The sequence below is a fragment of the Carboxylicivirga sp. M1479 genome (genome assembly GCF_007097485.1).
GTDB lineage: Bacteria > Bacteroidota > Bacteroidia > Bacteroidales > Marinilabiliaceae > Carboxylicivirga.
This window is the reverse complement of record NZ_VKDE01000015.1, coordinates 1-115,343: the sequence shown is the minus strand read 5'-3', so window position 1 is coordinate 115,343 and position 115,343 is coordinate 1. Positions and strand designations below refer to the sequence as shown.

Here is a 115,343-nt window from a genome sequence, read left to right as displayed (position 1 = left end):
GTTGATGTTGGCATGCCAAATGTATTAAACACATCGAGCAGTATTACATCGGTAATCATCACGGCTAAAAAGATGATCATGATTTCGGAGAAGATGAAGTACTGTGGATTAAAAATACCTTTTCTAGCTACCTCCATCATACCACTTGAGAAAGTTGCTCCAAACAAAATACCAAGCGCAGCAACAATCATGATGTACTTGTATGGAGCAGCTTTGGCTCCAATTGCTGAGTTGAGGAAGTTAACAGCGTCATTACTAACACCTACTATCAAATCAGAGATGGCCAATGCAAATAAAACAATGACCAGAATTAAATAAATGTTTTCCATCTGAAAATGTTATTTATAGTTCTTTTTCGCGAGGCAAACATACTTAGTCGTTCTAAGTATAGCGTTGATTTAAAATTAAGCGAATGTTAAGTTTGTGTTAAATCGCTTCAAGTTAATGTTTTCTATATACCATTTCAACATTAGATTTGCATTAATGTTTGATTATCAATGATATTTGTAAAATATGTGTGAATTTAGTAGTTAAACACAACTGTGATTTTGTACTGCTTTACTCAAGCTAATTCGATGAGATTTGACCCCACTCATCCATGATGTCTGTTTTTGCCGTAATTAATATGTCCTATCCACTTTTAATGTGAAAAGGTTTTTATAATTTTGCGAAACTTTTGCGTTAAAAGTTAGAAGTAGCCACGAACTATTAATAAATGAGCCTTATCTTTTAAAATTAATAATTGGTGGTGTGTTAAAACAGAATGAATGGATTTGGGAAATATAATTGATGGTGTAATAATTGGGATTTCGGCTTCCATTCCTCTAGGGCCAATAGGTGTGCTGGTTATACAGCGTACGCTTAATAAAGGTCATTTGTCAGGTTTTGTATCAGGATTAGGGGCAGCAGTTTCTGATACCATTTATGCCATTATTGCTGGTTTTAGCTTGTCTTTTATTGTTGGTTTTATAGAATCTCAATTGTTATGGATTCAAATCTTTGGAGCTATTATACTTATTTCCTTAGGTTTTAAAATATATTTGACTAACCCTGCTGTACAGCTGAGGCGACAGAAAAAGAAAAGTGCCAGTTTAATCCAAGATTTCTTTTCCACTTTTGCACTAACAATAGCTAATCCTTTAGCAGTGTTCTTGTTTTTAGCCTTTTTTGCAGGCTTTCGTGTTGTGGGAGCAGAAAACACTGCAATAGATAATTTGCTATTAATTGGTGGTGTATTTGTAGGAGCTTCAACCTGGTGGTTAATTCTAAGTTCTTTAGTTAATTTGTTTCGTTCAAAAATTAACCTACGACGATTATTTTGGATTAATAAAATTGCAGGAAGCTCCATTATCGTGTTAGTGATAATAGCTTTTACTATATGGATAAGTAAAGAATATATTTTTTAGTTTAACGATAAGCTAAAAATGAAAAAGCGTTGTTCATTTAATATGAGCAACGCTTTTTTTATAAAATTATAGTTTGTCTTCTAAGTTTATGGAAACTTAGGGAACTGTTGGAAATCTGGGTCACGCTTCTCTAAAAATGCATTTCTGCCTTCTTGTGCTTCCTCCATTAGGTAGAACATCAATGTAGCATCGCCAGCCATTTCCATTATGCCAGTTTGGCCATCTAATTCGGCGTTTAAACCTCGTTTAATCATACGTAGAGCCATAGGGCTCCTTTGTAGCATTGTTTTGCACCATTCAACTGTTGTATCTTCTAATTCCTCAAGAGGGACAACAGTGTTGACTAATCCCATATCCTCTGCTTCTTTAGCCGAGTATTGTTTGCATAAGAACCATATTTCGCGGGCTTTTTTCTGGCCTACGTGGCGTGCTAGGTATGATGAACCGAATCCACCATCGAAACTACCTACTTTCGGTCCACTTTGTCCGTATATTGCATTATCCGATGATATGGTTAAATCGCAAACAACGTGTAGAACATGACCACCACCAATGGCGTAACCATTTACCATAGCTACCACAGGTTTGGGCATTGAGCGTATACGTTTATGTAAATCGAGTACATTTAGGCGTGGTACACCACCTTCATCAATATAACCTCCATGGCCTTTAACATTTTGATCGCCGCCAGAGCAGAAAGCTTTATCTCCTGCACCTGTTAGTACAATCACTCCAATGTCTTGTCGTTCTTTACAAATATCAAAAGCATCCAATAACTCAATAATTGTTTTCGGACGAAAGGCATTGTAAACACGAGGACGGTTAATCGTAATTTTTCCAATTCCTTCGAAGAATTCAAATTTAATATCTTCGTATTCTTTTACAGAACTCCAGTTGCGTTGGCTCATAGTTCTTCTTTTAATCGTTTAAAATAAGATTTAAGAACACCGGCATTTTCTTTCGCGGGTGTTTTAACTTCTAATATAATTGGTCTTTCACTTTCCTTAAACAGTGTGGCGAGGTTTTCGTTCAATGATTCTTCATCATTTGCCACAAGGTATTTCAGTCCATGCATTTCGGCCATTGGCTGCATGTTTAACTGGTGCGAGGCTTCAAAAAATGTCTCGAGCTCTTCGGCATCTGATGGGCCAGGAATGAACCTGAAAATTCCACCTCCACCATTATTAACTACGATTATTCGCAAGTTGGATGATAGGTGTTGATTCCATAATCCATTATTGTCGTACATAAAAGAAAGGTCGCCCAGTACTAATAAAGTGGGTTGTTTACTAATATGGCTAGCACCAACGGCAGTACTAACACAGCCATCAATGCCACTGGTTCCTCTGTTGCAGAAGCTGTTTTGGTTATAAAACTCCTTAAAAAGTTGGGCATAACGTATTGTCGAACTATTACCCCATTGACCTTGCCATGTAGTCGGAAGGTGTTGAGCAATGTGACTGAATACCTTCAAATCGTTCCAACCATCTTTTGCTAAATATTCTTCATGATGTTTATTGGACCTTTCATAGCGTTGAAGCCAGGTAGTTTTGTAGCGACTTTTAGTAGTGCCAATAAGTGGCAGCATCTGTTCAAATAATTCAACAGGCTCAGCTTCAATTGAGGTGCTTAGCTGTTTGTACGTATCTAAATGACGATTAATTGGACTGATGTGCCAATGTGCTTTGGCTTTATAGTCTCTCAGGAACTTCTTAATCATTTTTGATACAACAGCTCCATCAAACGTGATTAGTAATGATGGTTTAAAAAAGTGTACTTCCTCTTCCGTTATGGTTGAAACAATTTTATCAATTCCGTTAATAACCGAATTACCAGCGATATTCGAACTAGTTTCTGTTAGTACTACAACTTGCTCCATGTCAGATAGAATCCTCAGAGTTTCCTGCAGACGTTTGTTTGGTGCTTGTTGTCCTGCTACTATCAATATTTTGTCATGTGAAGCCCATTCTTTGCAAAGTAAATCTAATGATGCTTTGGATATTGAACTACAGGAGCTTACTTGTTGTATTCTTCTTTGTTTGTCTTCAGGATGAACTGTTTTACCATATAAGGGTTCTGCCAAAGGAACATTAATATGCACGGGGCCAGCGACCCGATATTGACAATGATAAAAAGCTTCACTTACCAACCTGTTAACATACCAATTACTAGCATTTTTAGATGTTGGAAGTTGACAACTGAATTTAACAATGTTGTCTAAGGCTCCATTTTGTCTGATTGTTTGTCCATCAGCTTGGTCAATCCATTCGATAGGACGATCGGCACTAATTACAACAAGCGGAATGTTCTGGTAATAGGCCTCTGATATTGCCGGAGCATAATTTAGTAAGGCAGATCCGCTGGTGCATATTAATGCTACAGGACGTTTCGTTTGTTGAGCCATTCCAAGAGCGAAGAACCCAGCACTTCGTTCATCAACAATGCTATAGCAATCGAATGCTTCGTGTGCTGCAAAGGTAAGTGTCAAAGGTGCATTTCTTGATCCTGGCGAAATAACTACCTCTTTCAATCCTTCGGACAGACATATATCTACTAAAGTTTTAACAACTTTTTTATCGGAAACTGCTTTATTCATAAGGTTACAAAGGTTATATATTTTTTAAAACCGACAATAGAGTTTTGGCTTTCAATTCGGTTTCATTCCATTCGTTTTCGGCTTCACTACCAAGAGTTATTCCACCTCCAACAAACAATGCAGTATGCTTGCTTGTGGCATTTAAACAACGAATATTAACATAGAATTGATAGCTACCATTTTTAACAGGCCCTAAAAAGCCAGAGTAATAATTTCTATCGTGTGGTTCAGCATCTAATATTATCTCGTGCGCTTCGTTTTTTGGCATTCCACAAACTGCAGGAGTAGGATGGAGATCGTATAAAAGTCCTACGTGGTTGCCATTGATCTTTTCCAATTTAAAATTAAACGTTGTGCACAAGTGTTTTATTGGACCGGCATCTGTTGTTTGGGCGTCAGTAAACTCAATATTCTCAGCTTGATGGGCTAAAAGAGTATGCTCTATGTAGTTGGTAACTAATATTTGTTCGTGTTTTTCCTTATTACTCCACTGGGCACTCATGTTGTTAGGCAAAGTGCCAGCCAATGATACGGTCGAAAGGTGTTTGTTTTGATGTTGTAATAGTAATTCAGGGCCAGCGCCAATCCATGTTCCACAATGCGGTGTGTTAATGAAATAAACAAAGGCATGTGGATATTGATCGGACAAGGCCTCAAATAGTTTAATACTTTGTGTTTGAGTTAAATGAGGTCCAAGTTTTATGCGGGATAAAATGGCTTTATTAATATCCTTATCATTAATTGCTTGCTTAATTTTATTAAAACCACTTAAATAAGTTTTGTAATCACTTTCTATTATGTCATTCTCTGTGGTAGGATGAAGAATCTTCGTTAGAAGTTCAATCTGCTTTGTTGAGAATGATTGGAAGCCAGCCGAAAAGTTATTATTAACAAATACACCGTGCATTTTAGTATTGTCAAATGGCTCAAAAACAAATCCATCACTCATTAGGTGGTGTTCATTAATGCCATTGTATACTTTTTCACTATTTCCTAAAATAACCTGTTTACCTGTTTCATTTGGTAAGCGGTATAAAACTACTGCATCAAAGTTATCCTGACTGATAATCTGTTCAAATTCCTTTTTCACTATTCGTCTTATAAGAGAATTCAAAGATATAATAATAGCCCTAATTAAAGGAATAGTCGATTGTTATTGTAGCATTTGTTGTTACAAATAAGGAATAATTTTATTCGGTTGATCGCAGTTACTTTGGGATCTGAGTGAATGAGATTACTTTGCTAAGTATAGCAGCACATTTATTTCAGTGCCAATTAACATTGGTAACTACTTTTAAGAATAGAATAATATATTTGTTGGAAATTAGATAAGACAGTTAAATCTCTTTCTAATTTTTTAATCAAAACCCTTAAACCTATACTTAAATGGAAGTTTTTGATAATGAAAATTTTGCAAGTGAGTTTATAAGTAATTATAAAACTCGTGGCTTTGGTTCAATGACGAAAAATGATTTTGAAGTCCTTCTTTTTAACTTGTTGCGCAAACATGGAAATTTAAAAGGATTGTCAAACTTTGAGATAAGTTTAGACTTACAGATACCTGAGACAAAAGTTCGTCGCTTGGCCTATGAAAGTGATTTAAAATATGGCCAATTGACGGAAAGCGATGTTAAAGAAGCGTTCTTCAAAATAGTTGCCAATTCAAAATTGCGCAGTGACCTGAATAAGATTGAGTTTGTTATTGAAAATAAATTTATAAGAACCAGTATAGGTGCTCAACTTAAAAAGCTTGGGCATTATGCCGATAGCTCGTTTAATTCAGAAGTAACCAGAATTCATCTTGATTCCTTTATTGATTTGTTAGCGTTTTATTATCCTGATAAAGCCATTGAAAGGATTGTTCGTGAGTGTAATCAAATTATAGGCTCAAATAAGGACCATGGTATTGGTTTTAAGCAATTACTAAGGAAGTTCTTAGAGGGCTTAGCTGAGGAGTCTGGTAAAAAAGTTGTTGATATTGGGGCAGCCTATTTTACAGGAGGTGCCGAAAATGTGGCACTACTGGTTAAACAACTGGTAAAGTTTTTTTAAGAGCTGATTATTGAGTATTACTAACTAGTTTACAGAATTCAACTTTTAAAATTTCGCTATAAAGCTCCTTATCGGACCAAGCATCTTCCCATTCGGGGTATAGCGTTTGAGAAGCGAACATAAGCGCATCTAATAGAAGCAAGTTATTGCTGTTAACCAGATACTCGTAAATAGTAGTGTGCAAACTCATCAATTCAAAAGAATGGATTGTTTTACGCTTAAAAAAGCTTGACGAAGTTTGACTGGCCAAAAAGTTATTGTTTAAAATAGATCCGTTTTTTCCATTTCTGTTTAGAAATGTTTCGTTTTGCAGTTTCAACAATACATCATCTGGATAAATGGAAAGAGCATCATCCAATTGAGCTTGTATCTTTTTAGATGGTTCTTCCATAATATCCATAACGACTACTTTCATTAATGTTAAAAAAGGTAGTTCAGGATGACGATTGGCTAATTTCTTGAGGTTTAGTTTTCGTAAATCATCAATGTCACTTAGCGCATTTAGTACTTCATCAATTAACTCATCATGTTCAGTTAATCCGCTATTCATTGTGTTAGGAATGATGTCATCGTCAGTTTCAACATCCCAAAAATGAAGCATTGAATTACGAACCTCCATTATTTTATCAATTCCATGGTAATTATAAAATAAGCGCTTGCTCACATAGAGTAGTTCAGTGGCTGCATCTTCATCGTTGCTGTCATTCAATTCTATTAAAGCTTTAAAGCGCTCAGAATCTTCGTGTCGTTCTTTTAAAGCCTCTTTGTAGATGTATTCTTCAATTGGTAACTCTTCGTCGTACATGTGATAGCAATTAATTGTGATGATAGTAAGATTTGTACCAGGATACGAATTGATTCAAGCCTTCATCAATACTTGTTTTAGGTTTGAAGTTAATACGTTTTTCTAAAGGTGTAATATCAGCAAAAGTTTTATAAACATCCCCCTTCTGCATTGGTAAAAACGTTTTAATGGCATTTGTGCCTATGTGTTTTTCCAATGTATTGATAAAGGTCATCAGTTTTACGGGTTTGTTGTTGCCAATGTTGAATAAACGATAAGGTTTAGTTTTTTCCATCTCCGTATCGAAAGGGAGGTGCAGTAGTTTTTGAATTGCTTCAACAATATCATCTATATATGTAAAATCTCGTTCAAGATTCCCCTCGTTATATACTTGAATACTATCTCCGTTAATTATCTTTTTGGTAAAAGAAAAGTAGGCCATGTCTGGACGACCATAAGGACCATAAACCGTGAAGAAACGCAGGCCAGTTACAGGTGTTTGGTATAATTCAGCATAGCTATGCGCCATCATTTCATTCGCCTTTTTAGTTGCTGCATATAACGATACAGGTTCATTACAAGCCTCCTTAGTGCTGAACGGAATGTTATTGGAGTTGCCATAAACAGAACTGGAAGATGCATACACCAAATGCTTTACGGGAAACTGCCGACAAGCTTCTAATATATTGATAAAACCTATTAGATTGCTGTCGATATACTTATACGGTTGCTCTATGCTATACCTAACGCCAGCTTGAGCAGCTAAATTAACTACGTAATCAAATCGCTCTTGCTCAAAAAGTTTGTCCAATGCCTCTTTGTCGCAAATATCCATTTGTATAAAACGGAAATTCTCAAAGTTGCTTAACTGTGCAATACGATCAGACTTAAGTTTTGTTGAGTAATAGCTATTAAGTGAGTCGATACCCACTACATTCATTTTGCTTTGACTGAGCAAATGACTAAGATGAAAACCAATAAAACCAGCAGCGCCAGTTATCAATACTTTAGGGTTTGAGGTCGAGTTCATATTTTAATTATTCATCTTTTTGAAAAGTAGCATCATCTAAATTAATGATTAAGGTATAACCTATTTGATTGATGCGGAGGATAATCTTTTTGGATCCCTGCACATCCAACACTTCGCCACTCACTCCTTCAAGCGGGCCAGATGTAACTTTAATAACCTGACCTTTTTCTATTGCATCGTTTTCAACGCTGAAGTCCATTTTATTCTCAATGGCTTTTTTCATCGTTAAAATGTCTGACTCGGGAATTACACTAGCCTTACCTTTGTGGGATACATAAGCAACCACGCCATTAACACCAAAAGGACGTTGATAATCAGATTCAGGTATTTTTATAAATATGTATGAACTTATTATAGGTGTTTCAACCCATTTTTTTCGATCACTCCACTTTTTTAGCTCTCGCTTTAGAGGGAGGTAGGCCTCAATGCCCATGGCCTCGAGGTTTAATAATACTTTCTTCTCGGCTCTCGATTTGGTGTATAGTGCATACCAATTTGCACTCTGCGTAGTATTCAAGATGTATAATTTTTAAGCGAAATTATAAAAAAAGATCTAGTAAATGATGATATTTGGCTTTGGTGTTACAGAATTGTTACACTAAAGCTATTTCCGATTTGTAATTGCCTAATAGACTATGTTATGTACAAAAACTATTTTATTGTTTTCTTATTGATAGTTTCTTTCCCTTGTAAGGCTCAGTTTAACGCCGGCTCCATAAATGCTGAAAAGTTTTATACCGAATTACCATTTGAATATGAACATGATAAAATTGTTGTAGAGGCCACGATGAATGGTGTCAAAGGACGCTATTTGTTGGATACAGGTGCTATGTGTATTTTGTTTAAAGATAGCACAGAACAAGAATTGGATGTTATCCAAGTTATGAATGTTGGAGATGCAAGTGGTAAAAAGCAAAAGGCAGAGGTTGTAAGACTTCCAATAATCGAAATAGGGAGTTTAAAGTATGCTAATATACCTGCCTTATATGTTAATGAGTTTGCGGGGCCTTTTAAGTGTTTAGGCTATAAAGGTCTAATAGGTAGTAATTTGTTGCGATTTGGCGCTTTCAAAATTGATTGGGATCAGCAGATAATTATTATTGCAGATTCGTTTCAAAGTATTGGATGTAAGGTGGATGATGGTGTTAAGATGCATGTTAATAAACAGCAGAGTTCGCCATTTGCCAAAGTAAAAGTCAACGATAAAAATATTAAATGGGTATTGATTGATACAGGTAGTGGCGATTCTTTTTCTTTGCATAATCAAACTGCGGCATGGCTGCAAAAAAAGAATAAAATTGATGCGCCTGATTATATTTCATCTGGCGCAAATTCTCATGGTGCTTGGGGAGCGAGTGAGCACGAAACCCAAATTTTTGGTAATGTCAATGTTATGGTCGGTAATGCTAATTTTTCTAAGCTTGCCGTAGAAACAGCTTCGGGACAATCTAAAATAGGGATGAAGCTTTTGAAGCACACTAATTTTGTATTGGATTATCCTCAAAAACGATTTTTCTTTAATGTGGAGTGTAACAAGCCCTTAAGCTTGAATAGTTTTGGACTTGATTTAATTATGAAAGATGATCAATTTATCGTTAATGGTGTATGGAAAGGAACCAAGGCTGAGCGCCTAGGTATTGAAAGAGGGGATGTGTTGGAAGATATTGAGGGTGTTGATTTTAAGGATGCTTCTGCTTGTGAGGTGTTTTTAACGCTAAAAGATCAAACCCAACATCAGGATGAGATAACTTTCGTTTTTCGTAAACCCGATGAGAAAGAATACAAAAAGGTTCGTTTGCAAAGGCTTAAGTTTTGAGCATTTTCATGTTTTCTAATCGCACCATTATCAAATATTAAATCGTATATTTGCGCAAAATTTTCAAGTATAACTTTTAATTGAATGTGCTGTTTGGGTATTCAAACGATAGCTCAATTGCATCAACATCAATTAAAAATAAAGGCATAAATTAATGCAGGAAAAAATTATCATTCTGGATTTTGGTTCTCAATACACTCAGTTGATTGCTAGACGTGTACGTGAGATTAACGTGTATTGTGAAATACACCCTTTTAACAATTGTCCTGAAATGGATGAATCAGTTAAAGGTGTTATATTAAGTGGAAGTCCTTTTAGTGTTCGCGATGCGGAAGCTCCAAAGCCTGATTTGACTGCAATTAAGGGTAAGATGCCTTTGTTAGGAGTGTGTTATGGTGCTCAGTACCTGTCACAATTTTATGGTGGCGAAGTGCAGCCATCTAAAACACGCGAGTATGGCCGTGCCAATCTTGAGTATGTAGATTCTGATAGTGAATTACTAACAAATGTTAGTCATCACTCACAGGTGTGGATGTCTCATGGCGATACCATTGTTAATTTGCCAGAGGGCTACAAAATAGTAGCAAGTACCAAGGATGTAAAAGTAGCAGCTTATAAAGTTGAGAACGAACAGACCTATGGTATGCAGTTCCACCCTGAAGTATATCACAGTACCGAAGGGTCACAAATATTAAAAAACTTTGTTGTTGGTGTTTGTGGATGTACACAAGACTGGACTCCTGATTCATTTGTTGAAACAACTGTGGCTGAATTAAAAGCTAGGTTGGGCGATGATAAAGTAGTTTTAGGTCTTTCTGGTGGTGTTGATAGCACGGTTGCTGGTGTATTGCTACACAAAGCGATTGGTAAAAACCTAACATGTATTTTTGTCGACAATGGTTTGTTACGTAAAAATGAGTTCGAAGCCGTTTTGGATTCATACAAACACATGGGCTTAAATGTTATTGGTGTTGATGCCAAAAACGAGTTTTTAAGTGAATTACATGGAGTTTCTGATCCTGAAACAAAGCGTAAAATCATTGGCCGTGTATTTATTGAGGTGTTCGATGCAGAGTCTCATAAAATAAAAGACGTTAAGTGGTTAGCACAAGGAACTATTTATCCTGATGTAATAGAGTCTGTTTCTGTAAATGGTCCATCGGCAACTATTAAGTCACACCATAATGTGGGTGGTTTGCCAGAAGAAATGAATCTTAAAATAGTTGAGCCTTTAAACTTGTTATTTAAGGATGAAGTACGTCGTGTTGGACGTGCAATGGGTATTGATGAAAACTTATTAGGACGTCATCCTTTCCCAGGACCAGGATTAGCAATTCGAATTCTTGGAGATATAACAGCAGAAAAAGTGACGCTTCTTCAGGAGGTAGATCATATTTTTATCCAAGGGTTAAAAGATAGTAATTTATACGATCAGGTTTGGCAAGCTGGTGCAATGCTATTGCCAGTTCAATCGGTTGGTGTAATGGGCGATGAGCGTACTTACGAAAAGGTAGTTGCTTTACGTGCTGTAACTTCAACAGATGGAATGACTGCTGATTGGGTACATTTGCCATATGACTTTTTGGCGCAGGTGTCTAACGATATCATTAATAAAGTGAAAGGTGTGAACCGAGTAGTTTATGATATTAGTTCTAAGCCGCCAGCAACAATTGAGTGGGAATAAGAATATACTATTAGTATAAAATATTTGGCCGGCAGGAACTTTTTCTTTCCGGCCTTTGTTTATATTAATAATTCAGGCTTAACAAAAGATAATATAACTAATTAGAGATGATGGGTATGAGGAAGTTTTGGACATTGGCAATAATGGTGTTGCTTGGAGCTTTAGCTATTCAGGCACAGGTTTACGATAAAAATATTCAGAAATTACAGTTGACTTATCAACTGGTTAATTCCTTGTATGTAGACTCGGTTGATAACGAGGGACTTGTTGAAGAGGCTATTGTTGGAATGCTCAAGAGTCTCGATCCACATTCAGTATATATTTCGGCTGATGAGGTTAAGGAAATGAATGAGCCTTTGGACGGAAGCTTCGAGGGAGTGGGTATACAGTTTAATATATTGGATGATACTTTAATGGTTGTTAACCCAGTTATTGGTGGACCCTCTGAAAAGGTTGGTATTCGGGCTGGAGATCGCATAGTTGGTATCGATGGCGAGAATGTTGCTGGCACAGGGATTAAAAATAGCGACGTTTTTAAGTACCTGCGAGGGGAGAAGGGAACAAAAGTGAATTTAAATATCCTTCGCCGTGGAAGCAATGACGAATTAAAATTTGTGGTTGTTCGCGATAAAATTCCTTTGTACAGTGTTGAAGCTGCCTATATGGCAACGCCTAAAACAGCCTATGTGAAAATATCCCGATTTGCACTTAGTACTCACGATGAGTTTGTTGAAGCACTAGAAAAATTAGAAAAAGACGATTACGAAAATCTGATACTTGATTTACGAGGTAATGGCGGTGGATACCTAAAAGCTGCAATTGATATTGCCGATGAATTATTGGATAAAGACAAGCTTTTGGTTTATACAGAGGGTTTAAATAGTGAGAGAAGAAGCCATCATGCCAGAAAAAAAGGACTGTTTGAAAAAGGGAATTTAATCGTTATGATTGATGAAGGCTCTGCATCAGCCAGTGAAATAGTTTCAGGCGCAGTACAAGATTGGGACAGGGGACTAGTTATTGGGCGCCGAAGTTTTGGAAAAGGATTAGTTCAACGACCATTTGACTTTCCTGATGGTTCAATGATTCGATTAACCATTGCAGAGTATTACACGCCTGCTGGAAGATGTATACAAAAAGAATATAAAGATGGTGTGGCAGCCTATCACAACGAACTTGGAGAAAGGTATCTGCACGGAGAGTTGTCTAATGAAGATAGCATTCATTTTGACGAAAACCTGGAGTATAAAACAAAAGTTTCGGGTCGCACAGTATATGGAGGAGGAGGCATTATGCCTGATGTATTTGTAGCTGTGGATACAAGTATGTATTCCGATTATTACCGTGATTTGGTTGCAAGTGGTTCCGTTAATCGAATGATCCTTAATTATATCGATGATCATCGGAATGAGTTAAAATCGAGGTATACCAAATACCAGGATTTTGAAAAGGAGTTTAGTGTAGATCAAGACATATTTGACCTTTTAATATCAGAAGGCGAAGACGCCGATATCGAATATAATGATGAAGAATTTAATACCTCAAAGCCTTTGCTTGAAGCTCAGGTTAAAGCTTTAATAGCCCGCGATTTGTTTACCTCTTCAGCCTATTTTCAATCGATTAATCCAATGTCGGAGGTATATAATAAAGCCATTCAAATTGTTGAATCCAATGGCGATTACTCACATTTTCTAAAATAGTATTTACTACTGAAACCAACCTGCCTGTAAAGAATGACTGACTTAATTAAGGATTATGGATTTGAGGTAACAGGAACTGTTGCCTCACTTATTTATTTGTATTATTCCATTAGAGAAAAAGCCTGGCTTTGGCCATGGGGTATTGTGGCTTCTGCTGTTTCTTTAATTGTATTTTACCAATCGGCCTTATATGCCGACATGGGTTTACAGGTGTATTATGTTGTTATAAGTATTTATGGATGGTGGTATTGGCTTAGTGGCCAACAAAGTGATGAAAGCGATACTGTAGCCATAAGAAACATTTCCCGAGGCCTGATGCTGAAGTTGGTATTGGTTGGAACTGGTTTATATGTCGGTATATTATCTGCATTACTGTATATTCCTGCCATAGTTGATATTGCAAGTTCCGATTTACCATATCTGGATGCCTTCACTACCGCAGCTTCAATAATTGCTACTTGGATGCTTGCCCGAAAATACATTGAACATTGGTTATTTTGGATTGTGATTAATAGTCTGTCAATGGGCATGTATTTATTTAAAGGCCTTTATTTTTATAGTTTCCTATTTGTGGTTTATACAATAGGCGCGGTTTTGGGGTACTTCGAATGGAAAAAATCTAAACAGTAAAGCAAGTGGAAAGATCAAAAGTAATTGTTTTTACTGGACCCGAATGTGCGGCGAAATCAACGGTTTCTAAAGAGATAAGTGAAGAGCTTGATGCCATGCTTATTCCAGAGTATGCCAGGGCTTATATCGAAGCCTTAAGCAGCCCTTATACTTATGAAGATGTTGAAGCAATTGCCATCCGTCAACGAGACCAATTCGAACAAGCTTTGAATTCTAAACATTCTTTAGTCATTTGTGATACATTTCTCATTATAACAAAGGTTTGGTTTCAGGAGGTTTTTGGAAGAATGCCAGATTGGCTACATGCCTATATTCAAAGCTGTAAAATAGATTTGCACCTTTTGTGTTATCCCGACCTTGATTGGGTGCAAGATGGTGTAAGAGAAAATGAAGACAAGCGACTGTATTTGTTTGAGTGTTATAAAAATGAACTTGAAAACTATAACTTTGCATACGAGATTGTACGAGGGCAAGGAATTGAGCGTATTAATCAAGCAAAAGACCATATTAACCAAATTGTAAAATAATCAACATGACCACTGACCACTTTTCTATATTGAGAAAAACTATTGATGAGTTATCGCAGGAGCAAAGCTACAAAAGCGTTTGTCATCCTCATTTTAAAGATCATAAAATGCCTTCAATAAGTGCTTTGGAGGATGTGGTGAATTTATCGCGCGAGGTAATTTTTCCTGGTTATTATGGCGATAGCTCTATACGGCCCGAAAGTGTTAGTTACTATATAGGTGTAAATACCGAAAAACTATATACGCTATTGGTCGATCAAATATTTGCTGGCCTTTGTTTTATGTGTGATAATCCTGAAGGCTTTGACTTAAATGAGCAAAAAAGTCAGGCACATGATTATGCCAGTTCGTTTATAAGTAGATTGCCTGAGATACGAAGGGTATTAGCTACAGATGTGGAAGCTGCTTTTTTAGGAGATCCAGCAGCAAAAAGTAAAGGAGAAGTCATTTTTTGTTATCCAGCCATACGAGCTATAACAAACTATCGCGTGGCTAATGCGCTTTTGGAAATTGGCGTGCCTTTAATTCCAAGGATGATTAGTGAAATGGCTCATTCTGAAACAGGTATAGATATTCACCCGCGAGCAACCATTGGAGAGTACTTTAGTATTGATCATGGTACGGGTGTAGTAATAGGTGCTACGTCGATTATTGGCAATAATGTAAAGTTATTTCAAGGGGTTACCTTGGGGGCCAAAAGCTTTCCTTTGGATAGTGATGGAAACCCAATAAAAGGTATTCCACGTCACCCAATAATTGAAGATAACGTAGTAATTTATGCCCAGGCAACCATTTTAGGTAGGATTACAGTTGGGGCAAATTCTATTATTGGAGGTAATGTTTGGGTTACTAATTCGGTTGTACCTTACTCTAAAGTAGTACAGTTTAAACCACGTGATGTCTTGTATGCAGAGGGTGGGGGTATTTAATATTATCAGTTAAAACAATCGATTTATCAGGATTTATGAAGCATTAACCAAATAGTTGTATCCATTAAATGGATTGTGTCGTTTTTAATGTAAACTTGTGCTGCGTGGCGGTAACATAATTTTTTTATATTTGTAGCCTATTAGACCATTGAAATGGCATTTGAATTAAAAAACTGGTATTTAGAAAAGAAACAAGGGGATATTATTCTCGAGTATAACGGAAGTATTACTCCAGACTTAATTTCTGAGGCTTTGGAATCCATTGAAAACAGTTTGAACATGAAGAATGAAAAAAATCGTGTTCGAAAGAAAGTTTACAATGTGTTTGTTGAGAGCTTACAGAACCTTTATCACCATGTTGATTTTCCGCCAAAAACAGCTCCCGTTGAGCAAAGTAGTAATTTTGGAATCATCATTTTAAGTAAAGATGGTACCTTTTACCGCATTTCAACGGGTAATTTTGTTAAAAAAGAAAAATTAAATTACATTAAAGACCGAATTGACCAGGTAAATTCTCTGTCAGACGAAGAAGTTCGTATGTTATACAGAGATATACTTAATAACGATGAGTTTTCTGATAAAGGCGGGGGAGGCCTTGGAATGCTTGATATCGTTAGGAAAACAGGCAATAAATTAGAGTATTATTTTTATCAATTTGATGATGAGTACATCTTTTTCTCGCTAGATGTATACATTAGTTAACCGTATAGCTACCAGTATGGAAACAATAATTCGCGAAGGAAGCCCAAAAACACCATTTGTAAGACTTGATGGGGATAATGGGGTGGTTGAAATTAAAGGACGCTCTATACCCGAAAATTCTGTTGATTTTTATAAGCCAATAATTGATTGGCTAGAAAAGTTCGGGGGCGAACCTTCTGATGAAACCAATGTCAACATTCAATTAGAATATTTTAATACAAGCTCATCGAAGTGTATTCTTGATATTTTTAAGCGCTTGGAACTAATCCATAAAAAAGGTAATCCAGTTGAAATTAACTGGTATTACGAAGAAGATGATGAGGATATGTTCGAAGCAGGAGAGGATTATCAATCAATCATTAGTATTCCGTTTAAAATGATTGAAATGGAAGAGTAATTATTTGATACAATAAAATATAGAGGCTGAAAAAGTGAATTCTTTTTCAGCCTTTTTTATGGTCTTTAATGAACCAAAATAGGCGAGTTCTGATCGTTAATAAATTTGGAAGAGCTCTAAAATACAACATGATGAATAGTAATAAATTGATTAACCATATTACTATTGCATTGGCATAAAACGTAGGTAAGGCAAAGTTACCTATTAGTTTATGAGGAGCTAAAAAGTGAGCTTTAATTACAGGGTGTGTTGGATCCTGATAAATGGGGTCTACTTTTTGTATGAGCTCACCTTTGTATTCTATTATTTTATTCGAAAAAAAGTTGTTAGAATTAGTGACAAAACGCTGAAGTGCGTTGTTGTGGTATCTACTTTTATTTTCGTAATATTTGACTTCCGCCTCATTCGATTGTGTTAGCTCTTTGATTTTTAAATCTAGCTTTTCATCGGCTCGATTATACAAGCCAATATAAAAGACCTTTATATGATTTAAGTAATTTCTAACAGAATCGATATTTGAGCTGTTGGCTTTTTTCCCTAGATAATATGGTTCCTTGACTCTGTTAGGGTAGAGCAAATGGTGCTTTTTAAGTTCACGATTAATCAACTTGATAGAGTAATCCACCTGAGCCTTGGAAGAGGCGTTGTGATTTGCATTGCTAATTTTTTGCAAATGATTACTTAAAGCTGGCAACCAAAATTCTTTTCGGTACTTCGATTGACTTTTAAGCTTTTCGTAACTATAAAATTGTTCATCAAACTCATTTCCCATAAACTGTTCTACAGCTAATGCTTCAAAGGCCCACCTGGCTGTAATAACTTCGCCGTAAATTGGAATTTTATCAGGACTCGAAATAAATGGGTTTAAGCGATCGAAACTGATAAAAACACCACTCAATATTAATTGTGGAATAATTAAAAATGGGATGATAATATAAATGTTGACCGTTTTTTTGAAAGTGTCTGATATGTTTAGACCTAATATATTGGCAAATACCGAACTGCTAAAGAGTATAAACCAATACTGAAGAAACATCCCTTGTAATGATATGATGAAGTTGCCCACTAGTACGAATAGTGCCGCTTGAATAGCCGATAAACCTGAAAGAATAATAAGTTTAGAAAATAAGTAACTCAACCTGCTGAGATTAAGAAAGGACTCGCGCCTTTGTATTTTTCTATCGTTAATAATTTCTTCGGCACTAACCGTTAAACCTACAAAAAGGGCAATAATTACCGATATGATGATGTAAACCGTAATGTTAGGATTGTGGGCAAAACTGTATGCTGAATCAGTGGCTTGGTCAACATCGTAGTAACGAATGATTGAAGCCAGTAATAAAGCCAATATAGGCGTTTCTAATAGGTTAATTAAAAGGTATTGCCTGTTGGCTAGTTTTGATGATATATCCCTTTTTAAAAAGACAAATAGCTGTTGTAGACGCTTCGGAATTTGAAAGCTTATTTCAGGTAATGCTTTTTTGTTGCTGCTTACGGGTGGCTCATGGGAATCCCAGCCCTCATGGAATAAGTTGTACCATTCCTTGGGTTCTATTCGCCTGGTTTGTGTAAAATTGCCGTATTCATCTAGTATTTGCGAATTGATGATGTTTAAAATCTGTTCAACATTCACATTACCGCAACTAGGGCATTCGCTTTCGTCTCTATTGGCGTGATTGATGCACGCTTTAAAGTAATTGACACTTTCTACAGGATCGCCATTGTAAATGAGATAACCGCCAGTATCCAGGATAAGTAGCTGGTTAAACATTTTAAATATATCAGACGACGGTTGATGAATAACAACAAAAACCAACTTGCCGCGAATCGATAATTCTTTTAATAGATCAATAATATTATCCGAATCTCGCGACGATAAACCCGATGTGGGTTCATCCAAAAATAAAATATATGGTTCGCGAATAAGCTCAAGAGCAATATTTAAACGCTTTCGTTGACCTCCACTAATCTTTTTATTCAGCGGACTACCCACTTTCATAAAGCGTATGTCATATAACCCCAATGAACTAAGGAGTTTAAGTACTTTGCGTTTTATTTGGTACTCAGGAAGATTATCGAAACATAATTTGGCGTTGTAATAGAGGTTTTGATAGACGGTTAAGTCTTCCATCAATAAATCATCCTGAGCAACATAACCAATAAGGCCTTTAGCCTGGTCTATATTTTCATGAATGTCAATGTCATTAATATAGACATTACCTTTTGTTGGTGTGTTAATTCCACTTAGTACATTAACCAGAGTACTTTTTCCAGCACCGCTTGAACCCATGATGCCAACCATTTTGCCTGATTTAGAGGCAAAAGAAGTGCTGTGCAGGCCAATGGCTTTTTTGCTAAAATGATATTCCAGGTTATCGCACCTGAAGTCGATGGCTTTGTCATTGCTGTCACTTGTAAACTGTCCAAAAATATCACTGTAGAAAATAGTGTCTATCAGTTTGTTTCGCAATGAACTGCCTGGGTTTAATACTTGAATCCGCCCCTGATTGATCAATTGACCATTCATGGTTAAGTCCATGTAGCCCATAAATCGGAAAGCAAAAAGATTAACCGATTTTAAGTGAATAACCCTTAACTCGCCTTTTAAATTCTCCCAATATAAGTGTTTGACTAATGGATTGTCGTAAATAGGATTACTATCTACAATCAGAACATTGTCAGACATTGGTAAATCTGAGAAAGAGCTGGTTATAAAGTTTAATATTAACTGATATTCTTCTTCAGGTAGGTTAAATGTTTGAGCAACTGTTTCGATAAACTCGCGCTCAAACTCACTCATGCCAATGTCAATGTTCAAAAACTCAATTAGCTGTGTAAGTACTATTAGTTTTTGATAATAGGTAAGGGCATCGTTAATTTCTGTAGCAATTTTTAGAATTTTTACAGAACTGGCAGCATGTCTCTTTCTAAATTTATCTTTATCCGATAAACGCTGTTCGTGCTTTTCGTGTAGTTGATCAAAAAGCTTTAAGTATTCCTCTACTAATTGGCTGTTTAGTTGCTGTTTAAGGAACGACTTAACAATGAAACGGCGAGAATTTATTTCGGTTCGGGGAAAGGCTATGAGCGCAAATAACTGTATAAGTGCTTTTAATATTTCTTCGCTCATACTAAGTGCCTTTCATGTGGCCTATTTAAAGGCCATTAATCATCGTAGAAAATAAGCTAATGGTGTTATTTTATAACATCAAGGCTTTTAAATCCAATCATAAGCATTGCAATGCCCGATGATGATATATTTGGGTTTAACTTGGCCTCAACTATACATTCAACCGATCCTTCTACTTTAAAATCCCATGAGCCTGTAGCTTCATAATCTTCGTTTGAAAAAAGGAGGTTACGTTCTTTGTCATAGATTGAAAACAAGATGTTATTGTCTTGATGACTGCAAGCAACAATACGGTACATGCTTCCTGAAAAGAATGTAGTATGAAACTCTGCAACTTCAGATCCTGTTAAAAACGCTTTGAACGGTTGGCCACTAGCAATGTATGGCGAACGCAACTGACTTATGCAGTTGCTGAATAAAACGTCTTCTTGAGAATTTAATTTGAATGGGGATAAAACAAACAGAATAGCAAACAATAAAAGTGTAACTGTGTGTTTCTTCATTTTAATAGAAATTTATAGAGGTTTAACAGGTTCAAAATTTTCTGAAAGATATTTAAAAGTTGTCAATTAATGCTGTTCATTGATTAAAAAATATTGATTCCATATTAAAATTATGGCAACGGATGTAAATAATGATTAATACTGAATGGGTTAAGGATTCTTCGCGATTCCTTACTTTTTTCATTGTATAATTAGTTTTTATTTCCCAATTGTGCATTTTCAATGCGTGATGTATTCTTTGCACGCTTGATTTTTCTAATGTTGATTGATAAAATTTAAAATAAACTAAAATTATGAAGAGTGTATTTGTCTTGTTCCTAATGTCTGTGGTAGTTAGTGTTAGCTCCTACGCACAGTTGACTATTGAAGATGTTATTCATGGTGGAAAGGGTTTCTATAATTATTACCCACGTGCCATCAACGTTAATTTTAAAGGGGATTCAAATACCTTAGTGTATCAGCAATCCGATTCAGTTTTTGTACAGGGTATTAATTCGGCTGATAAAAAATTCTCATTCGATTTAGTTTGGTTAAACGCGATATTAAAAAAGGAAAGTGTTGCACCATTAAATAGAATGCCCCGATTAACATGGGTTTCAGAAAATGTTTTTTCTTTTAGTACCAAGGATTCTTTTGTGAAAATAGATCAAGATGCTGAAAAGGTTTTAATGGTTATAAATAAAGAAAAGGAAGCGAGTAACATTGACTTGTTAGAGGATGAAGCTTTAATGGCTTTCACAAAAGGAACTTCGTTATACCTTAAAAAAGGTAATGATGATAGTCAAATGATTGCAGGGAATGAGGGGGATGATATTATTTTCGGACAAACGGTTCATCGTAATGAATTTGGAATTAATAAAGGAACTTTCTGGTCTTCCAATGGTCAGTATTTAGCTTTTTATCGCGAAGATAACTCCATGGTAAGTGATTATCCATTGGTTAATGTGGATGAGCGCGTGGCAAAGCTTGAGAATATTAAGTATCCAATGGCTGGTATGAATAGTCATCAGGTAACAGTTGGTGTTTATAATTTATCCTCGCAAAAAACCATTTATTTAAAAACGGGCGAACCTACCGATCGTTATTTTACAAATATTTGTTGGACTCCAGATAATCAGTTTTTACTAGTTGCAGAGTTGAATCGTGAGCAAAACCATATGCAGCTCAAAAAATACAATGCTCAATCAGGCGATTATGTTGAAACATTGTTGGAAGAGAAAGATGATCGTTGGACAGAGCCGCAACACCCTGCTTTGTTTATACCGAATAAAAAGGGGGATTTTATATGGCAAAGTCAAAAAGATGGATTCAATCATTTATATATATATGACTTGAATGGTAAGTTGAAAAAGCAACTGACAACGGGCTCTTGGGAAGTAACAAAAGTGCTTGGGTTTGATAAAGCTTCAAAATATATTTTCATTGAATCTACTAAAGAAGAAGCTCTGGAAAGACATGTGTACCGTGTGAGTTTAGCATCAGGTAAGATGAATAGAATTACGCAAGAAGAGGGGGTTCATAGAGTTAAGATTAGTAAGGATGGACGTTTTGCTTTGACTACTTTCTCGTCCCTTAATGTTCCTTCAAAAACTAATTTAAAAGATACGAAAGGACGCTTATTGAAAACTCTGCAGGTGGTTGATAATCCATATGGAGAAATTGAAACAGGGAAAGTTGAATTGCTTAAGTTAAAGACCAAAGATGGTAATTTTGATTTGGATGCACGTATGATTTTGCCTGTTGGTTTTGATCCTTCAAAAAAGTATCCTGTAATAGTTTACGTTTACGGAGGTCCGCACTCTCAATTGGTTCAAAATAAGTGGTTAGGCGGCGCGCGAGGTTGGCAGCTATACATGGCTCAGAAAGGATATATTGCCTTTACTTTGGATAATAGGGGTACTGCTTATCGAGGAAAAGAATTTGCACAAGCTATCCATCGTCAATTGGGTCAGTTGGAAGTAGAAGATCAAATGCAAGGCGTAAAATACCTGCAATCTTTACCCTTTGTGGATGCAGATCGCATTGGTGTACATGGTTGGAGTTATGGTGGTTTTATGACTATTTCAATGATGGCTCAGCATCCTGATGTTTTTAAAGTAGGTGCAGCAGGCGGACCAGTAATTGACTGGAAGTATTATGAAATAATGTACGGAGAGCGCTATATGGATACTCCACAAGAAAATTCGGAGGGATACGAACAGGCCAATCTTAAAAAACAAGTTAAGAATATAGATGGTAGACTATTGGTGATACATGGGGCAATTGATCCTGTGGTTGTATGGCAGCATAGTCTGTCGTTTGTGCGTGAGTGTGTGAAAAATAGAGTTCAGATCGATTATTTCCCTTACCCTCGTCACGAGCATAATGTACTTGGTAAAGACAGAGTTCATTTAATGGAGAAAGTCACGCTGTATTTTGATGACTTCTTATAAATTCTTCAAACAATAATATTTGGGAGCCTGGCATAATACAATTTGTCAGGCTTTTTTTATGCATTGCCTTATAAGTCTTTAACGTTTAGGTGCAAAGCATCTTAATAAAGAAAATATTATTTGCGAACAAAGCAATAAATTAAATGTAAAAAACAAGACGACACTAACTGTGTGTATAGCAGTTTTTTAATAGTAGTTACTGTGGCCTGATAAATATCATGGATTGATGTATTGTGCATGATATGAGTGTGTTGTGTTTGTTGTGAAGTGTTGCTCTATAAAATATGTTATAGAACCATATTTGTAGCTAGGTAATTAGAGGATTAAGTACAATATTTGATGAAATTTTTCTTTAATTACAAACTATGAAACTTATAACAAAAGCTCAAGCAGGTAGTTTCGAATCAAGTGATGTGTTAATAATGGTTGAGCCTGTTGTTGAGGGAGCAGGTCGAATTATTGAATTGAAATCAATTGTGATGCAGCAATTTGGAGATGATCTACTGAAACAGATTAACGACGGATTAGACTTTTATGAAATTAACGATGTTCGTTTAATTATCAATGATAAGGGAGCATTACCTCCTACTATTTCTGCGCGTTTAGAAACCGCTTTAAAGCGTGCTGCACAATTGCAAACTGGAACCCTAAAATAATCAATGATGGACACAAAACAGAAAACCTTTAAAAGGCGAACCATGTTGTACATACCTGGCAATAATCCAGCTATGTTGCAGCAAGGTAGTGTGTATGGAGCAGATGGTTTATTGCTCGATTTAGAAGATGCCGTAGCATTAAATCAGAAAGATGCAGCGCGTACTTTGGTATCTCACATGCTTAAGTACATTTCTTACGAGGGGTGTGAAGTTACTGTTCGTGTTAATCATATTGATACACCTTTTGGTTTAGAGGACCTCAAACAAATAGTACCCTTACAGCCAAATGCCATTCGATTACCAAAGGTCGAAACATTGGATGAAATTGAACGAATTATTAATGTTATTGAACAGATAGAAGATGAGTGCGGCTTACCGCACGATGTGATGAATGTACATGTTATGATTGAAACCGCTTTAGGTGTTCAGAACGTGTACGATATTGCAAAGTACTCATCACGTATTGATGCCATTTCTATTGGAGGACAGGATTTAGCTGCTGATATGCAATTGGTAAAAGCTAATGATGGTGTGGGCATTGATTATGCCCGTAAACAAATTGTAATGGCAGCAAAAGCATGCAAAATTGATGTGTTTGATACAGTATATGTTGATGTAGAAAATGAAGATGGTTTACGTGAGGAAGCCGAATACATTAAGAAGTTAGGTTTTACTGGCAAAGCTATAATCAACCCAAGGCAAATAGAAGTGGTAAATGAGGTGTTTACCCCCACTGATTTGGAAATTAGAAAAGCTGCTAAAATTGTTAAAGCATTTGAGCGCAATAAGGCTGAGGGTATTGGTGTTTTTGCTGTAGATGGTAAAATGGTTGATGCACCCGTGGTACAACGTGCATTGCGCGTTTTAGAAATGGCAGATGTTGATGTAGAATCTCTTTAAAGTAAATTGTTGTGAAAAATAAACTTCAAATAGATATGCCCTCTGAATTAATTGGAATTGGTAAGTTAGAGCCATTTGAGGGGGCTTTTACCAAGCTTAAAAAGGGATGGATGGAAGAAGAAACAGTTCCGCCACCTGTAAAAGCAAAAATGCCACATTCTAATAAAGTTTGTGATAGCTTAAGGGATGCAATCATTCGTTCAAATCCCAAAGATGGAATGACGGTTTCGTTTCATCATCATTTGCGTGGTGGTGATAACTTAGTTTTTGAAGCCATAAAGATATTAGCAGAACTGGGTATTAAAGATATAACTTTAGCAGCTAGTAGTTTAACCACTGCTCACGACCCAATCTTACCATACTTTAAAGATGGTACAATAACTCAGATTTATGCCAGCGGCATAAGAGGAGAGCTGGGTAAGGCATTGGCACAAGGCGTTATGCCCAAGCCATTTGTGATACATTCACATGGAGGTAGAGTACGTAGTGTACATACTGGTAAAATTAAAATTGACTTAGCCATATTGGCTGCTTCTTCTTCAGATATTGAGGGTAATGCAACAGGTGCGCATGGCCCATCTGCATTTGGTTCAATGGGATACGCTGCCATTGACTCGTGGTATGCCAAGCAAGTGATTGTTGTTACCGATAACATTGTTGATTATCCGTGTGTGCCACAGTCGGTAACTCAGAATTACATCGATTATGTGGTTAAAGTGGATTCCATTGGTGATCCGTCAAAAATTGCTGGAGGTACTACCCGTATCACAAAAGCGCCAATGGATTTGCAAATTGCACGATTAGCAGCTCAGGTAATCGAACATTCTGGGGAGCTAGAGGATGGTTTTAGTTTTCAGGTAGGTGCTGGTGGTGCTTCATTGGCAGTTGCCAAATACATTCGTAAAATTATGAAACAACGCACCATAAAAGGGAGTTTTATTCTTGGTGGGGTAACTTCATATGGTGTAGATATGCTTAACGAGGGTTTGTTCCGTTCAATTTTTGATGTGCAATCTTTTGACGCGGCAGTCAGTACGTCACTGATGGATAATCCTTATCATATCGAAATTCCTGCTGGTTTGTATGCCAATCCATTTAACTGTGGCTGCATGACAAATAAACTCGATATTGTGGTTCTTGGTGCGCTTGAAATAGACACCAACTTTAACGTGAATGTTATTACTGGATCTGAGGGGTATGTGCGTGGGGCTTCAGGAGGTCATAGCGACACAGCTTCGGGAGCTAATTTAACTGTTGTTGTTTGTCCATCGTTTCGAGGTCGTATTCCTATTGTTAAAGAAAAGGTACATACTATTGTAACGCCAGGTGAAAGCATTGATGTTTTGGTTACGGAACGCGGTATTTGTGTTAATCCTCAGCGTAAAGAATTAAAGCAGAATTTGGAAAAAGCTGGTATTGTTACCAAAGATATTGTTGATCTGGCAAAAGAGGTGGAGTTAATTACCGGTAAAGCCAAGCCAATTGAAATATTGGATCGTATTGTGGGAGTTGTTGAATATCGTGATGGTACGGTTATAGATGTAATCCATCAGGTTAAAGAGTAGAGGGATGATGGGAGAGGCTGAAATATTTGCTAACTTATTAGAAGCACGTGAGGAGCGTCAACAACGAAAGTTGAGCATGCTTTCTGGTCGCTATCATCTAGTTTCTTTGCAGTTAAATATTCCTGGTCTTCCCAAAAGTAATCAACAATTGCATCGTTTTATCTCGGCAGTTGATGATGAGTTCGAGCGGTTTTTTACCAGTCATTATCCTAATTTACAATGGGCTAAAAAGGAGATGTTTAACGATTTTTCTGGTGATTGTTTTCTATATCTTTTGGATCAAACACTTTTGAAAGCTGAAGACCTGAAGCAATTAACAGAATTATTTGAGCAAGAATTTCCTTTAGGGAGAATTGTTGATTTGGACGTAATGAGTTCTATGGGTCTTCCAATATCTTCAGGAAAAGCAAAAAAGTGTTTTTTATGTGATAAGGCAGCTGAAGAATGCAGGAAATTACAGCACCACACAATTACTGAAGTGCGTGAGTGCATGATGAATGCTATTGGGGTTTTTGAAGAACAACAAAGAAATGATAGCATCGTAAAGTCAGTTGTACAATATGCTGTCAATGGCTTGATGCACGAAGTGGCCTTGAGTCCAAAGCCTGGTTTAGTGTGTAGGAATGCACCTGGAGCCCATAGTGATATGGACTTTATGACCTTTATAAATTCCTGCGCTGCCTTAGCTCCTTATTTCCAGGAGCTAGCTACGCTGGCGATCAACTACACGGATAAAGATGATCGTAAAGCGCTGCCCTATATTAGACAAATTGGCTTAAAAATGGAGCAGGAAATGCTTAGAGCAACTAATGGGGTTAACACCCATAAAGGGGCTGTATTTTTAATGTGTTTAAGTTGTTTTTCATGTGTTAGAGTTATAAAAAAGGTGGGCTACTTTAAAGCCAATGCCTTCATTGCCACGATTCAAAAGATTTGTAATGGAATTGTGCAGAAAGAATTATGTGCGCTTAATGGCTCATTGAACTTGTCACACGGACAGAATTGTTTTGTTAATTATGGTTTGCAAGGTGCTGGTGCTAGGGGTGAGGCTGAACAAGGATTCCCAACCATCTTTAATCATGCTTTGCCTGTATTGTCTGCTTTAGTGAAACATGATTTTTTTTTCATGTCAGATAGTGAAATGAAGCAGAGTTTGATACCCGTGTTACTTAAAATTATGTCGGTTAATAACGATACGAATGTTTTATATCGTCATGGCAAAAGTGTACTTGAAGAGTTAAAGCGCAAGTCGTCTCATGCTTTGGAAGCATGGAAGAAAGGTGAGGAAGTAGCATATGATGACTTGGTTGAATGGTGTAATAGTCAAAAGATTTCGTCAGGTGGATCTGCAGATCTGTTGGCCTTGACTATAATGTTGTTTCATTGTAAGAATAAATTTGGAAAGATTAGGGCATGATTGAAAATTCAGATTTTAGGATTGAAGAACCTGACCTTACAAGTAGATATGATGTAGAGTTGATACGTCGATTTCTATCGCCTTTGGGCTTTTATTTTGAAGAATCGACAGTTGATTATAGTGTTATTTTATATACTTTAAATGATGATATTGTTGGTGTAGGTTCCTGTAAAGGAAATGTGTTGAAATATGTCGCTGTGGCACCTCAGTATAGAGAGTCTGGAGCCTTTGCGCACATTGTTACGCATTTAACTGAACGTGTGATGTTCGACAACCAACAAGCTTTTGTTTTTACACGCCCAGAAAACATTACACGCTTTTGTGGTATTGGTTATCGGCATATTGCTACTGCGGAGCCATTGATTTCACTACTGGAGTTTGGGTACCAGAGTATTGATGATTATAAAAAGTACTTGCAATCAATAAAAAGTAAAAATGGAGAAAAGGAAGTTGCATCAATTGTAGTGAACTGTAATCCATTTACATTAGGGCATCAGTATTTAATAGAAAGTGCAGCTGCTGACAATGATTTAGTGTATGTTTTTGTAGTTGAATCAGAACGCTCATTGTTTTCTTTTAAAGATCGCTTTGAAATGGTTCAATTGGGCACCTCTCACTTACCCAATGTTAGAATTCTTAAGGGGGGCAACTATATTGTTTCGTGCGCTACATTTCCAGACTATTTCCTAAAGAATGAATCGCCTAGCGGTGTAACGCAAAAGCAAGCAGAGTTAGATATTGAAATATTTAGTCAACACATTGCACCACAGTTAGGCATTAAAAAGAGGTATGTAGGAACCGAAAATTATTGTACAACAACGTCGATGTACAACGATGCGATGCGATTAATACTACCAGTCAAAGGGGTGCAGTTTTACGAGTTGAATCGTAAAGAAACTATACAGACTATTGGAAAGGGCGATTTTATCAGCGCCAGCAAGGTAAGAGAAGCGATTAAAAATGGAGAATTTCAGCGTTTGCTTCAGTTACTGCCTGAATCAACAATTAATTATCTGCAGCAACTAGATGTGCATAAAATGCAAACAACCTTACAGGAGGTGGATGCAAGACATTAAAAAAAAACCGCCTGTAAGGCGGTTTTAAATATCTTTTTAGCTAATAATATCAAACACTTTGTCGAGTTTCATCAGCTTTAATAAGCTTAAAACTTCCGCTTTTAAACCTGATAGTTGAAATGCGCCATCGTTTTGTCTGGCGGTTTTTAAAGCACTAATTAGGACTCCAATTCCAGTGCTGTCAATAAAGTTGATGTTTGTAAGGTCCAAAACTAATTTGGTGCCTTTTGAAGATAGTGTATCCGTTAAGTCAGCCTTTACTTCAGAAGCCACAGTGGCGTTTAATCTGTCGGTATCAGCTAATAAGCCGAACATTACCCCATCATGTTCTTTAACTTGTAGCATATAGTGGTTTTTATTAGTTATTTAAAACATTTTGCAGTTCTACTAAAGCTGCTTCGCAAGTACAGTTAAAGCCATTAATCAATGTTTCAACTGCATTTATATTTTTATTTGCATCAAGCCATGCCTTGCGATCTTCAGGATAGCCATCAACATTCTTTTTAAGTTGTTGAATTTCTTCGCTGTTATCAGATGAATCACTAATTTCATCGATCCGTAACATTTTAGCGATTAGTTCCAGGTTTTTTAAATCAGTATTACCAAGTTCTTCCATCCCCATTGACATAACGGATGATTTAGCTTTGTGAGCAACTGCTGCTATTTTAACCCAATCTTTTTTATTGATGCCTTCTTCAAAGCCTTCTTTAAATTCTGGAATCTGCTCAATAAAAATGGTAATAAGTTCTTTTATAAGTTCCTGGCTACCGTCGGTAATGCTTTCTAGGTAGCCCAGATTAATGTGGGTGTATGGGTTTGGCATAAATTATTTCTTTCAAATTAATTCAAAAGTTCAAAGTACAAAATATTTAGCAAAAGTAACTTTTTTGACTGAAATAATTTAGACACCATTGTCCATAAATATAAATAGGTGATATTTATTAGTGTTTAAAGCCGATAATTATCATTTTTTGGCAGTTGATTTTATTTCTACATTTGCTCAACTTGCAAACTGATAATTTAACGCAAGGATTTTATTTGAATAATCAAGATTTAATAATAGTATAACAATGAAAAGAACAGCCTTTTACAAGTTTCACGAATCGTTAGAAGCGAAAATTGTTCCATTTGCAGGCTTCGAAATGCCAGTTGAATATTCGGGTATTAACAACGAACACATGACCGTACGTAATGGCGTAGGTGTTTTTGATGTTTCTCACATGGGAGAGTTTTGGGTAAAAGGACCAAAAGCTTTCGATTTGGTTCAAAAAGTAACTACTAACGATGTGGCAGCATTATCAGTTGGTCAGGCACAGTATTCGTGCTTTCCAAACGGTAAAGGTGGTATTGTAGATGATTTATTGGTTTATAAATACGAAGAAGAAAAGTATTTATTAGTAGTCAATGCATCTAACATTGATAAAGATTGGGCTTGGGTGAGTGAGCAAAATACAATGGGTGCTGAAATTGAAAATGCAAGTGATGCTATTTCTCAATTGGCCATTCAGGGACCTAAGGCTACTGCTGTTCTTCAAAAGTTGACTGATATTGATTTATTATCTATCCCTTATTATACTTTTCAAGTTGGAGCAATTGCTGGTGTTGAAAATGTGATTATTTCAAATACTGGTTATACTGGTTCTGGTGGTTTTGAATTGTATATTTATAATGATGATGCTGATAAAGCTTGGGAAGCTATATTCAAAGCAGGTGAAGAAGAGGGCATTTTACCTATTGGGTTGGCTGCTCGTGATACCTTACGTCTTGAAAAAGGTTTTTGCTTATATGGTAACGACATTGACGAGACAACAACGTCAATTGAAGCTGGTTTAGGTTGGATTACTAAATTTAACGACCAAAATAACTTCATCGATAAAGAATACTTGTTAAAGCAAAAGGAAGAGGGAGTTTCTCGCCGTTTGAGAGGATTCGTTCTTGAAGACAGAGGTATTCCTCGCAAAGATTATGAAGTTGTAACTGAAAATGACGAAGTGATTGGACGAGTGACTTCAGGTACAATGTCGCCAATGCTTCAAAAAGGAATCGGCATGGCATACATTAATAAAGGCTATACCAAGTTCGATACCGAAATTTTTATTAAAGTTCGTAACCGCAAATTAAAAGCTAAGGTGGTTAAACTACCATTTGTTTAAGTCTATATTTGAAATAAATATGCAATCACAAACAAAAAGATGATAAATATCATGTTTTTGTTTGTGATGTAACGACGTAAACTAGCATGTTGATAATTAGATATATTAGCAACTGAAATACACTAATTGATAACGTTGGGTTAGAGGTAAAATACTTTAAAATGCTTTTAATTTGAAAGTTATATTTTTTCTGATTTAGTGTGCTTTACGTCATATATTTCATAATTTTATACGCTCAATTCATTAGTAACAGAGACAAGAAATAATAAGCAGTATTTAAATTTTTTATAAAATGAAGATTCACAATTTCTCAGCAGGGCCTTCTATTTTGCCTGAATCAACGATTAAAAATTCGGCTGAAGCCGTAATTAATTTTGCCGGAACAGGTCTATCATTGTTAGAAGTTTCGCACCGTAGCAAAGAGTTTGTTGCCGTAATGGACGAAGCAACTGCTTTGTTTAAAGAATTGTTGGACATTCCTGCAGGTTACGAAGTGGTTTTCGTAGGTGGTGGTGCCAGTACTCAATTTTGCATGGTACCTTTTAACCTAATGCAAAAGAAAGCAGCTTACCTTAATACAGGTACTTGGGCTAACAAGGCATTAAAAGAGGCAAAAGCTTTTGGTGAAGTAGTGGAAGTAGCGTCTTCAAAAGATTCTATTTATAACCATATTCCAAAAGGATACGATATTCCTTCTGATGCTGATTATTTCCATATTACTACCAATAATACTATTTACGGTACTGAGATTAAGAAAGATTTAGATGTAAATGTTCCTTTAGTAGCAGACATGTCATCTGATATCTTCTCTCGTCCTGTTGATATTTCAAAATACACCTTAATTTATGGTGGTGCTCAAAAGAACTTAGCCCCAGCAGGCGTTACATTTGCTATTGTTAAGCAAGATGCTTTAGGTAAAATGGATCGTCATATTCCTACAATGTTGGATTACCGTACACATATTGATGGCGGCTCAATGTTTAATACACCTCCTGTATTCCCTGTATTCTCAGCTCTTCAAACACTTCGTTGGTTGAAAGAGATGGGTGGTGTTGCAGCAATGGAGAAAATCAACATTGAGAAAGCAGCTGTTCTTTATGATGCAATTGACAGTAGCCGTTTATTTAAGGCACCTGTTGCTGATCTTGAGGATCGTTCATTAATGAATATCTGTTTCATTATGAATGACGAATACAAAGAACTAGAAAAAGAATTCTTTGATTTTGCAACTGCACGAGGTATGAGCGGAATTAAAGGACACCGTTCAGTTGGTGGATTCCGTGCTTCAACATACAATGCAATGCCTAAAGCTAGCATTCAGGCATTAGTTGATGCAATGAAAGAATTTGAAGCAAAGCATTAATAAACGATAACCTAATATATTAAGTAGGCTCCTTTTTGGAGCTTACTTTTTTTTACCACATTTAATTTTTTAGCACGATGAAAAAAATATTAGTTGCTACAGAAAAGCCTTTTGCTAAGGCTGCCATTGATCAAATTGCACCTATTGTAAAAGAAGCTGGTTACGAATTAGCTCTTCTTGAAAAGTACACCGATAAAGCACAGTTGTTAGATGCTGTAAAGGATGTACATGCCATGATTGTTCGTTCCGATAAGGTAACACGCGAGGTAATTGAAGCAGCACCAGAGCTAAAGGTTGTAGTGCGTGCAGGAGCAGGTTACGATAACCTTGATTTGGAAGCTTGTACTGAAAATGGCGTTGTAGCAATGAATACACCTGGTCAAAACTCAAATGCTGTAGGTGAATTAGTGTTGGGTATGATGGTATTTATGGCTCGTAATGGTTATAACGGTACTGCTGGAACAGAATTAAGAGGCAAGAAGATTGGTATTCATGCTTATGGTAATGTTGGCCAGTATGTTGCTGAAATTGCCAAAGGTTTTGGTATGGAAGTATTCGCTTTTGATCCATTTGTTGCTAAAGAAAAGATTGAAGCTGCTGGTATTAAGCCATTAAATACTGTTGAAGAATTATATTCAACATGTGATTATGTGTCTCTACACATCCCTGCTAATGCACATACAAAGCAATCAATTAATTACGATTTGTTAAATAAGATGCCAAAGGGTGGTGCGCTTGTTAATACAGCTCGTAAAGAAGTGATTCATGAAGAAGAATTGATGAAGTTAATGGCTGATCGGCCTGACTTCACATATATTTCGGACATTGCTCCAGATTGTAAAGCAGATATTGAAGCTAAATTCGAAGGTCGTTATTTCTTTACTCCAAAGAAAATGGGTGCTCAAACTGCCGAAGCTAATATAAATGCTGGTGTAGCAGGTGCTAATCAAATTATTGGTTTCTTCGAAAATGGAGATGAGACTTATAAGGTGAACAAGTAGTCAATTTGAACAACATATTTTGAACGCTGCTCTTGTTTGGGCAGCGTTTGTTGTATTCAGATGTTATAAAACAGTAAAAATCACCTTTAATGTTGACGAAAGTCACCTAATCGCTAACATACGATTACTTACATTTGTGTTTGAGCAAACAGACCTAAATAAACGGTCTGGATAAATAAAAATAATTGTAAAAACTAACTAAATATTTAACGATGGCAATTATAAAACCGTTCAAAGGCCTAAGACCTCCACAGAATATTTCACAGGACTTAGCATGTTTACCTTATGATGTTATGAACAGCGAAGAGGCTGCTCAAATGGCAGAAGGAAAAGACTGTTCATTATTGCATATTACACGTGCAGAAATAGATTGTCCAGCAGGAACTGACATTCACTCTGAAGAAGTGTATGAGAAATCAGTATCTAATCTAAAATCTTTCCAGGAAAAAGGATGGTTAGTACAGGATACCGAAGCTAAGTATTACATCTATGCTCAAACAATGGATGGAAGAACTCAGTATGGTATTGTTGGTGCTGCTGCTTGTGAAGATTATGCCAACGGTATTATTAAAAAGCATGAGTTAACACGTCCGGATAAAGAGGAAGATCGTATGATCTTGACGCGTTATTTAGATGCCAACATAGAGCCAGTATTCTTCTCGTACAAAGCTGTGCCTGAAATCGATGCTATTGTAGAAAATATCGTTAAAAATCAAACTGCTGATTACGATTTTACAGCTGAAGATGGCTTTGGTCATCATCTTTGGGCCATTAACGATGCAGCTATTAATGCCAAGTTAGAAGAGTTGTTTGAAACGAAAGTGCCTGCTACCTACGTAGCTGATGGACACCACCGTACTGCAGCTGCTGCTCGTATCGGTGACGAAAAAAGAGGTCAAAACTCTAACCACACTGGTGATGAGGAGTATAACTTCTTTATGGCTGTTCATTTCCCAGATAATCAGTTGAATATTATTGATTACAATCGTGCAGTTAAAGATTTGAATGGTTTAACCCCAGAAGAATTATTAACCAAACTAGAAGAAGTTTTCGTTGTTGAGTGCATGGGTGAGGCTGAGTACCGTCCAGCAAAACTACACGAATTTAGCATGTACCTTGAGGGTAAGTGGTACAAGTTAAATGCTAAAGAGGGAACGTATAATGATAATGACCCTATCGGGGTTCTTGACGTAACTATTTTATCTGATCATGTTTTGGATAAAATGTTAGGAATTGAAGACTTACGTCGTTCAACTCGTATCGATTTTATTGGTGGTATCCGAGGATTGGGTGAATTGAAAAAACGAGTTGATGGTGGTGGTATGAAGGTTGCTTTCGCCTTGTATCCAGTGTCAATGCAGCAATTAATTGATATTGCCGATACTGGTAATATTATGCCTCCTAAAACAACATGGTTTGAGCCTAAGTTGCGTTCTGGTCTAGTTATTCATAAATTAGAATCTAAATAGTCTTTACCTGGTTAACAGACTAGCTAAATATCCACTAAAGCCTCCTTTCAAAGGGGGCTTTTTTTTGTACACTAGTTTCTGTTGAGTAAATTTGAACTTTAATATTCAATTTATGTCGATACAAAATAATTTGCAGGCTGTACTTAAGCAGATTGATGGAAGAGCAAAATTAGTCGCTGTTTCTAAAACTAAACCCAATGAAGATTTGATGCAAGCCTATGAAGCAGGTCAGCGGGTGTTAGGCGAAAATAAGGTGCAGGAGTTAGTTGGTAAGTATGAGTCTTTGCCCAAAGATATTGAGTGGCATATGATAGGCCATTTACAAAGTAACAAAGTGAAATATATTGCTCCGTTTGTGAGTCTAATTCATGGTGTTGATACTGAAAAACTTTTAAAAACTATAAATAAAGAAGGCAAGAAGAACAATAGGAAAATTGCTTGCTTGTTGCAGGTCCATATTGCTCAAGAGCAAACAAAATTTGGTTTTTCAGAAGAGGAGTTGCTAAACTTATTAACTCCTTTGCTTTTAAGTGAATTGAAGTATGTGGAGCTCAAAGGAGTAATGGGAATGGCTACATTCACAAACGATACTGATCAGATACGGCAGGAATTTAAAAGTTTAAAAAATGTATTTGATAAATTAAAAACACAAGTGTTTGTAAATGATTCTTGTTTTTCTGAGATAAGTATGGGAATGTCAGGTGATTATCAATTAGCAATTGAAGAGGGGAGCACCATGGTACGTGTTGGTAGTTCCATCTTTGGCGTTCGAAATTATCATTAAAACCATTCTATATAAGCAATAATTTTTTGTTGGCGTTTTCGTGTGGATGAGTTTTGTTTATATTTGTTCAAAGTACGTGAAAAATAATAATTGACCCGATGGCAAATTTAGAAACTAAGTACCTGGGAATAACCCTTAAAAATCCAATAATTGTAAGTAGCTCAGGCTTAACGAATAGTGCTGAAAAAATTGGTAAGCTGGTTGATGCTGGTGTTGGTGCAGTTGTACTTAAATCCTTATTTGAGGAGCAGATAAATCACGAAATCAACAGTGCTATTTATAAAGGTGAAGGGTTTGATTACCCAGAAGCAGCTGATTATGTAAAAGGCTATACACGCGATAACTCAGTTGGTGATTACTTGAAAGTAATTAAAGAAACAAAGGCGAAATACGACATACCAGTTATTGCAAGTATTAATTGTTTCTCATCAAATGAATGGGTTGATTTTGCGCAGCAGATTCAAGAGGCAGGAGCCGATGCTATTGAATTAAACGTATTTGTTCTTAACACCGATAAGAATAGCGATCCACAGGTGTATGAGCAATTGTATGTTGATGTTGTGGAATCGGTAAGTAAGGTGGTGAGTATACCAGTTTCCATCAAGTTAGGTTCTTATTTCTCCAACTTGGTGAACGTTGTTAATCGTTTATCTGTTTCAGGAGCTAAAGGAGTTGTGTTATTTAACCGCTTTTACGAGCCGGATATCGACATTGAAAAGATGACATTAACTTCGGCTGAAGTACTCAGTACAGCAGCAGATATGAGAAGAACCTTACGATGGGTTGCTATCACTTCCGATAAGATTAAAAACATTGATATTTCGGCCTCAACAGGCGTTCACGATGGTGCTGCCGTGGTAAAACAATTATTAGCGGGAGCAACGTCGGTACAAACTTGTTCGGCAGTATATAAAAATGGACCATCTGTAATTACAAAAATGCTAAGCGATGTGGAGCAGTGGATGGATGCAAAAGGATTTGGCAGCATTGAAGAATTCAGGGGAAAGATGAGTTATGGTAATATTGATAGTCCTGCAGTATATGAGAGGGCTCAGTTTATGAAATATTTCTCTTCATACGAGTAATAATAATATTTTAGAGCTAAGAGTCCTGTTTTTATCAAAGCAGGACTCTTTTCGTTATAAGTACTTAGTTATTAGATGTACGTGTAAGAATTGTGCAAGGTGTTTTTACTATGAAAACCAGAACAGTAAATAATAATAGCCTTAAAAACACTGTGTATTCGGATTATTTAATATTTTTATATTAATTTTCGTGTTTAAAACTATTGAGATAACTTATTAGAAGTATAAATAATATTTCATTATGAGAAGTGTATTGACCAAAACCACCTTTTGTTTATTAACTGTTGCTATTGCTGCTTTCATACTTTCGTCTTGTAATTCAAGTCAGAAAAAGCAAAAGTCCGACGAACAAGAAATTGTTGAAACAGTAGTTGTAGATGATAAATTAGTAGATGGCTTTAAGAAATCAAAGTTAATCTTTTACTCATTGCCATCTCCGCTAGAGACGGCTATGCTTATTAAACGAGCAGGAGCGACCTATAACGAAGAGTTATTGAATCCACTTTCAAATATTGAAAAGTATTCAACCAATCGTCAGAAGGCCTTGAATTTGGGTGTTTATTCTGCCGATTTGAGTTATACAAGCTTGTTTGATCAAACGCAAAGTTCGATTAAGTATATGGCTAACGCAAAAAGGTTAGCAGACGGTTTAGGAATTATCGATGCCATTGATGAAGAGACGATGCGCAAGCTAGAGGAGAATGTGGATGATAGAGATGTGATGCTTGATATTATATCAGAAACATTCATGTCATCCAATGCCTATTTAACTGAGAATGACAGACCAGCTATTGCAGTAATGGTTCTTGTTGGTGGATGGGTTGAAGGTTTATATTTGGCAACTCGTTTAACCAATGGTTCTGTAGATAACAATAAGAGACTGATAGATCGAATCGTTTATCAGAAGTTGAGTCTTTATACCGTTATTAATTTACTTGAAGAATATAAGAGCAACGAAGATGTTAACTATCTTCTAACTCGCATTAGTGAACTTAATGAAATATTTGAGCAAGTAGAAATCAACAATACGTCAAAGGTTGAGGCGGAAACTAATGCTGAAACGCGTGTTACTACTATTAAAGCAGAATCAGAAGCGGTAATTTCTCCTGTAGTATTCGAAAAGTTAATGAAAAAGGTAGAAGAGATTAGGAATGAATTTGTCTCATAATTTCTCATAAAGTACATATGCGCATTCTTCTGATTATACTTTTTTGTTTGACATCGTACATTGGTGTTGAAGCTCAGTGTATCGATTTTGCAAAGAGTATTGGAAAAGAGCCCCTGGGTGATTACTTGCATGATGGAAACTATAATGCTGCAATACTGGAAGAAGGTGAAAAGGCCGAGTTATTTAAAACCTTTTTTAGTGGTGAAAACTACCGCATTGCCATATCAAAAGTTGAACAACTGCCAGATATTCATTTTAAACTTAGAGATAAGCAGGGTAATGTTCTTTTTGATAATGAAGAGCATAACTATCGTTTGACCTGGGATTTTAAAGTTGAAACAACACAATTATTAATTGTGGAAATGAATATATTGGAACATGGCAACAGTGAGCTGATAAGCGGATGTGTTGCTGTCATGTTTGGAATTGAATCTATAAAGCGTAAAAAGAGATAGTGCTGTTACACTGTTTTTCAGGTAGAATATAGCATAAATTATATCACAAAGTCCTCATTGTAAACCATGGGGACTTTGTATTTATAAACTTATTTGTTGTAGGTGTGGGGATGACAATAAAGAGTATTTAATATAGCATACTGGATGAATAATCTGTTTATTTAACAGGGCATCCGCCAATATTGAAGCTATTTCTTTTGATCGATTTCAATTGTCTATTAATGATCATTGTAACTTATCTGATAAAGTTTTATATGTGCGGACTTAGTTAAAATAGTCTTCCTCAATTATGATTTTAATAAGTGTGCCATCCTTTAAGCTTGAAGTTGAATCCATGCCATTAATAAATGCTGTAAGATCAGGCGAAAGAATACAGTTATGATGTTTACAAATCTGATCAAATGTTTCTCCTCCTTTACTTTCTACAACACGAATATATCGATTCTTAACAATGCTTTTTTCCTTATCAGTTAGTGGGTGAAAGCTAAGAACAGACTTTTTGAGTTCATCTTCTTTGGATTTGGGTGCAATGCCAATAATTTTGAACATTTTGCCATCCATTTTAAGCCAAAGTGTATGGATGTACATCTGTTTGTTTTCTGAATCATCCAAATACGAAACTAAATAACCATCGTTATTATTTATCTTATAATGATCAGAAAAGGCAGGTTTAGCCCTATGTTCTTTTTTTACGCCAGATATAAATTCATGAGCAAGTTCTTTTGGTGTTTTAGATACATCATCCAAACCTAGGAATAAGGCAGCACTTTTGTCCTTGTTCATCCCATTAACTGAAGTAGGCTTGTTTTCAGTATGCCAATCATTTGGAAATTGGAAAGAAAAGTTCATCGCTGGGTGAATGAAGGTATTCTCTTGAAAAAATCCTTTATCTGGGTTAGCTCCAAATAATAGACTATCCAATGGTTGAGGAAAGTCTTTTGAAACTTTTGTTTTAGTTTCCCAATCTAATTTAGCAGTGGTTTTAGTGATCTTTTCTAGTCTATCTGGGGTGTATGGATGACTATTAAAATAACCTTTTACTTCTTTTTGATTGGTTAATATTTCCATCGACTTTGAAAGTCTTACCAAAATAGATTTCATGGCATCAGGGTCGTATCCAGCCTTTGAAGCGAGAATAACACCTTCTACATCTGATTCTGTTTCGTGTGATCGGCTATACGAAGCCAATAGCAAACTATTACTTGTAGTGATAGGGGCATTCAATATTCGGCCTATATCATCATTTACAACTTGACCAACAACTCGGCCTGGCAATTCCAGTAGTTTTGGTAAAATACTTTTCCCCATTTGTTTTACCGAGTGTCGGTTTTGAGCATGTATTATTTCATGCGCCATAACACAAGCTAATTCATCTTCGCTAGCAATTATTGATAAAATACCTCTGGTAACATATATGTATCCTCCAGGTGTGGCAAATGCATTTGGAATAGGATCATCCACAACATGAAATTCATAGTCGAACAACGGTTTGTCAAGATGGGATACTAAGCGCTGCCCGAGAGATGAAACATATTCTGAGAGCTTCTCGTTGTTGTAGATTCCCATTTCTAACTCAACAGCCTTGGCGCTTTCTTTGCCCAGGCGCTTATCAATTTCTATACTTTGGGCATTTGTGTTAAATATTGTGCAACAGAATGCTAAAGCATATATGATATTTATTTTCATTGCTATAATATTTAATTAGGTTTGATACTTATATACATCAACGACTCTAGAAGGTAATTGTTTAATAGTGAGATGAGTATTGCTGTGTATTATAGCATTTATTTTAGACTGGTATTTTAGCAATACTTATCACATTACGTCATTTACTAAATGCACGAGCACAGAGTAAACGGCTTAATAAACGTATATTCCTTATTCTAAATGCTCTCAATTCACCAATGGTAACAAACGTAAAATTTGCCCATCTGTTCGTTGAATTGCCGCATCTAGTAATTCAAACGGCTTCATGTCCTTGTGATAACGTGTATCTTTTAAATAGCTTTGATTTTCATCCCAAAGCTTTTTACTTTCAGAATCTGGCAATTGCCATTTACGATAGCCTCTCAACAGCTTTGGATGGCGCACAGGCTTCGTTGGCTAAGGCTGGTTTGTCAAAAGCCAAGGGGTTTAAGGTAGTGATTTGGCTTTTAAAGATTTATGTGAGAGTAGTTTGGTTGATTTAGTATACATTGCACACCATTGGGAAGGGCAGGTGCCGGTGGCCATTGCCTCTATGAAAGGTGGAAGCCATACAGCTGTTGAGGTGTCAACAGTTAAAACCATGGACGAATGTTGGGAGATGGTTGAAGTATCGGAACAGAATAAGAAGCATTGTGTGAAACTGGAGAACTGCTGTTATAATTTCTTTGAGTTATTGACCTTGAACATGGCACGTCAGGGAGCTTTTGGTGACCTGGTACACGGTGAAGGGGCTTACATTCATGATTTGGATTACTGGCATTTTAACAAGCCAAAAGATGATAAACCACGAGATGATGGAGCCTATGACAAACTTTGGCGTTTGCACGAAAATACTCGCAAGGCCAATGTAATCAGCTTTCTCCCCTTTTAGAACAAAATTATGGCATTTTAGGTGTTTCTGGTATCATTGACAGTTTCATAGCTGGCTTTAAAAATGCGTTTTTAATGCATCGATTTTATAGATCTATTACGTAGTATTGATTACAAGACCAATCTTTGAAAGCCCCTTTATGAGTATGTTATAAAAAATTACGTCGAAAACTAAATGAATGCTCCCCGAGTACAGGGAAATTGCTTTTAAAACTAATTATACCACCCCGCCTGTCGGCACCCCTCCTAAAATTCAGGAGGGGACGGTTTTTCATCCCTCTCTTCCTTGCCAAGGAGGAGTACCACGAAGTGGGGAGGTGTTTAAAATGCTGAAAAGCGAATTCCCTGTCCCAGAGTAAGCTCCGAAGCATTAAATAACGTTTGCGTTGAAATAATTTCATTTCTGTCCCAAGAGTTAGGGAATAAATCCACATCAGATTAAATTAAATAATTCATGTTGTTTAGTTTTATTTAGAAAATAATAGCTAAGTCCTTAAACTCTTGAATAGTCAAATTGATAATAATTAAGGGATGCATGAATTGACTTTAACTAAATTTTTTTTTAAAATTTAGTTATTAAAATTTAACACACTAGTACATTTAAACGGCTCTGTATGATTTATAGTGGGTATTAGAAAGAACTAACATGTTCGAGTAATTCTTACCAATGGCCTCCTATAAAAAGTAATGTATTTAGAAGGTGTTAATTAGTAAGACCGGGAAGCTGAGAACTTGTTCGAAGATCACCCGGCCGCACTTAAAAACACTAAATAAATCAGTTGCTTTTTATAGGCAGTCTTGACTTTTTTGTTTCGTTTTTGGGTCAAGCCAAAAATGAAAAGCCCGTCCGGCTTTAGGACATTTATAACAATACTTTAATTTATTTACCCACTAGAATACATATTGAACCATTTAAACTTCAAGCTAACATTTTTAATCAAAAAATTAACTATTATGAAACTAGTATCAATCATGATTCTTTTCTTGCTTATAGCAATAAATAGCTTTGCACAAGAGAAGCCCAACATTGTAATTGTTTTCCTTGACAACTTCGGCTATGGAGAACCTGGTTTTAATGGCGGCGGAATAATCCGAGGTACCGAAACACCACGTATGGATCAGCTAGCTAAAGAAGGGCTGAGACTTACTAACTTTAATGTTGAGGTTCAGTGTACGCCTTCACGCTCAACGCTAATGACAGGGCGCTATGCAATACGAAGTGGTAACGCCACAGTGCCTGTTGGCGATGGCATCTATGGTCTTCTTAGATGGGAGATTACAATGGCCGAAATGTTGTCAGATGAAGGCTATGCTACTGGCATGTTTGGAAAATGGCATTTAGGCCGCACACCCGGAAGATTTCCAACCGATCAGGGATTTGACGAATGGTATGGCATTCCAAATTCCACAGATGAGTCACCATATTCATCTATGACAGGATTTGCAGAAAGCGGTGTGCCAGTAACCTATGTGATGCAAAGTAAGAAGGGGGAAACTCCAAAAAAAGTGAAGCCTTACAATCTAAAGTATCGACCACTAATCGATCGGGACTTAACTGATAAGGCCATGAAATTCATGAAAAAGCAGGTTAAGGCTGAGAAACCATTCTTTGTATATTTACCATATACAGCCACTCATTTTCCAACGATGCCACATCCCGATTATGATGGCAAAACAGGGAATGGTCGCTGGGCTGATTTATTGCTACAGATTGATGGTTATACAGGTGAATTACTGGATAAGATTGATGATTTAGGTGTGGCCGACAATACTATTTTTATTTTTACTGCTGATAACGGCCCTGAAGCCATGGATTTTGGGGGCACTAGCATGACAGCTGAAACAGCTATAAACGGCTCTCCAGGACCATGGAGAGGAAGCCTTTTTACAGGTTTTGAAGGAGCGCTTAGAGTACCTTTTGTGGTTCGCTGGCCGGGTAAAATTCAAGCTGGAAAAACTAGCGATGAAATTGTGCATGCCATGGATTTATTCCCTACACTAGCCAATTTTGCCGGTGGTAAAGTACCAAATGACCGTGTAATTGACGGTGTTGATATGAGCGAGTTCTTTTTAGGGAATACAAACAAATCAGGTCGAGAGGGCTTTATAGTGTATATGGGCAATGATATTTTTGCCGTAAAATGGAGAAACTGGAAACTCCACTTTAAAGAACAAAACTCGTGGAATGGCGAGATGACAACCTATACCATGCCAAGGCTTTACAACCTATATGACGACCCTCAGGAAAAAACAAATGTTTTATTCCCTCATACATGGGTGCCTAAAGCTGCCTTAAATCAATTAAAGGAACATGTTATTTCATTGAAGAAGAATCCACCAATAAAAGCAGGACAAGCAGATTAACAAATAACACCATATAACTCTTATCATAGTACAGAAGAATGTTCTGATGTAATCAATTAAAAACAACAAAGATGAAACAATTGAGAAGATATTTTCTGACAATCATAGTCGTTCTTGCTGCAAACGTATGCCACTCACAAGAAAAAAAAGATAATACGGGTACAAACCCGGCAAACTTCACCTACGATACAAGGTTTTATTCTGAAATGGCAGAATTACCAAATGCAGCAGGTTCATACCTAACAAATTTCTTTGAGTTTCGTTGGCCCCTGGGCAAAGACCTGGCAAAAGCATCAGGTGTTGAAAACGACCACATGCTTAACAACTTAGGGAAGAAATTCGGAACAAGAATGCGCTTTAGGTATAGGGATTTAAATATAGCCGGCGTTGGTGGTCCGCTAGACAATGCAAACGTATCGGGTATTGGCGACATGGATTTACGTTTATTATGGATGGCTTATGCAAGTTCTAAGATGATTATTGTTCCAGGACTTGAAGCAACTTTTAATACGGCCAGCCATGAAACCCTAGGTTTTAATGCCAATGTACTTGCTCCAACCTTATTTTTCGTTTTTCCAGGCTTACTTGGAAAAGGTAGTCTTTTTGCTCCAGGTTATCAGTATTTATTCGACATGGACGGCGGAGATAATAATAAAATTAGCCGAAGCCAGATAGATTTATACTTTGTTTGGCTTTTGGGTAAAGGTGCCAATTGGTTAATTATTGATCCACAAGTAATTATTGATCACGACACTGATAAGTTCCCTGCATTGGTCGAAGTGGAATATGGCTACATGATTAAAGCCTTACCTGGCGCTAGTGTTTATGTAAGACCTGGTGCTGGAGTTGGAAGCGACCGCCCTTACGATTGGAACTGCGAGTTTGGTCTTAAATTTATTTGGCGATAAATAAGCGATATTGCTTGGTCTTATAAACGACATGTACTGATGAAATACGCGAAGTGCATGAATTTCAATTATACTCAGGTATAATTGACGTTCATGCATGTTTCGTATCTTATTTATTAAAAAAATAACGATGAAAAAAGCCTTTAGAAATATAGTAGTGCTACTGTTTTTGATTCTATATTGTTCGAGCACAAGTATTGCTCTGGGTAAAAAACAGGATGCCGTTCAAGACAGTATAGCTGCTAAAAAATACCCATATGTATTGCCTATCTGGGGACAAAAGGTTGCAGATCGGAATATTGATTTACAATTGCCATTTGGTTTTAACGTTAGCTATGTATACAACCAAATGACACTAGATTTAACTCATTTTAGCATGAACTTTTATGATGGTGAAAATCTGGATGATATTCTAAACCCCGAAACCCTAAACTTTACGGAAACCCTTGCAACAGCTAATGGAATTAATATCCGGGCTGATGCATGGATATTTCCATTTTTGAACTTTTATGGCTTGTACACACGAAACAGTGCAGCAACTAAAGTATCCTTCCAACCACAAGTGGTGGAGACTGATTTGGGTCCCAATGGGAACCTAATGGAGATCAGAACTCTGGAAAAACCAATTGATGTAGATGAGGTAACATTTTCCACTAATTCTTTTGGCTTTGGCTCTACAGCTGTTTATGGCATTAACGATTACTTTGCGAGTGTTGATGGTAATATATCATGGTCAACATCTGATCTTCTTGAACAAACAGTGACTTTCTTCGTCGGTTCGGCTCGTATCGGACGCAGAATAGTTTTTAAAAACAACATGAAACTATCTATTTATTTTGGAGCCATGTATCGTGATTTTGTCAACAAGGAAAATAACACAGGATCTATAGGTGTGCCAGAATTAGACGAAGCGATGAGCAGAGCTATTGATGGCTTAACAGTCATAAATGACGAACAAATAGTATTATGGGAAAGCTTACCTGATGCCACGCCAGGTAAAGATGACAAATTAGCTGAATTATACGCTAGAGACGCAAGACTTACATACGCCCAAAATAGGGTAGATAATGCTGATGCTATAAACTATGACATAAAAAAGGAAATTGTTGAAAATTGGAGCACACAAATTGGATATAATTTTGAAATGACTGAGAATTGGATGATCAGAGGCGAGATAGGCTATCGAAATGATCAGAAGTTTTTTATGACAGGACTGCAATACAGGTTTGGTTTATAACCCAATGTCTTTTATTAATGGCAATTTGGGCTGATGCGCTGTTTAAAGAAAAAAACTAAAACTTTCCATTGAATACATCCAAATGATTAATAAGTGACACAGGGAAATTGCTTTTAAAACTAATTACGCCACCCCGCCAGTCGGCACCCCTCCTAAAATTCAGAAGGGGACGGTTTTTCATCCCTCTCCTCCTTGCCAAGGAGGAGTACCACGAATTGGGGAGGTGGTTAAAATGCTTAAAAGCGAATTCCCTGATAAGTGACAGTATAAAAATTCAAAACATGAAGAAATATTTCATATTAATTGGTTTAGTGACATTGATATCTCCGATTATAAAGAGTCAGGCACCTACTGAACCCTTGCCGTCTCCACTGCAATCAGGAGCATATCTTCCCGGAATAATTAATCCTCGGGACTATGCTAATCCAGGCTTTTCTGGTGTTGCTATAGTTAATTATAATCTCTTTTTCAATGCAAACAAATTTATTAACAAGCATGGAAATTCAGTAGATAATATCGATCTGATTCCAGATCCCGAAGGTAGATCCATTCCAATCGATACAGATATTTCTGGATACATAAATGCCTTGGTGGTAGCCTATGTATCTCCCGAAATTGAAGCTTTAGGTAATGCCCGGTATATTGGTGTTTTATCTCCCTATTATGCAACAGCTGATTTTAGAGCCACACTTGAGGGACTGCCTAATGGCAACAGATCTGTTTCGGGTGGAGCTGGAGGCATTGGAGACCTAATGGTTGCTCCTGTTTTACTTACCTGGTCAAATGTAAATGACAAAATGGATCTTACTGCAGGTTACATTGCCTCAATTCCAACAGGACGATATGAAACAGGTGCTGACGATAATATTGGTTTAGGATATTGGAGCCATATCTTTCAGGTATTTAACTATTTTTATTTGATGCCACAAAAAGCTTCTGCAGTTTTTATTGGCAATACTTTTGAAACTCATAGTAAAGTTAAAGATGCTGATGTGAGAGCAGGAAATAGGTATACGATTGAATACGGACTAAGTCAATATTTGTCGGAGCGATTGGATGTAACAATACAAGGAGGGCATACCTGGCAGGTGAGTAAAGATTCTGGTAATGATGTGTATTGGAATACAGACTATAAAGACAGGTACAGCACTGTAGGCGTAGGTGTAGGGTATTGGCCAGTTAAGCAAGCGTTTTATGTAAATGCCAAATGGACAACAAACTATTCAATTCGGCAGCACTTTAAATACAACGCGTTACAGGTGCAATTAATTTGGGCTCCTCAATTTTTAAGGGCAAAGGCAGGCAATTAATAGTAACACTTTTTTGAACCAAACCAGAATATGAAAAATGTATTGGCTGAAAATTATTCTCTTTTAAGAGTACGGGTTCTTCTTGTACTCTTATTTAGTGTGTTTTGGTTGCAAGTCGGGGCACAAAATCCAAATATCACAGATACTCTCTCTGATAAAATAATTGAAAGAGTTTTAAAGGATAACCATGACTTAAGTGATAAAAGAAAATCTTTTAATGGGTACCCCTATGCCTTCTATACGCCAGAATCACAATTTGCAGTTGGAGCTGGAGGCATCTTTATTTCCTACCTGGGGACCAGTGCCGAACTTAAACCTTCTAAATTAGGATTTGGAGGTTATTATTCAACTAATAAGCAATATAAAATTAGCCTTAGTCCCGAGTTGTACTTATTGAGGAATAAACTCTATATATCTGCTCCAATGAGCTATGGTTTCTTTATCAATAAATTTTGGGGGATCGGCGATGATGCACCCAACAATGATAATGCGGACTACTCACAAAAAACATTTGCCGTCATGATAGGGGTGCAAATACCGCCCTGGCTATTTTCGGCCGACAGAACAGGAATAATATTAGATTATAACCACACTGATATAGTCGATAAAAAAGGTAATGAGCTGCTTTTATCAGATAGTATTAACGGCAATTCCGGAGGACAGATATTCGGTATTGGAAGCGACTTGGTTTGGGATTCAAGAGATAATATATTTTTCCCAAATAATGGAGCTTACCAATATTTTAAATTAGTTTTTTACCCTGATGTGGACGGTTATTTATTTTCTTTGTTAGAACTAGATGTGAAAGGATTCGTAGCTGTTGCCCCTGATCATGTTTTTGCGATGAATTTTTATGTTCAATCAACTACAGGAGATGCACCGTTCTACTACCTTCCTTCCTTAGGAGGCCCCAAACGAATGAGAGGCTATTTCAGTGGGCGCTATCGCGACAATTTTTACGGTATGATGCAGTTAGAGTATCGTCAATATATATGGAAGCGATTAGGTTTTGTGGCTTTTGGAGGAGTAGGTAACGTTTCTAATTCGATGATTGAATATAACTTCAATACAATGAAATATAGTGGCGGAGTTGGATTAAGGTATCTCTTTAATAAAAAACAGAAAGTAAATCTTAGAATGGATATTGGACTTGGAAGTGGAGGTAATCATGGAATTTACTTTGGTATACAGGAGGCTTTTTAGTTCATAAATAATGGTTTCGAATATATTAGATTCAACCTGGTTTTCGGCGCTATTCTTGGCAGAATTGAATTTTGGATTCGGCTTTTAAAGTTAGAAGTAAGGCTAAGTTTATTACAAAGTGATTATATGCAAAAACACAAATTTCTATTAGTAATATTTATTTTCATCACTCAGTTAGTTACAGCAGCTAAAATTGACACTGTATATTTTCAGAACGGCAATAAAATTACCGGAGAAGTTAAAATAATGGAGAACAACCTCCTTGAGTTTTCTACCGATGATGCCGGAAAAATCAAGATCGAATGGAGTGAAATTGATAGTATCTACATAAAGCAAAGAATTCGTATTGAACATTCCGATGGACGAGTTTTATTTGGAACCCTTAGGCCAACAAGAAAACCAAAGGTGGCTATACTACTTAAGGATGATATGACTCCATTACTTCTGAAGCATATTAACATTGCAACCATTGCACCTGATGACATTAATTTCTTAACTCGTTTTGATGGTAAAATAAGTTCGGGTTTTAGCTATACCAAGGCGAGTGAATTGGGAAGGTTTAATTTTGCAGGGAATATTCTGTATCGGCATAACTTGAATCAGTTTGAGATTAACTATTCCGTTCTTACTGAACGGGAAAATGAAAATCAAAATGAAAAACAAAATGGTGGTATCCATTACATTAGACTCCTACCTAGAAAATGGTTTTTTATTAGTCATCTTTTTGCTGAAAGCAATTCTGAGCTTAACTTGCAGTTACGAACCAACTGTGTTCTGGGATTTGGAAATACACTAATCTACACTAATCATTCAGTTATGTATGTTGCTGGCGGTTTGAATACAAACAGAGAAACAACATCTGATAATTCCACATTCAACCTGGAAGGAGCACTTTCACTCAATTTCACCGTATATAAATACAGCTCTCCAGAATTATCGTTCTACTTTAAGGGCACTGTTTATCCAAGTATTAATAATTTTGGAAGATTTAGAACCAATTTAGAATCTACACTTAGTTGGGAGGTGTTGAATGATTTATTCTTTAAGTGGACCTTTTATCATGATTTTGACAATCGTCCATTGAATTCGGATGATCCTTTGTCTGACTGGGCAATTGGTCTTTTGGGCATTGAATATAAATTTTAGTGCTATTTGAATTTTCACCAGTTTAAAGATTTCTATTCGGTAAAGTCTCTACTCAGGTACTAAAAATGTATTATAATCAATTAATTGTATAAATTCTTTTACAGAAAATTGGCTTACGAAAGCCTAGGAGCCTGTCGGACTTAGGCTCTTTTTAGCTTTTTTTCTTGAACCCTATTCGAGACTGAGGTCGAACTATTCGATTCTCAGATGCTTAAATGTATAAGTCCGACACACTGCTAGAGTCTGATTTTTTATTGCTACAATTCAAAGAGTTTCAATAGCTGAAAGAGAATTATTCGGTATTTCATCGATCCCTTGTCGTCTCTCCATCGGGTCTGCTTCGTACCTGCTTCGTACCTGCTTCGGTACAACCTCGCTGGGAGCGAGGTTGTACCGAAGCAGACCACTAGATGGCCCGGAGCTGTTAGCATGCAAAGGCGAGCAGATGATGTAGTCAAAGTGGCAAGGAAATAAGTGTACCTCATATTTAACATTTCTAAAAGCAATTTAAATTCAACTGCGCCGGTACAATGCCGAAACAATTTCAAGGTGGCTTAAGAAATGAAATGCACTAAAGGTGCATCTTGATAAGTAAACGGTATAATTACCTTATGATTTGAAAAACAATAGATACCGATGATTGTTAATTATTTACGAGATTAATATTCATAAAATAACTAACGCTATGAAAAGAGTGTTTTTAAATTTATTAGTTTTAATGATGGTATTTGTTTCTTGCAGTACGCCTGATGGGAAACAAAAAGCTGAAGTAAAGCACAAAAATGGGCTTGACCGTACAAATCTGCCTATCCAGCCACCTGCGATGGCACCCATTACAGTAATGGATGCAAGAGATGCAACCAAACCGGAGCCTTTTGAGATTAAGGCACCCGAAGGTGCGCCAAATGTGGTTGTGGTTTTAATTGATGACATTGGATTTGGTGCAACAACTGCTTATGGAGGTGCTATTAATACACCAACCTTTGATCGTCTGGCCGATAATGGTGTTAGGTTTAATCATTTTCACACAACCGCCCTCTGTTCACCTACAAGAGCAGCATTGCTAGCTGGTCGAAATCACCACAATGTGAATGTTGGTTCGGTCATGGAAATAGCCACTGGTTTTCCTGGTAATCAGGGCATACGACCCGATAATGCAAAATACGGTTCTGAGATATTACGCCAAAATGGCTATAGTACAGCAGCCTTTGGTAAATGGCACGAAACAGCTACCTGGGAAGTTTCTGTTTCCGGTCCTTATTTCCGCTGGCCTACAAACTCAGGCTTTGATAAGTTTTATGGTTTTATTGGTGGTGAGACCAATCAATGGGATCCTGTAATTTTTGATGGCGTTACCAAGGTACACAAAAAAGATAATCCCGATTATCACTTTACAACTGATATGACGGATGAAGCTGTTAAGTGGGTGAAGTTTCAGCAGGCTCTAACACCCGAAAAGCCGTTTATGATTTATTATGCGCCTGGAGCAGTGCATGCTCCTCATCATGCACCTAAAGAATGGATAGATAAATACAAAGGTAAATTTGATGATGGTTGGCAAAAACTAAGAGAAGAAACCATTGCACGACAGAAAAAAATGGGTATTATACCTCAGGATGCCAAGTTAGCTCCAATACCCGAAGATATTAAAGACTGGGAGTCCTTAAGCGCCAATGAGAAAAAATTATTTGCAATACAAATGGAAGCCTTTGCCGGTTTTGTTGAACATACCGATGTTGAAGTAGGGCGATTAGTGAATGCCATTGACGAGATAGGTGAATTGGATAATACCCTATTTGTATACGTCATGGGAGATAATGGCTCAAGTGCTGAGGGTGGTATGCAAGGAACGTATAATGAGTTAATAAGCCTTAATGGAATATTTGGTGCAGAAACAATTGAAGGGATGTTGAAGCGAGAAAATGATTGGGGTGGACCTAATTCTTTCCCACATATGGCTGCTGGTTGGGCTGTTGCAACCAACGCACCATTTTCATGGACCAAGCAGGTTGCTGGTGATTTTGGAGGTACACGAAATGGCGTAGTTATACACTGGCCAAAAGGGTTCAGTGCCAAAGGAGAAATCAGAACTCAATTTAGTCATGTTAATGATGTAGTTCCAACAATATTGGAAGCAGCTAAGCTGCCAGTTCCTAAAACAATTAACGGAGTGGAGCAAAAGCCAATGGATGGTGTAAGTCTGCTTTATGCCATTAAAAATGCAAATGCAGCTGAGCGCCATACTACTCAATATTTTGAAATAGCAGGAAATAGAGGAATATATCATGAAGGGTGGCTAGCACGTGTGATTCACAGACCGGCATGGAAAAATAAGCCACTCAATACCTTGCAGAACGATGTTTGGGATCTGTACAATGTTAAAGAAGACTTTAGCCTTACCAATAACCTGGCTGCTGAATATCCAGATAAGCTGGCAGAAATGAAAGCCTTGTTTGAAAAAGAAGCTATTGCTAATAATGTATATCCATTGGATGATCGCTTGTATGAACGGTTCAATGCTGAACTTGCCGGAAGACCAGATTTAATGGGTAAACGTAAATCACTTACCTTGTCTCATGGAATGGAAGGTATCATGGAAAATACCTTTATAAATGTGAAAAACAAATCAAAAACCATTGTTGCTGATGTAAACCTTAAAGGCAATGACCGGGGGATTATTCTTTGTCAAGGTGGTAAATTCGGTGGTTGGGCTGTTTATATGGATAATGGCTATCCTGCTTATACCTATAACTATTTTGGATTAAAACGTTACACCATTAAATCGAATAAAAAGATAAGCAATAAGAATGCTGAGATAAAGTTACAGTTTGATTACGATGGTGGTGGAACTGGTAAAGGAGGTAATGCCATACTTTATGTGGATGGTAAAAAAGTTGCTGAAGGTCGGGTTGAAAAAACTGAGCCGGCCGTATTCTCAGGTGACGAAACGGCTGATGTAGGAATGGACGATGCTACTCAGGTTGCTGATTTAGTATTTAAAAATTTAAAAGATTCAAAATTTACTGGATATGTAAATAAAGTAACGGTGAGTATACCTGAATAGGTATAAAATACCTTTATAGAAGTGGCGATTTATTAAGTACATGCTTAATAAATCGCCACTTTTTTGTGATATTATCCAATAATATATCTTAGTTCCGTGGCAATTAATAAGATCAATATATGAGTGCCCTGCTAGCTAGCTTCCTCGTTCCAGCTTAGTGCCTGTTTGCGGTACAACCTCGCTGCGAGCGTGGTTAAGCCGTAGAAGACCTAACTCTAGTACGACGAAATCCCGGAGCTGGAGCTTTGATATCCAAGGATTATACTAATTGCAATTTCTATGCACTTTAAGCGTAAGTAAAAAAAACTACAATGGGTAATACTACCGTACCATTAAGGTGACTTTAAAAGTAAAACACATTTAAGCTGTAATTATATCAGTAAATCAAACCATATTAGAGATAAGAGGTAGGGATTGCTGAAAATATTACCATATAATTTATAATCAATAATTATTTATTGTGATTTACTATCATTTAGAAACAGAGTTTTTGGTACATAAAGGTTAGTTTTGTACTACACAGCTACATCTACCTTTAGTTCGGTGTTGTCTATTCGCTAAAAAACAATTTATTACAGGATATTTTAAAATATACCTGATTAATATCAATTGGTGCTATTGAATTATTTCCTGTTAAATATAGTTACCGTATGGTGCTATGCGTTAAAAATACAACAGTGCATAAAGGTCTTGTTATATCTGAATTTATTGTCGAATAAGTAAGGTCGCATTATCAGTAATGGATACTGACTCTTTGTTTATTTCATATGTATTTATGTTATTTTAATGCGTTGTATAGTGTTGGAAATAAATTCGTAAGGCACCATAGATAAGGTTAACCCTGTCGTAAAAAGCATGGAATACATACTTTAAAACCAAGGAAAACAACTTAAATATTAGGTGTTTAATGTCTTTTTTTGTGCTGTAGCAAATTAAAGCATAAAAGCAGACGAATATTTTGCGTTCAAAAACGATGCAATACAAATTGGTATCTAATTGGTTTTGACGAGTTAGTTTGTTTGGATTAGCAACAAAAGAAATAACCTAAGCCCCACTAGAAGAAAATTACACGAATGATGCGTTAGTGCTCATTGTTAAGATATTAATATGGTTAGTGGTGACATAAGAAGGCGTAAACAATCTGAAAAGCTAGCATACATAATGCCTTGCAGGCTATTTGCAAAAGCTTACGATGCCTCTAACAATTTAATCAGTAATATTTAAAAATTAATTATGAAAAGAAAAATTTTTTCAATGATGTTAGTGGCCGGGATGGTTACCTTTGGTAGCTGTGTTGGTGATGATATCGATGATCTACAAAAGCAAATTGATGACTTAAATGAGCACGTGACTGAACTGGAGGAGACTCAACAGGCTACTTTAGAAGCGCAAGTTGCTGCCTTAGAAGCAAGAATTGCGGAATTAGTTGCGAAAAATCAGGAGCAAGATGGAAAGTTAAGTGACCAAACGCAAGAATTATTAGACTTAGTAGCTGAGTTGGAAGCCATAAACCAGGAGGTTGATGCCAATGCTGCGTCTATTTATTATGGAAACCTGCTGACAGATGCTGATTACGCCGCTTTCACAGAAGCTGGTGCAAGCATTGTTACAGGGTTTGTTCATGTGTCAACACCAGAGCAGGCAGCTCAGTTAAATGGTGCTAAATGGATTGGTGGCTATGTTGAGTCAACAGTAGGTACTATTGCAGGTCTTGGACACATTGGTGGTAACTTAGTTATTAATACTGATGATGCAGCTGTTAGTTTTGAGGGTTTAAAATCAATTGGTGGTAGTTTACAGGTAAGCCCTAAGTCTACTTTGGAATCTATTGTATTAAATGACCTGATTGTGCATCGTGGTGAGTTAAGTCTGATTGCAGAAGGCAACAATAGCAGATTCAACAATTTAAATACACTTAGTTTTGCAGGTCTGCAGATGTTAGGTGGGTTAACTTTAGACCTTTATGTTAATGCTCCTAGTCAATACGATGTGGATGTTGCTATTAACTTAAATGGCGCTCCTATACCAGGCGATGTTGAAATCTCACGCGTGAAAACAGCAGCTTTCCAGTTGCCTGATGTAGCGGGAAATGTATATGTTGCTAACTGTTTCATGACTACGTTTGAATTTTTAGGTGCAGAAATTAATGGAGATGTTGTATTTGAAGGTAATACAATTGATGAGGTAATTTCTCAAACATTGACGACCATTAATGGTGACCTAATGGTTACAAATAACCATGCTGGTGGTGACTGGGGGCAACCTTTGGTTGGTCTAAAATCATTTAGCCCTTCTTCGTTAACATCTATACAGGGTAATATCACCTTTGATAATAACCGTATGTTAACTTCTATTCTTAATAATGTTGTTGATATTAAGCAGTACAACACTGAGATTTATATTAATACAGGTAAGTGGGAAGAGCAGAGCTATGCGCCGGTAAAAACACGTGAGGTAATGGCCTTGATCAGTATGACAGGTAAGCCAAAGTTAATTAACATTCAAGGTCAAATGGCTAAGTTTACTGCTTTTACGAGCTTAGTTGGGTTACCAAATACTGTGGTTATGCAAGGGGAGATCAGTGGCGTGAATGCTTTTAACTCCGCCAACCGTGGAGCTACACTTGTTATATCGCCTGATGTGGAGATTACAGCTGATGCATTCTCTGGTGTAACAAGTTTTCCAACTGTGATCATTGACGCTTCTAAACTATATGAAAGAGATGATAACGCAGGATTGGTTACAGATTTCTTTTCCCATACGGCAACAGTCAATAGACTTGTACTGAATGGCGGAGAACAAGCGATTGCAACGGGCTTTGCAAACGCCTCGGTAACCAGCGTTGAAGTTTATGGTGGTATGCAAGATTGGGATAAAATGTTCGCAGCTGGCAACGAGCCTACTGGCGTAAAAGTGTATGACAAGATTTATCCTGACATTGTTGGGGACCCATATACAACAGAGTTATACCCAGTAGAATCATATGCAGGCTTGAGTACATTAGCCGGAACAGGTATAGACTTATTGATATCGTTTAACCATTCGGCCTACGATATTTCTCAGTTATTGCCAGTTGCTACTGAATTAAACTCTTTAGTGATAGAAAATAAAACCGAGCAGGCAATGTCATGGAATTCGACACAGTTTGCTAATGTAACAACGATTGTTGGTAGAGTTAAGTTCTCAGGTATGTGGGATCAGGTAGTTGGTTTCGATGCTTTAACATCGGCAAATATGCTTGAATTTTCAAACGGTGTTACAAAAGTTGGAATGGCTAATCTTGAAACACTAAACAGTACGCTTAAAATTAACGGTATTACTGCTAATGGTACTATTGTTGATATGCCTAAGTTAGCTTCAGTTGGTGATTTGTTTATGGCGGTAGGCAATATTGGAGAAGCTGCTGGTGCCATAGATATTAAGTTACCTTTATTGGCATCATGTGCTAAGTATACCATGAAATGGCAGAGTGCGGGTACGGCTCCGGTATCTATCTCAGCTCCACTACCATTGCTTACGGCTTTGGAAAAGGTTGATATTATTACTTATGGTGGAGATGTTGATTTAAGTAATGTATTAAACAATCTGGCTTCATTTACTGAAACAACAACAAGCTTTAGTTTAGTTTCGATTGCTATCAATGAAGGACAAAAACTACCTTTCTTAAAATCATTCATCGAAGGTGTTGAATTATCAACGCATGTGGCAACACCTGACGGACGAAGCTGTGTGACTTTATATGTAAAAGGTGCAGATGGAATGAACCTTGATCTTTATCCTGAATACATTGATCAAAATGGTGACCCTGTTACCGATTGGAAAATCAAGAGTGACATGGATGAAGTTGCTTTTATTGAATATATCAAGACTAATATAACAAACGCTGTGTAATTTACACACAACTAATAATCTCTAAGGAAATATTTCCCTGGTGTCGCTCATATTTGCCGGAAACAAATAGCGCCACCAGGGAACTTTCCCTTTTCCTTGGCAAACGGAAGTAAATGGTTTGCTAAACTCCAACCCAATCAAATTTTTGTAACAACTATTATTAAATAGGCGAATGACGTTGCAGGTGTAAGATCACCAGCGATGGTGATAGCATTTGCGATAAACTAAAAATAAACGAATGAAAAGTTTTCTGTGGGGATTTCTTTTAAGCCTGGTGTTTATAGTGTCAGCAACGGCGCAAACCAATCAGGTACAAGGAACAGTGACTGAGGCAGCTACCGGCTTAACATTACCGGGGGTGAATGTATTTATCGAGGGAACAACAACAGGTACCATCACTAATATTGATGGCTTATACTCATTAGAGGTTCCTTCTGATGCTACCATTGTGTATTCATTTATCGGGATGAAAGCAGTGAAAGAGGTAGTGAACGGGCGTACAAACATTGATGTAACAATGGCGCCAGACAGTGAAATAGTAGATGAAGTAATGGTAGTAGCTTATGGTTCAACAACTAAGGAAGCATACACTGGGGCTGCACAAGTGGTCGACGCCGAAGTGATTGAAAACCGCCCGGTAACATCATTCGAAAAAGCCCTTCAGGGGACGACTGCAGGACTTCAGGTGACCAGCTCTTCAGGTCAACCGGGAGCAAATGCTCAGGTCATAATTCGAGGTATTGGTTCAATGTCAGCAGGTAGCTCACCTTTATACATTGTTGATGGGGTGCCTATTGAAGGTGGACTAAACTCAATTAACCCCAATGATATTGAGAGTACAACAGTATTGAAAGATGCTGTATCGGCTTCTTTATATGGTTCACGTGCCGCTAATGGTGTAATCATTATTACCACCAAGCAAGGTAAAGCCGGTAAAACACGTATTTCTTTTAGCGCACAGAGGGGTATCGCCAATCGTATTTCCGATGGTTATCCATTAATGAATTCTACCCAGTTCTACGAACACTCTTGGATGGGCATCTATAATCGCTACATTGATAATGTACCAACAGAAGGAGATGCTGGATGGAAAGAGTTTCAGGATATATATGGTGGTGATCCACATAGATATAGTGTTGGAAAAGCACATGATGAAGTAGAAGGCGTAGTTGGTTATAATCCCTTCGGGCTCGAGAAACCATTGGATGATAATGGTAAATTAATTCCTGGTACAGAAGTCCGTACTAATACCAACTGGCGTGACGAAGTTTACAAAACCGGTATTGTACAGAATTATAACTTAAATGTATCTGGAGGAACAGAAGATACTAAAGTCTATTTCTCATTAGGTTACTACGATGATAGTGGTACAGTATTAAGCTCAAATTACAAGCGTTACAGTAGTAAAATTAACGTATCACACAAAGTCAATAGCTTTATTACTGCTGGTGTTAACAGTTTGATGTCATACAGTGTAACAAACGGACATAGCCCTGGTACAGCTGGGGCTAATCCAACGTATGCTGCTGAAATTATTAATGCTGCTTCACCGGTTTATATGCCTAATGGGTCATGGGCCTGGGGTAATAGGGCTTTAATAGATTTTAACCCAGTGGCTTTGGCCGAGATGGACATTAATCGTTCAAAAGGCATGCGTAGCATGTTAAGTTCATTTATTGATGTTAAAATATTACCAACCGTATCATTCAAAACGACAGGTTCGGTTGATTACAATCATTCTAAAGGATTGTCATACACTAATCCTTACCATGGTAATGGAGCAGCAAAGAGCGGAGTAAGTTCTATGTCCTCTGGAGAAGGTTATGTATGGACCATTTCGAATGTTGCTTCATGGAATAAATATACCGACTTATCCAGTTTAGAAGTTATTGCTGGTCAGGAGGCTTCAGGTGTTTATAGTGAAAGCATGAGTGCTCAGGCATCTCGCTTTGCACTCCCAAATAAATACGATCTAACTTGGGGGAGTCAACCAGAAACACCTAGTAGTAGCAGTTCGGAATCTAATTTGATTTCATATTTAGCTCAGGCAAAGTATAATTACAACAGTAAATATTATGTTAGTGCTAGTGTTCGTGCCGATGGTAGTTCACGATTTGGAGCGGAGCATAAATATGGTTTGTTCTATTCAGTTGGTGGTAGTTGGCGTATTAAGCAGGAAGATTGGATGCAAGATATTCTTTGGTTAAACGATCTTAAATTGAGAGCCAGTTATGGTACGTCCGGTAATAATAATATTGGTAATTATACATCACTTGGTTTATACAGTGGAGGTGCTAAGTATGGAGGGTACCCAGGTATTGGTGCAATTCAGCCACCAAATTCCGATATTCACTGGGAGTCAATGACCTCAAGTAACTTTGGTATTGAAGCAACCGTTTTTAGACATTTATCTGCGACAGTCGAATTATACCAAAAGAAGTCTGATGGTCTACTATATGGCCGCCCTTTATCTTCAGCAAAAGGTTTTACCAGCATTACGACTAATCTGGGAGCCATGAAAAATTATGGTGTTGAAGCCATGTTAACCTATAGAAAAAAGTTTGGTGCAATTTATAATGAAACCGGTTTCAACATTACAGCTAACCGTAATGAAATCATAAATCTGGAGCAGGATCGTATTAAAGGTGCTACCCAAATGCTTGAGCCAGGAGGGGATAGGCATCAATTTTTCATGAAAGAATGGGCTGGTGTCAATCCGAACAATGGTGATCCTTTATGGTACACCAATGTACTGTCTGATGACGAAGACAATAGTGTAGAACCAGGTTCTGCTTTTAATGATCCCAATGGTTCAGGGCGGATGGTGACTAACCAATATGAGGACGCCGAACGTACACGACAGGGATCTGCTTTGCCAGATTTCTATGGTGGATTCTCAAATATGCTGACCTATAAGAATTTTGATTTCGCCTTTAATTGGTATTTTAGTGTAGGTGGTCAGATTTACAACTATGATTATGCTGGTAATATGCATGATGGTCGAAATACTGGTTATAATTTATCAACAGATGCACTTGACGCATGGACACCAAATAATCGTTATACCAATGTGCCAAAGTATGTGCAAAATAACTTAAGTAACAGTGATCAACCTTCAACACGTTTTTTAGAAGATGCTTCATATCTTCGACTTAAGAATATTTCATTAACCTATAATTTACCTCAAACGATTTGTTCTAGGCTAAAGATGCAAGGTTTAAAGGTTTTTGTCTCAGCAGAAAACCTCTTAACCTTCACAAAATTCAAAGGCTTTGATCCGGAAGGAGCCTTAAGTGGAACAACCAATAATAACATACCAGGTGTGAAAACTTATACTATGGGTATTAAAATGGATTTGTAGAATTGATAATTGGGATAATAAAATTTATAAAGAGATGAAGTATTTAAATAAATATATAAAGATAGTTGTTGTAGCTGCTCTTATAGTTTCAACGGTATCTTGTAACGATGAATTTCTGAATACCAAGCCGGAAACAGCAATATCGTATGATGAAGCTTTTGAATCTATTACCAATGCTGAGTCGGCTCTGGTTGGAATGTACAATAACAATAGTGCTTACTTTTTTGAAGGTTTATATGTGCCAATTATTGCTGATTTAGTAGGTGAAGATGTGCTTTTAGACTCTAAACGTAATTGGGGATGGTTTTTGTCAGTATATCAGTTGGAAAGCTTGGCTAATTATAGATGGGTTGAAGACCCATGGACTAATGGATATTTCTTGCTTTATCAAGCTAACCAGATCATCGAAAATGCCGATAAAGTACCGGATGCTACTGATGCTCAAAAGGGTAACCTTAAAGGACAAGCGAAAGTAATGCGTGCACATACTATGCTAAAGTTGGTCCAAATGTATGGCGAGGCTTATTCTGTAAATCCGAGTGCACCGGGTATTTTAAATGCCAATATGGTTAAGGAATGGGATGAAGAGGACATTGCTCGTTCGACGGTAGGTGATATCTATGGACAGATTCTTCAGGATTTAGAAGAAGCTATCCCTATGTTAAAAGATTATGCTACTGAAGTTGAAGGGCTGCCTTTAAGCGAGCGTCCAAGGATGTATCAGGATTCTACAGCTTTTTTTAATGTACGTTCGGCAAATGCCGTTTTAGCCCGCACTTATTTAGATATGCATAACTGGGAGAAAGCACGTGACCATGCCGCAATTGCTAAAAAAGATATACAATTAATGGGAGTAGAAGGGTTAGTTAGTGGTTTTAATTATCCAAACAGTGAGACCCTGTATTCGATTAAATATACAGCAGATGATAATGGTATATATGGTTCTATTCCTTCTTTCTACTTTCCTGTAAGTGGTTATAGTTCTATGCGAGCTGACACGAGTTTCGTGGATACTTACAATGATTTTGATGTTCGTAAAAATTGGTTCCCTCATGGCCGCGACCTGATGATACGATGGGATGGCGATGAAGAGGACAGTCCGTTGGATGCGGATAATTATGTGGTTTTGAAATTTCAAAGTATTAACGGACAAACGGGTTATGCAGAGCGTATTAGTATGCGTGCTTCAGAAATGTACCTAATAGAAGCCGAGTGTGAAGCTGAATTAGGCAATTATTCTGAGGCGCAGAATTTATTACATGCTATTCAGAAGAGAGCATTCCCTGGAGCAATTAAATCCGTTAAAACAGGGCAAGAATTAATAGATGAAATTTTACTGGAACGACGAAAAGAATTAGTTGGAGAAGGATTCCGCTGGAATGATATCAAACGTCGCAGCCTGCCATTCAAACGTAATGGTCACCACTGGGCGAAGTGGGATTTCCAATTTGGCGATGAGGATTACTACCGCCTGACGTTTCCAATTCCACAAAGTGAGATTGATAACAATAGTGCTTTAACAGAAGCAGACCAAAACCCAGGTTATTAATTAAAAAAAAGAAATTAATAAAAGGGTAAAATATTGTCTATGATTGGGAAAATAAATAAGTGTTTAACAAAGATTGGAATTTTACTAAGTATCATTTTGGTACTTAGTAATTGTTCCAAAGATGACGACATCGTGAATCTCAACCCAAATGCGGGGCAGAGTTTTCTGGATGTTGAGAGCGAGGGGTATGTGGTAACTCTAAATGCAGAGGAACCAGCAGAAGGTCAGGAAGGAATCTGGCGCGTTTATAGTGGGACGCATTATAAATTTGAGAATGAGAATAATCCCAAATCTGATTTTTATGGTGTTCCGGGTGAAATCTATCGCCTGGGCTGGGAAATCAGTCAAGGAAAAGAATATAAAGCGGAAACCATTACGGTTTCATTTAAGCCATTGAATGCATCTATTGTATCAAATGTGGCCGATACCTTATTTAATAATGTGTCGATTGAACTAGAAGCAGAAGCTGCACAGTTTGGTGCCGAAGGTCGTTGGGAAATTATTTCAGGCGATGGCGGACGAATTGAACATGCAGATAATCATATTGCGCAGTTTATTGGTAAAGAAGCGACTGACTATGAATTAAATTGGATATTATCATTTGACAGTCCTGTTGATTCTTCTTTTAAGGTTCAGGAACATAAATCAGTATCTTTTCATACCGATACTTTGCGTGCCAATGCAGGTGAAAACAACCTGGATATTATTACTGCGAAAGAAGCAAGTATTAAGTATACTAACTTAAATGCGGTTTTGCCAGCTGGTGGAACAGGCGTGTGGACTTTACTGGGGTCGACTGATGGAGAAGTATTAGCTGCCAATGATGCCAGTTCCGTATTTAAAGGTTCAGCTGATCAAATCTATCAACTACTTTGGACGGTTCAGGTTGATAACTATATTTCGACAGACACGGTTGAGATACGCTTCCGTGATCTTTGGGGCATGTGGACCGATCCTCGTGACGATCAGAATTACCGTTTTGTAGTCCTAAACGGTTTGGAATGGATGGCTGATAATTACAATTACGATAGTAAGCCATATTCAGAAGGTGTACACCCTTACACCGAGTATATCCGATCTTGGTATTATGGTCAAACAGCCCGTGCACAAATCAAGGATGGCGTGCCCGTGGAAGGTGAAGAAGATAGAAAACATTACGGACGACTCTATAACTATTATGCGGCCTTATTCGACACACCACCTGATGGTTGGCGTTTGCCTAGCTTTGATGAGTTCGAAGCTTTAATGGTCTACCTTACTTCTGAAGGTATGACTACAGATGATCTTTTGCATGGAGGAAAGACAGGTTTGGATTTGATATATGGTGGAAGCATAGCATACAGCAACGATCGTCCGGAGCAGAGAGATTATTTCGCCGAACAAGGTATTGCGGCTTATTACATGGTATCTGATTACGATGCTGAGAAGTTTCAATCTTTTGGTGCTCATATCAGTAGTAATTACGGAGGGATTCACGAGATACCGATGTCTGCTTTCTTCACAGGTATTTCTGTACGCTATGTCAGGGAAGTAAGTGAATAAATGATTTAAAGATAAGGCTTAATGGTACGTGGAACTTAAGTTGTGATTACGTGTAGTTGTCTAGAGGCGAAGGCGTTGTTGTAATCCATGTTCATTTCTGTTTGTCATCAAGAATAATAGTATTCATATGAAGAAATTAAAATATTATTTTCTCTTAATAGTTGTTTTGCTGCAAGTGCTGGCTGTTCAGGCTCAGGTGCCGATGGACGACATCGTTAAGGGAAAAATCAGAATTAAGCTCCATAAAGAACAATTACAGGAGCTGGGCTCATTAAAAGGGGCAAATGTCACAGGTACGTCCAATGTGCTTGGGGTACAGCGTATTGATCAGTTAAGCGATGATATGGGCGTCACACGCATCAGTCGTGTATTTCCATTTTCTCCTAAAAACGAAGAGCGTCACCGTAAACACGATTTACATTTATGGTACGAATTGGATTTTGATGTTTCTGAAAATCCTAATGGAATAGCGGCCTTGTATGCCGAATTAGAAGATGTGGCCATTGCTAAGCCGGTGTATAAAAAAATATTTATTGAAGGGGAGGGCACACCTGTTGAGGTAAATGTCGATTCCTTAAGGCTAGTTGCTTCCGCCGGCAGTCATTCTGCAAGTACCTTAAAAAGTACGTCTGATAATGCAAATGAAGCTGTTGCATTTAATGATCCTGAATTGGTGAACCAATGGCACTATGAAAACGATGGAACCATTGGTGCGGAAAATGTTGATATTGACTTATTTAAAGCCTGGGCTAAAGAAACAGGTAGTACTGATGTGGTGGTGGCCATTGTAGATGGTGGTATAGATCCTAAACATGAAGACTTAATAGATAACCTTTGGGTGAACGAAGCTGAGTTAAATGGTGAGCCTGGAGTGGATGATGATCAAAATGGTTTCATTGACGATATTCATGGCTTTAACTTTGTTTATGGTGGCCCGGTAACAGCTCATTTTCACGGAACACACGTTGCCGGAACGGTTGCTGCAGTTTCTAACAATGGCATTGGTGTTGCGGGTATTGCCGGTGGTGATTTTCAAGACGGAAAAGGTAATGGAGTGCGCCTGATGTCATGTCAGGCCTATGATACCAGGGGCGGTAGTGGTCAAGGTTTTGCAGCAGCCATTGTGTATGGTGCAGATAATGGGGCTGTTATTTCGCAAAATTCATGGGGTTATTCAACACCTGGTTATTGGGAGCCTGAAGTACTAGATGCCATTAAATATTTTAAGGAAGAGGCAGGTTACTATGAAGGCAGTCCAATGCAAGGAGGTATATTATTTTTCGCATCTGGTAACTCTGGGAAAAATGAAGAACATTACCCGGCCGCACACGACGAGGTAATTGCAGTAGGTTCGACAGGGCCGGAAGGAAATAATGCGCCCTATACAACCCATGGACCATGGGTAGATATTGTTGCTCCGGGAGGAGATCAAAGTGGCTCATTCGGCCCTGAAGGGGGAGTGTTGAGTACTTTGCCGAACAATAAATATGGTTATCAGCAGGGAACATCCATGGCTTGTCCGCATGTTTCAGGTGTGGCTGCATTGGTGGTGTCTAAGTTTGGCGGACCGTCTTTTACAGCTGCCGAATTAGAACAAATGATATTAGGTTCGACCACCGGATTAACATTTGAACACAATGATAACTATGGAATAGGAAACCTGAATGCCTTAAATGCCTTAGCAGAGGATTTACGTATTGCGCCCAATGCGATTGACGATTTAAGTGCTTTTGATATTGCACACAATGAATTGTCTCTGGAGTGGACAGTACCGGTTGATTCCGATGACTTCCGACCGATTAAATTTCATTTAGCCGTTAGCGGTAGTTTATTAACGGCCAAAAACTTTGATCAGGCACAGGTTTTCGATCTGGAAAACCCATATGAAGCAGGTAAAAACGTACAGATTCGTTTTCCCGGCTTGCAAAAACAGACAAATTATTATTTTGCCGTTAAGTCTTCTGACCGTTATGGCAATACATCTGTTATTTCTAATGTATTGGAAGTAACTACAACCGATGCACCCTATTTTAAGGAGTCAACACGCGAACTGTTCTTCGATATCGATGTGTCGCAGCTGGCACTTGAATCAAAAAACATTCAGTTTTCTAATGATGGTGAAGGTTTGGTGCATTGGGCCAGCGAAACCATGAACAATAGCAAATTATGGATAGACCTAGCTGATTGGGAAGAGACGATTAGCGAGCAGGCTGCAGCAGCTGCTGCCGAACCACAACTATATCATGCTACGCGACCTTATTTACAAAGTGAAGAAGGTGGTTTAAAAAGTGGGACAAAAGAGCACTTTTTAAATGACCAAACAATTAGTGTAGGCGGACAATCGTATGAGACTGGTAATGGCTATTACGATGTTGTAGGTTCCGGTTCACCAAATGCGGGTCTGATATACGGAACCCGTTTTCAGGGACCTATTAATTTGACACACATTGAAATGGCTTTGTATTTTACCCAAAAAGAAAAGCCAGTTACCATTGAAGTTAAACGAGGCAGCGAACGGATTGAAGATGCCAATACCGTATTTGTTCAGGAGTTTTTCGTAGATACAGTTAATGTGATGAACTTTTGGAAAATGCCACTTTATCAACCGCAGAATATGCACGAGGAAGAGTATTTCTGGGTGGTACTGCATTTCCCAAAGGAAGAACCTTATCCCTTGGTAGTGGAGCAAAATGCCCCTTATTACGAAGGTGCTTTTATGGTGTCAACCAACAATGGTTACACCTATAATGAGGCCTATCATACAGTTGGCCGTAATAAAGTACCCACTGTTAGAGCGCTAACATCTGGTGCCGATGGTGCTTATGTATTTATTGATCCGACATCAGGTTCTATTAAGGCTGGTCAACCTCAGGATGTAAAGGTCACTGTTGATGCCAATTACTTAAGCAATGGTAAACACATGGCTACTTTGTCGGTATATACAACCGATATATTTAAACCTGGGGTTGCTATTGATGTAAAAGTAAATGTAAGCGGACAAGTAGCCGGGTTTAAAGCTGAGGATATTTATACCTTTGATGCTTTTGCCAATGTAGAACAGGAGTTCTTGTTTGATGTGGTTAACAGTGGTTACGATACCTTGACCATCAAAGATGTTAGTGATGTTAATGGTTATTACACCAAAGCATTTGAAGACTCCATCAACATTTTACCTCAGCAAAAGCTTAGTATCCCATTGAACTACCTGACTACACAAACAGGTATCTATAATGAAGATATCACCGTTCATACAAATATAGGCGATCAGGTGATGACGGCCCAGGTGCGCAGTGCTGAAGCACCCACCATGACCGTTTCTGCAGCCTCTGCTGTTGATGTTGTAGTACCTTATAATGGTTCAGCAGATATATTAGTGGATATTACTAATACCGGAACGGGTTCCGTTTTAGCTTATGATATCAATGAGTATCATAGTACGCGTGTTTATAATGGTTATCAACTCAATGGAGGAAGCTATACAATTACAACTTCTGATGATGTGGGTGGTCCGGTAGCAAATTCATGGGAAAACATTGAGCCATATGCCGAAATATATCCAAGCGATTTTTATAATGCACATCGCATTAAGCTGAAGCATGACTTCCCATTCTTCCATACCGAGTTAAGTGAATTGGTATTGAATAGGTTCCTTCAAATTTATGGGGCTGGTAAAGATGAAAATGGGGTGAATACTGGATTTGCCTTCGTAAACATGGATTGTAAGGATGCTGATGTTAATTTCAAGGATGCTTATTATCATGATTTTGGTGATCGTTTTGTGTTTACATTAATCGGTTATTTGAATGGAGATGAATACAAAAATGAGCCCGATATTCGGACGCAAGTTGTTTTATTTGCTGATGGAACCATTGAGTACCGCTACGATAATGTGGATGCCATTGTTAATAATAATTTAAATAACTGTGTTATTGGTTTTAAAGGATTTAATAAGGCTGATACGGTCAGTTATGCCCGCTGGGATGATGGGCTGGAACCACTTAAAAATGGTTTAGTATTACGCTTTGCTCCGGAGAAGGATATGAACCTGGTATCTACTGATGATACAGGTGGTTCAATAGCTAGGGGGCAAGCGCAACAAATTACCTTTAAAGTAGAGCCATCTCAAATTGGCGCTCCTGCAGGGAGCTACGCCAATACCATCCGTGTAAAAGCCAATACACCTGATTTATTTCAGGAAATACCGGTTAATATAACCGTTACAGGCGAACCACAACTATCATTGGCCGACACAGTTGCCTTTGATGTGGTAAATACGGGGCAAGTGGGCGAAACTTTCCTGGCAATTACAAATTCTGGCAGTGATATTGAAACCATTACGGCAGGACAAGTGGTGTTTGGCGATAATGCATTATCTGTGCTTAGCGAATTGCCATTTGAAATAGCTCCGTTTTCAACGCAACAATTAAAGGTAGCCTACGCTCCAAGTGTTGCAGGCGAGCTATCAAGCAGTGTGATTATCAACTTTACAAACGGCCAGGCGCTTTCGTCAATTGTTACGGCAACTGCAAAAGTTGACCCGGTAATGATAACGAATTTGCCAGCAAGCATTGATGAACAAATCAATGCTGGTGAGATGATAAACATTCCGTTTACCATCGCAGCTACAGATGCAGATTTGGAGTATAGTTTTACGAATTCAATTTTCGCAAAAGCTATTCGCGATATTCAAAGAATGGGAGAAGGCTTTACTGAAGAGGATTTCCAACAATTAGGAGAAGGCTTTAAAGCACACGCCGATACCTATATTTACGGCTACAATTGGCAGGAAGGAGAAATACATGCTGCTGATCACCGTTGGGATGACCTGAATGATTATGATGATGTGGATACCTTGCACATTGTTCAGGGTGGTCAGTATGTACTGGATTTAGGATTTGAATTCCCCTACTATGGTGAAGTATTTGATACCATCTGGGTGTCTAAGAACGGATATGTCACACCAATCTTACCACAAAGTGATATTGTAAATCTGAATTTCTTGAAAGAGGATGGTATTATGGGAATGATTGGTCCTCACGTTTCAAGCATGATTCCTGATGAAAATGGAGGAGGGGTACTTCTACGTCAATTGGACGACCGTGTCATTATACAATGGGATAAGTTTATTGGTGACGGAGGCTATATGTCATATGATGTGACCTTTCAGTTAGAATTAGTTAATGATGGTTCTATTTACTTCCACTATTACGATATTGATTTGTGGGACGCCCCATTAAATTATGGACTTGAAAGTCCGGATGAGTCGGAAACGATGGAAGTGTATCGTACATCCGCTTTAACCAAGTACAATAAAACAATATACAATCACATGACCCTTGCTCTTACGCCACCATCTACAGGTGTGGTAAAAGTTGGAACAACGGCTAACTTTAATTTACAGCTTTCAGCTGCCGACCTCTATGCCGATGGGGTATATGAAGATACTTTGGTCTTATATAGCGGAAGCAAAACCGATGCTTTGCGAAAAGTACCTGTTCGCTTGACTGTAAATAATGGTGTTGGCGTAGTTGATGTGCCTACGGCGGTTGATGCAGGTCAGGTCATCTATAAAGAGGGTGTGACTTTGAATGTCAAGGCACAACAAGCAATCATTTTGACCAATAAAGGGCGTGGAATCGCATCTGTAAATAAAATTCCGGATGTTAATCTTGAGGGACTCAGCTTGTATGATGCTGAAGGAAACCAGTTAGTAAGATCAAGTACTGGTACAATAGTATCACCAATAGTATTGAATCCTTGGGAGAAAGATACCCTGCTAGTTCAAGTGCCGGTTAATGCTTTGGAAAGTATTGACGGTGTACTGAGCTTTGAAGGAGATTTTGAAAGTGTTTCTACTCAGTTTGTAGCACATGTAGTACCGTCTCCTGAGTTCGCATGGACAGCGGTTGATCAAAACATTACGATGTTAAACGGTGATAAACACGATTATACATTCTCAATTACTAACAGTGGTACTACTTCGCTTGAGTATAAACTACTTCCTATTGTTAAACCGAAGCTTCAGGAAGGTGAATACCCAGGTGATATTGAGGAGTTTGGTACGTTGTTAACAAGTAGTATTCTTACCATCGACTCGGTGGCTCATGATCGTAAACAATTAGCCGATGGCTATCAGAAACCTTTTCTCGCTTGGTATACGAATTTGTTTAATGCCCCTGAAGGTGGATTAATGATTACCCATGTGAAGGTGAATATTGACCTGCAAGATCCTAATCAGTTAGTGGAGTTGCACATTGCTGTTGGAGGTGGTATTCCCTTGGAAGGAGCCTGGACTATTACGGATTGGGGTAATAATGTGAAATGGCCTGATCCAGATACGACGCTTATACCGGGCATCGAAGCCTACCGACAATCTTACCGTATACCAGAACAAGTGACTGAAAACTGGGTGTATTTTCCACTTGAGGAACCAGTAAGTATTCAGGATGGTGAGCATTTCTGGGTATCGGTAAAGCAAAGCGGAGCGATGGGTTACGATAATCATATAGGTGAGCAATACGCCATGGAAGATATTATTCGGTATGGTTTTGATCATTTTAAGTGGGGCATTCTTTGGAATCCATCTGAATCAGATCGAATATGGAAAATCAGACCTGTTACTGCCATTGGAGATGATGGACAGTGGTTAACGGCCGAGCCATTGAATGGTACAGTCGCTGGAGGTGAGTCAGTTGACATTACAACGACTGTTACGGGTGATTTCGCCAATAAAGGTGAGCATGAAGGACAACTGATTGTTGTGACCAATGATGTGTCTAACAAAGAAAACAGGATTAATTACAATGTTAAAGTCAATGGTTACCCTGAGTTAGTATTTAAACCGAACAGTTATCAGGATACCTTGCGCATGGTGGAAACCGAAACGCATTTTCTGAATTATGTTTTTAAAGATCCGGAAGATGAAGCAGTAACGTTCAGTATGGATGAAATTAATAATGATTCCATTAAAGTTATAACTGAGACTGTTTCGGCTTATGGTGCTAAGGTTAAGGTGATTACCAATTACGATAGTGATGGCTATTATGAAATACCGGTAAGTTTGACCGATTCAGTAGGTAATGTATTAGGCGATACCATTCGATTTGAAGTGGCTGACTTGAACCGAACGCCATACTTAAATCCGGTTTATAGGAACATTGAGATTAATTTGGCAGATCCAAATCCGATGATCATTAAAATCAATGATTTGTTTATCGATCCGGATGGTGATAAGTTGTACTTGCAGGCTGGTAATATTAACCAACAAGTCTTGGACATGGCCTTAGGGTACGATTATATTACGCTTCATCCAAAAGCATCAGGAATTGGCTTCCTTGTTTTTGCTGCCGACGATGGTAAAGAAAATGGTTATAAGTTCGATTACAGTACTGTAATTGTTACCAATAATCCGGATGCGGTACCTAATGACTTAAATAGTTTCGAAGGCAATGAACACTTGATGGAGCAATTGGCACAGGGCATGGTCATTTCACCTAATTTGGTGCAAGATCAACCATCTAATGTGTTGTTCAATCTGGAAGAAGATGCCGATGTTCGCTTGGAATTATACAATATGAAAGGCCAATACATCGATGCTTACCTGAATACAAAAAGAGGCGAAGGCCTTAATCAGGAGCAAGTTGACTTTTCAACATTAACACCAGGATTGTATCTGTGTCGCTTTGTGGTAAATAATGAAGTGAAAAATACAGTTAAAATAATAGTTAAGTAATTAGTAGCCCTCTCTTGTCATAGGTAAGAGAGGGCTATTGTATTATCAGTTTTCACTGGTCCAATCAACAGTAATGAATAAAAAAACTACAATTCATATTCTTTCTCTTATTCTGTTCACGACAATTACCTTTATCCGTTGTTCAAAAGAGGATGATGAGATTAATCTAAACCCTCAAGCGGGGCAAAGTTTTCTCAATATTGAGAACGAGCGTTATACAGTCACTTTAAATGCTGAAGAGCCCCCTGAAGGACAGGAAGGGATCTGGCGTGTTTATAGTGGACAGCATTATGAACTTGGCAATGAGAAGGATCCTAAGTCTACTTTTTCCGGTATGCCGGGAGAGATGTATCGCCTTGGCTGGGAAGTGAGTCAGGGAAAGGAATATAAAGCAGAAACCATTACGGTTTCATTTAAGCCCTTAAACGCATCAATTACAACAAACGTTGGCGATACCTTATTTAATAATGTGTCGATTGAATTGGAAGCAGAAGCTGCGAAATTCGGGACCATAGGTCATTGGGATATTATTTCTGGTGATGGCGGGCGAATTGAGCACGCCGATAATCATATCGCACAGTTTATTGGTAAAGAAGGAACTGATTACGAATTAAGCTGGAGACTTGTATATTACAGCCCTGTTGATTCTACTTTTAAGGTTGAGGATGTGAAGTCGATAGCATTACATACTGACACCTTGCGTGCTGATGCAGGGGAGGATCGTCGTTATATCAGAAATAAGGTTGAAGACGAAATAAAATATACTGCTCTTGAGGGCTTTTTACCAGCAGGAGCAAACGGCCAATGGAACCTTATTGAAGGAGAAGGTGGACTAGTGTACATGAGTCAGCATGCGACCTCCTTGTTTGAAGGCCAGGCAATGGAGGATTACTTCCTGACCTGGACGGTGGAATTAGATGGATATACATCAACAGATACCGTGAATATTCATTTTCGTGATAAGTGGGGGCTTTTTGTCGATGAACGCGATGGTCAACATTATCATACCGTAGAATTAAACGGACTGGAATGGTTCGCCGAGAATTTCAATTATTATCAGGCTCCTAATGAATATGCCTGGTCCTTCTACTACGGACAGGCAAGTCAAGCCTATATTAGAGATGGATATGCCGTAGAAACGGAAGCAGACAGAAAGTACTATGGTCGATTGTATAATTACCCGGCAGCCTATGAATGGGCGCCTGAGGGATGGCGTATTCCAACACTGCAGGAAATAAAAGATTTAGTAGAGATCTTAGGGGGAGAAAACCGTGCTATGCCAAAATTAGTTGATGGAGGAGAAACCGGATTGGATTTGGTATTTGGTGGTTTACTTTCCTATAGTGGTAACCACGTTGAAAATAAGGATTTCTTTTTTGACCAGGGGAAAATTGGGTACCTCTGGACTGATAGTTTCAACCCCGATACCTACGGGTGTAAGTTAATGTTTTTTGATCACTATAATTCAGTAACTCAGGAAGTATCAGCTTTGTATCAAACATGCTCGGTGCGTTATGTACGTGATATTAAATCGGAGGAGTAAGAAATGAGAATAAAATTATCATATATTTTTATTATTGTCTGTCTTGGGATTACACTCTTAGCAGGTGCTCAGCAAGTGACTGGGTCTCAAAACGAATTTGTTAAAGGAAGAATTCGTATCAAACTTAAGAAGGAGAATCTTCAAGAAGTCAATCAGCTAAAAGGGGCTCATTCACAAAATAGCACTACATCTTTAGGCATTGAGCCAATTGATGCCCTAAATGATGGTTTTGGCATTAAACGTATTCATCGGGTATTCCCTTTTTCTCTGAAGCATGAAGCTAAGCACCGCGAATATGGTTTACACCTGTGGTTCGAGTTGGAATTTGATGCCTCAATGAATCCGGAAGCAATTTCTGAGCAGTACAGGTTGTTGGAAGATGTGGCTATAGCTAAGCCTGTTTATAAAAAAGTGTTTGTTGGTTCAGATGAAGGACCTGTCTATTTTAATATTGACTCACTTCGTTTAATAGGTAAAGCCAAAGAAAAGGTTATTGTAAATAATCAATTAAAGAGCGGCTCAACGGCAGTTGAATTTAATGATCCACTTCTGCCCGATCAATGGCATTATGCCAATGATGGACGGGTAGGAAATGCCAATGAAGACATTGATTTAACAAAGGCCTGGGCTAAATCAACAGGTAGTTCTGATGTAATTGTATCTGTTGTAGACGGTGGTATTGATACAGAGCATGAAGATCTGAAGGACAACCTATGGGTGAATGAGGTAGAGTTAAATGGCGAAGAAGGTGTTGATGATGACCAAAATGGTTATTTGGATGATGTTTACGGATATAATTTTGTCTTTGGAGGGCCGGTAACAGCACACGAACATGGGACGCATGTTGCTGGTACCATCGGTGCCGTTTCTAATAACGGTATTGGTGTGGCCGGTGTAGCTGGTGGTGATGGCTCAGGAAATGGTGTTCGATTAATGTCATGCCAAATTTATGATGACAGACCTGGAGGTGAAGGAAACTTTCCGGCAGCAATCATCTATGGAGCTGACCACGGAGCAGTTATTTCACAAAACTCATGGGGGTATTCGCAACCCGGTTTTTTTGAACCGGAAGTATACGATGCAGTAAAGTATTTTATTGCCGAAGCAGGTCAGTATGAAGGCAGCCCCATGAATGGAGGTATTTTTATTGCTGCTTCAGGTAATGACGGACGCGAGCATGCCCATTATCCATCAGCCTTTGATGAAGCTATTTCAGTAGGTGCATCAGGTCCAACCGGGCAGCCTACACCTTACACTAACTATGGTAAATGGCTTGATATATTGGCCCCTGGAGGTGATCAGGCATACTATAATGAAGAAGGTGGAGTTCTGAGTACTTTGCCTGATAATGAATATGGGTTTTTTCAGGGGACTTCCATGGCCTGTCCGCATGTATCAGGTGTTGCCGCTCTCGTACTGGCAAAATATGGCGGGCCTTCCATGCGTCCCGACGAGTTGAGGAAAATATTATTGAACGCCGTTGATCCCTTTGATTTTGAAGATGAGGGTAAGTATGGAGTAGGTAAATTAAATGCCTTAAATACACTTGTAGATGAAAGTAGTATAGCACCAGATAAGATTGAAGATTATAGGGCAAGTGAAGTATTTCATAATGAAGTACGATTAATGTGGACAGTACCACGCGACAGTGATAATTTTCAGCCAAAGTACTTCCACTTAGCACTTTCTTTAGAACCGATTACAAACAGTAATTTTTATCAGCAAAGTCTGATTACTATTGAAAATTCTTATGATGCAGGGGATACCGTTTCTATTTCAGTATCCGGCCTTCGAAAGCAGGCTAAGTATTATTCGGCCATTAGTTCGAGCGATCGCTTTGACAATATGTCAGAGGTGTCGAATATAATCAGTTTTGTAACAACTGATGAACCTAAGTTTGCCGAATCAACACGTCAGATTTATTTAAATATTGATGTGACACAAGCCGATAAGACACAGGTGCCGGTTACTTTTTCAAATGTTGGAGAAGGTATTTTGTACTGGAATAGCTCTGTTATCAATGACAATGATTTTTGGATTAATTACCGTGATTGGGAAAAAGCGAGGGAAGAAGCTACCGCTGTAGCTGCAGCTAATCCTGAATTTTTTAAGGCGACACGATCGTATGAGCAAGATGTCTCTATGTTAAAAAGTAGTGGGGTACCCTATTCTCCAGAACTTTTTAAATACGATAATACGGCTTATAAATCAGGCTATAGTTATTTCACGGGAGGCCCCTTATTTACATTGGGCACTGGTAATGCCAACGCCGGTTTGATTTTTGCGACTCGCTTTAGAGTCCCTGAAAATCAAAGCTTCAATATGACCCATGTGGATCTCGGGTTAAATACCTTGCTAAACGATTCGCCTGTTAAGGTGGAGATAAAGAAAAGTAAGGAAGGGGTTTTAGCCAATGCCGAAACGGTATTCTTTCAGGAATATGTGCCGGAAAATAAAGAAGGTATGCAGAATTGTCGCATTCCTTTATATAAAGCTCAAAAGTTCGAGAGTTGGGAATATTTTTGGGTAGTCTTGTATTTTTCGCCTGAAGAGAAATACCCCTTGGTGATGGAGTATAGTAATTACGCCGGTGACTATTCCGATTATTTCCTGCTATCAACCAATAATGGAGTTTCCTATATCAATGCTTTTGAGTTGATGAACTATCGGCGTGTTGCCCCATTGGTTGGTGCATTTAGTACTGGAAAAGATGGTGCATATGTTTATCTAGCACCGAATTTCGGAGAGATAAATGGAGGTGAATCGCAAGAAGTACTGGTGTCTGTTGAAGCCGGGAATCTAACCAATGGTAAACACTCTGCGTCCATTGGTATTAATACCAATGATCGTAACAAACAAGGTATTGCTATTGATGTGTTGTTAGAAGTGAGCGGTCAGCAGGCTGAATGTGAAGTAAATGAAATTTATACCTATAAATTATTACAGAATGTAGCAAGTTCCTTAGACTTGGAAGTTCAAAATACGGGACTTGATACCCTAATAGTTACTGGTTTATACAATGTTGACCATACAATTTTGGAGGATTATCAGGATCGTATCATTTCGGTCTTGCCAGGTGAAAAGGCACTGCTCCCCTTTAGCTATACAGCCTTAAGTACAGGGCAGTTGTTTGATCGGGTAACTGTAACTACCAATGTAGGTGAGTATTATGCAGATCTTGTATTTGATGTAACACCACCTGCTATAATGAACCTGAGTTTGGATCAAACAGCGATTACCTTGCTAGATGGTGAAGTTAAAGAATTGGAGTTGACCATTACTAATGCCTCATCAGATGCGATATTGGAATACTCTCTCGAAGATTATGAACAGCTAATTGTAGAAACAGGACGAATGCCTGATAAAATAAATTATCAGATGCTTTCTTCCAATGATATCGGTGGACCAGACGCTAATCAGTGGGATGAGATAAAGGGATTTTCTCAGGTGCTTCGGGGTGATTCATTGCGTTATCAGACGGCACCAATCGATTTAGGCCTGAAGTTTCCTTTTGAGAACAATGTGCTTTCCGGCATATGGTCTTTACCGGGAAAATCTGTGCCGCAATTGTTCTTTTACTCATGGGGAGATTTAGGTTTTTTCACAGAAGAGGAAGCTAAATTTATGGATATTGGCAGTGGAGCCTTCAGCCCTCTATGGATGGATGCTAAATACCAGGAGGTAGATAATATTTACTACCATAGCTTTGGCGATAGAGTGGTATTTACATTCGATATTAATCTGGCAGTGAAAAGGCACTCGAATGAGACGCCAGGTAAAATGGAATTCCAGCTGGTCTTATTTAAGGATGGGGCTATTGAATATCGTTATAAGAATGTTTCAGAACTCAATAAACGACCTGAGATAAAATATGCTATTGGTATACAGGGTATTTTGGAGGAAGATTGGTATGAGTATACGAGTTTTTCTGACAATCTTAAAACAGTAAGCGATGGCATGGTCATTCGTTTTGAACCGCTGAGTGATGCAAATATGGTATATGCCAGCAACAGGCTTAAAGGGCTTGTGCCGGTTAATAGTGCTATAAGCGTTCCTGTTACGATTGATCCTTCAGTGTTGGAGTTAAATCAGGGCATATACAACAATAGAATTAAAGTTTTAGCTAATACCGAATCAGGCCAGGAGGAAATAGCCTTAACAGTCAATGTTACTGGTGAAGCAAAATTAGCGGCCGACAGTGAGCTAGACTTTGATTGGCTTAGAATTGGTGATGCCGATACTTTGTATTTAAATGTTGTTAATGCCGGAAGTGCAAATGGAGAAATAATAGACCTTGCATTGGCTAACCCTGCTTATACAATCAATATGTTGACTCCAATTGTGATACCTGCTGATGGTAATGTGCAGATTCCAGTCATTTTTGCACCCTTGCAGGCTCAGGATTACAATAGTAGTTTAACACTGAGCTATGGTGATGGTAGTCAGGAAGCTGTAATGTTAAAAGGTGAGGGGAGGCATGATCCTTCGTATAACCTGTCCGTAGATGGAAGCTTAACGCTAGATTTAAAGGCTGGAGAAATTAGTACAGTGCCAGTAAGCATTAGTGTTGATGCCAATACCGATGAACTTAGTTATACCTTAACTAATGGATTATTTACTCAATTAAAAGATCCGAAAAATGTAACAGGAAATCCATTAAGTGAGAGTTTTAAGGATATTCCTGGGTTTGAGATGAGCTCATCTAAGGAAGGCATAGAATTTCACCGATGGAATAATATTAAAGGTCTTGGAACCAAGTACGAGATTTTAGATGGTAAACATGAAATGATAGAGTTGCCTTTTGCATTTCCTTTTTATGGCGAGCTGTATGATACCATTTGGGTATCTAATAATGGATATGCTACACTTGAAGAACCATTTGCAGAAGGGAGTCATTATGATTTTCTACCAGATGATGGATTAAAAGCCATGATTGCACCATTTTGGAATGGCTTTTTACAGCCTAGTGAAGCAGGCGATGGCGTATGGTATTATGAAGACACAGATAGCAGTGTGATACTACAATGGACGAATTTTAAGAGTGTAGATTTCGTATCGCAAGGCCTTATGACCTTTCAGTTGCAATTAACGGCCGATGGTTACATTTGGTTTCATTATAAGGATGTGTCAGGATATAAAGGGGGTTTTTCAATGGGTATCGAGAGCCCTGACGAGCAAGAGGTAATTGGCGAATCCTTAATGGTGATGAATTTTGAACCAATGGCTCAGGATTCTACCAGTATTGTGTTAATGCCTTCTTTATCAGACAATATATCTGCAGGTCAAACACAAGATATGCAATTGATATTGGATGGTCGCCTGGTAAATTATTCAGGTGCATATCGTGATACAGTTGTCTTGCACACCAATAGCCTGGCACAGCCAAGCACTGAAATTCCGGTACTTGTAAACTATAGCGGTGAACCTGTTCTGGAAACAGAGGATAGTATCATTTGGATAAATGAAATTTATCATAGCAAACTGGTTCTGGAGAGGGAAATAGTTCTTAAAAATACAGGTATTAATGAGTTGGTTATTAATCAAATTACCCACGATAAGTTAACTGACCTGGACTTGTTTGATGAGCAAGGAAATGAAATTATTATGAGTAGTTCAGGACTTTTGGCTCCACCGCTCGAAATCTTACCATGGCAAACCCTGACACTTCGTTCGAATATTCCTGTAGTAGAACTTTCAGAAGAACAATTATCGGAAGAAGCGAATATTAAAGATGCAACAATTACGTTTATAAGTAATGCAAAGGATGTAACGACACATGTGAATGCATCATTTGTTGATTCACCTGTGTTTACATGGGATGCTCAGGATCAAAGCTACCACTTGCAACAAGATTCGACATTTGTAATAACTATGACTAATGCGGGTCCATCACCATTGGAATATGATTTATTGGCTGCAGTGGCAGGCAAGGGAGGTGAAGAAACATACCCGGGAGTGATTACTGAGCCTGGTCGTTACCATACCGAACAACCTGTAACAATGGACTCGGTGCAACATGATGTTAAAAGTTTGGCGGATGGACATTTTACATCATTCCAGGCACCACATTTAGGTTTTGCTAATGAATTTATCGCCGGGGAAGGTGGCTTTTCTTTAACACATGTACAAACACTTGTTAAATTAACTTCATTGAATGAGAAGGTTAAGCTTGCTATTTACCTTGGTGGCGATGAGCCACAACGAGGCGATACCATCTATCAGCAGCAGTATACCATCAATCGCTATGTGGAGGATGAGTGGGTGTACTTTCCGCTTAATACTGTTATTAACATTCCTGAAGGTGAGAAATTCTTTATTGAAGTAGCGCCGCCGGCCAGTTCGAACAAGATGGCTTATGAAATTCCAGGCGATAAAGATCTGGAGTGGAAATCGTGGACAGCACCTTACTATAACGATACAGTACAGTTGGATTCTCAATTTGGAGGCTGGCTGCCTATTGCTGAAGAAGGTGGTTTAAATGGTGTTTGGAAGATAAGAGGAGTAAGCGCAGCCGTAGAAGGGCAGTGGGTAGAGTTAGAGCCATCAATAGGAACAATTTTGCCTGGGGAAGCACTTAAAGTGACTGCAACCATGTATCCTGAGAAGGGAGAGGTTGGCAGTAATTTGGCACGTATTATTGTTAATACAAATGATCAGAATCATTCGCGTGATGAATTCGAGTTGATAATGCATGTGAATGGAGCCCCACAATTAAAAATGTGGCCTAATAAATACACCGATACTCTAAAAGTCAGGGAGACCGAAGAAGCCGTTTGGAATTACCTGTTTAATGATCCGGAAGGTAAAGAGGTGACCATATCCATAGAGCAGACTAATGATACATTGGTACCTGTATTGGTGCAGCACGGGCCGAATCTGGCTGAGGTATCCATTAAAACAGACTACAATAGTGCAGGCGTATACAATTATCCGGTTCAGATAGCTGATGTAAGTGGTAATATTACGCATGATACCATATGTGTAGAGGTTCAGAATTTGAACCGTAGACCTGTATTTAATGAGGAGTATGGTGTAATTACCCTGAATATGGCCGATCCGGAAATCAGGACGTTTACCGTTGAGGATGTATTTTCTGATCCTGACGGAGATGAATTGCGGATGTATGCCGGTAACTGGACACCGGAGCTGATAGATATGGCAATTGGTAATAGCTACATATCCTTACATCCTCTGCAAACAGGTACTGGTTTTGTTGTATTTGCTGCCGACGATGGGCACGAAAATGGCTTTACTGTAGTAGGCAGTTATGTGTTGATTAGTAATAGTCCGGATGATGTGAGTTCAACACCATATGGGTTTGAAAATATTAGTGAGGCATTTTTGGAATCAGCTGCAGGTGTTATGGTATTGCCTAACCCGGTAACAGATGGTAATGCAAGTGTGGTTTTTAAAATGAAAGAAGAAGGAGATGTCTTGCTGCAGCTTTATGGTTTGCAGGGACAGCTACAGAAGACAATGAACTTAGGATCATTTGAAGAGGGAATTCAGATGTCAAAATTAGATGTACATAACTTAGCTACAGGTATTTATTTGTGTCGATTGATGAGTGATGATAAGCAAATAGGTACATGTAAAATAGTGGTAAAGTAAAAGAATACTAGAATTTAGTTTAAGCCATTGATTGGAAATGGTTAAGCTATGTTCGATATAAAGTTAAATAATCCGTAGCTGGTGACTACACTTGCTACTACCCCGTCAACGGACAGGGCGTGAAAGTCTATTAACTTTTTTGTGAAAAAAGCTAATAAAGGTTTTTATTGATGAGGATTGTTAGTTTCTGTGGATTATAGTGGCAACTCTATAATCCCATAGGAAATGACTCGATAAAAAAAAGAATATTGATTTATAATTATAAAGATCTTTCATAGACAAGGTTAAGTTAGGTTTAGTATCTGAATATTGGAGAAGGGAACGCCTTTCTCCAATATTCCAAGTTTATGAATAGTGAGGTGTAGTTTGTTTAGAGTATAGATTTATGTGGTATAAATATGTGAAAATAGGAATTGGATTTGGTTTGTTAAGTTTAATAGCAGCATTTTTAATAGGCTTATTGAGCGATATTAGTATGAAAATATTGTTGCCAGCGAGTGTAGTATTCGGTATTTTAGGCTCTATGGTGGCATATTACCTTAGTCGTTATTTGATTTTTAGGGAACCGAAAATTTTAAAAACAATAAATACAGAAATTCCACAATCAAAAATTTTAACTGAAGGTCCAGCCAGATGTTTCAATTTTAATAATGAACTTGGTAAGGTATTTTTAACTAATAAAAAATTACTCTTTAAGAGCTTGGATAGCAATAAGGAAGAAGTGTTTGAAATTAATGATATTTCTGATATTAAAATTCTTCGACATTGGGGTTTGGTTGGTGTAGGACTAATGTATAATTATAAGGGGCTTAAAGTACAATTTGCGTTAGATTATCCAGGGGACTGGAAAGCTTTAATTGAAACTGGACAGGAATATAATCGACAACGCATTAAGTCGGAGCCAATTCTTGTCGAAGCATGATGTTCCTTTTGAAATTTCCATTGAGAATATAGTAGTTTATCAGGATCATTGATTTATAAATAGAGTATTTAAAGAGAATAGATAATGTATTTGTTCTCTTTTTTATTGGCCTCAACTAAAGGATGAGCTATCAATGGTCTTACTTCTGATATCTTTTATAGATACAGATTGTATTCAATAGTATTAATCGAAAAGCCATGGGTCACGTTTGTTTCTTGTTACGGCTCTATTGCCACTGCCGATTAATCTTCTGGAATATCTCAATTTGGAATACTTAAACGCGTTATCTATCTTTAGTTTGTGTATTTCAAAATATGGTTGAGGGGAGTGGAAGGAACGAAACTAAAGAAATAATCATTTAAATTATACATGGTCGTTTTTAAACAAGAATTAGACGAACTAAAGCAAAAGGTAATAAATACGGCAGTATTGGCGGCCGCATTGACGTATTTGCCAGGAGCGCTTCTTTCCTTACTTCGTATTTTCTACTTTGGGTGGTTGAACGTGTTTTATCTGCACATTTTCTTGGTTCTTTTTGCCATAGGCCTCTTGATATTTCGAAAAAAGGCAAACTATTCCGTCATCATCCATGTATTGACAGTAATGGTACTTATTGTATCCTTTGCAACGCTTATCAACTTTTCATTTACCGGTGCGGCATTCATCCTTTTTGCGGTTAATTTTCTCCCTCTGATTTTATATAGTAAACGCCTAGCACTAGCATACTCAGTGTTATATTTTATGGGTTATTTCACCATCGCCATTTTACATGAAGTTTCTTTTCTTACCGACGCTGTGGATTTTGATGAATACATGGATGACTTATTCATGTGGTTTGCTCATGGTTTCTTTTACGCAATTGCGCTCTCCTATTTGGGCTATATGTTAAATTTGTATTATGTCTTGTACATTAAAGCGATTAAAAGAGTTGTTGATTATTCCACCGAATTACAGGATACTCTTAAGAAGGTTCGCTATCAAAATAATCAATTTACCTCTTTTATGGATGCCTATCCATTTCACGTATCAATAAAAGATCAAAATCAGGAATATGTGTTTGGAAATAAATCGCTGTTAAATTTAGCAGGTGTAAAACGAGATGAGTTTGTTGGTATGACAGCCAGGGATGTGTTTTCAAATGATATTGTTAAATTGATGGATCAGATGGATTTACGCGTTGTGGGGAAAAGGGAGTTAGTGAAAGAGAAAGTAAGTGTTAAGCTTGAAAATGATGAAGTTGAATACTATGATGTAATTAAATTTCCCCTTTTTAATGAAAAAGATGAGGTGCTTGTTGGTGCTATCTCTATTAATATTACCCGACAGGAAAATGCAGAGAAGAAACTAATACAAAGTGAGAAGCGTTATAGATCAATTTTTGAAGGGAGTGTTGATGGTATTGTTTTTCATGATGAAAATCTTAATGTTATCGATTGTAATCAGGCGTATTGTGATTTTATTGGATATCCGAAAGAAGAAGTGATTGGACACTTTCACGATGTCCCAATGCTTGACAAAACCATTGATATGCATGAATTGATTCATAAACTGGACTCTGAAAATCATATTGGCTCTAAAAGTATCGAAATTGATGGAGTTAGAAAAGATGGCCGATTAATTTACTCAGATTTTGTGATATATAAGTTTAAGGAAGAGGATAAGGAAATAATTTGGTCTGTTGTGCGTGATATCGGTGAGAAGAAAAGACAGGAGACAGAGATCTTAAGTACCATGATTAGGTCTGAAGAAGGTGAGCGCTCAAGGTTTGCCATAGAGCTGCACGATGGATTGGTTCCAGTTCTTTCAACAACTTTAGGTTATCTGCATATTTTGCGCAACGAAACGGATAAAGATAAAGTGGTAGAGTATAATGATCGCATTAAACAACTGTTAAATGAATCCATTAAAAGTATTCGTGAAATATCAAACAATATTAGTCCCGATATTTTAGCAAAATATGGCTTAGTACAGGCCGTACGTGCTTTCTGCGAAAAGTTAAAGCCCATTTATGATATTGAATTTTCGATTGATACAAACCTGAATGGTCGTACAAATGAGGTCATTGAGTTTGTTATGTATCGCTTATTAACAGAGTTGATCAACAACACAATAAAGTATGCAAAGGCCACTGCTGTTCGCATTAAAATAATACAAGAAGAAAGCACTTTAAAGCTAACTTATACCGACAATGGGATTGGATTTGATTATACAGCTGAACGGAATTCTGCCAAAGGACTGGGGCTGATAAACCTCGAAAACAGGATTGAAAAGTTAGGTGGTCAATTTTCTTTTATTTCGAGCAAGGATAAAGGGGTGCAAGTTGAAGCCACTTTTAAAAAGACATATTTATGATAAAAATTGCTATAGTAGAGGATTTACCAATGATTCAGGAGGGCTTAAAGCTGCTGATTAATTCAGTTGATGATTTTGAAATTATAGCTGAGTACAGCAATGGTAAAGAGTTCACCGATGACCTTTTGAACTTGGATGTTGACATTGTTTTAATGGATATCGGCATGCCTGTTATGGACGGTATTGATGCTACCAAGTTGGCTGTCAGCTTGCGTCCCGAAATGAAAATAATAGCCTTATCAGTTTATTCCGACCGTAAATATTATTATAGTATGGTAACTGCCGGGGCTAAAGGCTTTGTACTTAAGCAATCCACGCCCGATGAATTGGAAGAGGCTGTGCGTGAAGTACACCATGATGGTAATTTCTTTTCACCTGATTTATTACACTCTATTATCGTAAATATTCATGGTCTGGAAGAAGAAATAGTTCAGGATAAAAAAGATTTACTCAATCTCACTGAGCACCAAGTGAACCTGCTCGAGTTAATTTGCCAAGGCCTAACTAACCAGGAACTAGCAAAGAAAATGTTTGTTACTCTCGCCACTATTGAATCGAACAAACGCCGTTTAATGAATAAAACAAATACAAAAAATAATGCTGGTTTAATTATTTGGGCCATTAAAAATAAAGTGGTTACAATTTGAAATACAGGCATTAGTTTATCACACTTGATGGCACTTCATGGGAAGAAGCTTTAAATCAGGTTGATTATGCCAATGTTGCATAGGCATCAGCATCTATTCATATTTCTCAATCTAAAATGTCATACGCTCTTAATTTTATAAGCAAGCCTATTGCCGAGCGCGGGGAACATGATAGGTTCATTTCGGCATCGCTCAGTATCCGTCGATCGTCGATTAAGAACCATAACAGTGACCATTGGTGGTCAGCACTATTTGAATACCTAAGAAATAAATACTAAAAATGGGCTGCTAAAGTGTAGTATGAAGGGTTGTCGACGGGGGATAAGGACATCGATGGACCCTTGTTTTTGCAATAATTGGGGCAGGTAATTTTACTACTCTATGTGTGGATAACTATGAATTGTTTGCGTTGGAGTAATATATACTTATCTATGTTGGGCAACTTCAATTCGGTCTATTTCTTCTAAGGTTAAAATACAATGGAAAGCGAAAAATGATGCAATTTGTGAAATAAAAGATCTTATTATTAACTCACCTAGAGCTTTGTAAATGAAGGGGTAATCGATTTGCTATAATTACGTATCTTAAAAAAAAGGCATAATATTTTGCAAAAAATACAAACGTTTGTATTTTTGCGCAAACGTTTGTATTTTATATGAAAGTCACAATTGTAGATATTGCAAAAAAATTAAAGGTTACCCCGTCCACAGTTTCAAGAGCCTTGGCTGATAATGAAAGGGTGAGCATTAAAACGCGCGAACTTGTCAAGCGAACGGCTAATGAAATGGGCTATCAACCTAATGTTATTGCATCGTCGCTTCGCAAGGGAACAAGTGATACCATTGGAATGGTTGTACCACGCATCAATCGTCATTTTTTTAGCAATGTTATTGGAGGTGTTGAAGAAGTACTTAATCAGGCAGGATATAATTTAACTATTATTCAAACATCTGAAAGGTTTGATAATGAAGTTAAAGCTATTGATACCTTGTTTAATAGTCGAGTTGCAGGTATTATCATTTCTCACTCCATAGAAACAAACGATTTTGAACATCTCCAGCGTGTTAGTTCCCAAATGCCATTGGTACAATTTGATCGAGTTAACGAATTGCTAGATGGTCCAAAAATCATTAATGATAATTATAAAGGATCATACATAGTTACACAGAATTTAATAAAAAAAGGTTGTCGTAAATTCATACACCTTACCGGTAATGATAATGCACATATATATAAACAACGTAAAAATGGTTTTTTAGATGCTATTGAAGAAGCTAAGGTGCCAAAGCTAGAAGTAACAATCATCGACAATGCCTTAACTCGTAGCTCAGGATTTGATGCAATAAACGATATTGTTGGAAAAAAGGAATTTGATGCTCTGGTATGTGCTGGGGACTACGCCGCTCTTGGTACAATAGAATGCTTACTGAAGAATAATATTAGCATTCCTAGTGAGGTTTGTGTTGTAGGATTTGGAGATGAACCATTTGCGGAGTTAATGTCGCCATCTATGTCAACGGTTAATCAGGATGGTGAAGAAATGGGACGTATCGCAGCTCAATCGATGTTAGAGTGTATTAAAGATAAGAAGCTAAATACAACCAAAGTTGTTCCGGTTAAGGTTGAATGGCGTCAATCATCAAATAAAGAGCAATTTTAAAGAATATATATTATGTCCAAAAAAGTGATCGCATTCGGAGAGATTATGCTTCGATTGTCTACACCAGGTTATCAACGCTTTTCGCAAGCAAAAGAGTTAGAAATGTGTTATGGAGGCGGAGAGGCCAATGTGGCTTATTCATTAGCAAATTATGGTATTGATGCGAGCTTGGTTACTCGATTACCAAAGAATGATTTGGGTGACTCTTGTATGAAGGAGTTACGTAAGTTCGGAGTTGATACCAGTAAAATACTCTATGGTGGTGAACGTTTGGGGATCTATTTTTTAGAGACAGGTGCTGTTGCACGTGCAAGTAAAGTTGTTTATGATCGCGCATACTCATCTTTCTCAAGTATTGAAAAAGGCATGGTTAATTGGGATGAAGTATTGAAAGATGCTTCTTTTTTCCATTGGACAGGTATTACACCTGCTGTTTCGCAAGGAGCAGCTGACGCATGTTTAGAGGCTATACAGGCTGCAAACCGCCTAGGTGTGACTGTTTCGTGTGATTTAAATTACCGCAAGAACCTTTGGAAATATGGTAAGCTAGCTTCTGATGTGATGCCTGAGTTAGTTGCCGGATGCGATATTGTGCTTGGTAACGAAGAAGATGCTGCTATGGTACTTGGTATTCATCCTGAAGGCATGGATGTGACCAGTGGACATGTTGAAGCAGAAGCATATCGTAGTGTTTCACAACAGATCATGAAATTATATCCACGTGTTAAGAAAGTGATTACCACGCTTCGTGGTTCGATCAATGCTAACCACAATACTTGGTCGGGCGTACTATACGATGGTGAAACCTTATTCAAAGCGGCTGATTACGATATCACCCACATTGTAGATCGTGTTGGAGGTGGTGATTCTTTTATGGGAGGTTTAATTTATGGCTTATTAAGTTACGAAGGAGATGACCAAAAAGCATTGGAGTTTGCAACCGCAGCTTCTTGCTTAAAGCATACCATACCGGGTGATTATAATTTAGTAACAGTTGAAGAAGTTGAAAAACTGATGTCAGGAGATGCTTCAGGAAGAGTAAGTAGATAACAATCTTGGTGGCTTAGGCTGTGCTGAAGGAAAGTTTGAAGGAAAGAATTCAGCACAGCCTAATCACATTACAATATAAACAAATGGCAAAGTATACAAGAGTAGAGGTTTATCAGGCAATGAAAGAAACGGGTGTTGTTCCAGTTTTTTATCATGCAAATCTAGATGTTTGTAAGGCAGTTGTTAAAGCCTGCTACAATGGAGGTATCCGAGTATTTGAGTTTGTGAATCGTGGTGATTTTGCTCACGAGTTATTTACTGAGATAAATAAATATGCTTTGGCAGAATTACCAGGTATGATTATGGGTGCAGGCTCAATAGTTGAAGAAGGTACAACAGCGTTATACATTCAGAATGGTGCTAATTTCATTGTATCACCACTTTTAAACGAACAGATGGTTAAAGTTTGTAATCGTCGTAAAATAATGTGGTCGCCTGGCTGTGGAACTATTTCAGAGATTAATAAAGCACAAGAGTTGGGTGCAGAAGTAGTGAAGGTATTTCCAGCTTCTGAAGTGGGAGGTCCATCTTTTGTAAAGGCTGTTAAAGCACCTATGCCGTGGACCGATATTATGCCTACTGGTGGTGTTTCTTGTGAAAAAGAAAACTTAAAAGAATGGTTTGAAGCAGGCGTCACATGTGTGGGTATGGGCTCTAATTTATTTCCAAAAGAAATAATGGACAATAAAGACTGGAATTCACTAGAGGCTAAAGTCAAAGAATTGATTGATACAATTATTAGTATAAAAAGCTAAATATAAGATTATGACAAAATCAACAGATGTTAAAACGAAGTACCGCTATCGAATTTTATTGATGCTGGTTTTCGCAACAACCATTAATTACTTCGATAGAAGTATTATTGGTGTTATGGCGCCCATATTAGAAGATGTGTTTGGATGGACTAATACTGACTATGCAACAATTGTTATTGCCTTTAAAGTAGCATATGGAATTGGTATGCTAACCATGGGTGGTATTATCGATCGCCTTGGAACTAAAAAAGGTTATATGCTGGCCATCGGCATATGGAGTTTATTTGGTATGGGACATGCATTGGTCGTACAAGAGATTACTCTTTTTAATATGACAATTACCAGTGTTGGTTTATTTGCTGTTGCCCGTTTTGGTTTAGGTTTTGGTGAAGCGGGGCACTTTCCTGCTGCAAATAAAACTGTTGCTGAATATTTCCCTAAAAAAGAACGTGCGTTTGCAACGGGTTTATACAATGCTGCTACAAGTATTGGTGCTATTGCAGCTCCATTTGTTGTTGGAGCTATAGTAGATAAGCACACTGGTGAAGGCTGGAAAATTCCGTTTCTAATTACAGGGGCTTTAAGTTCAATTTGGGTTGTATTATGGTTAAAGGTTTATAAAAAACCTGCAGATAATCCAAACATATCAAAGGAGGAGCTGGCATATATCAACTCAGATGAGGTGGTTACTGAAAGTACAGAAAAAATTTCTTGGGGTAAAGTGTTACCAAAACGTCAAACATGGGCTTTTGCTGTTGCAAAAATTTCTGATGCGGTTTGGTTCTTCTATTTATTCTGGGGAGCAAAATATATGGCTTCTACTTTTGGAATAGATATTAAAAGCATGGGACTACCATTCTTGATTATTTATGCTCTGGCAGACGGTGGTAGTATAATGGGTGGATGGATATCCGGGTATTTTATGAACAAAGGATGGTCTGTTAATAAAGCACGTAAGAGAACCATGTTGGCTTGTGCATTAATTATTCTACCGGTAAGTTACGTGGCTTTTGCCGACAGCTTGTATGTAGCGGTTGTTTTGATAGGAATTGGTGCGGCTGGTCACCAGGCATGGATGGCGAATATTTTCACAATAGTATCAGATATATTCCCTAAAAAAGCAGTTGCTTCTGTAACGGGTATTGGTGGTATGGTTGGTGTAGCGGCTGCCGCTCTTGCCGATGTTGCCTTAGGTACTGTTCTTGATAGTGCCGGAAATACCGGTTACTTCTGGGCATTCCTCATTGGTGGTGCTATGTATTTAGTTCTTTTAGGAATTGTACAATTGCTTGTGCCTAAAATGACACCACTTGATGAGAATTTAAATCTAATAAAAGAATAATATTTAAATATTATAGATATGACAACAATAAAATATGACCGTCGCAGAGCCTGTCATCCGGGAGACGTTAAAAATTACGATACAGAGAAATTAAGAAAAGAGTTTTTGGTTGAGACATTGTTTGTGAAAGACGAAATCAACCTGAGCTACTCCCAGTACGAACGTTATATTCTTGGTGGAGCATTTCCTGTGGATCAGGAATTAGTGATGGAAACTATTGATGCCATTAAATCGGAGTATTTTTGTGAGCGTCGAGAGTTAGGAGCTATCAACATTGCTGGTGATGGTATTGTTACCGTTGATGGCGTAGAGTATGAGTTGAAGAATAAAGAGGCTATTTATATTGGTCGTGGTAGCAAAGAAGTAAAGTTTGCCAGTGTTGACAAAAACAATCCTGCTAAATTTTACTTAAGCTCAACACCTGCTCATAAAGAGTACGCAACAACAGTTGTTAATAAAGATAAAGCGAACATACTTAATTTAGGATCGCAGGCTACAAGTAATGAGCGTACCATCTATCAGTTAATCGTACCTGGTATTGTCGATTCGTGTCAATTAGTAATGGGCTTAACTGAATTACATGAAGGTTCGGTGTGGAATACTATGCCAAGTCATACTCACGACCGCCGGATGGAAGCTTATTTTTATTTTGAAGTGCCAAAAGGTCAAGCTGTCTGCCATCTAATGGGAGAACCAACGGAAACACGTCATTTATTTATCCACAATGAGCAAGCTGTCTTCTCACCTGAATGGGGAATTCACTCGGGAGTTGGAACCAGCAATTACTGTTTTATTTGGGGTATGGGAGGCGAAAACCTTGATTATACCGATATGGATCATATTCAGCCAGACGAATTACGTTAAGCTCGTAATTTCACATTGTTTAATTATTAAAACGAAAACTCATGATAAACAAATTATTTGGATTAGAAGGAAAAGTCGCACTAATCACCGGGGGAACTCATGGTATTGGAATGGCCATTGGAAAAGTATTAGGTCAAGCTGGTGCTAAAGTTTGTGTTAACGATTTGTCGGAAGAGAAATTGGAGGCATGCAAAGCTGAGTATGCCAAGGTTGGTATTGATGTATATACTTTGGTATTTAATGTAACAAATGAAGAAGAAGTTGATAAAGGAATAAGCCAAATAGAAAAGGATTTAGGCGGTGTTGATATCTTGGTTAACAATGCGGGTATCATCAAACGTATTCCAATTCTTGATATGCCGATTGCAGATTTCAAACAGGTGATTGATGTTGACTTGATTGCGCCATTAATTGTGGCAAAGCGTGTGGCTCCTGGGATGATTAAAAAGCGTGCTGGTAAAATCATCAATATGTGTTCGATGATGAGCGTATACGGTCGTAACTCTGTATCGGCTTATGCTGCTGCCAAAGGAGGTTTAAAGTTGTTAACCGCTAATATGTGCTGCGAGTGGGCTAAGTATGGTGTTCAAATCAATGGTATCGGACCAGGTTATATTGCGACTTCTCAAACCGCAGAAATTCGTGAAGGTGATCATCCATTTAATGATTTAGTAATGATGCGTACGCCTGCTGCACGTTGGGGCGAACCAGAAGATATTGGTAATGCAGCCTTGTTCTTAGCCTCTAAAGCGAGCGAGTTTGTTAACGGTCATGTTCTTTATGTTGATGGTGGTATTTTGGCCAACTTTGGTTACGTGAAGGGCGAAAACGATATAACAGAATAGTTATGAAGCAAATAGTCTCAATATTGTTTGTTGCAGTTCTGCTCTTTATGAGCAGCTGTAGCCAACAACAACTTCAAGTATCAGTAAGTAATCCTACTGATATGATTCGAGCAAACGAATTGGTTAAAGTAAGCTTGATCGATAGCAATCTTGATAAAATGCAATTGGTGGTCAAAGATCAAGCTAGTGATGAGGAAATACAGAGCCAGTTATTGGATACCAATGGTGATAATGAAATAGATGGCATAGCTTTTATAGTCCAATTAGATGCAAAAGAACAGAAGGTATTTACTATTTCACCTGGAAATGGTAAAGCTAATGATAACAATGTGAAAACCTTTGCACGTTTTGTACCAGAGCGTACCGATGATTTTGCCTGGGAGAATGATAGAGTTGCCTTTCGCACCTATGGGCCAGAAGCACAGCGTATAGCTGAAGCTGGCGAAAAGGGTGGAACGCTATCGAGTGGGATTGACTGTTGGTTGAAAAAAGTTGATTACTCAATCATTGACAAGTGGTATCTGGGCAATATTAATGAACCTGGTTATTACCATATCGACCATGGTGAAGGATTGGATAATTACCATGTCGGACCAAGTCGAGGTTGCGGTGGAACAGGAGTTATGTTTGATGGTAAACTTATTGCGGCTAAAAACTTCACTGATTATAAAATTGGTAACAAGGGACCATTAGTAACTGAATTTACCTTGAATTATGCTCCTTATGAGGTAGGATCCTCACCTGTAAAAGAAACTAAACATGTTTCTATTCATTTAGGAACTAATTTTACCAAGTATATAATTGAAGTGGAAGGAACCGATACTTTAACTGTTGGTTTAACACTACATGATCAACTAGGAGAGGTTACGCAGAATGCTACATGGATAAATTACCATACATCACATACGGGAGAAGAGTTAAGTTCGGCTATTGTTGCACACCCTAAATATATGGTAGGAACTTCTCATATTAAATCAGACGTAAAAGACGAAAGCCATGCCTTGATGCACCTTAAGGTGATTGAAGGTAAAGTGGAGTTTTATGCTGGATTTACCTGGAGTGGCAGTAAGCAATACACACAAAACCAATGGGAACAATATCTGAACGATTTTGCTTCAGGTTTGGCACAGCCATTAATGGTTTTTGTAAATGAGTAGTTAAAATTTATTGTTCGAAGTAGGTGAGTTTAATACTCGCCGGAAAGGTCACTGTTGCGGTGACCTTTTTTTATTAATATTGGTGCCCATTTTAAAAACAGTACTCCACTAACCTGGTTGATAACTTGAATAAAATAAGTACTAATTATACAGAACATAAAGCCTTAATTTTAATATGTCAGGCTGTTATTAATCTGTATATCTAGCAACTTGGTATGAAACAAAAAGTGGTCAACGTGTATTAGACGCTCGGGCAATGTTTTAATTAGCTATTGGTTATATTTAAACAAAGGGTCCAGCTATAATTATCTGAATCCTCTATATTTTTTTAAAATTTATACACTTTGTGAAATCGTGTCATTAAAGGGTACAGTAATAATTAACAGAAACTCTTGATGTTACATATTTTTTTAAACAGTGTTTAATATTGTATTTTTCTGTACGCAATAACACAAGCTTTTGCTGTTAGCCTTGTGTTAGGAAAGAAAATGTATTTGATTGATTACTATGTGTTTATACCGAATACTTTTGCAATAAACCATGGCCGATCACAAATTCGCGTTAAGCATGAGTAAAAAAAAGTATTGCATATAAATTCCAAAACTTACTTTTTGTAAAAATAATATTAGAGAAAACATTCAATATGTAATGATAGTAATTAATCATATGGAATTTATATAGTTGTTATTGATTGGCTTTGCCAGCAAATGCTTATGTAGGTTTTTTCTGAAGTTTATTAGACTTGTGAAATTTTTGTTAAAAGAGGCTTCTACTACTGCATATCTAATTTTGTATATTATTTTTACAGCATTAGCTCGCATGTGTTAGTTTTAAAATTAAATGCACCGAGAAAAATAACCCCCAAAAGACAGATTTATGAACAATCTAAAAAGATCACTATTCTCATTTTTCCTTATCGTTGTTGTTAATGGTATTGTTGTTGCTCAACTTCATGATTGGCGCGGAGCAGAACGCACGGGCGTATACAATGAAACTGGATTATTAAAACAATGGGCAGAGAGTGGACCTGAATTATTATGGTCCTCCGAAGGCTTAGGCATGGGATACTCATCGGCAACAGTTACCGAAGACGCTATCTATATTACCGGAAGAAAAGATACCATTGATGTCATAACAGCCTTAAATTTTGAAGGAGAAAAAATCTGGGAAACTCCTTTTGGAAAATCATGGTTCCGATCATATACCGATGCACGTAGCACGCCAACTTATTATAATGGAAAAATATTCCTGGTGAGTGGTAGTGGCGAAATTGTTTGTGTCAATAAAAAGGGAAAAATACTTTGGTCTGATAATCATTACGAACGATTTAAAGGCGTATTCCCGCGTTTTGGTGTATCTGAATCACCATTAATTGTCGATGATAAAGTTATTGTGAGTCCGGGAGGCGATGTGGCTTCTTTGGTAGCATATAACCTGAAATCTGGTAAGCTTATTTGGAAAGCTGAAGCGGTGAATGAAGCAACGCATTATGTGAATCCTGTATTGGTGAAGCATGGTGGTCGGGAATTAATTGTAACGCTTACTGAAAATCATATTATCGGTGTGGATGCTGAAAAAGGCCAGCTACTATGGAAGGTCGATTACGCAGGTATGAATGAAAATACCGGTAAACGAATGAGAAAAAACCATGCCAACACACCTATCTATCGTAATGGACAAATCTTTGTTTGCAGTGGTTATAACCACACCTCAGTGATGTTAAAGTTGAATGAAGATGCTTCACAGACCGAAGTGGTGTGGAATAACAAAGATATTGATCCGCATCATGGCGGAGTGGTGCTTTTGGGAGACCATCTGTTTAGTTCCAATTATGAAAATAATGCCAATGGCGACTGGGTATGTGTGGATTGGAATTCAGGTGAGACCCAATGGATAGAAGAGTGGCACAATAAAGGTTCGATTATTTCGGCTGATAACATGTTGTATTTCTATGAAGAGAAGGCTGGCAACATTGGATTAGTAAAACCAAGTGCAGATAAACTGGATGTCATCAGCGAATTTAAAGTTGACAAAGGAACCGGTCCTCATTGGTCGCACCCTGTTATACGCGATGGTAAAATGTATATCCGTCATGGAGAAGTTTTGATGGTTTATAAGGTAAAAACCGATTCGGGTATTGCATCTGCCGAGTAGTGAAGAGTTGAATGTTCATTGGCTTAACAAAGAAATGAAAATGGAGAATATAACAATTTGTGCATGTCGGTCACGCTCTTTTATGCTAGACTCAGATACTGCTGACATAGTTGCGGCACTACGAAACGATGGGCATAATGTTGCTATTGTTGATGATTTATGTCGATTGGTTGCTGATGAACCTGAAAAAGTAAAACAACTTGCGCAAGGTACCATCATTGCCTGTCATCAACGAGTGGTGCAATCACACATGGATTGGCTGGGGATAAAACCTGGCACTATCATCGAGGCACGTAAAAAAGATACAAAGGAAGTATTAGCATCGTTTAATATATCAGACAAATCAACTGAACATCGGCCCGAAGATATTTTGAAAGAGATAGAAACAATGCCTGTGTACGAGAGTAAGGATGCCTGGTATCCTGTTATTGATAAAAGCAAATGTACAGAATGTGCCAAGTGCTTCGATTTTTGCCTCTTTGGCGTTTATACAGTCGAGAATAAAAAGGTAAAAGTTACTCAACCAAATAATTGTAAAAACAATTGTCCGGCTTGTGCCAGGATGTGTCCGGGAAAAGCCATTGTGTTCCCTAAGTATGATAAATCGCCTATAAATGGTGGTACAGAGATAGAGGAAGTTTTTACAGAAGACGACATGGAGGAGATGTATCAAAAACGCCTACAGTATCGTTTGCAACAAAATCGTAGTCGTTTTTCAATGCTAAAAAAAGATAAGTAATGACTATTAAAGAATACATTACTAATATAAGAACAGCATTAAGGGTACCATTGGAGTGCTCACCTCGCCTGGTATGGAAACTAATGTACAATTTCGCATGGAGAAACTTTATTAATATCAGACAATTTGAGAAGCGTCAGGCGCAAGGGAAACCATTTTTTCCTGCTTTTATAATGATATCAGTGACCGAAAAATGCAATTTAAGTTGCAGTGGTTGCTGGGTAACAGCCGGGGGAACAAAATCATTAAGCTTACAACAACTCGATGGCATTATCACAGAGAGTAAAAAGAAAGGTTCCTATTTCTTCGGGATACTTGGAGGTGAGCCTTTGTTATACAAAGGTTTATTCGATATTATTGAAAAACACTCAGATTGCTATTTCCAGCTTTTTACCAATGGTATGCTAATAACAGAAGATGTAGCCATGCGCATGAAAAAGTTGGGTAACATCACACCGCTGATTAGTATTGAAGGCTTGGAACAGGAGAGTGAAGAACGTAGGGGAAAAGATGATGTGTTTCATAAGACCATTGAAGGGCTTAAGGCTTGTAAAAAAGCGAAACTGTTTTTTGGTGCGGCAGCGAGTATTTGCAAGGGCAACTATAATGATTTAGTTAATAGAAAATATATTGAGCGATTGGCAAAAGAAGGTGTTCACTATCTCTGGTATTACATATACCGACCTGTTGGTGCAAATCCTAATCCTACCAATGCCCTTGATGAAGATGAAATATTAGATTTACGTAAGTTCATTGTGGAGCAACGTAAATCGGCACCACTTATGGTTATTGATACCTATTGGGACGACGAGGGGAACGCTCTTTGTCCGGCTGCTACAGGTATGAGTCATCATATATCTCCTGGAGGAGCTGTGGAGTTCTGTCCGCCTTTGCAAATGGCGCGTGATTTTATCAATGAAGATGGTTCTAATTTAACGGACGTTTTTGAGAATTCACAATTCATGGCTGATTTAAGAGCGATGACGGCCGAAACCAGCCGAGGGTGTATTTTGCTCGAAAATCCTCAAAAATTGGTAAGCTTTGTGGAGAAACATCAGGCGATAGATTCTTCAACACGTCAAACAGTCTTACAGGAATTTAAAGATATGAGCCCAGTGGCCGGTCACGACCAAAAAGGGAAAGAAGTCCCGGAGGTGAACCCGCTTTATAAAGCAATGAAAAAGAAGTACTTTTTTGGATTTGGAGCTTATGGTTAAAGATTCAAACAATATGGACATTACTCAAATTAAGTTTGAGGTACCTGCAACGCTACAAGAACGATTAGCACTAAGGGAAAGCATTCGTGATTATGTGAGTGAGCACAAGTTGGTTCCACCTGTCTCAATGGATTTGTTATCTGATTTAACCAGTCAATTGATTCAAAAGCTTCAGCTTAAAAGTGGAATTAAGGGATGGCTAATGGTAGAAATAAACAATTGTGTTTGGAAAGATACCGTTGCTTCTGTGCCTTTCAATAAACGGATTCTCTTACTCCCAAAATGCTTGAGCAATACCAAAAGTTGTCAGGCTGAGGTTGATGATTTAGGCTTGCTCTGTAATATGTGTAGTCAATGTAATATACCTGACTTGCAAACACGCGCCGAACAATTGGGTATGATGAGTTTGGTTGCAGAAGGCTTCACCTCTGTTGTTGGACTTGTTGAAAGCGGCGTTGTTGATGCCGTCATTGGGGTGAGCTGTCTGGATTCTTTAGAAAAGGCCTTTCCTTTGTTAATCAATAATGCTGTTCCCGGATTAGCGATTCCACTCAATGGAGATGGTTGTAAAAACACGTCTGTTGATGAATCATATGTCTATCAGATGTTGGAAATGAAGTCGGAGTCAGATGCTAACTTTCTGGATTATGACTTCCTAAAAACCAAGATCAAAACCTGGTTTGAAAAAGAACAGCTCAATAATATCCTTTCATCGCATACTGACCTGACCTCAAATATTGTCAGGCAGTGGATGGGGGGAGATGGAAAACGTTGGCGCCCATACTTGTTAGCCGCTACTTATATGGCTGTGGCTGGTAAAAATGAATTACCCGAAAAAGTGCATCAGGCGGCTGTTGCCATTGAATGTTTTCACAAGGCTTCATTGGTTCACGATGATATACAGGATGGTGATCTTCTTCGCTACGATAAAGAAACGGTTAATGCAACATATGGAGTACCAATAGCTATCAATGTAGGTGATATGTATTTGGGTGAGGGATACCGATTATTGGCTATGTGCGAGCAGTCTAACCTGGTTAAGGTCGCATCAGATGCCCACATTGCTTTGTGTAAAGGGCAAGGCTTGGAATTTGAATGGTGCAATAGCCCTCAATCATTAAATATGGATGAGGTGTTGGACATCTTTCGACATAAAACAGTACCTGCTTTTGAAGTCTCTTTGTTGATTGGGGCAATGTGCTCTGGTGCTGACGAAGCTACGCTACAAATTTTAAGCAAATACTCTAATGCCTTGGGTATTGCCTACCAGCTAAAAGATGATATTGCTGATTTTGATACGGATGAATTTATTAGCCTCAGACCATCTGCAATACTGGCTGCTATTTGTGAAGCTAATTCAGACAAGTCGTTTACTAAAAAGCTTTTACACACTGATGACTTAAAACAATTTTTACGTTCTGGAAATAATGAGCAAGAGCTCAACTCTGCTATTAAACGGGTGGAGTCTATGGTTGATAAATATCACGGGGAAGCTCTCCTGGTATTGAATGATATTAGTAATATAGAATTAAAAAGATTGTTGTTCCGTGTTACCGGAAGGATTCTAAAATAATTTAATGCACTCCATTTCAGCAAAAATATTAGAAACACTTAATAATGGTAAAAGGCAGCTTGGGGAAGACGCCTTGAATCACTTATCTGCATTTATTCAATCGCAATTGCTTGAAGATCAATCTTTCAAAGATAAGTCGGGGAAATCAGATATGTACTATACGGCCTTTGGCTGGATGTTGTGTTTTGTGCTCAATATTAAATTGAACACAAAAAAAATGGCTGAATACTTATCCGTCTTTAATGAAAATGAATTGGATTTAATTCATTACGCATCTTTCAAACGTTGTCAGCTACTGCATTATCTTATGTCTAAAGGAAGCTTACTTACCTGGTTGAAGACTCATAGAAAACAGACTATTAAACCACTTGAGTCATTCAGGAATGTACCTCATGACGATATTAATGCACCTTATACGCAGTATATATGGTTGTCATTGTTGGAAGATACGGGTAACAAGCTCAATGATAGCGAGAATGTAAATAGGGCCCTTAAAGTATATCAACTTGACGAAGGAGGGTATATGAATGTTAAGGGAGGTAGTGCTGCAACTACCAATGCCAGTGCTGCCGCCTTATCTGTTCTTGGACAGATAACTAATTATCAATTCGACAATAGCCTGGAGTTTGTTAAGAAGCAACAACATGTTTCAGGAGGCTTTCTGGCAACAGGTTCATCACCAGTTCCTGATTTACTGTCCACAGCTACCGCTTTATTTATCTTGCGATGCTACCAGCAGTCTCCTAATTATGAGGCACACGACTTTATTGAAGCGCATTGGTCAGAATCAGGTGGTTTTATTGCAACACTTTTAGATGCTGAAAGTGACGTCGAATATTGTTTTTATGGTTTGTTAGCTTTAGGTGCGGCCCAATCAAATAATTCAGATGCAAAACGATAAAGTAAATGAAACAATAGAGTATGTAAGTAGGGAGTTGATGAAAAGACGCCCGAAGAATGGTGATATATGGACAGGCTTGTTATCGTCGAGTGCCATATCTACTTCAGTTGCTCTGTTTGCACTTTATATGTTTGATAAAAAATCGCATCAAGCGATTATTGAAAAAGCTGGTGAGTGGCTCAAGGGTACGATGCTGCCGGATGGTACCTGGGGCGACAGTATTGAGAGTCCATCCAATATGACGGCAACATTACTTAGCTATGCGGCTTTAAATGCTATTGGTCAGGCACCTGAAGAAACCAAAGACTATCTTAAGCAAAGGTTTAATGGAATAAGAGATCAGCATATAATTACCGGTGTACTAAAATACTATGGAAAGGATTTAACTTTTTCTGCTCCAATATTGGTTATGTGTGCGCTTTCGGGACTAATTACCTCATGGAAAAACATCCCTCAATTACCCTTTGAAGTATCTGTTTTTCCGCAAAAACTATTCAGGTTCTTTAAGTTGCCTGTTGTCAGTTATGCTATACCCGCATTAATTGCTGTTGGTATTTTAAGATATAAAAAAGGTGGCAGGAACAAGTTGAGGGAATTATTTATCCCTGCCTCACTAAAAGTTCTTCAAAAGTTGCAACCTTCTAATGGTGGATTTCTTGAAGCCGCCCCTCTAACAGGTTTTGTGACCATGTGTATGTGTGGTGCAGGCTATAGTAGCCACGTTTCTGTTAAAAATGCTGTCAGCTTTCTCAGCGATACTGTTCGCGAGGATGGTTCGTGGCCGATCGACACCAATCTGGCGGCTTGGGTAACATCGCTTAGTGTTAAAGCCTTAGATGGAAATTTGGAAGATGGAGAACATATCGCTGATTTGATTAAATCAAATGCTTTTAACTTTCAGCATCCTTTTACCGGCGCCCGGCAAGGTGGCTGGGGGTGGACGAATCTGCCTGGATCTGTACCTGATGCCGATGATACAGCAGGCGCTTTAGTAGCCTTGCATAAATTAGATAAGGGAGTAGTGAGCAGGGAAGTAATCAAGGGCATTGAATGGTTATTACATTTACAAAACTCTAACGGGGGAATACCGACGTTTTGCAAGGGCTGGGGTAAGTTACCTTTCGATCGGAGTAGTCCTGATATTACTGCTCATACATTATTTGCCCTTCAGTTATGGCGTGACAAGCTGTCTGATGAACTGCGAAAGAAGTGTGATGATAGGATGCTTCGAATGTTGAAATGGATGCAAATAGAACAAGCTGATAATGGATGTTGGTATCCGCTTTGGTTTGGAGATCAAGATGCAGAAGATGAACGTGCTCCGGTGTATGGTACGGCTATTTCAGTAGAGTACCTGGCTGATATAGAACACCCCATCGCTAAAAACATGCTTGCAAAAGGTGTTGCATATCTCATAAGTACTCAAAATGAAGATGGTGGATGGGGAGGAGCTATTGGTCTTCCTTCAAAATTGACTTTTACAGCAAGAGCACTAAGTGCGTTATCTGGTATTGGAAACATTGAACACGCAATACTTAATAAAGCATTTGATTATATATTTATAAAGATTAAACAAAATGAGTTGTTAAAACCTGAGCCAATAGGACTTTATTTCTCACGACTTTGGTACTCTGAAGAGATGTACAATATCACTTTTGTATTAACGGCTTTATCTCAATATAAAAAGAAGATTACCAACGCAAATTAGAATAGTTAAAACCGTATTTTGTAACATTGGAAATAAGAAAATGATTAATAACTAGGTAACCGTTTAAAATAGTCTCAGGAGCATTAGTATAAATGGACAAACGATTATTAATACTCCGAAATGATGAAGTATAAATTTTGAACAGTTACTAAAACCCAGATAAAATGAAAAATGTACTAATCTTATGTTTGTTGATGTTTGCAGCTTTTATGAATGCTCAGGATAACATTCAATGGCGCGGAACCGACAGAACAGGTATTTACAACGAAGAAGGCTTATTGAAACAATGGCCGGCTGAAGGGCCAGAATTAACATGGCATTATGATGGATTGGGTGATGGACATTCATCCGTTGCAATCGATGATGATAAAATATACCTGACGGGAATGACAGATAGCATCGGTTACTTGTATGTGCTTGATATGTCAGGAAAATTATTGGATAAAGTTAAATATGGTGGCGAATGGTCTAAGAATTATGAAGGACCGCGAGGAACAGTTACCATTGATAGTGGTAAAATTTACATTATAAGCGGAATTGGAACTTTGTATTGTTTAAATCAAAAATCACTTGATCTGGTCTGGAAAAAGGACCTGTTTAAGGAATACGATGGTAAGAATATTACATGGGGAATTAATGAAGCGCCATTAATTGTTAAAGATTTGGTGATTGCCACTCCAGGTGGTGAAAAACATAATTTAATTGCCTTAAACAAGAAAACCGGTAAGCTTGTTTGGAGCGCGGCTGGTGAAGGCGACTTGTCAGCTTATTGTTCACCATTATATATTGAAGAACACAACATAATTGTTACCATGACAGCCAACCATATTATTGGTGTTGATGCCAAGTCCGGTGTTAAACTATGGTCGGTAGAGCAGAAAAATCGCTGGTCGGTTCATGCAAATACACCGGTTTACAGCGATGGTATGATACTTTGTACAAGTGGATATGGCAAAGGATCGGCAATGCTTAAATTGTCTGGTGGAGGCAAGTTGGTTGAAGAAGTATGGTTCTCTGAATTATTGGATAACCGTATGGGGTCGATGGTTAAGATTGGTGATTATGCCTATGGTTCAGGTGATAAAAATCGCTATTGGTTTTGTGTAGATTGGAAAACCGGTGAGATTAAATACCAGGAAAAAGGTTTAGCGATGGGTAATATTATCTCCAATGATGGAATGCTATACATGTATACCGACCGCGGAGAAGTTATATTAGCTAAGGTAAATCCTGACAAACTAGATATTGTTAGTCGTTTTTCTGTTACAATGGGAACAGCTCAGCATTGGGCACACCCTGTTATCTACAATGGCGTATTGTTTGTCAGACATGGTGATACCTTAATGGCTTATAATATCAAGTAATTCAATAGTTGAGGTGAAATTATCGAATACAATTGTGAGGCAGATGCTCGCAATTGTATTCGATATACTTCACAATATTCCAACGATAGGGCGAGCCGTATTTTAAATTGTGGTTTTCCGAAGAGAAGATAATTCAAGGTGAATAAACAAAGGATTATACAAACGATTACCATCGTAACTGTGTTGGTATATACAAGCCTGATTGCAGCTTGGCAATTAATGCCTGCCAATTTGGATTTCGCTATACAGGCACCAGGAGCTGATAATCGTCCGGCAGGTAAAACCCGTGCTGCAAATGATGTTGTAATCGGTGAATATTTTATGAGGTACGATAACGAAACGTCTGCCTTATCAGGTAATTGGACGAAATTTAGAGGCCCTCTTCATAACAATATCATTCGTACCGAGGATGATATTCAAATACCGTCCGCTTTATATCCAGAGATATGGAGTGTTGAAACTGGTGAAGGACATGCTTCTCCGGTGATATTTAATGGTAAGGTTTATTTCCTCGATTACGATGAAAAATTAAGCTCTGATGCTTTGCGTTGTTTCTCATTGGAGACTGGCAAGGAGCTTTGGCGACGATGGTATCGTGTACCTATTAAACGTAACCATGGATTCTCGCGTACAACTCCATTCATTGCCGAGAACTATATTATTACCATTGGCCCTGAAGGACATGTGATGTGTTGTGATCCATCATCAGGCGATATGCTATGGTCATTAGACATGCAAAAAGAATACACGACTGAAGTGCCGTTTTGGTATACCGGTCAGTGCCCTTTGGTTGATGATGGCGTGCTGATTCTGGCGCCCGCCGGAAAAGAAGTTTTAATGACCGGACTGGATTGTTTGACTGGTGAAATACTTTGGACAACACCAAATTCGCCGGCTTATAAGATGTCACACTCTTCTGTGGTTCCAATGTCATTTGATAATCATAAAACCTATGTGTATGTTGGAATCGGGGGTATTTGTGGGGTGTCAGCAGGGCCGGAAGATACAGGATGTCTTCTTTGGCATATGAATGAATGGCAACCCTCAGTTGTCGCACCTTCTCCTGTTCAAATTTCAGATAATCAATTCTATATGACGGCCGGATACGGTTCGGGAGGTGTTTTAATTGAGCTGAATAATTCAGGCAATAAGTGGAGTACTGAAGTTCTGGATAAATACAAACCGAATGCAGGGATATCAAGTGAACAGCAAACGCCAATCTTTCATCAGGGTAAACTGATCAGCGTTATGCCTAAAGATGGTGGCCGCTTAAGAGGTAAGCTGGTTAGTTATTCGCCATCGGATTTGCACACACCCTTATGGACATCTGCTGCCGATGAAAAATTTGGCCTGGGACCATATTTGGTGATTAACGACTATTTGTTCGCTCTGAAGGATGATGGGGAATTATACGTCTATCAAATTGAATCAGATGGGATGACACTGGTAAAGAAACAACGTATCATGGATGGCAGAGATGCCTGGGGACCTATGGCCTATGCCGATGGAATGTTGATAATAAGGGATGCACATATTGTTAAGTGCCTGAAGATAATTTAGCAGAAGCCGTTTTTAGAGACTAAAAGAATGAAAACATAGACAATTTGCTTATCGTATGAATAAATCAGTAAAGACATTCGTTAATATTTTCATATTCATCATTGTGATTGGGTTTATAGCCTATGTGATTCGATCTTTCAACACAGAGGAGAGAGTATTAACACAAGATCCGTCAATAATTTCGTTCACTAGTGATTATGAGCATAATTTAACCATCCCTACTCAAGACAGTATCATTGCTTTTGATGTGTTCAATGAACATTTTTATGTGGCATTTGAGAATCAAGTAGGAATATATAATCTGCAAGGTGATTTACTATCGGATTTTAATACAAAATCCAATGTACGCGACATTAAAATCAACCGTAAGAGCATCTTCCTCTTATATTCTACTTCTATTGAACAATACTCCTTAGAAGGAGACTTGCTTTTATCGTGGGATGCCTGTAGCGATTTGTCGGATTATTGTGGACTCAGCATTGTAAAGGATTTTGTATTTGTCACAGATGTTAGCAATAAAAATATCTGTCAGTATACGCGGGAAGGTAATTTTGTACGCTTTATCAATAGTCCTGTAGATTTTATTATACCCAGTCAATTCTTTGATATCACCAGTAAGAACGATACGATTTATTGCAGCAATCCTGGTAGGCACCGGATAGAATCCTATACATTGGATGGTGATTTTATTACGGCATTTGGCAAGCCGGGTGGTGATATCGGCTATTTTGCAGGATGTTGTAACCCTTCCTACATAGATTTCGACCAAGAGGGAAATATCTTCACTTCAGAGAAGGGCAATCCCCGAATTAGCAGTTACAATTTAAGTGGCGATCTGAATAAATTATTACTCAACAACCAGCTTTTGGGAGGCGGACACTTGCCTTATCAATTGAAAGTTGTTGATATGAAGTTGATGGTGGCCATTAAGAATGAAATAAAGGTGTTTCAATTAAAGAATAATATAAAGTCCTTATAAATAGCTATATGCATTCGAATAAAAGCAAATTACAATCAATGTCGCGAAAAAAGTTTCTGGAAGTCGCAGGCTCATTCATTGCAGGGGGAGCTATTGTAGGAACAAGTGCTTATTTGTTGCTAAACAGGTCCAAAAGTTCAAACAACTGTACGGATAAGCAGCTTAGCTCAAAGTGTGAGACTTGCAAAATTGACTGTCCCTTGCGAAAAGGCGTAACATTTTAATGGCTATGAAAGAAGATAAAAAAATAAAGAGTCCGATTGAGCGCCGAAAGTTTATTAAGATGTTGGGTACGACAGTAGCTGGTGGTTCAATTCTGGCTACCAGTGGACTGATGATTAATAAGTTTGTTGATGGTGAAGCTGATCATTACTGGCAGATAGACCCACAAAAATGTACACATTGCGGACGATGTGAAACACATTGTGTATTATCCATGTCGGCAGTGAAATGTATTCATGCCAATAAAATATGCGGTTATTGCGACCTTTGTGGCGGTTACTACCGATCTAATGTAAAGGACTTGAATACAGCTGCTGAAAACCTGATGTGCCCAACCGGGGCTATTCAGCGAAAGTTTGTGGAGGATCCATATTTCGAATATACCATTGACGAAGATTTGTGCAATGGCTGTGCTAAATGTGTCAAAGGATGTACGGCCTTTGGTAATGGCTCACTCTATCTGCAAATAAAACGCGATTTGTGTACAGATTGCAATGAATGTGAGATTGCGAAGGTATGTCCTTCTGATGCTATTTCGAGGGTTCCACTGGCGCAAGCTTATAAACTGAAAGATTAAATGAAGCAATTAAGCACTTTTCTATTATCTATATTAGCATTTGCAAATGCCGGTGCACAAAACCTTAACAGGTTTCCAAAGCCCGACTTTGAATCTGGCTATCAGTATCCCGATGCACATTATGCTTTACCCAATGAACAGCTTTGGCTAGTCATCGACATAATACTTTTAGTAGGCTTAATGAGTTTTGTTGCCTGGGCAGTTATTAAGAAGCAAACGCGTAAGCCAATTATATGGGTGTCCATTATATCTGTGGCTTACTTTGGGTTCTTTCGCAGTGGTTGTGTTTGTAGTATTGGCTCAATTCAAAATGTTGCATTAGCATTTGTTGATTCTTCTTATGCTATACCGCTTTCGGTCTTTTTGTTTTTCATCCTGCCCATTGTCTTTGCTTTTTTATTCGGACGTGTTTTTTGTGCAGGCGTATGTCCTTTTGGGGCCTTGCAAGAGTTAGTGAATATCCGCAACTACAGGCTTTCAAAATCAGTAACGGCTGTACTGGAAGTTATACCTTGGCTGTATCTGATATTTGCCATTTTATATGCGGTAACACGCACCAGCTTTATCATCTGTTTATACGACCCATTCATTGGAATATTTCGCTTGGGTGGAGACTTTGGTTTAATACTGTTTGGTGTGGTATTACTTATTGCGTCCGTTTTTACCGGTCGTCCATTTTGTCGCTTTATATGCCCTTATGGTGCTTTATTGAGTTTGTTTTCAAAGGTTTCCATCTGGAAAATACAAATTACCAAACAAGCTTGTATTAATTGCGAATTGTGTCACAATGCCTGTCCTGTTGATGCAATAAAACCACCATATGAGAATAAAACAAAAGAGGAGCGATTACAGGGAGTCAAACGGCTTATCATGTATTTTATATTTCTTCCTTTGATGATTGGTGCTTCGGGCTATGTGATGCATTATGCAAGTCCGGGACTTAGTAAGGCGCATAAAGATGTGAAGCTTTACAATATGTTAGTGGAGCAAGAAGCAAATCCGCAGGTCTTAATTCCAATTGAACTGGAAGCATTCTATAGTCTGGGAGGAGAAATACATCAACTTAAACAGGAAGTAGATCAGGTAAAAGCCAAATTTGAGTTTTACAGTCTTATTGCAGGATTATTTATTGGACTGGTTCTGGGCCTTGCCTTAATCAAATTATCTGTGAAACGTTCGAGAAAGGAATATGAAATAGAGCACGATGATTGTGTAGCATGTGGAAAATGCTTTAGCTATTGCCCGAAGAATACATTTATAATACCTGAAAACCTATTGCAAGCAGATGAAACAAACAATATATAGAAACATAGCAGCCGTTTCGGCAATTTTTATCGTCACATTGTCGATAATGCTCATCATCAACTATTTTCAGGTGAAAGAGGTGTCGCCGCTTCAGTCAGTAGTGGTGGAAACCTTAAAGCAATTAAATGACCAAAATGCCAATAATCCTGAATTGCAGGAGCAAATTCGACAACTGGATTTGATGGCCCGGAAAGCCTATTTTTTAAATATGGATCATTTAAAGAACGGGGTCTATCTTTTATTGGGAATGCTGGCCGTTTTTCTTATTTGTATTCGCATGTATTTTACCGGTTTCAAAGATATTCCTGATAAGGAAATTGATCCGATTGATGAGTGGGCTATTCAGTCCTCAGCAAGAAAATATATTGGTTTTGCCGGTATCAGTTTAGTTGCTCTGGCTGCAGTTTTTATTGTATTTAGCATTCCTTTGATGCAGCCTACCAACAGCAGTGCATCTGAAGACAAGCAGGAATTGCTTGCAAAGGCTGAGATATCTGAAAAAGAGAAAATAGTTGAGGCTCAAGAGTCTTCTCCATTACCGGTTAATGGTGAAATTAAAACCACAGCTAATGAAACTCAGACAAGTGCTGAAGAAATAGAAACAAAAGCTGTACAGAGTGAAGTAGAAACAAGCAATACGGAACCTGTCGAAAAAGAAGAAGTTGAGCCTGTGATTAAGGAACAGGTTGTAGAGAATGACACAGAAGTAAAAGAGAAGGTATGTAGTGAGGAAGCTCCTGCTGCAAATGAGGTAAAAGAAGAAATAGCTCTGCCCAGAGTCAATAGTAATGCATTTAGGGGGCATTATTCCAACGGCAAATCTGAGGCTAAAAACCTACCTGTCAAATGGGATTTAGCCAATGGAACGAATATTGCCTGGCAGACAAAGGTTACACGCAAAGGACAAAGCTCACCTGTTATCAATGGTCACAAAGTGTTTATAACAGGTGGTGATGAAGAAGCCCGTGAACTTTTCTGTTATGATTTAAATACCGGAGAAAACCTTTGGACATTAAGTGTGGCAAATATTCCCGGTTCACCTGCCAAGGTACCTGATACAACCGATGATACCGGTTTGGCGTCGGCATCGGTTGCAACCAACGGGCTACAAGTGTGTGCTATTTTTGGTACTGGAGATCTTGTTTGTACCGATATGGATGGTAAGCAGTTATGGGCTAAGAATCTGGGTGTGCCCGACAACCATTATGGATATGCCTCATCCTTAATCATTGAGGGTAATAGCCTTTTTGTTCAGTACGACAATAACAATACTCATAAGGTGTATGCTTTAAATACCGAGAATGGTAATGAGCTATGGGTGAAGGAAAGAAAAGATAAAATTTCATGGAGTTCACCAATGATAGCTCAGGTCAATAATAAGCCTCAATTAGTGCTGATGGGAAATCCGGGAATAACGGCCTATGACCTTGTTAGTGGAGACCAACTATGGCGTGTCGAGTGTTTAATGGGAGAGGTTGGTGCCAGCGCATGCTCTTATAACGGGATTATCTATGGTGCCAGCGAATATGCTACCATGGTTGCCATCGATGGTACTGATGGAAAGGTTCTGTGGGAATCATCAGACTATTTACCTGAAGTGGCAAGCCCTGTCGCCACTGAAAGTAATTTATATATCGCGACAAGCTATGGCGTTGTGGCTTCCTTTAATACCGAGACTGGTGAGCTTAAGAAAGAGCATGAAACGAATGCAGAGTTCTATTCTTCACCAATAATGGCCGAAGGGAGAATTTACCTAATAAGCAATGATGGTACGATGCATATTTTCAAAGCCAATGATGAATTTGCTTTGTTAGATTCCTTTGAAACTGGGGAAATGACCTATGCAACTCCTGCTTTTACAGATGGTAAAATTGTGGTACGAACGAATAATAGTATTTATTGCGTAGAGGCTAATTAATATGAGCGGATGTAATTGTGATAATAACGATAAGCTAAGCTACGAGCAGATAATAGCGACAACAGATGGCATTATTGAACGGGTTGGAACATCGCCCGAAGTAGTAATACCCTTATTGCAAGCCATTCAGGATGAATTTAGTTACCTGGCTTCTGAAGCCATTGAGCGCATTTATGAAAAAACAGAAATAGACAGGGCGCAGTTGATTAGTGTTTCCACTTTCTATTCACAGTTCAGACATATTCCTTATGGACAACATCTGATAAAGGTATGTGCGGGGACTGCCTGCCACGTGAAAGGAGCTAATAATGTGTACGATGCCTTCACCAGAGAGCTGAAAATTGAGGGCGATTCGATTACAACTGAAGACCAACTTTTTTCAATTGAAAAAGTAGCCTGTTTAGGTTGCTGCACACTGGCTCCGGTTGTACAGATTGACGAAAAGATATATGGTCATGTGCTGCCAGGTAAGGTCAATGAGGTTATTGCCACCTTTCTGGATGAGCAGGAAACAAATAAAGAAAAAGAAAATAAAGCAGGTAATTATTCCATTGCCGGAGAAGTGCGTCTGGGTATGGGCTCATGCTGCCAGGCTAGCGGTTCATCAGATATATACCTGGAACTGAAGAAGAAATCTGATGAATTGGGTATCAGCATTGATATTAAGTCAGTGGGCTGTGTAGGGGTTTGTAACCAGGTACCTTTAATTGATGTTGTGTTGCAAGATGGTTCGGTAAAACGCTATCCAAATGTCAAAGCTTCTGAGATAAAAGAAATTTTACATCATCATTTTAAGTCGGGTAGTCTTCTTAAGCGGATAAAGAACAGTATCATCAATAGAGTAGATACCTATCATACTGATACCACCTGGGACAATGTGGTGTGGAAACCGGAACATAAACGCGTTGAGCTGATCGATAGTTTTCTATCGGAGCAAAAACATATCTCAACCGAGGGATATGGTTACCTGGCACCATTGGATTTAGATGAATACATTGCCAATAAGGGATTTGAATCGCTTAAAAAAGTAGTTGCTTCTTATAGTGCTGATGAGGTATTAAGTAATATACTGGACAGTGGCATTCGGGGGCGCGGTGGTGGCGGTTTTCCTACCGGTGAGAAAATGAAGATTGTAGCCTCATCTGACCGATCTGAGAAATATGTGATTTGCAACGGCGATGAAGGTGATCCTGGTGCCTTTATGGATAGAATGATACTGGAATCTTACCCCTTTCGTGTCATTGAAGGTATGCTCATTGAAGCCTATGCTGTTGGTGCTACCAAAGGTCTGTTCTATATAAGAGCTGAATATCCTCTGGCGGTTCAACGTATCAGAAAAGCGCTGGAGTTATGTCGCGAACGTAATTTAATAGGTGAGCGGATTCTTGGAGCTGAATATTCATTTGATATTTCCATCTTTGAAGGAGCAGGAGCATTTGTTTGTGGCGAAGAAACGGCCTTAATCGCATCGATAGAAGGCGACAGAGGCTTTCCAAAACAAAAGCCACCGTTTCCGGCAGTTGAAGGCTTAAATGCCATGCCCACTCTGGTAAATAATGTTGAAACACTGAGCCAGATTCCTTTCATCATAAGGAATGGGGGAGATAAGTACGCTGAGATTGGAACTGAGAATAGCAAGGGAACCAAAGTATTTGCCTTAGCCGGAAAGATAAAAAACGGCGGACTGATTGAAGTGCCGATGGGAATCAGCCTTAATCAGATTGTTGAAGAAATAGGTGGGGGCGTAGAAGGTGGTGAGAAGTTAAAGGCTGTTCAGGTAGGTGGCCCTTCCGGGGGCTGTATTCCGGCACACCTTTGCGATGTACACGTTGATTTTGATTCATTCAATCAGATGGGTGCCATGATGGGATCCGGTGGTTTAGTGGTGCTTAGCGAGAGTGATTGCATGGTGGATGTGGCCAGGTACTTCTTAAGTTTTACGTGTGAGGAGTCATGTGGCAAATGCACATTTTGTCGGGTTGGTATACGCCGAATGCTTGATATCCTGGATAATATCTGCCAGGGTAAAGCAAAGTTGGAAGATATTGATACCCTGGAGGAATTAGCGAATAATGTAAAGATATCGTCCTTATGTGGATTAGGGAAAACAGCGCCTAACCCGGTGCTGACTACTTTAAAGTATTTCCGCCATGAATATGAGGAACACGTAAACGGCGTTTGCAAAACAGGCAAGTGCAAGGACTTGATTAACTATGTGGTAAATGATGCTTGTATCGGCTGTACCAAATGTGCCAAAGCTTGTCCTGTTGATGCTATTCAATATGAACCATATGAGAAACATAGCATTCAATTGAATGACTGCGTTAAATGTGGTTTGTGTGTTGATGTATGTGAATTTGATGCGATTGATAAAAGAGCTGTTAAGGAATTAGTTAAGGAATAAAACCAATAATAAAAAGTTGGTAAGCTTCGAACTATATGCAAATAGAAATAAACAATATTCAGGTTAAGATAGAAGACGGCGAAACAATTATTGAGGCTTGTCGCCGCATTGGTCTTGACATTCCATCACTTTGCTGGTCAAAAAATGCGGTGCATAAATCGTCCTGTATGGTTTGTGCCGTCCGAAATCTGACGAATGGTCAAATTATACCATCATGCACCACCCTGCCAACGGAAGGGATGCATATTGATACCGAAAGTGATGAGGTAAAAGGCGTTCGAAAAATGTCTCTTGATTTGTTGTTAAGCGACCATCGTGCTGATTGTGAAGCGCCATGCTCTTTGGTGTGTCCTGAGGGATTGGATGTGGAGGCAATGCTAAACTGCTATGATAAAGATAAGTTCGAAGATGCGTTGGGACTTATTAAACATGCTTTTCAATTACCCGTATTGGCTTGTGATACCTGTAAAGCACCTTGTGAAAAAGCTTGCAGGCGCAGAAATGTGGATACGGCTGTCAGTATACGGCAAATAATTAAAGAGATAACGGAGTTGTTTGATGCTTCAGAAGTGAAGGAAGTTGAAAATGCTGTTATTGACAAAAAGATGTTTCAATCCAAACTGGGACGTTTTACTGATGGTGAAAAACAACGCTTAAAGGAAACGGTCTCCAGCAAATCAAGGTGCTTGCATTGTGCCTGCGATGGCAGAAGCAGGTGTTCATTACGACAATATGCAGGCGATTATCAAATTAAACGTCCCCGCTACAACATGGGTTCTGCCATGCCTGTAATGACTAAGGTCAATATAAAAGGTCAGTTATGGTTTGAACAGGCCAAATGTATTCGCTGTGGTTTGTGTGTCTACAATAGTAATAACGGCTTTACCTTTAAGGACAGGGGCTTTGGGATGGAAGTCATTTTGCCTGAGGAGAATAAGTCAAATGTTCCTGATGGTATCGAATCACTTTGCCCTACAGGTGCATTGTATCTTAATGTAGATTAATTTTAAAAAAATGAAGAACAGCTCACCCTTAATACATGATTCAGCCAATAGCATCAAGAGCATGCTGGGTATTTTAATCCTGCTGTTAATAATCACATCGTGCGGAGTTACCTCGGGAGATTCCGATACTGATAGTGATATGGATTGGCATCTGTTTAGGGCCAATGCAGGTTTAAATGGTTCAGTTGATATACGCTTACCCGAAAAGCCTGGCTTGTTATGGACATATAAAACGGGGCATCGTACGGCTTCTTCTTTAGTAATTGATAATGGTACAAGCTATGTGTGTAGCCGAAAGGGTTTAATTACTGGAGTGGATATTCATGGTCAGCTTGCTTTTTCCTATGATCTTAAAACACCGGTAGAGGCCACTCCAATGATTAAAGATTCGGTTTTATATATCGGAAGAATTGACGGTTTTCTATCGGCCATTTCACTGACACAGAAAGATACTCTTTGGAGTTATGAAACCCTTGGTCAAATATTAGCATCACCTAATATTGTCCAATATGAAGGGGAGGAAGCGATTGTATTTGGCAGTTACGACAACTATTTCTATTGCCTCAATAAACAGACTGGCTCTTTACTTAAGCGCTTCGAATCGGGTTACTATATTAATGGAGCCGCAGCATTGTGGAACAAACATGCTTTATTTGGCGGATGTGATGCCTGGTTAAGAATTATTAATTGTGAAACAGGTGAAAGCACAGATTCTTTAGAGCTTGATGAATACATACCCGCTTCACCGTCCGTATATGAAGATGACTGTTATGTTGGTGATTATGCGGGTAATATCTATCATCTTTCACTAGATAAAGGAAAGATTCAAAACCATAAAAAGGTGCTTCAACCTGCTTCTGATAATGAATCTTTTCTATCAATACCTGCCATTAACGAGCAAAGTGTTTTCGTCTATGCTGGTAACCGCCATCTTGTATCTATTGATCGTTCAACTGGAAATATTAATTTTAAATTCATGCTTAAGGGCGATGCTGGTGAAAGTGCACCTGTGGTATGCAAGGATAAGCTAATTGTGTGCACAGAAACGGGGATTGTTTCCATTCTTGATAATCGAAATGGTGAATTGCTCTGGGAGTACGATACGGGTGAAAGGATAACTAGTTCACCTGCTGCTATCTGTGGTTATTTTATGATACTAACGGTTAAAGGAACGCTTCTTTGCTTTGGCAGTCAAGCTAATTAAAATCTGAAAAATGTCTATACTCAAGTTATCAAACATACACAAGAGCTATGCGGACGGCAATAATCGTTCAAATGCCGTATTGAAAGGCCTCAATCTGGAAGTGGAGGAGGGTGATTTTATTTCAGTAAAAGGCCCTTCTGGTTCAGGAAAAACAACCTTGCTATCCATACTGGGAACTTTGTTGCTACCCGATGAAGGCCAGTACTTGTTAAACGGTGAGGACTTGACTTCGACGAATGCCGACCTTTATAAGATTAGAAATAGATTAATTGGTTTTGTTTTTCAGGATCATCGTTTGTTACCGCAATATTCAGCTCTTGAAAATATACTATTGCCAGTTCTTGCTTACCAGTCGTCTGCACCTCAAACGTTTATTGATTATGCTCACTATTTGATGCAGATGACACAAATTGAACATGTGGCCAATCAACTACCAGAGAGTTTATCTGGAGGTGAATCGAGTCGGGTGGCTGTTTGCAGAGCACTGATAATGAAACCATCGGTATTGTTAGCCGATGAACCAACCGGACAGCTCGATATGGAGAACGCACAAAACATTGTTTCTTTATTATCTGAGGTTAACAAGGTGCTAAACACAACAGTTATCATGGTCACACATTCTGATGACATGGCCAAGGCAGCCAAACGGATTGTCACACTTAAAAACGGGATATTACAGTGAAAACCATTGACCTTATAAAAAAGAACATCGTGTTCTTTGCCCGCTTTTATAAACTGATTGCAATCGCCATTTTGATTGCTATAGCTGTCATTGCCGGTAGTCTTGTTATAGGCGACTCTGTTCGCAATAGTTTGGTCAAACAGGTAGATGAAAGATTGGGAGATGCGCAAACAGTTATATTTGCTCAAAACTCCTTTTTATCAGATCAGTTCACCAATTACTCTTTATTTGAATCATCTGCCAGAGGAATTCTTCTTTCTAATGGGTTTGTTTCTCATAATGGCGCAATGATACCTGTTGTCGTTTGGGGCGTTGATGATATGCAAATTGCCAATGGTGATGCCAAAATCAATCAGGCATTAAAGGAAGATATGCAATTGAAAGAAGGTGAATCCCTTGTGCTGCGTTTACCTTCGCAGGGCATGGTTCCTTCTGGTTCCATGTTTGTCACTGAAAATTACACCAGCAGTCTTCGTCTTGAGTTAAATGAGGTGGTGGGTGTTGATAATGGCGGTAATGTAAGCCTGAAAAACGAGCAGAGTGTACCATTTAATATCTTCGTTAATCGTGGTGAATTGGCCGAAGCAATGGGAGTGCCCAACAAGCTGAACCTTATTCTTTCTGACAGGCATATAAGAAATGAAGAATTGGAAAATGCTTGGAACCCACATCTGTCTGGTATCGTGGTTCGTGAAAAATCGATGGGCTTTGAAATTACTTCGGACAGAATTTTCCTTCAAAATGATGTCATCACAACTGTACAGGAGAATAACCCCCAATCTAATCGCGTTTACTCGTACCTGGCCAATTCTATTTTTAACGATATACATTCCATTCCCTATTCATTTATTACTGCCATAGATAGTTATAAGGGCGAACTCCTTGCAGCCGATGAGCTTATCTTATCTGATTATTCAGCCAGCAGACTTAAAGCTTCTGTTGGCGATGAGGTAACAATTGGATTCTATACATCTTCGGATTTTAAAACGCTGGTAAGCGATTCTGTACAGCTAAGAGTCAAGAAAATTGTGCCATTGTCTGTTTTAAAGGCAGACAGTACCTTAAGTGCCAATTTCCCCGGATTGTCCAATGTAGAATCTTGTACTCAGTGGGATAGTGATTTACCCATTGATATGGATTTAATCTCTACTGAAGATGAAGCGTATTGGGAATTGCACCATTCGACGCCTAAAGCCATTTTATCTTACGAGGCCATTGGCGAAAAATGGGGAAATAGTTATGGCAGTGCAACATCTATTCGTGTGAAAGGGAGCCATCCCGATCTTACGAAACTTAATCCATCCATGTTTGGATTGCAGGTCTTCCACCCCAGGGAATCGGCACTTTATGCTGCTCAAAACGGAGTTGATTTTGCTGGCTTGTTTATGGCTTTGGCTTTCTTTATCATTGTTTCTGCCATTCTGTTAATGGTAATACCTGTGTCTGAAATGATTATTCAGCGCCAGCAAGAGCTGGAGTTGTTGAAAGCATTGGGGTATACCACAAAACGCATACGTAAGCTCTTATGGATGGAGGCACTTCCGGTGGTTCTTTTGGCTTCTTTAGCCGGTGTGGTGGCTGGTTTTATATATACCGGTTTAATCATCTGGCTTCTTAATTCCCTGTGGCAGGGAGCGACGCATACAAGTAGTTTGTCTGTTTATCCTAGCTGGTTAACGGTTGTATATGGGTTTGTAACAGGCATTTTGCTCTCCTTATTTATATTACATCGTGTTATTGCCAGTAAGCTAAAGAAAGAGCCAAATAAAAGGAATCGGCTGCGCATGACTATTAATGCAAAGAGATGGTTGGCATTATCACTTAGCCTTATTACTGTTTGTGTTGCCGTTTATAATCTGTTATTTATCACCTCAGTCACACTTTTCGCCTTAACTGGAGTATTGTTAATGTTCACCTTTGCCTTTTGGCTTGATTTTGAAATAAGCAGGCATGGGAGAGAATCTGGCAATAATTTTAACGATTACAGGATGATGTGGCGAACACTTTATGCTAATAAAAAGCAGGCTATACTTTCCTATTTACTGTTGGCTTCAGGTGTGTTTATTATATATTCTGTTGGTCTCAATCGCCAGGATTTTAATGACTCAGACAAGCGGTCAGAAGCAACTGGAGGATATGCTCTATGGTGCGAAAGCTCTATACCTGTTTACCACAATTTTAACACTGTTTATGGTCGAGAAAAACTAAACCTTCAGGATTTAAATGCTGATGGTTCCATCCTTCAATGCTTGCGTTATAGTGCCGACGAAGCCAGCTGTTTAAACCTGAATAAAGTTAGTGCTCCATCTGTGTTGGGTGTTGATATGCAAGCTTTATTTAATAGTGAGCTTGGCTTTCAAAATAATATTTATTCGGCCGATAAAGCCAATTTACTTGAGCAATTACAGAGTGATAAAGACAGTGTTTATCCTGCGTTGATTGATGCCACCGTGTTGCAGTGGAGTCTGGTCAAAAATCTTGGTGATACTATTTATTACACGGCTGCAAACGGCCAGGAAGTGGCTGTTCGCTTAGTCGGGACGATGCCTAACACCATCTTCCAGGGGAATATTTTAGTGGATAAGAAGCTTTTTTCAAACATATGGCCCGATATAAGCGGAAGCGAAGTGTTTCTGCTGGACGTAGAACCTAATATAGCCAAACAAGTAAAAACGCTGTTATCGCAAGCCCTGCATGAATATGGCATTCGTGTTACGACGACGAATAATCGCATGGCTCAGTTTAATAGTGTGACCGATACGTATCTATCCATTTTCATGACTTTGGGAGGTGTGGGTATATTGCTTGGAATAATGGGTTTTGGAATTATTGTGCGTAAAAACCTGAGTGTTCGTCAATATGAAATAAAGATGAATGCGCAACTGGGATTTAACAAGCAGAAAACAGAGACATTGCTTTTTCGTGAAAACATGCTGATCCCTTTGTATGCTATCATAACAGGTTTGATAAGTGCTTGCATTAGTATTGGCGTTAATTACNGGGGAGGTGGTTAAAATACTTAAAAGCGAATTCCCTGCCTATGAAACGAGCCATGAGGATTGCTTCTCACACAGGAGTATGATTGATTTTGGCGAGTTCCATCCCGATAAATCGGGACAAGTAGTGGCAATAAAAATCAAAATATAAACACATGAAATAAAGATGAATGCGCAACTGGGATTTAACAAGCAGAAAACAGAGACATTGCTTTTTCGTGAAAACATGCTGATCCCTTTGTATGCTATCATAACAGGTTTGATAAGTGCTTGCATTAGTATTGGCGTTAATTACATTAATGTGGATAGTAGTACCTGGATAACAGCTTTTACTTTAGCGGCTTTGTTTGTACTTTGTATTCTTGTATTTGTAAAAAAAGTAGTAAGGATTGAGATTGAGAACCACTATTCTTAATTGCTGTTTGCATGATGTTCCATGTCTCTGATTATTATTTTTAGGTTCAAGATTAGTGTTTGGTTAAAAAGAATATGAGCTAACTGGTGTAAATATTTACCTATGAAACCAGGGAAAACGCTTTTAAAACTAATATACCACCCCGCCTGTCGGCACCCCTCCTAAAATTCAGGAGGGGACGGTTTTTCATCCCTCTCATCCTTGGCAATGAGGAGTACCACGAAGTGGGGAGGTGGTTAAAATACTTAAAAGCGAATTCCCTGCCTATGAAACGAGCCATGAGGATTGCTTCTCACACAGGAGTATGATTGATTTTGGCGAGTTCCATCCCGATAAATCGGGACAAGTAGTGGCAATAAAAATCAAAATATAAACACAT

The 115,343-nt window shown here is 38.2% G+C and carries 80 protein-coding genes (1 of these 80 running past the window's edge); 68 read left to right on the top strand and 12 right to left on the bottom strand.

What is annotated here, in order from left to right:
* Positions 1 to 329, bottom strand: partial view of an inorganic phosphate transporter gene (locus tag FNN09_RS10445; RefSeq protein WP_143302211.1) — the 5' portion only. Its footprint begins 1,921 nt before the window's first position; the window shows 329 of its 2,250 coding nt (coding positions 1-329); its start codon is at positions 327 to 329; its stop codon lies beyond the left edge, outside the window.
* Between the two features lie 438 nt (positions 330 to 767).
* Here FNN09_RS10445 and FNN09_RS10440 point away from each other — a divergent pair, with 438 nt between their 5' ends.
* Positions 768 to 1,406 (top strand): LysE family translocator, encoded by a 639-nt coding sequence (locus FNN09_RS10440; protein WP_143302209.1) that lies wholly within the window; start codon positions 768 to 770, stop codon positions 1,404 to 1,406.
* Between the two features lie 86 nt (positions 1,407 to 1,492).
* Here FNN09_RS10440 and menB read toward each other — a convergent pair whose 3' ends face one another.
* The 3 genes from menB to FNN09_RS10425 are packed head-to-tail and all read right to left on the bottom strand — an operon-like array spanning position 1,493 to position 5,092.
* A complete protein-coding gene (gene menB / locus FNN09_RS10435) occupies positions 1,493 to 2,314 on the bottom strand; it encodes a 1,4-dihydroxy-2-naphthoyl-CoA synthase (RefSeq protein WP_143302207.1) in 822 nt (273 codons plus the stop codon).
* Entirely contained in the window at positions 2,311 to 4,002 is a 1,692-nt protein-coding gene (gene menD, locus FNN09_RS10430) for a 2-succinyl-5-enolpyruvyl-6-hydroxy-3-cyclohexene-1-carboxylic-acid synthase (RefSeq protein WP_143302205.1), read from the bottom strand. The genes menB and menD overlap by 4 nt, the downstream gene beginning before the upstream one ends.
* A gap of 13 nt (positions 4,003 to 4,015) precedes the next feature.
* Positions 4,016 to 5,092 carry a chorismate-binding protein gene (locus tag FNN09_RS10425; protein ID WP_143302203.1) on the bottom strand — a complete coding sequence of 359 codons (1,077 nt, stop codon included), beginning with the start codon at positions 5,090 to 5,092 and terminating at the stop codon, positions 4,016 to 4,018.
* 296 nt (positions 5,093 to 5,388) lie between these two features.
* Between FNN09_RS10425 and FNN09_RS10420 the strand changes: the two genes are divergently transcribed.
* The gene (locus FNN09_RS10420) at positions 5,389 to 6,054 is read left to right on the top strand and encodes a hypothetical protein (RefSeq protein WP_143302201.1); all 666 of its coding nucleotides are present in this window, start codon (positions 5,389 to 5,391) and stop codon (positions 6,052 to 6,054) included.
* Positions 6,055 to 6,061: 7 nt separating this feature from the next.
* Here the strand turns inward: FNN09_RS10420 and FNN09_RS10415 are convergent, their stop codons facing one another.
* Genes FNN09_RS10415 through FNN09_RS10405 form a run of 3 tightly spaced genes read right to left on the bottom strand, consistent with a single transcriptional unit; the run spans position 6,062 to position 8,385 of the window.
* Positions 6,062 to 6,859: a hypothetical protein gene (locus FNN09_RS10415; RefSeq protein WP_143302199.1), complete on the bottom strand. Its 798-nt coding sequence runs from the start codon at positions 6,857 to 6,859 to the stop codon at positions 6,062 to 6,064.
* A gap of 10 nt (positions 6,860 to 6,869) precedes the next feature.
* Positions 6,870 to 7,868 (bottom strand): SDR family NAD(P)-dependent oxidoreductase, encoded by a 999-nt coding sequence (locus tag FNN09_RS10410; RefSeq protein ID WP_143302197.1) that lies wholly within the window; start codon positions 7,866 to 7,868, stop codon positions 6,870 to 6,872.
* A 7-nt stretch (positions 7,869 to 7,875) separates the two neighbouring features.
* Complete coding sequence (locus FNN09_RS10405; protein WP_143302195.1) at positions 7,876 to 8,385, bottom strand: UpxY family transcription antiterminator; 510 nt, start codon at positions 8,383 to 8,385, stop codon at positions 7,876 to 7,878.
* Positions 8,386 to 8,508: 123 nt separating this feature from the next.
* Between FNN09_RS10405 and FNN09_RS10400 the strand changes: the two genes are divergently transcribed.
* From FNN09_RS10400 to FNN09_RS10365, 8 genes are all read left to right on the top strand, one after another.
* Positions 8,509 to 9,684: an aspartyl protease family protein gene (locus FNN09_RS10400; protein ID WP_143302193.1), complete on the top strand. Its 1,176-nt coding sequence runs from the start codon at positions 8,509 to 8,511 to the stop codon at positions 9,682 to 9,684.
* Positions 9,685 to 9,838: 154 nt separating this feature from the next.
* Entirely contained in the window at positions 9,839 to 11,368 is a 1,530-nt protein-coding gene (gene guaA, locus FNN09_RS10395) for a glutamine-hydrolyzing GMP synthase (RefSeq protein ID WP_143302191.1), read from the top strand.
* Positions 11,369 to 11,484: 116 nt separating this feature from the next.
* Positions 11,485 to 13,068 (top strand): S41 family peptidase, encoded by a 1,584-nt coding sequence (locus FNN09_RS10390; RefSeq protein ID WP_143302189.1) that lies wholly within the window; start codon positions 11,485 to 11,487, stop codon positions 13,066 to 13,068.
* Positions 13,069 to 13,101: 33 nt separating this feature from the next.
* On the top strand, positions 13,102 to 13,698 hold the full coding sequence (pnuC, locus tag FNN09_RS10385; protein ID WP_143302187.1) for a nicotinamide riboside transporter PnuC: 597 nt from the start codon (positions 13,102 to 13,104) through the stop codon (positions 13,696 to 13,698).
* A 5-nt stretch (positions 13,699 to 13,703) separates the two neighbouring features.
* Positions 13,704 to 14,225: an AAA family ATPase gene (locus FNN09_RS10380; protein ID WP_143302185.1), complete on the top strand. Its 522-nt coding sequence runs from the start codon at positions 13,704 to 13,706 to the stop codon at positions 14,223 to 14,225.
* Positions 14,226 to 14,230: 5 nt separating this feature from the next.
* The gene (locus FNN09_RS10375; protein WP_143302183.1) at positions 14,231 to 15,154 is read left to right on the top strand and encodes a serine O-acetyltransferase; all 924 of its coding nucleotides are present in this window, start codon (positions 14,231 to 14,233) and stop codon (positions 15,152 to 15,154) included.
* Positions 15,155 to 15,307: 153 nt separating this feature from the next.
* Positions 15,308 to 15,856, top strand: a complete 549-nt coding sequence (locus FNN09_RS10370; protein ID WP_143302181.1) for a SiaB family protein kinase — start codon at positions 15,308 to 15,310, stop codon at positions 15,854 to 15,856.
* 16 nt (positions 15,857 to 15,872) lie between these two features.
* Positions 15,873 to 16,253 carry a DUF1987 domain-containing protein gene (locus FNN09_RS10365; protein ID WP_143302179.1) on the top strand — a complete coding sequence of 127 codons (381 nt, stop codon included), beginning with the start codon at positions 15,873 to 15,875 and terminating at the stop codon, positions 16,251 to 16,253.
* Positions 16,254 to 16,299: 46 nt separating this feature from the next.
* Here FNN09_RS10365 and FNN09_RS10360 read toward each other — a convergent pair whose 3' ends face one another.
* Together FNN09_RS10360 and FNN09_RS10355 are read right to left on the bottom strand one after the other, a co-directional pair.
* Complete coding sequence (locus FNN09_RS10360; protein WP_143302177.1) at positions 16,300 to 19,383, bottom strand: ATP-binding cassette domain-containing protein; 3,084 nt, start codon at positions 19,381 to 19,383, stop codon at positions 16,300 to 16,302.
* A gap of 65 nt (positions 19,384 to 19,448) precedes the next feature.
* Entirely contained in the window at positions 19,449 to 19,886 is a 438-nt protein-coding gene (locus FNN09_RS10355) for a hypothetical protein (RefSeq protein ID WP_143302175.1), read from the bottom strand.
* Positions 19,887 to 20,179: 293 nt separating this feature from the next.
* Between FNN09_RS10355 and FNN09_RS10350 the strand changes: the two genes are divergently transcribed.
* The 6 genes from FNN09_RS10350 (at position 20,180) to citC (ending at position 27,932) form a co-directional block, all read left to right on the top strand.
* The gene (locus FNN09_RS10350) at positions 20,180 to 22,318 is read left to right on the top strand and encodes a DPP IV N-terminal domain-containing protein (protein ID WP_143302173.1); all 2,139 of its coding nucleotides are present in this window, start codon (positions 20,180 to 20,182) and stop codon (positions 22,316 to 22,318) included.
* Between the two features lie 365 nt (positions 22,319 to 22,683).
* Positions 22,684 to 22,974, top strand: coding sequence for a citrate lyase acyl carrier protein (gene citD, locus FNN09_RS10345; RefSeq protein ID WP_143302171.1), 291 nt, complete (start codon positions 22,684 to 22,686; stop codon positions 22,972 to 22,974).
* Between the two features lie 6 nt (positions 22,975 to 22,980).
* The gene (locus FNN09_RS10340; RefSeq protein ID WP_185968960.1) at positions 22,981 to 23,874 is read left to right on the top strand and encodes a CoA ester lyase; all 894 of its coding nucleotides are present in this window, start codon (positions 22,981 to 22,983) and stop codon (positions 23,872 to 23,874) included.
* Between the two features lie 11 nt (positions 23,875 to 23,885).
* Complete coding sequence (gene citF / locus FNN09_RS10335) at positions 23,886 to 25,439, top strand: citrate lyase subunit alpha (protein WP_221932478.1); 1,554 nt, start codon at positions 23,886 to 23,888, stop codon at positions 25,437 to 25,439.
* A gap of 4 nt (positions 25,440 to 25,443) precedes the next feature.
* Complete coding sequence (locus tag FNN09_RS10330) at positions 25,444 to 26,856, top strand: triphosphoribosyl-dephospho-CoA synthase (RefSeq protein WP_143302167.1); 1,413 nt, start codon at positions 25,444 to 25,446, stop codon at positions 26,854 to 26,856.
* Positions 26,853 to 27,932 (top strand): [citrate (pro-3S)-lyase] ligase, encoded by a 1,080-nt coding sequence (citC, locus tag FNN09_RS10325; protein WP_143302165.1) that lies wholly within the window; start codon positions 26,853 to 26,855, stop codon positions 27,930 to 27,932. Before FNN09_RS10330 ends, citC begins: the two co-directional genes overlap by 4 nt.
* 36 nt (positions 27,933 to 27,968) lie before the next feature.
* Here citC and FNN09_RS10320 read toward each other — a convergent pair whose 3' ends face one another.
* Positions 27,969 to 28,277, bottom strand: coding sequence for an STAS domain-containing protein (locus FNN09_RS10320; protein WP_143302163.1), 309 nt, complete (start codon positions 28,275 to 28,277; stop codon positions 27,969 to 27,971).
* Between the two features lie 13 nt (positions 28,278 to 28,290).
* The gene (locus FNN09_RS10315; RefSeq protein WP_143302161.1) at positions 28,291 to 28,755 is read right to left on the bottom strand and encodes an Hpt domain-containing protein; all 465 of its coding nucleotides are present in this window, start codon (positions 28,753 to 28,755) and stop codon (positions 28,291 to 28,293) included.
* Between the two features lie 247 nt (positions 28,756 to 29,002).
* Here FNN09_RS10315 and gcvT point away from each other — a divergent pair, with 247 nt between their 5' ends.
* The 8 genes from gcvT to FNN09_RS10275 all read left to right on the top strand — a co-directional run bounded on the left by gcvT (position 29,003) and on the right by FNN09_RS10275 (position 37,410).
* On the top strand, positions 29,003 to 30,085 hold the full coding sequence (gene gcvT / locus FNN09_RS10310; RefSeq protein WP_143302159.1) for a glycine cleavage system aminomethyltransferase GcvT: 1,083 nt from the start codon (positions 29,003 to 29,005) through the stop codon (positions 30,083 to 30,085).
* Between the two features lie 292 nt (positions 30,086 to 30,377).
* The gene (serC, locus tag FNN09_RS10305) at positions 30,378 to 31,448 is read left to right on the top strand and encodes a 3-phosphoserine/phosphohydroxythreonine transaminase (protein ID WP_143302157.1); all 1,071 of its coding nucleotides are present in this window, start codon (positions 30,378 to 30,380) and stop codon (positions 31,446 to 31,448) included.
* Between the two features lie 77 nt (positions 31,449 to 31,525).
* Positions 31,526 to 32,449, top strand: coding sequence for an NAD(P)-dependent oxidoreductase (locus tag FNN09_RS10300; protein WP_143302155.1), 924 nt, complete (start codon positions 31,526 to 31,528; stop codon positions 32,447 to 32,449).
* A 212-nt stretch (positions 32,450 to 32,661) separates the two neighbouring features.
* Entirely contained in the window at positions 32,662 to 33,918 is a 1,257-nt protein-coding gene (locus tag FNN09_RS10295; protein ID WP_143302153.1) for a DUF1015 domain-containing protein, read from the top strand.
* Between the two features lie 112 nt (positions 33,919 to 34,030).
* Positions 34,031 to 34,702 (top strand): YggS family pyridoxal phosphate-dependent enzyme, encoded by a 672-nt coding sequence (locus FNN09_RS10290; RefSeq protein ID WP_143302151.1) that lies wholly within the window; start codon positions 34,031 to 34,033, stop codon positions 34,700 to 34,702.
* Between the two features lie 98 nt (positions 34,703 to 34,800).
* A complete protein-coding gene (locus tag FNN09_RS10285) occupies positions 34,801 to 35,787 on the top strand; it encodes a dihydroorotate dehydrogenase-like protein (RefSeq protein ID WP_143302148.1) in 987 nt (328 codons plus the stop codon).
* 241 nt (positions 35,788 to 36,028) lie between these two features.
* Positions 36,029 to 36,955, top strand: coding sequence for a hypothetical protein (locus FNN09_RS10280; protein WP_143302146.1), 927 nt, complete (start codon positions 36,029 to 36,031; stop codon positions 36,953 to 36,955).
* 47 nt (positions 36,956 to 37,002) lie between these two features.
* Positions 37,003 to 37,410, top strand: coding sequence for a hypothetical protein (locus tag FNN09_RS10275; protein ID WP_143302144.1), 408 nt, complete (start codon positions 37,003 to 37,005; stop codon positions 37,408 to 37,410).
* A gap of 264 nt (positions 37,411 to 37,674) precedes the next feature.
* On the opposite strand, the gene FNN09_RS10270 is transcribed toward FNN09_RS10275, so the two are convergent.
* Positions 37,675 to 39,096, bottom strand: coding sequence for a M48 family metalloprotease (locus tag FNN09_RS10270; protein WP_143302143.1), 1,422 nt, complete (start codon positions 39,094 to 39,096; stop codon positions 37,675 to 37,677).
* Between the two features lie 218 nt (positions 39,097 to 39,314).
* Here FNN09_RS10270 and FNN09_RS21125 point away from each other — a divergent pair, with 218 nt between their 5' ends.
* From FNN09_RS21125 to FNN09_RS10055, 44 genes are all read left to right on the top strand, one after another.
* Positions 39,315 to 39,599, top strand: coding sequence for a hypothetical protein (locus tag FNN09_RS21125; RefSeq protein WP_185968959.1), 285 nt, complete (start codon positions 39,315 to 39,317; stop codon positions 39,597 to 39,599).
* Positions 39,557 to 39,988: a hypothetical protein gene (locus FNN09_RS10265; protein ID WP_143302141.1), complete on the top strand. Its 432-nt coding sequence runs from the start codon at positions 39,557 to 39,559 to the stop codon at positions 39,986 to 39,988. The genes FNN09_RS21125 and FNN09_RS10265 overlap by 43 nt, the downstream gene beginning before the upstream one ends.
* Before the next feature lie 953 nt (positions 39,989 to 40,941).
* Positions 40,942 to 42,351, top strand: coding sequence for an arylsulfatase (locus FNN09_RS10260; RefSeq protein ID WP_143302139.1), 1,410 nt, complete (start codon positions 40,942 to 40,944; stop codon positions 42,349 to 42,351).
* Positions 42,352 to 42,422: 71 nt separating this feature from the next.
* Positions 42,423 to 43,259: a hypothetical protein gene (locus FNN09_RS10255; protein WP_143302138.1), complete on the top strand. Its 837-nt coding sequence runs from the start codon at positions 42,423 to 42,425 to the stop codon at positions 43,257 to 43,259.
* Between the two features lie 130 nt (positions 43,260 to 43,389).
* The gene (locus tag FNN09_RS10250) at positions 43,390 to 44,496 is read left to right on the top strand and encodes a hypothetical protein (RefSeq protein ID WP_143302136.1); all 1,107 of its coding nucleotides are present in this window, start codon (positions 43,390 to 43,392) and stop codon (positions 44,494 to 44,496) included.
* A 281-nt stretch (positions 44,497 to 44,777) separates the two neighbouring features.
* A complete protein-coding gene (locus tag FNN09_RS10245; protein WP_143302134.1) occupies positions 44,778 to 45,806 on the top strand; it encodes a transporter in 1,029 nt (342 codons plus the stop codon).
* Between the two features lie 30 nt (positions 45,807 to 45,836).
* Positions 45,837 to 47,009 (top strand): BamA/TamA family outer membrane protein, encoded by a 1,173-nt coding sequence (locus FNN09_RS10240; protein ID WP_143302133.1) that lies wholly within the window; start codon positions 45,837 to 45,839, stop codon positions 47,007 to 47,009.
* A gap of 126 nt (positions 47,010 to 47,135) precedes the next feature.
* Complete coding sequence (locus FNN09_RS10235; protein WP_143302131.1) at positions 47,136 to 48,155, top strand: DUF481 domain-containing protein; 1,020 nt, start codon at positions 47,136 to 47,138, stop codon at positions 48,153 to 48,155.
* A gap of 685 nt (positions 48,156 to 48,840) precedes the next feature.
* Positions 48,841 to 51,219 (top strand): arylsulfatase, encoded by a 2,379-nt coding sequence (locus FNN09_RS10230; RefSeq protein WP_143302129.1) that lies wholly within the window; start codon positions 48,841 to 48,843, stop codon positions 51,217 to 51,219.
* Positions 51,220 to 52,452: 1,233 nt separating this feature from the next.
* Entirely contained in the window at positions 52,453 to 55,110 is a 2,658-nt protein-coding gene (locus tag FNN09_RS10225; protein WP_143302128.1) for a hypothetical protein, read from the top strand.
* Between the two features lie 238 nt (positions 55,111 to 55,348).
* Positions 55,349 to 58,471, top strand: a complete 3,123-nt coding sequence (locus FNN09_RS10220) for a TonB-dependent receptor (RefSeq protein WP_143302126.1) — start codon at positions 55,349 to 55,351, stop codon at positions 58,469 to 58,471.
* A 34-nt stretch (positions 58,472 to 58,505) separates the two neighbouring features.
* On the top strand, positions 58,506 to 60,020 hold the full coding sequence (locus tag FNN09_RS10215; protein ID WP_143302124.1) for a RagB/SusD family nutrient uptake outer membrane protein: 1,515 nt from the start codon (positions 58,506 to 58,508) through the stop codon (positions 60,018 to 60,020).
* A gap of 39 nt (positions 60,021 to 60,059) precedes the next feature.
* A complete protein-coding gene (locus FNN09_RS10210) occupies positions 60,060 to 61,562 on the top strand; it encodes an FISUMP domain-containing protein (protein ID WP_143302122.1) in 1,503 nt (500 codons plus the stop codon).
* A gap of 127 nt (positions 61,563 to 61,689) precedes the next feature.
* Positions 61,690 to 69,294 (top strand): S8 family serine peptidase, encoded by a 7,605-nt coding sequence (locus FNN09_RS10205; protein ID WP_143302121.1) that lies wholly within the window; start codon positions 61,690 to 61,692, stop codon positions 69,292 to 69,294.
* A 73-nt stretch (positions 69,295 to 69,367) separates the two neighbouring features.
* Entirely contained in the window at positions 69,368 to 70,837 is a 1,470-nt protein-coding gene (locus FNN09_RS10200; RefSeq protein ID WP_143302119.1) for an FISUMP domain-containing protein, read from the top strand.
* A 3-nt stretch (positions 70,838 to 70,840) separates the two neighbouring features.
* Entirely contained in the window at positions 70,841 to 78,448 is a 7,608-nt protein-coding gene (locus FNN09_RS10195) for a S8 family serine peptidase (protein WP_143302117.1), read from the top strand.
* 400 nt (positions 78,449 to 78,848) lie between these two features.
* Positions 78,849 to 79,370: a hypothetical protein gene (locus FNN09_RS10190; protein ID WP_185968958.1), complete on the top strand. Its 522-nt coding sequence runs from the start codon at positions 78,849 to 78,851 to the stop codon at positions 79,368 to 79,370.
* A 369-nt stretch (positions 79,371 to 79,739) separates the two neighbouring features.
* A complete protein-coding gene (locus FNN09_RS10185; RefSeq protein WP_143302114.1) occupies positions 79,740 to 81,722 on the top strand; it encodes a PAS domain S-box protein in 1,983 nt (660 codons plus the stop codon).
* Entirely contained in the window at positions 81,719 to 82,369 is a 651-nt protein-coding gene (locus FNN09_RS10180) for a response regulator transcription factor (RefSeq protein WP_143302112.1), read from the top strand. Before FNN09_RS10185 ends, FNN09_RS10180 begins: the two co-directional genes overlap by 4 nt.
* Positions 82,370 to 83,024: 655 nt before the next feature.
* Positions 83,025 to 84,029 carry a LacI family DNA-binding transcriptional regulator gene (locus tag FNN09_RS10175; RefSeq protein ID WP_143302111.1) on the top strand — a complete coding sequence of 335 codons (1,005 nt, stop codon included), beginning with the start codon at positions 83,025 to 83,027 and terminating at the stop codon, positions 84,027 to 84,029.
* A 12-nt stretch (positions 84,030 to 84,041) separates the two neighbouring features.
* Positions 84,042 to 85,079, top strand: a complete 1,038-nt coding sequence (locus tag FNN09_RS10170) for a sugar kinase (RefSeq protein WP_143302109.1) — start codon at positions 84,042 to 84,044, stop codon at positions 85,077 to 85,079.
* Between the two features lie 83 nt (positions 85,080 to 85,162).
* Positions 85,163 to 85,834, top strand: coding sequence for a bifunctional 4-hydroxy-2-oxoglutarate aldolase/2-dehydro-3-deoxy-phosphogluconate aldolase (locus FNN09_RS10165; RefSeq protein ID WP_143302107.1), 672 nt, complete (start codon positions 85,163 to 85,165; stop codon positions 85,832 to 85,834).
* A gap of 10 nt (positions 85,835 to 85,844) precedes the next feature.
* Complete coding sequence (locus FNN09_RS10160) at positions 85,845 to 87,176, top strand: MFS transporter (protein ID WP_143302106.1); 1,332 nt, start codon at positions 85,845 to 85,847, stop codon at positions 87,174 to 87,176.
* 18 nt (positions 87,177 to 87,194) lie between these two features.
* Positions 87,195 to 88,040, top strand: coding sequence for a 5-dehydro-4-deoxy-D-glucuronate isomerase (kduI, locus tag FNN09_RS10155; protein ID WP_143302104.1), 846 nt, complete (start codon positions 87,195 to 87,197; stop codon positions 88,038 to 88,040).
* 41 nt (positions 88,041 to 88,081) lie between these two features.
* Positions 88,082 to 88,885: a gluconate 5-dehydrogenase gene (locus tag FNN09_RS10150; protein WP_143302102.1), complete on the top strand. Its 804-nt coding sequence runs from the start codon at positions 88,082 to 88,084 to the stop codon at positions 88,883 to 88,885.
* A 2-nt stretch (positions 88,886 to 88,887) separates the two neighbouring features.
* Positions 88,888 to 90,042, top strand: coding sequence for a DUF4861 family protein (locus FNN09_RS10145; RefSeq protein ID WP_143302101.1), 1,155 nt, complete (start codon positions 88,888 to 88,890; stop codon positions 90,040 to 90,042).
* An 876-nt stretch (positions 90,043 to 90,918) separates the two neighbouring features.
* On the top strand, positions 90,919 to 92,196 hold the full coding sequence (locus tag FNN09_RS10140) for a PQQ-binding-like beta-propeller repeat protein (protein ID WP_143302099.1): 1,278 nt from the start codon (positions 90,919 to 90,921) through the stop codon (positions 92,194 to 92,196).
* Positions 92,197 to 92,236: 40 nt separating this feature from the next.
* Complete coding sequence (locus FNN09_RS10135) at positions 92,237 to 92,935, top strand: ATP-binding protein (RefSeq protein ID WP_143302097.1); 699 nt, start codon at positions 92,237 to 92,239, stop codon at positions 92,933 to 92,935.
* Entirely contained in the window at positions 92,935 to 94,152 is a 1,218-nt protein-coding gene (locus FNN09_RS10130; RefSeq protein ID WP_143302096.1) for a radical SAM protein, read from the top strand. The genes FNN09_RS10135 and FNN09_RS10130 overlap by 1 nt, the downstream gene beginning before the upstream one ends.
* A 13-nt stretch (positions 94,153 to 94,165) precedes the next feature.
* Positions 94,166 to 95,725 carry a polyprenyl synthetase family protein gene (locus tag FNN09_RS10125; RefSeq protein WP_143302094.1) on the top strand — a complete coding sequence of 520 codons (1,560 nt, stop codon included), beginning with the start codon at positions 94,166 to 94,168 and terminating at the stop codon, positions 95,723 to 95,725.
* A 4-nt stretch (positions 95,726 to 95,729) separates the two neighbouring features.
* Positions 95,730 to 96,626, top strand: coding sequence for a prenyltransferase/squalene oxidase repeat-containing protein (locus tag FNN09_RS10120; RefSeq protein ID WP_143302093.1), 897 nt, complete (start codon positions 95,730 to 95,732; stop codon positions 96,624 to 96,626).
* On the top strand, positions 96,613 to 98,334 hold the full coding sequence (locus tag FNN09_RS10115) for a prenyltransferase/squalene oxidase repeat-containing protein (protein WP_143302092.1): 1,722 nt from the start codon (positions 96,613 to 96,615) through the stop codon (positions 98,332 to 98,334). The genes FNN09_RS10120 and FNN09_RS10115 overlap by 14 nt, the downstream gene beginning before the upstream one ends.
* Before the next feature lie 164 nt (positions 98,335 to 98,498).
* Positions 98,499 to 99,698, top strand: a complete 1,200-nt coding sequence (locus FNN09_RS10110) for a PQQ-binding-like beta-propeller repeat protein (RefSeq protein WP_143302090.1) — start codon at positions 98,499 to 98,501, stop codon at positions 99,696 to 99,698.
* 138 nt (positions 99,699 to 99,836) lie between these two features.
* Positions 99,837 to 101,258 (top strand): PQQ-binding-like beta-propeller repeat protein, encoded by a 1,422-nt coding sequence (locus FNN09_RS10105; RefSeq protein WP_221932477.1) that lies wholly within the window; start codon positions 99,837 to 99,839, stop codon positions 101,256 to 101,258.
* Positions 101,259 to 101,313: 55 nt separating this feature from the next.
* Complete coding sequence (locus tag FNN09_RS10100) at positions 101,314 to 102,237, top strand: hypothetical protein (protein ID WP_143302089.1); 924 nt, start codon at positions 101,314 to 101,316, stop codon at positions 102,235 to 102,237.
* Positions 102,238 to 102,466: 229 nt separating this feature from the next.
* On the top strand, positions 102,467 to 103,036 hold the full coding sequence (locus tag FNN09_RS10095) for a 4Fe-4S binding protein (protein ID WP_221932476.1): 570 nt from the start codon (positions 102,467 to 102,469) through the stop codon (positions 103,034 to 103,036).
* Positions 103,037 to 104,341, top strand: a complete 1,305-nt coding sequence (locus FNN09_RS10090; protein ID WP_143302086.1) for a 4Fe-4S binding protein — start codon at positions 103,037 to 103,039, stop codon at positions 104,339 to 104,341.
* Entirely contained in the window at positions 104,322 to 106,259 is a 1,938-nt protein-coding gene (locus FNN09_RS10085) for a PQQ-binding-like beta-propeller repeat protein (protein WP_143302084.1), read from the top strand. Before FNN09_RS10090 ends, FNN09_RS10085 begins: the two co-directional genes overlap by 20 nt.
* Position 106,260: 1 nt before the next feature.
* Positions 106,261 to 108,663: an NAD(P)H-dependent oxidoreductase subunit E gene (locus tag FNN09_RS10080; protein ID WP_143302083.1), complete on the top strand. Its 2,403-nt coding sequence runs from the start codon at positions 106,261 to 106,263 to the stop codon at positions 108,661 to 108,663.
* 35 nt (positions 108,664 to 108,698) lie between these two features.
* Positions 108,699 to 109,667, top strand: coding sequence for a 2Fe-2S iron-sulfur cluster-binding protein (locus FNN09_RS10075; protein WP_143302081.1), 969 nt, complete (start codon positions 108,699 to 108,701; stop codon positions 109,665 to 109,667).
* A gap of 10 nt (positions 109,668 to 109,677) precedes the next feature.
* Positions 109,678 to 110,871, top strand: a complete 1,194-nt coding sequence (locus FNN09_RS10070) for a PQQ-binding-like beta-propeller repeat protein (protein ID WP_221932475.1) — start codon at positions 109,678 to 109,680, stop codon at positions 110,869 to 110,871.
* 10 nt (positions 110,872 to 110,881) lie between these two features.
* Positions 110,882 to 111,553 (top strand): ABC transporter ATP-binding protein, encoded by a 672-nt coding sequence (locus FNN09_RS10065; protein WP_143302079.1) that lies wholly within the window; start codon positions 110,882 to 110,884, stop codon positions 111,551 to 111,553.
* On the top strand, positions 111,550 to 114,567 hold the full coding sequence (locus FNN09_RS10060) for an ABC transporter permease (protein ID WP_143302078.1): 3,018 nt from the start codon (positions 111,550 to 111,552) through the stop codon (positions 114,565 to 114,567). The genes FNN09_RS10065 and FNN09_RS10060 overlap by 4 nt, the downstream gene beginning before the upstream one ends.
* 148 nt (positions 114,568 to 114,715) lie before the next feature.
* Entirely contained in the window at positions 114,716 to 114,964 is a 249-nt protein-coding gene (locus FNN09_RS10055) for a hypothetical protein (protein ID WP_143302076.1), read from the top strand.
* Positions 114,965 to 115,343 lie beyond the last annotated feature (379 nt).

Excerpts from the sequence above, each read along its gene's own strand:
- FNN09_RS10440 (WP_143302209.1), top strand. The coding sequence starts at position 768 with ATGGATTTGGGAAATATAATTGATGGTGTAATAATTGGGATTTCGGCT.
- menB (WP_143302207.1), bottom strand. The coding sequence starts at position 2,314 with ATGAGCCAACGCAACTGGAGTTCTGTAAAAGAATACGAAGATATTAAA.
- menD (WP_143302205.1), bottom strand. The coding sequence starts at position 4,002 with ATGAATAAAGCAGTTTCCGATAAAAAAGTTGTTAAAACTTTAGTAGAT.
- FNN09_RS10420 (WP_143302201.1), top strand. The coding sequence starts at position 5,389 with ATGGAAGTTTTTGATAATGAAAATTTTGCAAGTGAGTTTATAAGTAAT.
- FNN09_RS10415 (WP_143302199.1), bottom strand. The coding sequence starts at position 6,859 with ATGTACGACGAAGAGTTACCAATTGAAGAATACATCTACAAAGAGGCT.
- FNN09_RS10410 (WP_143302197.1), bottom strand. The coding sequence starts at position 7,868 with ATGAACTCGACCTCAAACCCTAAAGTATTGATAACTGGCGCTGCTGGT.
- FNN09_RS10400 (WP_143302193.1), top strand. The coding sequence starts at position 8,509 with ATGTACAAAAACTATTTTATTGTTTTCTTATTGATAGTTTCTTTCCCT.
- guaA (WP_143302191.1), top strand. The coding sequence starts at position 9,839 with ATGCAGGAAAAAATTATCATTCTGGATTTTGGTTCTCAATACACTCAG.
- FNN09_RS10390 (WP_143302189.1), top strand. The coding sequence starts at position 11,485 with ATGAGGAAGTTTTGGACATTGGCAATAATGGTGTTGCTTGGAGCTTTA.
- pnuC (WP_143302187.1), top strand. The coding sequence starts at position 13,102 with ATGACTGACTTAATTAAGGATTATGGATTTGAGGTAACAGGAACTGTT.
- FNN09_RS10375 (WP_143302183.1), top strand. The coding sequence starts at position 14,231 with ATGACCACTGACCACTTTTCTATATTGAGAAAAACTATTGATGAGTTA.
- FNN09_RS10370 (WP_143302181.1), top strand. The coding sequence starts at position 15,308 with ATGGCATTTGAATTAAAAAACTGGTATTTAGAAAAGAAACAAGGGGAT.
- FNN09_RS10365 (WP_143302179.1), top strand. The coding sequence starts at position 15,873 with ATGGAAACAATAATTCGCGAAGGAAGCCCAAAAACACCATTTGTAAGA.
- FNN09_RS10360 (WP_143302177.1), bottom strand. The coding sequence starts at position 19,383 with ATGAGCGAAGAAATATTAAAAGCACTTATACAGTTATTTGCGCTCATA.
- FNN09_RS10355 (WP_143302175.1), bottom strand. The coding sequence starts at position 19,886 with ATGAAGAAACACACAGTTACACTTTTATTGTTTGCTATTCTGTTTGTT.
- FNN09_RS10350 (WP_143302173.1), top strand. The coding sequence starts at position 20,180 with ATGAAGAGTGTATTTGTCTTGTTCCTAATGTCTGTGGTAGTTAGTGTT.
- citD (WP_143302171.1), top strand. The coding sequence starts at position 22,684 with ATGAAACTTATAACAAAAGCTCAAGCAGGTAGTTTCGAATCAAGTGAT.
- FNN09_RS10340 (WP_185968960.1), top strand. The coding sequence starts at position 22,981 with ATGGACACAAAACAGAAAACCTTTAAAAGGCGAACCATGTTGTACATA.
- FNN09_RS10330 (WP_143302167.1), top strand. The coding sequence starts at position 25,444 with ATGATGGGAGAGGCTGAAATATTTGCTAACTTATTAGAAGCACGTGAG.
- citC (WP_143302165.1), top strand. The coding sequence starts at position 26,853 with ATGATTGAAAATTCAGATTTTAGGATTGAAGAACCTGACCTTACAAGT.
- FNN09_RS10320 (WP_143302163.1), bottom strand. The coding sequence starts at position 28,277 with ATGCTACAAGTTAAAGAACATGATGGGGTAATGTTCGGCTTATTAGCT.
- FNN09_RS10315 (WP_143302161.1), bottom strand. The coding sequence starts at position 28,755 with ATGCCAAACCCATACACCCACATTAATCTGGGCTACCTAGAAAGCATT.
- gcvT (WP_143302159.1), top strand. The coding sequence starts at position 29,003 with ATGAAAAGAACAGCCTTTTACAAGTTTCACGAATCGTTAGAAGCGAAA.
- serC (WP_143302157.1), top strand. The coding sequence starts at position 30,378 with ATGAAGATTCACAATTTCTCAGCAGGGCCTTCTATTTTGCCTGAATCA.
- FNN09_RS10300 (WP_143302155.1), top strand. The coding sequence starts at position 31,526 with ATGAAAAAAATATTAGTTGCTACAGAAAAGCCTTTTGCTAAGGCTGCC.
- FNN09_RS10295 (WP_143302153.1), top strand. The coding sequence starts at position 32,662 with ATGGCAATTATAAAACCGTTCAAAGGCCTAAGACCTCCACAGAATATT.
- FNN09_RS10290 (WP_143302151.1), top strand. The coding sequence starts at position 34,031 with ATGTCGATACAAAATAATTTGCAGGCTGTACTTAAGCAGATTGATGGA.
- FNN09_RS10285 (WP_143302148.1), top strand. The coding sequence starts at position 34,801 with ATGGCAAATTTAGAAACTAAGTACCTGGGAATAACCCTTAAAAATCCA.
- FNN09_RS10280 (WP_143302146.1), top strand. The coding sequence starts at position 36,029 with ATGAGAAGTGTATTGACCAAAACCACCTTTTGTTTATTAACTGTTGCT.
- FNN09_RS10270 (WP_143302143.1), bottom strand. The coding sequence starts at position 39,096 with ATGAAAATAAATATCATATATGCTTTAGCATTCTGTTGCACAATATTT.
- FNN09_RS21125 (WP_185968959.1), top strand. The coding sequence starts at position 39,315 with ATGGTAACAAACGTAAAATTTGCCCATCTGTTCGTTGAATTGCCGCAT.
- FNN09_RS10260 (WP_143302139.1), top strand. The coding sequence starts at position 40,942 with ATGAAACTAGTATCAATCATGATTCTTTTCTTGCTTATAGCAATAAAT.
- FNN09_RS10255 (WP_143302138.1), top strand. The coding sequence starts at position 42,423 with ATGAAACAATTGAGAAGATATTTTCTGACAATCATAGTCGTTCTTGCT.
- FNN09_RS10250 (WP_143302136.1), top strand. The coding sequence starts at position 43,390 with ATGAAAAAAGCCTTTAGAAATATAGTAGTGCTACTGTTTTTGATTCTA.
- FNN09_RS10245 (WP_143302134.1), top strand. The coding sequence starts at position 44,778 with ATGAAGAAATATTTCATATTAATTGGTTTAGTGACATTGATATCTCCG.
- FNN09_RS10240 (WP_143302133.1), top strand. The coding sequence starts at position 45,837 with ATGAAAAATGTATTGGCTGAAAATTATTCTCTTTTAAGAGTACGGGTT.
- FNN09_RS10235 (WP_143302131.1), top strand. The coding sequence starts at position 47,136 with ATGCAAAAACACAAATTTCTATTAGTAATATTTATTTTCATCACTCAG.
- FNN09_RS10230 (WP_143302129.1), top strand. The coding sequence starts at position 48,841 with ATGAAAAGAGTGTTTTTAAATTTATTAGTTTTAATGATGGTATTTGTT.
- FNN09_RS10225 (WP_143302128.1), top strand. The coding sequence starts at position 52,453 with ATGAAAAGAAAAATTTTTTCAATGATGTTAGTGGCCGGGATGGTTACC.
- FNN09_RS10220 (WP_143302126.1), top strand. The coding sequence starts at position 55,349 with ATGAAAAGTTTTCTGTGGGGATTTCTTTTAAGCCTGGTGTTTATAGTG.
- FNN09_RS10215 (WP_143302124.1), top strand. The coding sequence starts at position 58,506 with ATGAAGTATTTAAATAAATATATAAAGATAGTTGTTGTAGCTGCTCTT.
- FNN09_RS10210 (WP_143302122.1), top strand. The coding sequence starts at position 60,060 with ATGATTGGGAAAATAAATAAGTGTTTAACAAAGATTGGAATTTTACTA.
- FNN09_RS10205 (WP_143302121.1), top strand. The coding sequence starts at position 61,690 with ATGAAGAAATTAAAATATTATTTTCTCTTAATAGTTGTTTTGCTGCAA.
- FNN09_RS10200 (WP_143302119.1), top strand. The coding sequence starts at position 69,368 with ATGAATAAAAAAACTACAATTCATATTCTTTCTCTTATTCTGTTCACG.
- FNN09_RS10195 (WP_143302117.1), top strand. The coding sequence starts at position 70,841 with ATGAGAATAAAATTATCATATATTTTTATTATTGTCTGTCTTGGGATT.
- FNN09_RS10185 (WP_143302114.1), top strand. The coding sequence starts at position 79,740 with ATGGTCGTTTTTAAACAAGAATTAGACGAACTAAAGCAAAAGGTAATA.
- FNN09_RS10180 (WP_143302112.1), top strand. The coding sequence starts at position 81,719 with ATGATAAAAATTGCTATAGTAGAGGATTTACCAATGATTCAGGAGGGC.
- FNN09_RS10175 (WP_143302111.1), top strand. The coding sequence starts at position 83,025 with ATGAAAGTCACAATTGTAGATATTGCAAAAAAATTAAAGGTTACCCCG.
- FNN09_RS10170 (WP_143302109.1), top strand. The coding sequence starts at position 84,042 with ATGTCCAAAAAAGTGATCGCATTCGGAGAGATTATGCTTCGATTGTCT.
- FNN09_RS10165 (WP_143302107.1), top strand. The coding sequence starts at position 85,163 with ATGGCAAAGTATACAAGAGTAGAGGTTTATCAGGCAATGAAAGAAACG.
- FNN09_RS10160 (WP_143302106.1), top strand. The coding sequence starts at position 85,845 with ATGACAAAATCAACAGATGTTAAAACGAAGTACCGCTATCGAATTTTA.
- kduI (WP_143302104.1), top strand. The coding sequence starts at position 87,195 with ATGACAACAATAAAATATGACCGTCGCAGAGCCTGTCATCCGGGAGAC.
- FNN09_RS10150 (WP_143302102.1), top strand. The coding sequence starts at position 88,082 with ATGATAAACAAATTATTTGGATTAGAAGGAAAAGTCGCACTAATCACC.
- FNN09_RS10145 (WP_143302101.1), top strand. The coding sequence starts at position 88,888 with ATGAAGCAAATAGTCTCAATATTGTTTGTTGCAGTTCTGCTCTTTATG.
- FNN09_RS10140 (WP_143302099.1), top strand. The coding sequence starts at position 90,919 with ATGAACAATCTAAAAAGATCACTATTCTCATTTTTCCTTATCGTTGTT.
- FNN09_RS10135 (WP_143302097.1), top strand. The coding sequence starts at position 92,237 with ATGGAGAATATAACAATTTGTGCATGTCGGTCACGCTCTTTTATGCTA.
- FNN09_RS10130 (WP_143302096.1), top strand. The coding sequence starts at position 92,935 with ATGACTATTAAAGAATACATTACTAATATAAGAACAGCATTAAGGGTA.
- FNN09_RS10125 (WP_143302094.1), top strand. The coding sequence starts at position 94,166 with ATGGACATTACTCAAATTAAGTTTGAGGTACCTGCAACGCTACAAGAA.
- FNN09_RS10120 (WP_143302093.1), top strand. The coding sequence starts at position 95,730 with ATGCACTCCATTTCAGCAAAAATATTAGAAACACTTAATAATGGTAAA.
- FNN09_RS10115 (WP_143302092.1), top strand. The coding sequence starts at position 96,613 with ATGCAAAACGATAAAGTAAATGAAACAATAGAGTATGTAAGTAGGGAG.
- FNN09_RS10110 (WP_143302090.1), top strand. The coding sequence starts at position 98,499 with ATGAAAAATGTACTAATCTTATGTTTGTTGATGTTTGCAGCTTTTATG.
- FNN09_RS10100 (WP_143302089.1), top strand. The coding sequence starts at position 101,314 with ATGAATAAATCAGTAAAGACATTCGTTAATATTTTCATATTCATCATT.
- FNN09_RS10095 (WP_221932476.1), top strand. The coding sequence starts at position 102,467 with ATGAAAGAAGATAAAAAAATAAAGAGTCCGATTGAGCGCCGAAAGTTT.
- FNN09_RS10090 (WP_143302086.1), top strand. The coding sequence starts at position 103,037 with ATGAAGCAATTAAGCACTTTTCTATTATCTATATTAGCATTTGCAAAT.
- FNN09_RS10085 (WP_143302084.1), top strand. The coding sequence starts at position 104,322 with ATGAAACAAACAATATATAGAAACATAGCAGCCGTTTCGGCAATTTTT.
- FNN09_RS10080 (WP_143302083.1), top strand. The coding sequence starts at position 106,261 with ATGAGCGGATGTAATTGTGATAATAACGATAAGCTAAGCTACGAGCAG.
- FNN09_RS10075 (WP_143302081.1), top strand. The coding sequence starts at position 108,699 with ATGCAAATAGAAATAAACAATATTCAGGTTAAGATAGAAGACGGCGAA.
- FNN09_RS10070 (WP_221932475.1), top strand. The coding sequence starts at position 109,678 with ATGAAGAACAGCTCACCCTTAATACATGATTCAGCCAATAGCATCAAG.
- FNN09_RS10065 (WP_143302079.1), top strand. The coding sequence starts at position 110,882 with ATGTCTATACTCAAGTTATCAAACATACACAAGAGCTATGCGGACGGC.
- FNN09_RS10055 (WP_143302076.1), top strand. The coding sequence starts at position 114,716 with ATGAATGCGCAACTGGGATTTAACAAGCAGAAAACAGAGACATTGCTT.